Raw genomic sequence first — 115,343 nt, forward strand, 5'->3', positions numbered from 1 at the left:
CTTGCGCGCCATGATCACCTCCACTCAATTTCGCTTGATCATAGAGCAACACAATTCCATGTAAAGTTATTTTTGGGACGGAACACTAGGTGCCGACGGTACCGCCGACCACAGTCAGCAGGGCGACGGCAAGCAGAAAACTCTTCATGATGCGTTTCATGGCTTCTCCCCGGGGCAGCAGGCATACTCACCCGAAGTCTAGTTCGCCTATTGAACAGGTCAAATACGGAGGCATGGTCAGTCGAGCCAGCGCTTATCTGATGGCTTCCCGGACATGTGATGTGATCCTCGATTTTCGGAGCGCCTAGCCGCTCATCAGCCACCCAAAAATTCTCAAACAAAACAGGCGCTTAGGCGCCTGTTTTGTTTTGCGGGGGACAACTCGGGGACAATAACGTCGTTTTGAGCCTTGCCATCTCCAGAGCGTTCTGCTCACCATCCACCCATTTCGCATACGTCGTCAGATAAATCTCGATGCTGTGCCTGAGTTGTTTCAGAATCGGCGTCCAGAAGCTGCGGCGGAATGCCCGCTCATCCTCCCGGCGCTTGTCGTACCTGGGATCGTCGAAGACTGCTGCGCCGGCAATTCCCGTGAACGCACGCTGCCGCCTCAATGCACTTAGTGCGCGGCTGTTCAATTGGGCCGTGCGCGCGACTGCCGTCTGAGTGCGATTCTTGTGCTCGCCACGCACGAGCACCTCCGCATCGAGGGTTGTCCTGCTCGGCAGATCTACGTTCAGCCACTGCAGGCCGAAGATCTCCGAAGTCCGTAGCCCGGTTACTTGGCCGGAAGAACCGGACGAGGGCGCGATCGCAAGCAGGTTGAGGCCGATCGCGAGAATCAGAACAGCGCCCCCAAGAGAGCGACGTGGCATGAAGCCTCTGCTTCGGCGCTCGTCCATCAGACGACGATTCACCGCGCCGCGCCATCAGCCGCACGGCGGAGCGCCCGGAGTGTTGCTACGAGCCGCGCTCGACGCTAGGGGTTAGTCCTTTTTGTAGACGTGTTTGGTCTTGCTGATCCCGCGCGGGATCACCGACCGGATCATTCCCCGCACCGCTGCGTCGGCCTGTAAAACAGCATTTCGAATCGGCTCGTCCGGGCGACCGCGAAACGATGTTGGATGGAAGTACTCATCCTTGCCGATCGGCTTCTGGGAGAAGTAATAGTTCGAGACACAGCAGCGATTTTCGCTGCTCACGTTTTTCGAAACGGAGTGCCACGAATGCTGATTGGTTGCCATCACAACCAAACGGTTGAAGCTGCTGACAACCGTTTGGGGGCGTGACTTGGGACCCGACGGCCATAGCTCAAGATTGCCGCCGTTTTCCAGCTTCCAGTCCGGCGAAACGTAATACAGGAGATTGAGGACGCGATAGCGCTGCCGATCTTTGTCGTGCGAGTTATCAAGGTGTGGATTAAGGAAGTGCCCCTGACCCATAACCGAGATGCCACCGGCATAGAGATGCTCGTCCGGTTCAAGCGATGTAACACCAGTAATTTCCGCAATCACTTCGACGATTTCGGGCTGCTGGAATGCAAAGGTTATCTCTTCGAGAATGGGATTGTGCTCATTCATCTGCGAAGACACGTACTTGAGTTCTCGAATGCTCTTGCGAAGCATCAATGATGATGATTCCGGAAAAGCGTCGCGGATTTTATTAGCAACTTCGGCAGGAAGTAGGTCGTCGATATAAAAGTGATTCGCGGGGGACGTTGATTCCCATTGCTTTCGAAGCGCGAATAGGCGGTTTCGCAGTCTTGCTGCCAACAGAGCGGAAATTTCTCTTCTGTCCATTTGGATTATTTCCTCGCGAATGGTTTGAACTGAGGATAACACACCCCTCATGCGATTCTTGGCGCCCGGTCTCGGGTATCGCTTCGATCTGCTTAATTACGGCCGCACCTGCGGCCGCTTTCTTGTGTCGCGCGCGCAGCTCGTATTCACAGCCGATGGAGTTGACCCTGCAATTCCGGGCGCGCTCTACGTGAATGACTGCGTCCGGATTCAACTCCTAGGGCGTGTTCACACTATTGGTTTGAGGTTATGCTTCGGAGATGGAAATCTCCGAAGCCCAATTCAAACAGATCGAACATTGCCTGCCGCGCCAACGAGGCAATGTGAGTCTGTCGAACCTGCAAGTGCTCAATGCGATCCTTTACGTAGCCGAACAAGGCTGCAAGTGGCGCGGTTTGCCTTCGCGCTTCGGCCGTTGGCACACGATCTACACGCGCATGAACCGCTGGTCCCGCAGCGGTGTGCTGGACCGGGTGTTCACGGAGTTGCAGCGCGCGCAGATTATCCGCGTCCGGATCGAAGCGGTATCGCTGGATAGCACAATCGTCAAAGTTCATCCTGATGGGACCGGCGCATTAAAAAAAACGGACCACAAGCCATCGGAAAATCTCGCGGAGGATGGACAACCAAGATTCATATGGTTGCCGCGGATGCTCGAACAGCCATAACGTTTGCTCTGTCGCCCGGCCAAGCTGGCGATGCTCCGCAAGGGCGCGCACTTCTCGAAAGTCTGGGGCCGCCGAACCGGCCGCTGTACCTCCTGATGGACAAAGCATACGAGGGCAACGAAACTCGGCAACTCGCGCTCGACCTTGGCTTCATTCCCGTCGTGCCGCCGTTGCGTACACGTGTTGAGCCTTGGGAGTACGACCGCGAAATGTACAAGCGTCGCAACGAAGTCGAACGACTGTTCCGCCGCTTGAAAGGCTTTCGACGCATCTTCTCGCGCTTTGACAAGCTCGATGTGATGTTCATTGCCTTTATCAACTTCGCCTTGATCATTGAAGGCTTGCGATAGTGTGAACACGCCCTAGGCGGGCTTGATTACTGCGCTCGCTCACTTGGAACCGGGCTTGGGTCAGGGCGGATTGCTGCCACCATCCTGCGGATAACCACGGCAGCCGCACGGCTCGGCATGAGCCGACGGGGCAAAGAGAACCGCATAGATGCCGACGGTACCGTCGGCCAGGGGCGCGCTGTACGCACCCGCAATCACGAGCCCGCTTAGAACGAAAAATAAGTCGACGGCCAGATAGCCGTTCCGGGTTATGTCGAGCCCCGGCAGGCATGAAATGCATGTGGTAGAAGGCAACGAACAGGGCTGCCGCACCGCGCAGCCCGTCGAGCCCGGCTATTGGCCTTTTCATCCGGCGACCCACGGTGATGATTGGCGTTTCCCCGCAATTGACCGAGTTATATTGGAAAGGCTCCCATAGGGAAAGCCACTACGTGTCAGCTCGAACGCTCGTTTCGTGAGTTCCGCAGCGCGTTGATTCGATAACGGGTTTGATCCGATCAAGGCAACGATCGTCCAGCCATCACGACCGAACGTCACACATCGCCAATCCGAACACCGACATCACTCGCCCGACTTCCCCCAAGACTCCGGATCGAATCCCTGCTGATCATCCGGAGGAGGAAGGTCAAGAACGAGTTTGACGGCGCTCGTGTTGGTCTTGAGCGAAAACACCCGGCCGATGACGAGAAACGTCTGTTGCAAATTCTCGAGTTCGACGAAGTCGCCCGGTTGCGGGAGATGTGCACCCTGGTCGTACGAAAAGCTGGTGCTGGTTTGATCGCCGACCGCGTGCGCGGCCAGTTCGGTGAATTCGATCGTGATGTGCGTGGTCATGCGAAACCTGCCGTGTATGGGGGTGAAGTGGTCAGAGGCTTCAATTCTCGCATAGCGGCGCTTAGCCTCTTGGAGTATCGGCAGGATGAACGTCATGACGCGCCGCAGCCGCATCTCTCCGCGGGTTGTTGACGTCCCCGTGACTCGGACGCCACGGGGACCTTTTTCGCTCTGCGACCGCAACCAGCCAGGATTCCCGGCCATGCGAACTGTGATGCTTCGACGCAAGCGAAAATGTGTGTCCGGCTGCAATCCCCGGACCAGTAAACTTCGAGGCGTCCGACCTTACCCAAATGCTTCAAGACCCTCGGTCGGGCACCGTGTCTCTCAACGGTTTTTCACATCCCCACGGTTTCAAGGCCCGTGGGGATTTTTTTCGCGCGAATGCGAAGCTGGGCGGTTCTCCGGCAGCCGCTTCGCTCACGTGCCCTCGACCAGCACTGCGCGATAGCGCCCACCCTTGAAGCGATGCTGGACGACCGCCTGGTATTCGGGGCTGTCATACCATGCGCGCGCTGCCGCCTTCGACGGAAACTCGACGATCACGACGCCTTCCGGGCCTTCGCCCTCGAGCGTCTCCTGATCGCCGTACGCTGCGAGCACCTTCAACGGATGGCCGGCGAGCGTCGCGCCGACCTTGCTCTGGTAGATGTCGAGTTCCTGCTGATCCTGCGTACTTTCAAGGGTGAAGACGATATAGGTCGCCAAGATTACACTCCTCATGCGGTTCGGAAACGACCCGACGACCGCGGGGCCATCGGGCTGCCTGATGCTGCGCGACTCGCGACGCGATCGCGGCATCGATCGTACACCGCAGCCGCAGTTGCCGCTTGCACCCGGCACGACCCGTCCTTATTGCGACAGATAGCGCACCTTCCGCTGCCACTTCCCGTTGACCAGACGCTCGTCGGTGATCGCCATCCTGCCGTCGCCGCGCGCTCCATCCTCGATATGCCGTTCCACCGCGATCGGCAGATTCCGCTCGACGCGATAGACGGTCGTTTCGTGATAGCAGCATCCGCTCTTGCCGAGCGTTCGGAGTCGCTTGTTCCTGGTGTCGACGTCGAAGAAACCGAGCGAGGACCGTGTCAGCTCACTCATCGCGTCATTGAGGATGAACTTGCCGCTGTTCGGATCGAACACGTAGACGTCGTAACTCGGCCCGCCATAGCTGCCCTCGTTGCCGGTCTGGACGCCGAAATCGTCGTGACCGTCGAAGTTGAAGTCGCCGACATTGACAACACCCTGATAGTCGTAAAGCCGGGCGGAATTGGCGAGCGGCTTGCCGGATGCCATCAGCGTCGCGAAGATCATCGGCATGTCGAGCGTCTGCAGCGGCTTTGCCGCGCCTTTCCGGTAGACGGTTATTTGTCCGGGCGCATTGCAGGTCTCGCTGTCCTTGCCCTTCGGGGTCGGGCAATCGGCGTACATCCGCACATTGAAGTCGAACTGCGTGGAGACATCGTCGAGCCGGAATCGGCTGCCGCCCCCGTTTTTCACGGCGTCGGGGAAGTCCGGCAAGTCCTGCAGTTCGTCGATCCGCCGTCGATACGCGTCTTTCAGTGCGCGCACGTCGACGCGCGCGTTGGTCGGCTGCAGCGATTTTAGCCATGCGCGCTGCGTCGTGCGCACGCCGTTTCGCGTTTCGCCTTCGGTCAGGCCGAGCGCAACGCGATAAGTATCGTCGAGCCGTTCGTCGAGCCGGGACAATTCCGCGTCGCCGCAGATGGCGCGCTCGACGTCGGTGCGCGCCGCGCGGCAATCGAAACTGGCCGCGACGGCGTGGGCGGGCAGCCATGACAAGGCGGCGACGCACAGCAAAGCGGCGAGGCGTCCGGATCGGAGCAGGGGAATCGAAATCATGTCGGTCGTCATTTTGTCGGTTGCGGTGACGCGTCAGGCCGTGTGACCCCGTCCGTCTCTCTCCGGACGCAGCGAGACGATGAAGCATGCGCTTCGCGCGCGCTCGACGCCAGCCGGAAATATAGCGCCGGCCGGGCCGGCGCGGGCAGGCGAAACCGTCGGCAGATCGCGGCGCCACTGCGCCGAAAAAAATTTCAGCCCGTCTGTCGATTTCGCGCTTGCTCGCCCGTCGTATGGTCGCAGGCGTGCGCATCGCGCGCCGCGTTCCGTTTTCCGATCCGACAACCGACTCAAGGAGCCCGCTCATGTCCACGTCCGTCAAACCGATCCCGGAAGGGATGCGCACGCTTACGCCGCACCTGATCTGCGCCGGCGCCGCCGATGCGATCGAGTTCTACCGGCAGGCGTTCAACGCGGTCGAGCGGGTGCGCCTGCCTGCCCCGAACGGCAAGCTGATGCACGCCTGCCTGACCATCGGCGATTCGTCGCTGATGCTCGTCGACGAAATGCCCGAGCACGGCGCGCTCGGACCGAAGGCATTGAAAGGAACGGCCGTCTGCCTGCATCTGTTCGTGCCGGACGTCGACGCGGCGATCGCGCAGGCCGTCGCGGCCGGCGCGAAGCTCACGATGCCGGCGGCCGACATGTTCTGGGGCGATCGCTATGGCCAGGTCGAGGATCCGTTCGGGCATCGCTGGTCGCTCGCAACGCATCAGCGCGACCTGACGCCGGAGCAGATCCGCGACGCAATGGCCAGCGCGCCAGGCTGCGGAGGCTGAGCGGTTCCGGGCAGCCGGGCATGCATGGGTCGGGCGAGAAGGGCGAAGCCAAGCCGGTTGGTCAACTGCGCGAGATCGTCGATGGCTGCGAGATGCAACGCGGCGATCTCGCGCGGTCATGCGGGCGAGGTCTTCGAGCAACGACAGCTCGTCGTGGTCGAGCGAGGATGGTTGCGTGCACGATTCGTGCGCCGTCCGTCACGCGCGAGCAGCGCGTGCGATGTCGCGCGCGTGTGCGTCGCAGTCCGCCTAAAGTCGTTCGTTGCGATGCCGTAAATAAAGCGAAGCTATTGTTCAAGACAACGCAACATGGTCCGTCTCCTGTACGCCGGGTATCTCGCTTTTGCGCTCTACATCATCTATCCGATGGTCCAGAACTACCTCGCGGCAGACGAGGCGTGCCTTCGCGGCGCATCGTCGATGAGCGTCGCCGCCGCGGTCACGCCTCCGGCCAGCGACGCGCACGCGCGCAAGCGCAACTGCGCGCTGGAAGCGCGGATCAACGTCGTTGCCGGGCGGTCAGGCGAGATCCATTGACCAGCGCATCGGCGCAGCGAATCGTTGGCCGTTCGGCAGAGTTGAGCAACGTTCGCCGGTCGCCGATCATCGATCCATGTCGTGCGCGGCGGCGCCCGTGAGGGCGCGCGTTACGCGTCGGCGCCGTCAGTATGCGGAGCGATACGGCGTGGCCTGGTCGAAGCGGCTTTGCCAGTGCGTGAGATAGCGCGACGCCAGCTGCGGGTTGTTCCACACGACGATGACGTTCTCGGAGTTGCGCGCCGCCGCCGACGCGCTGTAGTTGAACGATCCGGTCTCGACGTGTTCGGCGTCGATCACGAGGTACTTGTCGTGATGGATCGCATACACGTCGATCGTGCGCGTCGGAATGCCCGCGTTGACGAGCAGGTTCAGCGCCTGCTTGCTGCTTTTCGCACGATTGCCCTTGTCGTCGACGACGACCGCCACGTTGACGCCGCGCCGCTTCGCGGCGAGCAGTGCGCGCGTGACGGCGGGCGACGTGAACGAGTAGGCCGCGACACGGATCGAGCTGCGTGCGGCGCCGATTGCCTTCAGCACGAGCGCTTCGGCGCCTGCGTCGGGCGAGAACGCCGACTCGACGACCTGGGTGGCCGGCGCCTCGTGCGTCGGGGCCGGCAACAGGCGCGACACGAAATCGATCGCCTGCTGCAGCAGCGACTCGGTCTGCGTCTTTCCGAATGCCGCGTACGGCGTGACGAGCAAGGAAGAGGCAACGCAGACAGCGGCAAGGCGATTTCGCGACAACATCGTGGACAACGCAGGATTTTGAGACAAAGGGCCGTGAGTGTAACGCAGACGCGCGGTCGCGGCCATGTCTGTGTCCGTGCGGATTGCGTACGATCGCCGCAAGCAGGGGCGTGCCGGCGTGTGCGAGTGCGGCGCGCCAGTGCGCGCGCGAGTCAGCGTGACCGGCTTGCGCCGAAGCAGGCCGGCGCGACGCGTGCCGTTGCAACCGTGCGCGCGGCGGCAGCCGATTGCGTCCGCGCAAGCGGTGCGCGACGCACGGGTTTGCAGCCGCCGTCGCGGGGAATCATTCGCCGGACGCTTCCGTTTCGGGTGACGGCGCCACCCAGCCGGGGCCGGCCTCGGGCTGCACGTCGCGCGGGTCGAGCGGTTCGCCGCAGGCCGAGCACACCGCAACCGCATGCATCAGATGACCGCAGGTGCGGTGGCGCAGTTGCAGCGGCGGCCCGTTGCCGTCGTCCTTCCAGCGGTCGCCCCAGGCCATCAGCGCGAGCAGCGCCGGGTACAGGTCGCGGCCTTTCTCGGTCAGCCGGTATTCGAAGCGCGGCGGACGCTCCTGGTACGCGCGCTTGACGAGCACGCCGTCTTCGACGAGGCGCGCGAGACGCTCGGCGAGCACGTGGCGGGTCAGTCCGAGCTGGGCCTGGAACGCATCGAAGCGGCGGCAGCCGAGGAAAGCGTTGCGCAGGATCAGCATGGTCCAGCGGTCGCCGAGCACGGCGAGCGTGCGGGCGACCGAACAGTTCAGCGTGCCGATGTCATCCCATTTCATCGTCGAGTCTCGTCAGTCGGTTCAGCGTATTGGCGGGTTCGATTATAGAACTGACCCTCGGAAGGATCGGGCGGTACCAGCGTTGACAGCAGGGTTCTCGCCATGAATAATCAGTTCTAATTTGGAACTTACTGGCGCGGCGACGCGCTTTCAGTCAGGAGACGAACCGATGAATCCGCTTTCGATGTCCGGTATCGCGCTGTTGCGTGCCGCCGCGGTGGGCGATGTGCCGCTCGCGTCGATTTCCGAGACCATGCCGATGCGGCCCCTCGAGGTCGAACTCGGCTACGTGAAGTTTTCGGCGCGCGCGGACGGCCGGCACCTGAACCCGCTCGGCGGCGTGCACGGCGGCTTCGCGGCGACGGTGCTCGATTCGGTCACCGGCTGCGCGGTGCATTCGATGCTCGACGCAGGTGTCGGCTACGGAACCGTCGACCTGCATGTGAAGATGCTGCGGCCGGTGCCGCGCGACGTCGAACTGATCGCGGAAGGGCGTGTGATTCATCTGTCGCGCTCGCTCGGCGTTGCCGAAGGCACGCTGAAGACGCCGGACGACAAGATCGTCGCGCACGCGTCGGCGACCTGCTTCATTCAGCGGCCGCAGTGACGCCGGAGCCGACGCGGCAGCCGTAACCGAAACCTGCCGCCGCAGGCCGGATGTAGGCCGCCGCGCGGCCCTTCTGAAGCGAACTTTTCAATGTGATAGCGTTCCTGCTTTCCACCGACGCGACAGGAACAGCATGGAATACCGCACACTTGGCGATTCGGGCATCGAAGTCAGCCTGATCGGTCTCGGCACGATGACGTGGGGCGAGCAGAACACGGAGCGCGACGCGCACGCGCAGCTCGACTACGCGATTGCGCAGGGCGTCACGCTGATCGACGCCGCGGAAATGTATCCGGTGCCGCCGAAACCCGAAACGCAGGGGCGCACCGAGCAGTACATCGGCACGTGGCTCGCGCAGCATCGCGCGCTGCGCGACAGGCTCGTGCTCGCGACGAAGATCGCCGGCCCGGCGCGGCAGCCGCACAATCCGCGTCATATCCGCGGCGAGGGCAACCAGTTCGACCGCAAGAACCTGACCGAGGCGCTCGACGGCAGTCTCAAGCGCCTGCAGACGGATTACGTCGATCTCTACCAGCTCCACTGGCCGGACCGCAGCACGACGACGTTCGGCCGTCCCGCGTATCCGTGGATCGACGACGCGTATACGGTGCCGATCGAGGAGACGCTCGCGGTGCTCGCGGATTTCGTGAAGGCGGGCAAGGTGCGCGCGATCGGCGTGTCGAACGAGACGCCGTGGGGCGTCGCGCAATTCCTGCGCGCGGCCGAGAAGCTCGGGCTGCCGCGCATCGCCAGCATCCAGAACCCGTACAGCCTGCTGAACCGGACCTTCGAGAACGGGCTGTCGGAATTCACGCATCGCGAAGGCGTCGGCCTGCTCGCGTATTCGCCGCTCGCGTTCGGCTGGCTGTCCGGCAAATACGAGAACGGCGCGCGTCCGGCCGGCGCGCGCATCACGCTGTTCGAGCGCTTCCAGCGCTATAGCAAGCCGCAGGCGGTCGAGGCGACGTCGCGCTATGTCGCGCTCGCGAAGCGGCACGGCTTGTCGCCGGCGCAGTTCGCGCTCGCGTTCGTCAACAGCCGGCCGTTCCTGACCAGCAACCTCATCGGCGCGACGTCGCTCGAGCAGTTGAAGGAGAACATCGCCAGCGTCGACGTCAGGCTGTCCGACGAGATGCTCGCCGAGATCGACGCGCTGCACGAACGGCAGCCGAACCCCGCGCCGTAAACGACGGACGGCCCGCGCGGCGTGCGTCGCCGCGGCGGGCCGCGCGTCCGTGCAGGGTGTGCAGCGCGTGCCGGTCAGCGCATCCGCAGGCGCGTGCGCGCGACGAACAGCGCCGCGAGGCTCAGCAAAGCGCAACCCATCAGGTAGAGCGCCGGCGACAGGCGGTTGCCGGTCGTGCTGATGAGCCACGTGATCACGAACGGCGCGAAGCCGCCGAACAGCGTGACGCCCGTGTTGTAGCTGACCGCGAGGCCGGTCGCGCGCGTCTGCGCCGGGAACAGCTCCGCCATCAGCGCGGGCAGCGCGCCGCAGTACATCGCCTTCAGCAAGCCGATCCAGATCAGCGCGGCGAGGATCGTCGAGAACGACGCGTGACGCGTGAGCCACGCGAACGTCGGCCAGACCGTGACGAGCATCAGCAGCGCCGCGGCCGTCATCACGCGGATTCGCCCGACGCGATCGGACCAGTGGCCGACGAGCGGCGTGAAGAGCGTGAGGATGAAGCCGGTGGCGAGCGTCGCCGCGAAGCCGGTCGACGCGGGCAGGCCGAGCTGCTTGATCGCGTAGGTCGGCATGTACAGCACCATGTAGTTCACCGCGGTCGAGATCACGAGCACGCCGATCGCGAGCAGGACGCGCGTCTTCTGGCCGGCGAACAGCTCGCGCACGGGCGCCTCCGAGCGGGCCTGCGCCCGGAACTCGACGCCTTCGTCGACGTAGCGGCGGATGTACAGCCCGACCGGCCCGATCGCGAGCCCGAACAGGAACGGCACGCGCCAGCCCCAGGTCTCGAGCTGCGCGGGCGTCAGCGTGCCCGTCAGCAGCGCGCCGAAACCCGACGCGAGCAGCGTCGCGAGCCCCTGGCTCGCGAACTGCCAGCTCGACATGAAGCCGCGCCGCTGCGGCGCGTGCTCGACGAGGAACGCGGTCGAGCTCGCGAATTCGCCGCCCGCGGAGAAGCCCTGCATCAGCCTCGACAGCATGATCCCGAGCGGTGCGAGAAGGCCGATCGATGCGTAGGTCGGCATCGTCGCGATCAGCAGCGTGCCGCCCATCATCATCCCGATCGACAGCAGCAGCGACGCCTTGCGCCCGGCGCGGTCCGCGTACGCGCCGAGTACGAGGCCGCCGATCGGCCGGATCAGGTACGACAGCCCGAAGGTGCCGAGCGTGAGCAGCAGCGAGGTCGCCTCACTCGTCGCGGGGAAGAACAGCTTCGCGATCGTCACCGCGAAGAAGCCGTAGACGATCAGGTCGAACCATTCGAGTGCATTGCCGATCGACGCCGCGAGGATGAGGCGACGCATTTTCGCGGCGCCGGGATGAACGGCTTCCGGCGTGGTGAGGGTGGTGGTGTTCATCGTGTCAGCGTGTCCGTTGAAGGTGGGAACGACAGGCGATGCGTGAAGGTTTCGCCGCGGCGGCGCGTCAAGCGCCGGCGCAGGCGGTGTCGGGCGCCTTGCGGCGCACGGGCGGGGCGGCGTCGCCTAGATCCCAGAACAGCCCGGCCATCATCTGGAGTCCTTCGCGCACGACGCTGCCCAGCAGGTGCTCGTCAGGCGCATGCTGCGCGCACGCCGGATACGAGTGCGGCACCCACAGCGTCGGCAAGCCGAGCGTGTCGGCAAACACTTCGTTCGGCAGCGTGCCGCCGAGGTTCGGCAGGATCGCCGGCTTCTTGCCGGTCGTGCGCGCGAGCGACGCGACCGCCCAGCGCACCCACGGATCGTCGGGCGGCAGCCGCGTCGCGGGCGCGCCGCGCTCGACGTCGATCCCGACGTCGGCGAAGCCGTGCGCGTCGAGGTGCGCGCGCAGGTGGGCGTGCAGCGCTTGCCAGTCGGTGCCGACGACGAAGCGCAGCTGGCAGTGCGCATACGCGGCGGGCGGGATCGCGTTGACCGGATGCTCGGGGTTGCCGGCCTTGAACGCGAGGATTTCGAGCGTATTCCAGCCGTATACGCGCTCGGCGGGGCTGAGGCCCGGTTCGCCCCAGTTGGCGTCGAGCGCCGGATCGCCGGAGTCGCCGCCGACGGCGAGATCGGCGAGCGCGTCGCGCACCGTGGCGGGGATCGGCGGCGGGCGCAGGCCGTCGACGCGGATCGCGCCGCGCGCGTCGACGAGGCTCGCGAGCGCATGCGCGAGCACGATCGCCGGATTGCGCAGCAGCCCGCCCCAGTTGCCCGAATGATGGGCGCCGTCGCGCGCACGCAGGCTCAGCTTGAAGTTGACCGCACCGCGCGAGCCGAGAAATACCGTCGGCCGCTCGGCGGCGATGCGCGGCCCGTCGGATGCGATCAGCACGTCGGCCGCAAGCGTGTCGCGTTCGCGGCGGCACAGCGCGTCGAGGCCGGGCGAGCCGGTTTCCTCGCCCATCTCGATCAGCAGCCTGGCGTTGAAGCCGAGCCGGCCGCCGCGCGCGGCCAGCACGCTCGCGAGCGCGGCGAGGTTGATCGAATGCTGGCCCTTGTTGTCGGCGCTGCCGCGGCCGTACCAGCGGTCGCCGTCGACGGTCAGCGCCCACGGCGACAGCGGCGCGCGCCATTGCGCGTCGTAGCCGCGCACGACGTCGCCGTGGCCGTAGATCAGCACGGTCGGCAGCGCGTCGTCCTCGTGTCGCGACGCGAGCAGGAACGGCCCGCCGCCGTCGACGGGATTGTCGGCGATGCGGGTGGCGAAGCCGAGGCGCCGGGCCTCGGGCGCGATCTCGTCGGTCAGGTACGCGCGCAGCGCGGCGGCGGAGCTGCTTTCCTGGCTTTCGGTGCGCAGCCCGATGCGGCGGCTCAGGGTGGCGAAGAACGCGCCGGATTCGAACTGGTTCAGCGCGTGCTGGATGGCGGCGGTACGGCTCAAGGCGGGTCTCCTCTGATCCGATGCGAAGCGGTCGGGCGGCGGGGCGCACGTACCGGCGACCCGAAGTGCGATCGATTCTAGGAAGCCGTTTTTTTTGTCACAATCATCGAATTTCGAACCTTTCTTTGCCGAAAAGGCAAGGCAGAACGGCCAGCGACGGCCCAGGGCCTGTTCCCGCTAATAACGGGCTTGCGCCGGCCGCCAGAAGGGCCGAGCGCGAGGAATGGGACGAAGCGAATACCGGGCGTATTCGCAAGGAGCATGACGCGGCGATCGGCCCTTCTGGCGGCCAGCCCCACAAATGAATTTTTTTAATCACGGGAACGTGCCTTGCCGGCCGTATTGCGGCGTCGGGCGTCGCTTGTTTGGCTCGGCCAAACGGCGCTCCTTCCTCCTTGCACTCCGACCGGCAAGGCACGTTCGCAAGCCCGTTATTAGCGGGAACAGGCCCTGGGGGGACCGAACGATGGCGGCATTCCTGCATGGCCTCGCGCTGCGGTATTTCGTCGAAGTGGCGCGCACCGGCTCGCTCAGCGACGCGGCCGCGCGGCTGCACGTCGCCGTATCTGCGGTCAGCCGGCAGATCGCGAAGCTCGAGGGCGAGCTGGGCGCGCCGCTGTTCGAGCGCCGTCCGCGCGGGATGGCGCTGTCGGAGGCGGGGGAGCGGCTCCTGAGCTTCGCGCAGCGCAGCCTGCTCGAGGCGGAACACGTGATGAAGGAGATCGGCGGCCTCGACGCGCTGCACGGCAGCCTGCTGAAGATTGCGTGCACGGAAGGCTTCGCGATCGATTTCCTGCCGGGCGTGCTGGCGAGCTTCAAGGCGCGTCACCCGGGCGTCGACTTCTCGCTGTGGGTCGTGTCGCCGGCCGATGCGACACGGCGCGTGCGCGACGGCGATGCGGATCTCGCGCTGACCTTCAGCCTCGCGCCGGAGAAGGGTGTACGCGTCGAGCACACCGAACGGGCGCCGATCTACGCACTGGTGCGGCGCGACCATCCGCTCGCGGCGCGCGAAGCGGTGTCGCTTGCCGACGTCGCGCGCCATCCGCACGTGCTGCCCGAGGCGGGTACCACCGTGCGCCAGTTGATCGACATCGCATGCGCGCTCGACGGGCTGCTGCTCGAACCCGAGCTGACGAGCAACAACACCGCGGTGATGTACCGCTACGCGCAGCATACGGGCGCGGTGATGTTCGCCGGCCTGCTGTCGGTGCGCGACCGCTGCGAGGCGGACGGCTTCGTCGTCGTGCCGCTGACGGATCCTCAACTGGGCGAGCGGAGCATCCAGATCCAGACGATGGCGGGGCGCGACCTGCCGGCGTCGGTGCGCGCGTTTCGCGATCATCTGGTCGACGCGATCACGGCGACGCGAGCCGCGCCATCCCCCGCGCGACGCCCGCGAGGCCGCCGCGTGAGATAATCGCCCGATCCACCCATCCGCACCGCCGCGGCCCGCCACGCCGGGCCGGGTCGCTTGACGCCAAATTGAAGAACCTGATTGTCACCCTCGATCGCGCCGGCGAGTTCGACGAGATCATCGACGTGCGCACGCCGCTCGAGTTTGCCGAGGACCACATCCCCGGCGCGCTCAACGCGCCCGTGCTCAGCAACGAAGAGCGCGTGCTCGTCGGCACGATGTACCGCCAGGTGTCGCCGTACGAGGCGACGCGCGTCGGCGCGGCGATGGTCGCGCGCAACATCGCACGCCATCTCGACACGACCTTCGCCGACCGGCCGCGCAACTGGCGCCCGCTGATCTACTGCTGGCGCGGCGGCAAGCGCTCGGGGTCGATGACCGCCTGGTTCAACCTGATCGGCTGGCAGGCGCGCCAGCTCGACGGCGGCTACAAGACGTACCGCCGCTCGGTGTGCGCGACGCTCGACACGCTGCCGACCCGGTTCCGCTACATCGCGCTCGTCGGCCACACCGGCTGCGGCAAGACGCGCCTGCTGCAGGCGCTGCGCGACGTGGGCGCGCAGACCCTCGACCTCGAGGCGCTCGCGTGCCATCGCGGCTCGCTGCTCGGCGCGCTGCCGGGGGTGCCGCAGCCGTCGCAGAAGGCGTTCGACTCGCGGCTCGTCGGGGCGCTGGAGCGCTTCGATCCGCACTGGCCGGTGTTCGTCGAATCGGAAAGCCGCAAGATCGGGCACGTGCAACTGCCGCTCGCGCTGCTGCAGGCGTTTCACGCGGGGCCGTGGGTGCAGGTCGACGCGGCGCGCGACGAGCGCATCGCATTCCTGCTCGACGATTACGCCCACCTGTTCGACGAGCCGGACGCGTTCAAGGCGCAGCTCCGGCGGCTGATCGGCCTGCACAGCCGCGACGACGTCGACCGCTGGGGCAGGCTGATCGACGCGCAGGCGCGCGCCGAACTGTTTGGCGAACTGATCGACCGGCATTACGATCCGGCCTATGCGCGGACCTTCCGCGAGCATTTCGGCAAGCCGAGCCGCGCGCTGGCATTCCATTTCCGGCCGAACGCGGCCAATGCGGGCGAACAGGCGAACGCGCTGCTCGCGCAACTCGCCCAGGCCGGGCTGCCGGCGACAGCCGCCGGCGCGGCTTCCGGCGCGGCTTCCACAACATAACTTCAGACCAGAACATGACAACCACACGCACTCAACCGAATCCGGCGCTCGGCTGGATGACCTTCCTGCTGATCGCGGTCGCGGGCCTGTTCTACGTGAAATGGTTTCCGTACTACAACAAGGCGTTCCTGGCCGCCGAGCATCATTCGATCGGCCAGTCGATCCTGATGGGGGCGGCGTCGGCGCCGCCCGAGCCGTCGCTGAAGGCCGCGCTCGACTACGCGTGGGCATACGGCAAGGCGATCTGGCAGGCGATGGTGCTCGGCCTGCTGCTCGGCTCGGCGGTGCAGGCGCTGCTGCCCGCGCACTGGGTCGCGCGCGTGCTCGGCAGGACGGGTTTCGGCAGCGTCGCCGCGGGCGGCCTGCTGTCGCTGCCGGGCATGATGTGCACCTGCTGCGCGGCGCCCGTCGTCGCGGGCCTGCGCGAGCGGCATGCGTCGCCGGGCGGCGCGGTGGCGTTCTGGCTCGGCAATACCGTGCTGAACCCGGCCGCGCTGGTGTTCATGGGCTTCGTGCTCGGCTGGCACTGGAGCGCGCTGCGGCTCGTGCTCGGCATCGCGATGGTGTTCGGGATCGGCTATCTGCTGAACCGGATCGCGCGCCCGGAGGACCGCAGCATCGACGACACGCGGCTCGCCGCGCTGGTGGCCGAGCAGGCCGCGGCCGGCAACGCGTTCGCGCGCTGGATGAAAATCCTCGCGCGGATGACCGTGCGGCTCGTGCCCGAATACCTGGTGCTCGTGCTGCTGCTCGGCGCGGCGCGTGCATGGCTGTTCCCGCATATCGGCCCGGACATCGGCAACCATGTCGGCTGGATCGTCGCGTTCGCGGTCGCGGGCACGCTGTTCGTGATTCCGACGGCGGGCGAGGTGCCGATCATCCAGGCGATGCTGTCGCTCGGCATGGGCGTCGGCCCGGCCGCCGCGCTGCTGATGACGCTGCCGCCGATCAGCGTGCCGTCGCTCGCGATGCTCGCGCGCTCGTTCCGGCCGGCCACGCTCGCGCTCGTCACGGCGCTCGTCGTCGCGTTCGGCATCGCGAGCGGGCTGCTCGCGATCGCGCTGGGGTTCTGACGGCGCGCCACGCGGGCAGCGCGTGATCGCACGCATTGCGCACCGCGGGCCGCGCGGGGTCGAAGACGTCCGGTGGCCCTGGCGGTGCGAAGGCGTCGTTCGGGGGCGCGCGCCGGTCCGCATAATCATCCTATTCATCCGGCACCGCCGCTTCGCGCGGGCGGCGCCATTCACAAGAAGCAATCAGGAACTCGCATGACCCAACCCAAGATTCATCCTCGACTCGAAAAGGCGCTGACGCGCGGCGATCTCGCGATTCGCCAGGCCAATTCGGCGCGCGCGACCGCCGTGCTGTCCGCGCTCGGCGCGATGATCGTCGAGGCATCCGCCACGATCGGCGTCGAGGCCAGCGTCGACATTCCGCAGGGCGAGCGCATTTACGATCCGATGAACGGCCTGTGGCCGCAGAAGATGCTCGTGTCGTTCGATGGCCCCGTCGAGGACGCGGAGCCGGAAGAGCTGCGCTCGGTCTATCTGCTGGCCGACGATCCGGGCACGCAGTTCCGGGTCGAATGGCATCGCGCGGACGGCAAGCTCGGCCGTCACGAGGGCGGCCCGCTCGCGACCGTCGCGTTCCTGACCGACGTCGAGATTCCGTGGAGCGACGAAGACGAGTGACGTCGGTCGCCGTCGCGCGCGACGCGGCGCGCAAGCGCGATTGCTGCGGGGCGGTCGCACCCCGTGCGTGCGCGATGTCGCGCGTTCAGCGCATCATCCGGCGCCGGAACAGCCGCGCGGACAGCAGGAAGCTGCCGATCGCATAGGCGGCCAGCACCGCGACGTGCAGGCCGACGTGCGACGCGGGCCGGCCGAGCATCGCGGGCCGGATCAGTTCGACCGCGTGCGCGAGCGGCAGCGCATGCGCCGCGTGCTGTGCGATCTCCGGCAATTGCGTGAGCGGGAAGAACACGCCGGACAGCAGCAGCATCGGCGTCAGCACGAGCGTCTGATAAAACATGAAGAAATCGTATGACGGCGCGAGCGCGGTGACGACCATCGCGGCACTTGCGAACGCGAGGCCGGCGAGCGCGATCACCGGCAGTGCGACGAGCATCGACGGAAAGCTCGCATAGCCGAGCAGGCCCGCGACGATCATGATCGCGGAACCCGACAGCATCGCCTTGCTGGCCGCCCAGACGATCTCGCCGAGCACGATGTCGCCGAGCACGAGCGGCGTGTGCATGATCGCTTCCCAGGTGCGCTGCACGTGCATCCGCGAGAAGCCCGAATACATCGACTCGAAGCTCGCGGACATCATCACGCTCGATCCGACCGTGCCCGCCGCGAGGAACGCGATGTACGACACGCCGTCGACGCGGCCGACCATCAGCCCCAGCCCGAATCCGAGCCCGAACAGGTAGATCATCGGATCCGCCAGATTGCCGATCATCGAAGCCATCGCGAGCTTGCGCCACACGAGATAGTTGCGGCGCCACACGGCGGCCCAGTTGGTCGCGTTCGCGGGCATCGCGATCGCAAAGCGCGATTCGCGCGGCGGCGCGGGCGTGGCGGAGGCGGAATAGTTGCGTACTTCCATGAGCGCTCAGTCCTGCATCTCGCGGCCGGTCAGCCGCAGGAACACGTCTTCCAGATTGGCGGGGCGATGCAGATAGCGCAATCCGGCGCGGCCCTTGAGCCGCGCATTGAGCGGATCGGGGTCGCTCACGTAGCAGAACAGCGTCTCGCCGCTGATCTCGGTGCGTTCCGCGAAGGCCGCCAGCTCGTCGCGCAGCGCGGCCGGATCGGCGCCGTAGATCTCGATCACGTCGCAGCCGATTTCCGATTCGATCAGCGCATGCGGCGCGCCTTCGGCGATCTTGCGGCCTTCCTCGATCACGCACAGGCGGTCGCACAGGCGCTCGGCTTCTTCCATGAAATGCGTGGTGATCAGGATCGTCTTGCCGTGCGCGAGCAGCGAGCGCAGCCGCTCCCACATCAGGTGCCGCGCCTGCGGGTCGAGGCCGGTCGTCGGCTCGTCGAGCACCAGCACGTCGGGGTCGTTGACGAGCGCACGCGCGAGCGTCAACCGCCGCTTCATGCCGCCCGACAGCTCGCTGACCTTCGCGTCCGCCTTGTTCTCGAGTTTCGCGAATGCGAGCAGCGACGGCACCAGCGCGCGGGCGTCGTGCGCCGATACGCCGAAATAGCGGCTGAACACCAGCAAATTCTCGCGAACCGTGAAATCCGGGTCGAGATTGTCGAATTGCGGAACGACGCCGACCCGCTGGCGCGCCCGGCGCGCGCGCGCCGGAACCGGTTCGCCGCACAGCGAGATCGCACCGGCGTCCGGATACGTGACGCCGAGCAGCATTTTCAGCGTCGTGGTCTTGCCGGCGCCGTTCGGCCCGAGCAGGCCGTAGCATTCGCCGGCATGGACGCGAAAGGACAGGCCGTTGACGACGAGCTTGTCGCCATAGCGTTTTTCGACGTTCTGGAAATCGATCGGTGCGACGGACATGGGCAATGTTGTCGTTGGATGCAGCGTGGCGGACATGTCCGGCGACCGTGCGCGCCGAAGCCGGGGCGCGAACCGATGCGCCGGTCGATGGTCACGCCGGCATGACGGGAATGCGCAATGCGGCGCGCAATCCGCGCGTGACGCGAACGGGCGGCACGATCGGGCCATTCTAGTGCATTGCCTGCACGCCTTCAGGGCGTGCGCGCACGGCGCGGTGCCGACGCTTGCCGATCATGCACCGCATCATCGCGGATCGGCTCGACGGGGCGAATCAGCGTTTTCCATCCCTTGCGTCCCGAATTGCGGCGCACCATGATGAATGCGTAGGGTTCGTTGTCTCGAATGGGAGGGCTCATGGCTAGCTACAACAAGATTCTGCTGTGTTATGACGGCACGCTCGAGGGACGCAAGGCATTGCGTTGCGGTGCCAATCTCGCGCTGGACCTGAAGGCCGAGACGCACCTGCTGTCCGTCGTCGACATGCGTTCGAGCATTGCGCAAAGCGCCGGATTGTTGACCGATGTCGCGTGCGGCCGCTTCGAGGAAACGGCGCGCGAAATCCTGCAGGAAGGCGTGGACTGGCTGCGCGAACGCGGATTGCAGGCGGAAGGGCATTTCGCGTTCGGCTACCCGATCGACGAGATCGCCAACCTCGCCGCGGAATTGAAGGCGGACCTGATCGTGGTCGGGCACCGCTGCCGCAGCGGGTTGTCGAGATGGTGGATGGGCTCGGGCAATACGCAACTGCTCGATCGCGTGAACTGCAGCATCCTGGTTGCGTGCTCGTCTGCCGAAGAGCAGAAGGCCGAAATCGCGCGAGAACGCGACGCGGCTGCGACCACCGCCAGATGACTGCCTGACTGTCTTGTCGTCCGACCGGCGCCGCGTTGTGCGGTGCGCCGGTCGTCCGCCGGCCGCGCGCGGCGCCGGCCCGCTGCCGGTTCAGCCGTGCAGGTCGATCGCGGACAGCTTCCACGAAAACAGCCCGACGCGGTGGAGAATCGCCGCGTAGCGCGTCCCATCCGCGTTGCGCTGGTACGTCACGACGAATTCGTCGATGTTCCGGTAACCGGCGCTCGTTTGCTGCTGCCTCGGCGCGCCGGCCTGCTGCGAAGTGGCTGATGCCGGTGCAGCAGGTGCAGCCGGTGCGGCCGGCGCGCTGCCGGCGGCCGTGTTCGGCCCATTCGTCGGCGCGGCGCTGCCGGCCGAATCGGCCGGCGGCTGTGCCGGCCACTCGGGCGGCCGCTCGCCCGGATTGCCCTGCGGCGGCAATCCGCTCATCAGCGCCGCGACGCCTTCCGGGGTCGCGTAGGCGTCAACCAGCGGCCCGATCAACGCTGAACCGATCAACGCGCCGATCACGGCGAACGGATTGTTCTGCCGTTTGGCGTCGATCCGGCGCATCAACTCGTCGGTGACCTGCTGCTTCAGGCTGATGCGCAGCGACGGGAAATCCACATACTCGCTGACCGCCTGCGCATCGCGCGCATCGATCGCCGACTTCAGGCGGCCGAGCGCGACGTACGGCGATGCATACGCGTAGCCGATCGCCGCGATGACGACGGCGGCCAGCACGACGATCAACAAGGGTTTGAGCCGCCTGGGGCGGCCCGGTGCGTGACTCACGATGCCTCCGGTGCGGGAATGTTCCGCAATCAGAGACTGACTTGCGCGATCGAACGTTCCTCGGCGATGCAGCGATCGATCATCCGGCATACCGCGTCGATCGTCCCGACCATGATCAGGCGCGACGAACCATGATAGACGCGCACCGGCGCGCGGCGCGCCGGTTCCGCGTGATTCAGGCCGGCGTTCAGCGATACCCGCGCGAATGCGGGCAGCGCCGACGGCAGCAACGACGCTTGCCGTTCGGCTGCTTCTTCTTGACCGGTGGGCGCCGCGGCAGTCAGCGGCGCGCACGGCGTGCGGCCGCGCAGGTGACGCAGGCGACCGAATTGGCGGAAAGGCAGCAGGCGGGCAAGGCGTTCCATGGTGTTCTCCTGAGCGAGACGGATTGTCAGAATTCGCCCGAGCGAATCAGCCCGACGGCGATGCCTTCCAGCGCGAATTCCGCGCTGCCGGCCTTGACGAAGATGTTTTCGTAATCAGGGTTCTCCGCGATCAGCTCGAGGCCGCCGGGCCGGCGCTTCAGGCGCTTGACGGTGACGTCGTCGCCCAGACGCGCGACGATGATCTGGCCGTCCTTCGCTTCCGTGCGCTTCTGCACGGCGAGCAGGTCGCCGTCGAGGATGCCGGCGTCGCGCATCGACAGGCCGCGAACCTTCAGCAGGTAATCCGGCTTGCTGGAGAACAGCGCGGGATCGCACGCGAAATGCTGCGAGATGTGCTCCTGCGCGAGGATCGGGCTACCTGCCGCGACCCGGCCGACGAGCGGCAGCGACAGCTGCATCAGGGCCGCGTGCGGCAGCGTGAACTGGTGCGGCGCGTCGTCGCCGCCGAGCAGGCGGATGCCGCGCGACGCGCCGGCCGCCAGCTCGATCACGCCCTTGCGTGCCAGCGCGCGCAGGTGCTCCTCGGCCGCATTCGGCGAGCTGAAGCCCAGTTCGGCCGCGATCTCGGCGCGGGTGGGCGGGAAGCCGGAGCGCTCGATCGCGCGGCGGATCAAGTCGAACACTTGCTGCTGGCGTGCGGTGAGTTTGGTCATGGCTCAACTGTATGGATAGACAGTGAGCTGTATTTTTATACAGTACTCCGGGAATTTCAAGTGTTACCTGAGGTTCGTCGCGATCGCGTCGATTCCGGCGCGATCCGGCGACGTCCGGACGCCGGTTCCTCCGCTGCAACCGTCGATGCCGTCTGCTTTAGCACTTTTCAATATTAAAAAATGAGGAACGATTATTTTTAATCATGTAACCCGTTCGTTAGACTGGCTCGCATCTCGCAATACCGACAACATGACCGACAACACGGGAGTAGCACCGATGGTGAAGCGCAATACGGGACTGGCGAGCGGGGCGCGCCGCTTGATCGCAACCTTCGCGCTGGGCGCGGCCGCGGCGCTGGGCGTCGTCGCGCAGGCGCACGCAGACGCGACTTTCCTGAACGTGTCGTACGACCCGACGCGCGAGCTGTATCAGGACTTCAACCAGGCGTTCGGCAAGGAATGGAAGGCGAAGACGGGCGAGACCGTCAACTTCAAGCAGTCGCACGGCGGCTCGGGCGCGCAGGCGCGCTCGGTGCTCGACGGGCTGCAGGCGGACGTCGTGACGCTCGCGCTCGCGTACGACATCGACGCGCTCGCGAACAAGGGGCTCGTCAGCAAGGACTGGCAGAAGCGCCTGCCCGACAACGCGTCGCCGTACACGTCGACGATCGTGTTCCTGGTGCGCAAGGGCAATCCGAAGGGCATCAAGGATTGGGACGACCTGACGAAGCCGGGCGTGTCGATCGTCACGCCGAACCCGAAGACCTCGGGCGGCGCGCGCTGGAACTATCTCGCCGCGTGGGCGTACGCGGTGCACAAGCCGGGCGGCAACGAGCAGGCCGCGAAGGACTTCGTCACGAAGCTCTACAAGAACGCGGGCGTGCTCGACTCGGGCGCGCGAGGCGCGACGACGAGCTTCGTGCAGCGCGGCATCGGCGACGTGCTGATCGCATGGGAGAACGAGGCGTTCCTGTCGATCAAGGAATTCGGCGCCGACAAGTTCGAGATCGTCGTGCCGTCGGTGAGCATCCTGGCCGAGCCGCCGGTCGCGATCGTCGACAAGGTGGTCGACAAGAAGGGCTCGCGCAAGCTCGCCGAAGCGTACCTGAACTACCTGTACAGCCCGCAGGGCCAGGAGATCGCGGCGCGCAACTACTACCGGCCGCGCTCGAAGAACGTGCCGGCGGAGCTGACGAAGCAGTTCCCGAAGCTGAAGCTGTACACGGTCGACGACACGTTCGGCGGCTGGACGAATGCGCAGAAGACGCATTTCGCCGACGGCGGCGTGTTCGATTCGATCTACAAGCCGCAGTGACGACATAACGACAGCGGCGCGCGACAGCAGCGCGCCGCACCCCCGGCGCTCGCGCCGGACCCATGTGATTCGACCCAGCAAGAGCATCCGATGACGACGTACACCTTTCGCAAGCCGAGCGCTCTGCCCGGTTTCGGCGTGACGCTCGGCATCACGGTGGCCTATTTGAGCCTCGTGGTGCTGATTCCGCTTGCCGCCACGTTCCTGAAGACCGCGACGCTCTCGTGGGACCAGTTCATCGCGGCCGTCGCGTCGCCGCGCGTGCTCGCGTCGTACCGGCTGACGTTCTCGGCGGCGCTGGGCGGCGCGCTGATCAATGCGGTGTTCGGCTTCCTCGTCGCGTGGGTGCTGGTGCGCTACACGTTCCCGTTCAAGCGCGTCGTCGACGCGATCGTCGACCTGCCGTTCGCGCTGCCGACGTCGGTCGCCGGCATTTCGCTCGCCGCCGTCTACGCGGCCAACGGCTGGGTCGGCCAGTATCTCGCGCCGTTCGGCATCAAGATCGCGTTCACGCCGCTCGGCGTGCTGGTCGCGCTGACCTTCATCGGGCTGCCGTTCGTCGTGCGCACCGTGCAGCCGGTGCTGGAGGATTTCGAGCGCGAGCAGGAGGAGGCCGCCGCGTGCCTCGGCGCGTCGCGCTGGCTGACGTTCCGCCGCGTCGTGCTGCCGGCCGTGCTGCCGGCGCTCCTGACCGGTTTCGCGCTCGCGTTCGCGCGCGCGCTCGGCGAATACGGCTCGGTGATCTTCATCGCCGGCAACGTGCCGATGAAGTCCGAGATCACGTCGCTCCTGATCATCACGAAGCTCGAGCAGTACGACTACGCGGGCGCGACCGCGCTCGCGGTCGTGATGCTCGTCGTGTCGTTCATGATGCTGCTGCTGATCAACACGCTGCAGTGGTATCTGCAGCGCCGCACGAGCCGCGCCGCATCGTCCGGCCGCGCCGCGAGCGCGCCCGCGGCCGCCGCCACCGCCGCCGCAGGAGGCCAACGATGAGCCAGGAAGCCACCGCCGTGCTGAAGGCCCCGTCCACCGCCGCGCAGGCGCGCGCCGCGAAGCGGCTCGACCCGGTCAGCGAGCCGCGCGCCGTGCGCTGGCTGCTCACCGGCATCGCGCTCGCGTTCCTCGCGTTCTTCCTCGTCGTGCCGCTCGCGGCCGTGTTCTTCGAGGCGCTGAGAAAGGGCGTCGGCTTCTACCTCGAGTCGCTCGCCGATCCGGACGCGTGGTCGGCGATCAAGCTGACGCTGACCGTCGCGGCGATCGCCGTGCCGCTCAACCTCGTATTCGGCGTGTGCGCGTCGTGGGCGATCGCGAAGTTCGAATTCCGCGGCAAGGCGCTGCTGACGACGCTGATCGACCTGCCGTTCTCGGTGTCGCCGGTGATCTCGGGCCTCATCTACGTGCTGCTGTTCGGCGCGCAGGGCTGGCTCGGGCCGTGGCTGCAGGCGCACGACGTGCAGATCATCTTCGCGGTGCCCGGCATCGTGCTCGCGACGATCTTCGTCACGTTCCCGTTCGTCGCGCGCGAGCTGATCCCGCTGATGCAGGCGCAGGGCAGCGACGAGGAGGAGGCCGCGCGTGTGCTCGGCGCGTCGGGCTGGCAGATCTTCCGCCGCGTGACGCTGCCGAACGTGAAGTGGGGCCTGCTGTACGGCGTGATCCTGTGCAACGCGCGCGCGATGGGCGAGTTCGGCGCGGTGTCGGTCGTGTCGGGCCACATCCGCGGCGTGACCGACACGATGCCGCTGCACGTCGAGATTCTGTACAACGAGTACAACTTCGCGGCCGCGTTCGCGGTGGCATCGGTGCTCGCGCTGCTCGCGCTCGTCACGCTCGCGCTGAAGCTGCTCGCGGAGCGCCATCTCGCGGCCGATCTGGCCGGCGCGCGCGATGCGGTTCCCGCGCATGCCGGCCCCGCCGTCACTTCGTCGAATTCGTAAAGAGGCAACCAGAATGGGCATCACCGTCAGTCATCTGCACAAGCGCTTCGGCGATTTTACGGCGCTCGACAACGTCTCGCTCGACTTTCCGGCGGGCGAGCTCGTCGCGCTGCTCGGGCCGTCGGGCTGCGGCAAGACCACGCTGCTGCGCGTGATCGCGGGCCTCGAGCACGCGGACGCGGGGCAGGTCGTGCTGCAGGGCCAGGACGTCGCGTCGGTCGGCGCGCGCGAGCGCCAGGTCGGCTTCGTGTTCCAGCACTACGCGCTGTTTCGCCACATGACCGTGTTCGAGAACGTCGCGTTCGGGCTGCGCGTGAAGCCGCGCCGCGAGCGGCCGTCGGAGGCCGTGATCCGCGACAAGGTGCACGAGCTGCTGAAGCTCGTGCAGCTCGACTGGCTCGCGCAGCGCTATCCGTCGGAGCTGTCGGGCGGCCAGCGGCAGCGCATCGCGCTCGCCCGCGCGCTCGCGGTCGAGCCGAAGGTGCTGCTGCTCGACGAGCCGTTCGGCGCGCTCGACGCGAAAGTGCGCAAGGAGCTGCGCGGCTGGCTGCGCCGCCTGCACGACGACCTGCACATCTCGACTATCTTCGTCACGCACGACCAGGAGGAGGCGCTGGAAGTCGCGGATCGCATCGTCGTGCTGAACCACGGCCGCGTCGAGCAGGTCGGCAGCCCGCAGGACGTCTACGATCATCCGCAGAGCGCCTTCGTCTACGAATTCCTCGGCGCGGCGAACCGGCTGCCCGGCACGGTCGCCGATCGCGGCTTCGTCGCCGAGGGCGCGGCCGCGCCGATCGCGGTCGACGCCGATTTCGCCGGGCCGGCGCATGCGTACGTGCGCCCGCACGACCTGCAGCTGCGGCCGGCCGGAGACGGGCAGCACCACGGCATCGCGGTGGACGTGCGCCGCGTCGTGCCGCTCGGCGGCTCGGTGCGCGTCGAGCTGGAGGCGCGCGCGGGCGGCGCGCTCGAGGCGGAACTCGATCGCGACGCGTGGCAGGCGCTCGCGCTGCAAGTGGGCGACGGCGCGACGGCCGTGCCGCGCGCGGTGCGCGTGTTTCCGGCGCGCTGACGCGCGCGTGCAGGGCAGGGGCGGCAACTGTTTCGATTTCGATTCAACGACTAAAGAAAAGACAGCCTAAGAGGCATACCCATGAACTTTCAGCAATTGCGTTTCGTGCGCGAGGCCGTGCGCCAGAACATGAACCTGACCGAAGTCGCGAACGTGCTGTACACGTCGCAGTCGGGCGTATCGAAGCAGATCAAGGATCTCGAGGACGAGCTGGGCGTCGACATCTTCATCCGGCGCGGCAAGCGGCTGACCGGGCTCACCGAGCCCGGCAAGGCGGTGCACCAGCTGATCGAGCGGATGCTGCTCGACGCGGAGAACCTGCGCCGCGTCGCGCGCCAGTTCGCCGACCAGGACAGCGGCCACCTGGTGGTCGCGACCACCCACACGCAGGCGCGCTACGCACTGCCGAAGGTGGTTCGGCAGTTCACCGAAGTGTTTCCGAAGGTGCATCTCGCGCTGCGCCAGGGCAGCCCGCAGCAGATCGCGCAGATGATCCTGAACGGCGAGGCCGATCTCGGCATCTCGACCGAGGCGCTCGACCGCTATCCGGACATCGTCACGTTCCCGTGCTATTCGTGGCATCACACGGTAGTCGTGCCGAAGGGCCATCCGCTCGTCGGCCGCGAGAACCTGTCGCTCGACGACGTCGCCGAGTATCCGATCATCACCTACGACCAGGACTTCACCGGCCGCTCGCATATCGACCAGGCGTTCGCGCAGGCGGGCGCGGTGCCCGACGTCGTGCTGACCGCGATCGACGCGGACGTGATCAAGACCTACGTCGAGCTGGGGATGGGCATCGGCATCGTCGCGGCGATGGCGTTCGACCCGCAGCGCGACACGGGGCTCGTCGCGCTCGACACGCAGCACCTGTTCGAGGCGAGCACGACGCGGGTCGGCCTGCGCAAGGGTGCGTTCCTGCGCGCCTATGCATACCGGCTGATCGAGATGTTCGCGCCGCATCTGAGCGAGGCCGAGATCGCCGGGCAACTGCGCGAAGCGGTCTGACGCGCCGCTTCCGGGACGCCCGCGAGGCGTCCCGTTCCATCGCCGCCGCGATCGCACGCGCAATCGCACGCAATCGGACGTTCATGCGCCGGCGGCCGGCGCGCTCCGAATAAACCCTTAAATATTGATCAGACGGGTTGCGCGCGGACAAGAAACGGTCCAGCATACCTCTCACTCCGCCGGCAGCCTGCCGGCGGTTGCGCGTGAACGCATCGCCCGCGCTCCGGCAGTCGGCCCTCTGCCTCGCACCCATTCCGTGGTACCGACAGCTTCGATGGCCATTGCCCGGCTAGTGCGCCGCAAACGTTTGCTCGCATTAAAACAACAGATGCCCCGCGGGGCCTATCGCCAGGAGATGTGTATGAATGTCCGCTTTCGCCGTCGCTTCCTGACCGCCGCCGTTGCCGCGGTCGCGCTCGCCGCCGCGCCGTTCGTCCATGCGGAGACGGCCGGCAAGCCGAAAGTCGCGCTCGTGATGAAGTCGCTCGCCAACGAGTTCTTCCTGACGATGGAAAACGGCGCAAAGGAATACCAGAAGCACAACGCGGCCCAGTTCGATCTCGTCACCAACGGCATCAAGGATGAAACCGACACCGCGAGCCAGATCCGCATCGTCGAGCAGATGATCGTGTCGAAGGTCGACGCGATCGTGCTCGCGCCGGCCGATTCGAAAGCGCTGGTGCCGGTCGTGAAGAAGGCGGTCGACGCCGGCATCGTCGTCGTCAACATCGACAACCGGCTCGACCCGGACGTGCTGAAGGCCAAGCGCCTGAACGTGCCGTTCGTCGGCCCCGACAACCGCAAGGGCGCGCTCAAGGTCGGCGACCTGCTCGCGAAGAAGCTGAAGGCGGGCGACCAGGTCGGGATCGTCGAGGGCGTGTCGACGACGACCAACGCGCAGCAGCGCACGGCCGGCTTCCAGGACGCGATGAAGGCGGGCGGGATGAAGGTCGTGTCGGTGCAGTCGGGCGAATGGGAGATCGACAAGGGCAACGCGGTCGCATCCGCGATGCTCAACGAGTATCCGAACCTGAAAGCGCTGCTGTGCGGCAACGACAACATGGCGATCGGCGCGGTGTCGGCCGTGCGCGCGGCCGGCAAGCAGGGCAAGGTCTACGTGGTCGGCTACGACAACATCAACGCGATCAAGCCGATGCTGAAGGACGGCCGCGTGCTCGCGACCGCCGACCAGTATGCGGCGAAGCAGGCGGTGTTCGGCATCGACACGGCGCTCAAGGCGATCGCCGAGCATCGCAAGCAGGCCGACATGTCCGGCGTGGTCGAGACCCCGGTGGATCTCGTGACGAAGTGACGCCGCCCGGATCACGGCCGCCGCCCTCAAGAATCCGGGGCGACGGCCGTTATCCGGTGTGAGCGCGATCACGGCCACTGCGTGCCACTTGTGAGCGTCAATCCCGCGCGCCGTCCGCTGCGCGCGGCCGCAACCAGGATCGCGATGGAATCGACCTTCCAACCCTCCCGTTCTGCCATCCCCGTGCTGGCCGTCTCCGGCATCGGCAAGACCTATGCCGAGCCGGTGCTCGCGGACGTCTCGCTGACGCTCGCGTCCGGCGAGGCGCTGGCGCTCACGGGCGAGAACGGCGCCGGCAAGAGCACGCTGTCGAAGATCATCGGCGGGCTCGTCGCGCCGACGGCCGGCACGCTGCAGCTCGACGCTCGCGCGTATGCGCCCGCGAGTCGCAAGGACGCCGAAGCACTCGGCGTGCGGATGGTGATGCAGGAGCTGAACCTGCTGCCGACGCTGTCGGTCGCCGAAAACCTGTTCCTGAACCGGCTGCCGCGCCGCTTCGGCATCATCGACCGCCGGCGCCTGCGCGACGACGCGCGCGCCGCGATGGCGCAGGTCGGGCTCGACGACGTCGATCCGGACACGCCCGTCGGTGCGCTCGGCATCGGCCACCAGCAGATGGTCGAGATCGCGCGCAACCTGATCGGCGACTGCCGCGTGCTGATCCTCGACGAGCCGACCGCGATGCTGACCGCGCGCGAGGTCGAGCTGCTGTTCGAGCAGATCGACCGGCTCAAGGCGCGCGGCGTCGCGATCGTCTACATCTCGCACAGGCTCGAGGAGCTCGCACGGGTTGCCGAGCGGGTCGCGGTGCTGCGCGACGGACGGCTCGTGCATCACGGCGACATGGCCGCGACGACGACCGAGCGCCTCGTCACGCTGATGGTCGGGCGCGAGGTCGGCGAGCACATCGATTTCGGCGCACGCAGCTTCGGCGCGCCGCGGCTCGTCGTGTCGGGCATGACGCGCATGCCGGCCGTGCAGGACGTGTCGCTCGAAGTGCGCGCGGGCGAGATCTTCGGCATCTCGGGGCTGATCGGCGCGGGGCGCACGGAGCTGCTGCGGCTGATCTACGGCGCCGACACGCCGGACTCGGGCATGATCGCTGTCGGCCAGCCGCCCAAGCCGGCCGAAATCCGTTCGCCGGTCGACGCGGTGCGGCACGGCATCGCGCTGATCACCGAGGACCGCAAGGGCGAGGGCCTGCTGCTGTCGCAATCGGTCACGGCGAACGTGTCGCTCGGCCAGCTCGACCGGCTCGCGCGCGCGGGCGTCGTCGACGCGACGCGCGAGACGGCGCTCGCCGAGCGCCAGATCGACGCGCTGCGCATCCGCACGCACGGCGCGTCGCAGCCGGTCGGCGAACTGTCGGGCGGCAACCAGCAGAAGGTCGTGATCGGCCGCTGGCTCGCGCGCGACATGGGCGTGCTGCTGTTCGACGAGCCGACGCGCGGCATCGACGTCGGCGCCAAATTCGAGATCTACACGCTGATGGGCGCGCTCGCGCGGGAAGGGCGCGCGCTCGTCGTCGTGTCGAGCGACCTGCGCGAGCTGATGCTCATCTGCGACCGGATCGGCGTGATGTCGGCCGGCCGCATGACCGCCGTGTTCGAGCGCGGCAACTGGACCCAGGATGCGCTGCTGGCCGCGGCGTTCGCCGGCTTCGGCCGCGACGAGGCCGCGCGCCATCCGGCAGCCGGAGCGGCGCAGGACGCCGCGTCCGGCGCTTCGACGACAGGACCTTCGCAATGACCCAGCCCCCCGTTACCCCGACCGACGCCAACCCGCCGCAGCCCGTCACGGAGCGCCGCGCGCGCACGCTGTCCGGCACGCGGCTCGGCATCTCGAACTACCTCGGGCTCGCCGGCGCGCTCGCCGCGATGATCGCGTTGTTCTCGGCGCTGAGCTCGCATTTCCTGACCTACGACACGTTCAGCACGATCGCGAACCAGATACCCGATCTCGTCGTGATGTCGGTCGGCATGACCTTCGTGCTGATCATTGCCGGGATCGACCTGTCGGTCGGCTCGGTGCTCGCGCTCGCCGCGTCGGTGGTCAGCGTCGCCGCGCTCAAGTGGCAGTGGGGGCCGCTGCCCGCCGCGCTGATCGGCATCGCGGCCGCGACCGCGACGGGCGCGCTGACGGGCGCGGTCACGGTCGGCTGGCGGATTCCGTCGTTCATCGTGTCGCTCGGCGTGCTCGAGGCCGCGCGCGGGCTCGCGTACCAGCTGACGAATTCGCGCACCGCCTACATCGGCGACGCGTTCGACTTCCTGTCGAACCCGCTCGCGCTCGGCATTTCGCCGGCGTTCCTGATTGCGGTCGCGGTGATGATCGTCGCGCAGTTCGTGCTGACGCGCACCGTGTTCGGCCGCTATCTCGTCGGCATCGGCACGAACGAGGAGGCGGTCCGGCTTGCCGGGGTAAACCCTCGGCCGTATAAAATCCTCGTATTCGCGCTGATGGGCGCGCTTGCCGGGCTCGCGTCGCTGTTCCAGATCTCGCGGCTCGAAGCGGCGGATCCGAACGCGGGCAGCGGGCTCGAGCTGCAGGTGATCGCGGCCGTCGTGATCGGCGGCACGAGCCTGATGGGCGGGCGCGGCTCGGTGATCAGCACGTTCTTCGGCGTATTGATCATCTCCGTGCTGGCCGCCGGGCTCGCGCAGATCGGCGCGAACGAGCCGACGAAGCGGATCATCACCGGGGCGGTGATCGTGGTGGCTGTCGTGCTCGACACTTACCGCAGCCGGCGCGCGCGCGCCCGGTAGGAACCGCGCACGGCAAGAACAACAGAGAACGGACCAGAGAGAAACGGGAAATGGCGACGATCAAGGATGTAGCGGCCATGGCGGGCGTATCGTTTACGACCGTGTCGCACGTGGTGAACAATTCGCGGCCGGTGTCCGCGGACGTGCGCGCGAAAGTCGAAGGGGCGATCCGCGAGCTGAATTACGTGCCGTCGGCGGTCGCGCGCTCGCTGAAGGCGCGCGCGACGGCGACCATCGGGCTCGTCGTGCCGAACAGCACGAATCCGTATTTTGCCGAGCTCGCGCGCGGCATCGAGGACCAGTGCGCCGCCAATGGCTACTGCGTGTTCTTCTGCAACTCGGACGACGATCCGGTCAAGCAGCGCAACTACCTGCGCGTGCTGCAGGAAAAGCGCATCGACGGGCTGATCGTCGCATCGGCCGGCGAGGACACGGTGCTCGCGCAGACGCTCGCCGACGCGCATGCGCCGCTCGTGGTCGTCGACCGCAACATCGAGGGGCTTGCCGCCGATCTCGTGCAGATCGACCACGAACGCGGCGCGTATCTGGCGACCCGCCACCTGCTGGAGCTGGGGCACGCGAAGATCGGCTGCATCACCGGTCCGACGGACACGGCCGTCAGCGCGATGCGCGTGCACGGCTTCATCCGCGCGATGGCCGAGCGCAGCATCGACATCGTGCCGGGCGCGATCGCGGAAAGCGACTTCTCGTGCCTCGGCGGCTACCACGCGGCGTCGCGGCTGTTCGAATCGGTGCGGCCGAGCGCGATCTTCGCGGGCAACGACCTGATGGGCGTCGGCGCGCTGCGCGCGGCGGCCGAGCGCGGGCTGCGCGTGCCGGCCGACTGCTCGATCATCGGCTTCGACGACATCGAATTCTCCCGCTACACGTATCCGGCCTTGTCGACGGTCGGCCAGTCGGTGCGCGCGCTCGGCGAAATGGCCGCGCAAACGCTGATCGAGCGGATCGGCGGCGGGGCGAGCGCCGCGCCGAGCCGGCGGCGCGTCGTGTCGCCGCGCCTCGTGCTGCGCGAATCGACCGCCATCTACCGCGAACCGGCGCAGGCCGGCAACCGCGCATGACGGCGCGCGTCACATCCGGCGCGCCGCAAGCAGGGCGCGTGACGGTCATCGGCAGCCTCAACATGGACCTCGTCGTGCGCGCGCCGCGGCTGCCGCTGCCCGGCGAAACGCTCGCCGGCCACGCGTTCGCGCAGGCCGCGGGCGGCAAGGGCGGCAACCAGGCGGTCGCTGCAGCGCGGCTCGGCGCGCAGGTCGCGATGATCGGCTGCGTGGGCGCGGATGCGCACGGCGCAGCGCTGCGCGCCGGTCTCGAAGCCGAGGGGATCGACTGCACGGGGCTCGCGACGAGCACGACGGCGTCGACCGGGGTCGCGCTGATCGTCGTCGACGACGCGAGCCAGAACGCGATCGTGATCGTCGCCGGCGGCAACGGCGAGGTGACGCCGGACACGATTGCACACCATAGCGCAGCAATCGCCGCGGCCGACGTGCTGATCTGCCAGCTCGAGACGCCGGTGGACGCGGTCTTCGCGGCGCTGTCCGCCGGGCGCAGGCTCGGCCGGACGGTCGTGCTCAACCCGGCGCCCGCGATCGCGCCGCTGCCGGCCGGCTGGCTGCCGCTCGTCGATTACCTGATTCCGAACGAGGTCGAGGCGGCCGCGCTGACGGGCCTGCCGATCCGCGACCCGGCCGACGCCGAAGCCGCCGCGCGCGTGCTGCAGGCGGGCGGCGCGCGCAACGTGCTGGTCACGCTCGGCGCGCGCGGCGTGCTGGCGCTGACGGCCGACGGCGTGGCGCGCCACTACCCGGCATCCGCGGTGCAGGCGGTCGACACGACCGCCGCCGGCGACACCTTCATCGGCGGCTTCGCCGCGCGGCTCGCGGCCGGCGCGGACGTCGACGCCGCGATCCGCTTCGCGCAACGCGCGGCGGCAATCTCCGTGACGCGCGCAGGCGCGCAGCCGTCGATCCCGACGCTGGCCGAACTTACCGATTGACCGCTCGGCCCCGATGATTTCGGGCCGTTTTCGTGTAATTGTTGCCTGATTCGAAATTGACTGACGAATTGTTGGGAAAATTTCAGTAAATACCATCAAGTCGTGCGAATTGTTGTCGTAATTGCATCGAGGGAAGTCCATGCTTCCGGGCGATGGGCGTGACCCGTCAACGACGACGCAAGACAGGAAAAATGATGGTGTTCAAAGACCTGACGATCCGCGCGCGCATCGGCTTCACGATCGCGTTTCTGGCCGGGCTGCTGTGCCTGATCGGTGTGCTGGGGTTGTTCGGCATGGCGCGCGCGAACGACTCGAACCACGAGATCTTCACGAACCAGATGCCGAGCGCGGTCAACTTGGGGCTCGCCGAGATGTACGCCGCGCGCGAACGCCTTGCGCTCGATCGCGCCGCGCTGCTGGCCGGTACGCCGGAAGCGGCGGCGGCGGTCGAACGCAGCCGCGCGATGCGCGCGCAGTCCGATGCGTGGTGGCAGAAATACCTCGCGCTGCCGCGCGACAGCGAAGAGGACAAGCTCGCGCAGGACGTCGCCGCGAAGCGCCAGGCATTGCAGCGCGAGTGCGACGGCTTCGCGGGCGTCGTGGCGGCGAACGAGCATGACCGGATCGCCGACGGCGCGAAGCAGCTTCAGGTGCGCTACAACGATCTCACGGTATCGGGCGAGGCGCTGCGCAATTTCCAGTTCACTGCCGGGCAGGCCGCGTTCGAGCGGGCCGAGTCGACCTACACGACGCTGCGGATCGTGTCGATCGTCGCGCTCGTGGCCGGGCTCGTCGCCGCGCTGGTGTCGTACCTGACGCTGAGCCGCGCGATCGGCCGCCCGCTCGCCGACGCGCTCGCGCACTTCGACGCGATCGCCGCGGGCGATCTGCGGCGCCGCGTCGTCGTGACGCGCCGCGATGAAATGGGCCAGTTGCTGGAGGGCCTCGGCAAGATGCAGGTGGGGCTCGTCGAAACCGTCAGCACGGTGCGGGGCGGCAGCGAATCGATCGCGACGGCGGCCAAGCAGATCGCGGCCGGCAACATCGACCTGTCGTCGCGCACCGAGGAACAGGCGTCGGCGCTGCAGGAAACCGCGTCGAGCATGGAGCAGCTGACCGGCACCGTGAAACAGAACGCGGACAATGCGCGCCAGGCGAGCGCACTGGCCGCGAATGCGTCGGAAATCGCGAACAAGGGCAACGTCGTCGTCGGGCAGGTGGTCGGCACGATGGGCGAGATCAACCAGAGTTCTGCAAAGATCGCGGACATCATCGCGATCATCGAAGGGATCGCGTTCCAGACCAACATTCTTGCGCTGAATGCCGCCGTCGAGGCCGCGCGGGCCGGCGAGGAAGGCCGCGGCTTCGCAGTGGTCGCGGGCGAGGTGCGCAGCCTCGCGCAGCGCTCGTCGGGGGCCGCCAAGGAGATCAAGACGCTGATCGACGCGTCGGTCGAGCGCATCCGTTCCGGCTCGGCGCTCGTCGACGAAGCCGGGCGCACGATGACGGAAGTGATCGGCGCGGTGCAGCGCGTGACCGACATCATGGGCGAGATCGCAGCCGCGTCGGAGGAGCAGAGCGGCGGCATCGACCAGGTCGCGCGCGCGGTCACGCAGATGGACGAGGTGACGCAGCAGAACGCGGCGCTCGTTGAGGAAGCGGCCGCCGCCGCGCAATCGCTCGACGAGCAGGCCGCGCGGCTGCGCGAGACGGTCGCGGTGTTCCAGCTCAACGACGGCGCCGCACAGCGGCGCGCAGCCGAGCCGGCCGCCGCGCGTCGCGTGACGCCGGCGCCTGCGCCGGCAGTGCGCGACAGCCACGACGCACCCGCGCCGCGCGCGACCGTCGCGCCGCCGGCTCGCCGTGCGGCTCCCGCGCCGTCGCCTGCCGCACCGGCGCCTGCGCCGGTCGCTGCCGGCAACGACGACTGGGAGACCTTCTGATTCCAGGGAATGCTGCATGCGTCGCGCATCTATCCCCATTTGCGTGATTCCGAACGCCCGCCTCGCGCGGGCGTTTTTGCATCCGCGGCCGGCGCGGCTTGCTCGTGCGCAACCGTCATACGGGTATCTCCGTAAGGGTCGTGCGAAAAAATAATTTGTAACCGCGCGTTGAGCGTGTCGTCCGGAACGCGTGCTCGAACGTATAGGGATGAAGAGGAGGCGGTGTGGACTTCGCGACGCCCGGCACGTCCAACGCACAAGACGTTCCGGTGCTCGACGAGACGCGGCGGATGCTGTTTCGGCAGCTCGGGAGATCGATTGTAGAGCGACGAAATGCGTTGTCCAAGTCATGTGTCGTCGATGACGAAAGTTCACACAACGAGTTCGTGAAAAAAAATAAGAAAGGGTTTAGGATGAATTCGAACGCGCTTGCTTCTGCGCAGTCACATGAAGAAGGCAGGCACGTCTTCAGACATAGGCGAGGGAGGTAGCATGGATATTTACAGCAGCTTCGCGAACCGCTTCGAAAAAACGCGAGAGGAAGAGTTCTCGCTGGAGGAGTATCTCGCGCTCTGCAAAAACGATCCATCCGCGTATGCCACGGCCGGCGAACGCATGCTGGCTGCGATCGGGGAACCAGAACACATCGATACCCGCAACGAACCGCGCCTGTCGCGGATCTTTGCGAACAAGGTCATCAAGGTCTATCCCGCGTTCCGCGAGTTCTACGGAATGGAGGAAGTGATCGAGCAGGTGGTCGCGTATTTCCGCCACGCTGCGCAAGGGCTCGAAGAGAAGAAGCAGATCCTCTATCTGCTCGGTCCGGTGGGCGGCGGCAAGTCGTCGATCGCCGAGCGTCTCAAGCAGCTGATGGAGCGCGTGCCGTTCTATTCGCTGAAGGGCTCGCCCGTCAACGAATCGCCGCTCGGGCTGTTCGACTACGACGAGGACGGGCCGATTCTCGAGGAACAGTACGGCATTCCACGGCGCTATCTGAAGAGCATCCTGAGCCCGTGGGCAGTCAAGCGCCTGCACGAATACAACGGCGACATTCGCCAGTTCCGCGTCGTGCGCCGCTATCCGTCGATCCTGCGGCAGATCGCGATCTCGAAGACCGAGCCGGGCGACGAGAACAATCAGGACATCTCGTCGCTCGTCGGCAAGGTCGACATCCGCAAGCTCGAGCAGTACGCGCAGGACGACGCCGATGCGTACAGCTACTCCGGCGGCCTGTGCCTCGCGAACCAGGGCCTGCTCGAATTCGTCGAAATGTTCAAGGCGCCGATCAAGGTGCTGCACCCGCTGCTGACCGCGACGCAGGAAGGCAACTTCAAGGGCACCGAGGGCTTCGGCGCGATCCCGTTCGACGGGATCATCCTCGCGCACTCGAACGAGTCGGAGTGGAAGGCGTTCAAGAACAACCGCAACAACGAGGCGCTGCTCGACCGGATCTTCGTCGTGAAGGTGCCGTACTGCCTGCGCGTGTCGGAAGAGATCAAGATCTACGAGAAGCTGATCCGCAACTCGTCGCTCGCCGAGGCCGTATGCGCGCCCGGCACGCTGAAGATGATGTCGCAGTTCTCGGTGCTGTCGCGCCTGCACGAGCCGGAAAACTCAAGCTTGTTCTCGAAGATGCAGGTGTATGACGGCGAGAACCTGAAGGACACCGACCCGAAGGCGAAGTCGTACCAGGAGTATCGCGACTACGCGGGCGTCGACGAAGGCATGACCGGCGTGTCGACGCGCTTCGCGTTCAAGATCCTGTCGCGCGTGTTCAACTTCGATTCGAGCGAAGTGGCGGCGAACCCGGTGCACCTGATGTACGTGCTCGAGCAGCAGATCGAGCGCGAGCAATTCCCGCCGGAAACCGAGCAGAAGTACCTGTCGTTCGTGAAGGACGTGCTCGCGTCGCGCTACGCGGAATTCATCGGCAAGGAGATCCAGACGGCCTACCTCGAATCGTATTCGGAGTATGGGCAGAACATCTTCGATCGCTACGTCACGTATGCGGACTTCTGGATCCAGGATCAGGAATTCCGCGATCACGACACCGGCGAGAGCTTCGACCGCGCCGCGCTGAACGCGGAGCTGGAGAAGATCGAGAAGCCGGCGGGCATCAGCAATCCGAAGGATTTCCGCAACGAGATCGTGAACTTCGTGTTGCGCGCGCGGGCCGCGAACGCCGGCAAGAACCCGGTGTGGACGAGCTACGAGAAGTTGCGCGTCGTGATCGAGAAGAAGATGTTCTCGAACACGGAAGAGCTGCTGCCGGTCATTTCGTTCAACGCGAAGGGGTCGGCGGAAGAACAGCGCAAGCACGAGGACTTTGTGAACCGGATGGTCGCGAAGGGCTATACGCCGAAGCAGGTGCGGCTGCTTTGCGACTGGTACCTGCGGGTGCGCAAGTCGTCATGACCTGCATCGCGCAGCGCCCGTGCGGCCTGGCCGCACGGGCAACTTCAGAGACGCCGCCCGCATGACGGGACACGGCATGCGGCGAGCGTCCCGGCATATCGATATTCGAGCGGGAGACCGGGCGTGCTTCATCAAATCATCGACCGCAGGCTAGCCGGCAAGAACAAGAGCATTGCCAACCGCGAACGCTTTCTGCGTCGCGTCAAGAACTACATTCGTCGTGCCGTGTCGGACGCGGTGCGCGATCGTAGCATCAAGGACATCCAGAGCACGCAGAGCATCACGATTCCGCGCAAGGACATCGCGGAACCGACGTTCCGCCACGGTCCGGGCGGGCGCCGCGAGTACGTGCATCCGGGCAACGAGGACTACGTGCGCGGCGACAAGATTCCGCGTCCGCAAGGCGGCGCGGGCGGCGGCGGCAGCCAGGCCAGCAACGAGGGCGAGGGGCAGGACGACTTCGTGTTCGAGCTGTCGCGCGACGAGTTCATGCAGTACTTCTTCGACGATCTCGAACTGCCGCGCCTCGTGAAGACGCACCTGCTGACGGTGCCGAGCTGGAAGAACGTGCGCGCGGGCTGGGCGGCGGAAGGCACGCCGAACAACATCGACATCGTGCGTTCGCTCAGAAGCGCGCTCGGCCGCCGCATCGCGCTCGGCTCGCCGCTCGTCAACGAGCTGCACGAGCTCGAGGCGCAGCTCGAAGCGCTGAAGAGCGATTCCGAGGATCGCCGCGCGGAGATCGCGACGCTGGAGGACCAGATCCACCATCTGAAGGGCCGCATCTGGCGCATCCCGTTCATCGATCCGTTCGACCTGCGCTACATCAATCGCGTGAAGCAGCCGCAGCCGTCGAGCCAGGCCGTGATGTTCTGCCTGATGGACGTGTCGGGCTCGATGGACGAGCAGCGCAAGGATCTCGCGAAGCGTTTCTTCATCCTGCTGTACCTGTTCCTCAAGCGCAACTACGAGCGCATCGAGGTGGTGTTCATCCGCCACCACACGCGCGCGGAGGAAGTCGACGAGGATACGTTCTTCCATTCGACCGAAAGCGGCGGCACGGTCGTGTCGAGCGCGCTCGAGCTGATGCGCAAGGTGATGAACGAACGCTACTCGCCGACCGAATGGAACATCTACGGCGCGCAGGCGTCCGACGGCGACAACTGGACCGACGATTCGCCGAAGTGTCGCAAAATCCTGGAAGAGGATATCCTCACGAAGACGCGTTACTTCGCGTACATCCAGGTCGCGCCCGAAGAGCAGAATCTGTGGCTGGAGTATGCGCAGCTGATGCAGTCGCAACCGCATCTCGCGATGAAAAAAGTGGAATCGGCTGCCGATATCTACCCGGTGTTTCGCGAATTGTTCGAAAAGCAGGTGGAAATGTCATGACGAGCCGCCACCTGCACAGCGAATCGCGCGGCTACCAGCCGCGCCGATCCGGCGACGACACCGCAGGCCATGCCGCAACGCAGCAACGCGGCCGCGCCGAACCGTCGACGCCGCCCGCCGACATGCCCGGTGCCGGGCAGAAGGAAGCGCGTATGAACGTTGCCGAACGCAAGCCGCTGCCGTGCCCGTCCGACTGGACCTTCGAACTGCTCGAGGAATACGACACGCACATCGCGCAGGTTGCCGAGCAGTATGAGCTCGACATCTACCCGATCCAGCTCGAGCTGATCAGCGCCGAGCAGATGATGGACGCGTACGCGTCGGTCGGGATGCCGGTCAACTACCGGCACTGGTCGTTCGGCAAGCACTTCCTGTCGACCGAAAAGAGCTATCGCCGCGGCCAGATGGGCCTCGCGTACGAGATCGTCATCAACTCGAATCCGTGCATCGCGTACCTGATGGAAGAGAACACGATGACGATGCAGGCGCTCGTCATCGCGCACGCGGCGTACGGTCACAACTCGTTCTTCAAGGGCAACTACCTGTTCCGGTTGTGGACCGATGCGCACGCGATCATCGACTACCTCGTCTACGCGAAGAACTACGTCGCGGAATGCGAGGAGCGCTACGGCCTCGACCGCGTCGAGGAGCTGCTCGACTCGTGCCACGCGCTGATGAACTACGGCGTCGACCGCTACAAGCGGCCGCAGAAGCCGTCGCTGTCGAAAGAGGCCGCGCTGCGCCGCGAGCGCGAGGCGTACCTGCAGTCGCAGATCAACGAACTGTGGCGCACGCTGCCGCACAAGAAGCCCGAGCTGGCCGAGGAGCAGGAAGAGCGCTATCCGCCGGAGCCGCAGGAGAACCTGCTGTATTTCGCGGAGAAGAACGCGCCGCTGCTCGAGCCGTGGGAGCGGGAAGTGATCCGCATCGTGCGCAAGATCGGCCAGTACTTCTATCCGCAGCGGCAGACGCAGGTGATGAACGAAGGCTGGGCGTGCTTCTGGCATTACACGCTGCTCAACACGCTGTACAACCAGGGCAAGCTCGCCGACGGCTTCATGATGGAGTTCCTGCATTCGCACAGCAACGTGATCTACCAGCCGCCCGTCACGAAGCCGTACTACAGCGGGATCAACCCGTATGCGCTCGGCTTCTCGATGATGAGCGACATCCGGCGGATCTGCGAAGCGCCGACGGACGAGGACTACAAGTGGTTCCCCGAGCTCGCGGGCAGTCCGTGGCTGCCGGCCATGCACTACGCGATGCGCAACTTCAAGGACGAGAGCTTCATCGCGCAGTACCTGTCGCCGCACCTGATCCGCGAGATGCGCCTGTTCTCGGTGCTCGACGACGACATGCGCGACGCGCTCGAGGTGTCGGCGATCCATGACGACTCCGGCTACCAGTACGTGCGGCAGTCGCTGTCGCGGCAATATGACATCCACCATCGCGAGCCGAACATCCAGGTGTGGTCGGTCAACACGCGCGGCGACCGCAGCCTCACGCTGCGCCACTTCATGACCGACAACCGGCACCTGTCGAACGACAGCGACGAGGTGCTCAAGCACATGGCGCGGCTGTGGCAGTTCGACGTGTACCTGGAAAGCGTCGACGAAGCGGGCACCGTGCGCAAGCGCTACGAGTGCCGCTACACGCCGCCCGAAGTGCGCCTCTGAGCCCGTACGCGCAATCCGTTTCCTTGCATCCGACGCCAGCCTGCGGGCTGGCGTTTTCATTGGATGACCGGAAAACGGGAGAAAAATTTTCTACATCCGGACGAACCCGGACAGTCCCTATCTTTACAATTCGCTAAAATTCGGTTGCGCATTGCGCCGGAACCGGTGCCATGCGTGTCCGCTCGCGGCGGTCCTGCGGCCGCCACGCCCAAAAGCACTAAAAAGGAACAGACCAACCCATGGACGTCCAGACCGACCAAGCCGTGCCGTCCGCGCACGATACCCGGCGGCGCGTGTTCGCCATCGTCGGCGCCTCGTCGGGCAACCTCGTCGAGTGGTTCGACTTCTACATCTACTCGTTCTGCGCGCTGTACTTCGCGCCGGCGTTCTTCCCGAGCGGCAACACGACGACGCAGCTGCTGAACACCGCGGGCGTGTTCGCGGCCGGCTTCCTGATGCGCCCGATCGGCGGCTGGCTGTTCGGCCGCATCGCCGACCGTCACGGCCGCCGTGCCGCGATGATGATCTCGGTGCTGATGATGTGCGGCGGCTCCCTCGTGATCGCGGTGCTGCCGACCTATGCGCAGATCGGCGCATTCGCGCCGCTGCTGCTGCTGGTCGCGCGGCTGTTCCAGGGGCTGTCGGTGGGCGGCGAGTACGGCACGAGCGCGACCTACATGAGCGAAGTCGCGCTGAAGGGCCGGCGCGGCTTCTTCGCGTCGTTCCAGTACGTGACGCTGATCGGCGGCCAGCTGTGCGCGCTGCTCGTGCTCGTGATCCTGCAGCAGACGCTGTCGGCCGGCGAGCTGAAGGCGTGGGGCTGGCGCATCCCGTTCGTGGTCGGCGCGGCCGCCGCGCTGATCTCGCTGTACCTGCGCAAGTCGCTCGACGAGACGTCGACGAGCGAGTCGCGCGACAAGAAGGACGCCGGCACGATCCGCGGCGTGTGGCAGCACAAGGGCGCGTTCCTGACGGTGGTCGGCTTCACCGCGGGCGGCTCGCTGATCTTCTATACGTTCACGACGTACATGCAGAAGTACCTCGTGAACACCGCCGGCATGCACGCGAAGACCGCCAGCAACGTGATGACGGTCGCGCTGCTCGTCTACATGCTGCTGCAGCCGGTGTTCGGCGCGCTGTCCGACCGGATCGGCCGCCGCATGTCGATGATCCTGTTCGGCGCGTGCTCGGTGATCGGCACGGTGCCGCTGATGCACGCGCTGAAGGACGTGCAGAGCCCCGTCGCGGCGTTCGTGCTGATTACGGTCGCGCTCGCGATCGTCAGCTTCTACACGTCGATCAGCGGCCTCATCAAGGCCGAGATGTTCCCGCCGGAAGTGCGCGCGATGGGCGTCGGCCTGTCGTACGCGGTCGCGAACGCGCTGTTCGGCGGCACGGCCGAGTACGTCGCGCTGTGGTTCAAGTCGATCGGCAGCGAGGAGACGTTCTACTGGTACGTGACCGTGCTGTGCGCGGTCTCGCTGATCGTGTCGTACCGGATGCGCGATCCGAGCAAGGAAGGGTACCTGCGTCACGAGCCGTGATCGCGCGGCGCGCGATAAGGATATCGGAATCGCTTCGTTGCCGACGACGGGCGATCCGCTTAATCTGAACCCGTAGTTCGTGTGACACCTCCTTGACTGGGATTCACGCCCGCTGCTTGCAGCGGGCGTTTTTTTGCGTGCCGCGAGGCACCGGCAACGGCGCGAGCTTGAACAGATGCGCGTCCATGGGCTCGGAAGATACAATCGGCACCGCCTGTCCGAGGCGCGATAGCCGATTCCTGAGATCCCATGAAAGAACAACATCCGTCCATTCCGAGTACCTTGCCGCGGCTGACGATCCTGCTCGCCGTCGTCAACGCCGTCATATTCCTGCTGATGTGGCGGCAGGCATCGTTCGACAGCCTGTCGAACAGCCTGCTGCTCGACTGGGGCGCCAATTTCGCGCCATACACACTGACGGGCCAGCCGTGGCGGCTGCTGACCAGTGCGTTCCTGCACGGCGGCTGGCTGCATCTGCTGCTGAACCTCTACATGCTGGTGGTGCTCGGCACCGTGCTGGAGCGCGTGGGCGGATCGACGCGGTTCGGCGTCACGTATCTGCTGTCCGCGCTCGGCGGCTCGCTGGCGAGTGCGCTGTGGTACGGGTATCACGAAGTCGGCGGCATGCATGTCGCGTTCGGCGTCGCGCTGCCGACGAGCGCGATACAGCCGGTCGTCAGCGTTGGCGCGTCGGGTGCGCTGATGGGGCTCGCGGGCGCGGCGGGTGCGTTCGCGCTGCGCATGGACCTGGATCGTGGCCGCGCCGCGCCGACGATCATCAACCTGAAGGCGGTGGCCCAGGTGATCGTGATCAACCTTGCGTCGGGCTTCTTCATTTCCGGCATCGACCAGGCCGCGCATGTCGGCGGCGTGGTGACGGGCTTCGTCGTCGGCTGGGTGCTGTACCGATCGCACGCGAGCGGCCGCGCGCCTGCCGGCGTCGTCCTGCCGCTCGCGCTCGCGGTGTTCGGCAGTGCCGGGATGCTGGTCGCGGCGCATCACGCGTCCAGCGCCGAACTGCGGGAAATGCGTGTCGACGTCGACCGCGAGCGCTTGCGGGACCGCGCGCAGCAGGATGCGAAGCTGGAGGCCGAGTCGCTCGCCGCGCAGATTCGCGACGACGAGCAGCATCGGCCCGCGCCCGTGTCGCCGGAGCAGGCCGCGGGCACCGTCATCCCGGTGGGCAAGGCGCCGTACGCGATGGTGATGGGGCCGTCCGGCAAGCGCCTGTATGTGACCGACAACGACGCGAACACGCTCGTCGTCGTCGATGTCGATACGCGCAAGGTCGTCCGCACGATTGCCGGTGAGCCGTTCAAGACGGGGCTGGGCGGTTGTCAGGACAACATGTGCCGTGGGCGTGGCGCAAGCGGCGTCGTCATCAGCCCGGACGAACGCTATGCGTACGTCGCGTCGATGCGCGAGGACGGTCTCGTGCGCATCGACCTGACGAGCGGCGCCATCGTCGACGGCGTGACGCTCGGCCGGTTTCCGCGGGCAATGGTCGCGTCTGCGTCGCACGACCGGCTGTTCGTGCTGAACAGCGTCGACGACACGATCTCGGTCGTCAGCCTCACGCAATGGCCGCAGGTCCTCGCGACGCTGAAACTGGGCGACGGCGACACGTCGGGCGTCGGTTTCGGCCGGCAACTGTCGATGTGGCTGTCGCCCGACGGGCGGCGGCTGTTCGCCAACGCGACGCAGCGCGGCACGATCGTCGCATTCGATGCGTCGACGAACCAGCCGGTCGGCTCGCATCCCGTCGATCAGGATTTCGTGCAGGCCGTACCGGCCGCGTCGGGTGACGGAACGTGGTTCTACGACACGTCGTCGGTCAAATGGGTGGACGCCGCGAACCTGACGACGCTGAAGACCTATCCGGTCTGCCGGACTTCCGCGTACAGATTCGATGGCAGCGGCGACGGCAGGCTGATTGCCGTCAATGCGTACGGCGACACGTCGCTGCGGGTGATCAAGATGGCAACCCGCCGGACGGTCGGCGAATTCCCGGTCGCGGGCGGGGCGTCGCAGGTGATCTTCTCGCACGACAACCGGACCCTGTTCGCGCTGGGCGCCGCGGGCACGCTGTCGTTCCTGAGCATGGACCGGTCGCTCGACTATCTGCAGGGCACGGGCGACGGCGAGTTCCTGTGCGCGGCGAGCGCCGACGGCGAAGCGGGCGGCGACGGCACGTAATCGCTCATCACGAAACCCGCAGAGCAAAGCAGCATTTCTTGGTTCGGATCCGCACGGCCCGCTGATACGTTAGCGGCTTCACGGCACCACCCGCCGTGGATTTCCTCGAACCGGGCCGTCGCGCGATCCGCGGCGGCCTTCATAACAAATTGGGTCGTGCTCATGAAAATCCACACACTCGCTACGTGGCTCGTCGGGGTTGCGCTCGTGACGGCGGGCAGCGCCGCGCACGCGGACCGCCTCGACGACATCAAGAAGGCCGGCGTGCTGCGCGTCGCGACGTTCGACAGCAACCCGCCGTTCGGCTTCGTCGACGGGAAGACCAACCACATCGTCGGCCTCGACGTCGACTACGCGAAAGCGCTCGCCGACAAGCTCGGCGTGAAGCTGCAACTGCAGCCGACGAACCCGGCGAACCGCATTCCGTTCCTGACGTCCGGCAAGGTCGACCTCGTGCTCGCGAACTTCACGATCACCGACGAGCGCGCGAAGCAGGTCGATTTCAGCATTCCGTATTTCTCGTCGGGCCAGCAGTTCCTCGCGAAGAAGGGCGTGCTGAAGTCGGCCGAGCAACTGAACGGGCTGCGGGTCGGCGCGGACAAGGGCACGACCAACGAGATCACGCTGCGCGAGAAATATCCGAAGGCGACGATCGTCGCGTACGACGACACGCCGTTCGCGTTCGCCGCGCTGCGCGCCGGCAACGTGCAGGCGATCACGCAGGACGGGCCGAAGCTGATCGGCCTGCTCGCGAACGTGCCGGACAAGCAGAACTACGAGATCCCGGCGTTCGCGATCTCGAACGACTACATGGGCGTCGGCGTGCCGAAGGGCGAGACGCGCCTGCTCGGCTTCGTCAACGACACGCTGAAGGGGCTCGAGACGAGCGGCCGCGCGCCGCAGATCTACGACGCGTGGTTCGGGCCGGCGACGAAGACGCCGCTCACGCGCATCTTCCGCATCGGCGACAAGACCTGAGCACGCGATACGACACGTGACACGCGCGCCGCGATGCACTCGCTGGGCCAACCGGCGAGTGCATCGCGGCGCATTTCATCGACTTCCGATCGCGGGCGCTACGCGTTCGCGCCACACGCATGCTCGGGTTGGCTCCCAAATACCTGTCCTGGCTCTGCCAGGGCTTCCTGCTGACGCTCGGCCTGTCGGCCGCGTCGGCCGTTGCCGCGGTCGTCGGCGGTCTTGCGCTGTCGATCCTGCGCCATACGCGCCATCGGGTGCTGCGCGCCGCGGTGGCGGCCTATGTCGTCACGTTCCGCAACACGCCGCTGCTCGTGCAATTGCTGTTCTGGTACTTCGGCGTCGCGTCGCTGCTGCCCGACACCTGGGTCGCGTGGCTGAACGCGGGCCATGCATGGCATGCGGGCCCGTTCACGCTCGCGTGGCCGTCGTTCGAGTTCGTCGCCGGCTGGGTCGGGCTGAGCGCGTATACGGCCGCGTTCGTCGCAGAGGAATGCGAAGCAGGCCTGCGCGGCGTGCCGCTCGCGCAGCGCGACGCGGCCGCGGCGCTCGGCCTCACACCGTTGCAGGCGCTGCGCTATGTGATCCTGCCGCAGGCGGTGCGCATCGCGTTGCCGCCGCTGTTCGGGCAGGCCATGAATCTCGTGAAGAACTCGTCGCTGGCGATGGCGATCGGCGTCGCCGAGCTGTCGTATGCGTCGCGGCAGGTCGAGACCGAGACCTTCAAGACCTTCGCCGCGTTCGGCGTCGCGACCGTGCTGTACGTGGCCGCGGCGGCCGCGATCGAAGCGGTCGCGTACGCGTCTGCGCAATGGCGCGACCGGCTAGGCGCGGGGCATTGACGATGGAATTCTCGCTGTTCGCCGACAATCTTCCGTACCTGCTCGTCGGCGCGTTCCCGGACGGGCCGCTCGGCGGCGCCGCGCTGTCGCTGGTGCTAGCGATCGCGGCCGCGTGCGCGTCGGCGGTGCTGGGCATCGCGCTCGGCGTCGCGATGGCGCTCGCGCGCGGCTGGGCGCGCGTGCTGCTGCTCACGTTCATCGGCTTTTTCCGCGCGATTCCGGTGCTGATGCTGATCTTCTGGACGTATTTCCTGATGCCGATGCTGCTGCACACCGACGTGCCGGGGCTCGCGACGGTCGTGTGCGCGCTCGCGCTGATCGGCGGCGCGTATCTCGCGCACGCGGTGCATGCGGGGATCGTCGCGGCCGGCGCGGGGCAGTGGCAGGCAGGGCTGTCGCTCGGCCTCACGCGCTGGCAGACGGTGCGCTACGTGCTGCTGCCGCAGGCGATCCGGATCATGACGCCGTCGTTCGTGAACCAGTGGGTGTCGCTGGTGAAGGACACGTCGCTCGCGTACATCGTCGGCGTGCCTGAGCTGTCGTTCGTCGCGACGCAGGTGAACAACCGGCTGATGGTGTATCCGGCGCCGATCTTCCTGTTCGTCGCGGCGATCTACCTCGTGCTGTGCACGTCGCTCGATGGCGCGGCGCGCTGGCTGCTGTCGCGTCGTCCGCGTGCGGAACGCAACGCGCGCACGACGGCCGGGCGTGCGCGGCCGGCGCGTTGACGCCGGCGGGCGCCGTGCGCGTCAGGATGCGGTGTAGTGCGTGTTGAAGACCGCGCGCAGCGTCGATTTGTCGCTGGCGAAGTCGGCCCACAGCGGGCCGTCGGTCTGCGCGAACGCGAACGGCGCGGTGTTGATCGACGCGAGGCGGAAGCGCCATTCCGCGGCTTCCTGGCGGAACGCGGTGCGCTGCATGTCGGACAGGCCCGTTTGCGCTTGCGCAAGCGTGACGAGCGGATCGACCGGCTGGTCGGCGACCCGCACCTCGAAGTGCAGGTGCGGGCCCGTTGCCGCGCCGGTCATGCCGACCGACCCGATGCGCTCGCCCTGCCTGACATGTTCGCCGACCTTCAGCCCGTGCGCGAACGCGGACAGGTGCGCGTAGTAGGTCGAATAACCGTCGGCGTGATCGACGATCACATAGCGGCCGTAGCCGCCCGGATCGGTGCCGACGAACGACACGGTGCCGTCGGCCGCCGCGTCGACGCGCGTGCCGGACGGCGCGGCGAGATCGACGCCGGTGTGGAACGCCATCGCCTGCGACAGCGGATGGACGCGCTCGCCGAAGAACGAGCTGATGCGGGTCCACTTGACGGGCATCGTGAACGCGGCGGCTTCGAGCGGCGTGCCGTCGAGCGTGTAGTACGCACCCTTGTCGGCGCCCGGCGGCTTGAACCAGAGCGCGCCGAACGTGCGGCCCGCGACGCGCAGCTCGAGCGCGGTGAGGCGGGGCGCGCCCTGGGTCGCGTCGAACGCGAGGCGGTAGTAGTCGCCGCGATGCGCGCTTTCACGCATCGGCACCTTGCCGCTGACGATGTCGCCGAGCTGGATCCGCACTTCCGGCGGCAGGTCGAGACGGTTCAGCGTATCGGACAGCGTCAGCTCGATGTCGCCGGCACGCAGCCCGTGCTCGGGCTCGGGCGGCGCGAGCGTGAACAGGTTCGCATAGCCGAGCATGTCGTTGCGGTGCGCGCTGAGCGGCGCGAACAGGCCCGGCTGCGCATTGCGCTCGCCGATCGTCTGGACGAGCTCGTTCGTAATGAAACGCTGCGCGGTGGGGAACGGGGTGTCCGACAGCACGCGCTGCGGCATCGCGGCCGCGTCGGTGTCGACGGCGCCGGGCAGTTGCGAGACGGCCGGCAGCGTGACGGCGAGGCCGAGCGTGGCGAGGGCGCCGAGCACGGCGGCCGGCAGCATCGCGCGCACGAGCTGCCACGCGCGCGCGGGACGCGGCGCGGAAGAATCAGGAATTGCGGCAGATTTGACCAAGGGTGTCCACATCCAGGAAAACGGTTCGAGGAAAGGGTGTGGGCTGGGGCCGCCGAAAGGAGGGGTGGCGGGCGTGCAACAAAACAGGCCCCGTCAGGGGCCCGTGTCGTTTCCGTCCGACCCAACAGCGCGGGAGGCAACCCGCTTCGAACGGCGGCGTGATTGCCGGGTCAGGACCCGGTTATCACGAAGACGCTAAATAAAGATGACAGCGTCAGTCTACCGATGTTCCGCAAAATGCAGAAAATTTTAAACAGGGTCGGAAATCTTGTTTCGCAGAGCGGAAAATCGCGATGAATCCGGTGTTTTTTGCGTATCCGGACCTCATTCCGGCAATTTTTGCGCGCAGCGCCGGAGCGCGGCGGACGTGCGCACCGCGTCGAAGCCGGCATCGAGGATCGCCTCGGCGTCGTTCCACAGATTGCCGCGCAGGCGGTTGGTCCAGATCATCGACGCGAACACGCCTTCGAGCAGCGACACGAGATAGACGGCCGCGAGATGCACGTCGAGCTCGGCCGCGACTTCGCCGCCCGCGGCCGCGCGTCGCAGCAGCGCCTTCGTGATCCGCAGCATCTGCAGCTCGAGCAGCAGGCGGCGGCGCAGCAGCGCGCCGTTCTCGTCGCACTGTTCGCACTTCGTATACAGGATCACGAGCACGCGCTGCATCGAGCCAGGCTCGCCGCATTGCGCCAGATAGTGCGACGCGGCGCGCCGCAGCGTGTCGAGCGCGGGTTGCCCGTCGCCGGCCTCGAAGCCCTCGGACGTGCGCGCGAACGCGCGGTCGCACATCGCCAGGCATACCTCCATCTTGTTCTTGTAGTGCCCGTAGACGGCGCCCCGGGACATGCCGGCGGCCTCCGCGAGGTCCGCCATCGCGGTTTGGGCAACGCCTTTCTCGAGCAGCACGAGCTCGGCGGCATCGAGGATCCGGTGCTTGATGGCAAGAGATTCTTCCCGGGTCTTGCGGGCCATGTTGCGAGATTCCTTACGTTTTGCTGTCGCTTTATTGAGACAATGTGGCGGTAAATTTAAATCCGTGTGTATTTAATCAGACATGACTGATTATAATCGGTCACCCTGAGCCGCCGCATTTTACTGGCGGCGCACGATCCGAGGTCCATATGAAGAAGAACAACAATCGCTCCCTGACGCGCCGCCGGCGGCTGGCGCCGTTCGCGCTGGCGGCCGCGCTGGCCGTCGCCGGATGCGGAAAGGGCGAGCGCGACGCCGCGCCGGAGACCGCGCAGCGCGCGACGGTGGTGACCGTGCGGCCGACCGCGGTGCCGCTCTCCGTCGAGCTGCCGGGCCGGCTCGAAGCCTACCGGCAGGCGGAAGTGCGCGCGCGGGTCGCGGGCATCGTCACCGCGCGCACCTACGAGGAAGGGCAGGAGGTGAAGCAGGGCGCGGTGCTGTTCCGCATCGATCCCGCGCCGCTGAAGGCCGCGCGCGACGCGGCGCAGGGCACGCTGGCGAAGGCGCAGGCCGCGTCGCTCGCGGCGACCGACAAGCGCCGCCGCTACGACGATCTGGTGCGCGACCGCGCGGTCAGCGAGCGCGACCACACCGAGGCGGTTGCCGCCGACGCGCAGGCGAAGGCCGAGGTCGCGTCGGCGAAGGCCGAGCTCGCGCGCGCGCAGCTCCAGCTCGACTATGCGACCGTCACCGCGCCGATCGCGGGCCGCGCGCGGCGTGCGCTCGTCACCGAGGGCGCGCTGGTCGGCCAGAACGAGGCGACGCCGCTCACGACCGTCGAGCAGCTCGATCCGATCTACGTGAACTTCTCGCAGCCGGCCGCGGACGTCGACGCGCTGCGCCGCGCGGTGACGAGCGGCCGCGCGACCGGGATCGCGCAGCAGGACATCGCCGTGACGCTGCTGCGCCCGGACGGCACCGCGTATCCGCTGAAGGGCAAGCTGCTGTTCCGCGATCTCGCGGTCGATCCGACCACCGACACCGTCGCGATGCGCGCGCTGTTCCCGAATCCGGACCGCGAGCTGCTGCCCGGCGCCTACGTGAAGATCGCGCTCGACAACGCGGTCGACCGCCAGGCGATCCTCGTGCCGCGCGACGCGCTGCTGCGCACGGCCGACCGCGCATCGGTGCGGGTGGTCGGCGCCGACGGCAAGGTCAAGGACGTCGAGGTCGCGGCCGACCAGATGAGCGGCCGCGACTGGCGCATCACGCGCGGCCTGAAGGGCGGCGAGCGCGTGATCGTCGACAACGCCGCGCAATTCTCGCCCGATACCGCGGTGCAGCCCGTCGAGCGGGCAGGGCCGGCCAAGGCGGGGCAACCCGCGGCCGCCTCCGCTCCCGGCGCCACCGCCCGCCAAACCTGACCGGTTCGAATCAACATGGCACGTTTCTTCATCGATCGCCCCGTGTTCGCGTGGGTGATCGCAATCTTCATCATGCTGGGCGGCGTGTTCGCGATCCGCGCGCTGCCCGTCGCGCAGTATCCGGACATCGCGCCGCCCGTCGTCAGCATCTACGCGACCTATCCGGGCGCGTCCGCGCAGGTCGTCGAGGAATCCGTCACCGCGCTGATCGAGCGCGAGATGAACGGCGCGCCCGGGCTGTTGTATACGTCCGCGACGAGCAGCGTCGGCATGGCGTCGCTGTACCTGACGTTCAAGCAGGGCGTGAATGCCGATCTCGCCGCGGTCGAGGTGCAGAACCGCCTGAAGACGGTCGAGGCGCGGCTGCCCGAGCCCGTGCGGCGCGACGGCATCCAGGTCGAGAAGGCTGCCGACAACATCCAGCTCGTCGTGTCGCTGACGTCCGAGGACGGCCGGATGAACGCGGTGCAGCTCGGCGAATACGCGTCGGCGAACGTCGTGCAGGCGCTGCGGCGCGTCGAGGGCGTCGGCAGGGTGCAGTTCTGGGGCTCGGAATACGCGATGCGGATCTGGCCGGACCCGGTCAAGATGGCCGGCGACGGGCTCACCGCGTCGGACATCGCGGCGGCCGTGCGCGCGCACAACGCGCGCGTGACGGTGGGCGACATCGGCCGCGGCGCGGTGCCGGACAGCGCGCCGATTGCGGCGACCGTGTTCGCCGACGCGCCGCTGAAGACGCCCGCGGATTTCGGCGCGATCGCGCTGCGCGCGCGGCCGGACGGCTCGGCGCTGTTCCTGCGCGACGTCGCGCGCATCGAGTTCGGCGGCAACGACTACAACTACCCGTCCTACGTGAACGGCAAGGTCGCGACCGGCATGGGCATCAAGCTCGCGCCGGGCTCGAACGCGGTTGCCACCGAGCAGCGCGTGCGCGCGACGATGAACGAGCTGTCGAAGTTCTTCCCGCCGGGCGTCAAGTACCAGATTCCGTACGAGACGTCGTCGTTCGTGCGCGTGTCGATGAACAAGGTCGTCACGACGCTGATCGAGGCGGGCGTGCTGGTGTTCCTCGTGATGTTCCTGTTCATGCAGAACCTGCGCGCGACGCTGATCCCGACGCTCGTCGTGCCGGTCGCGCTCGCGGGCACGTTCGGCGTGATGTTCGCGGCGGGCTTCTCGATCAACGTGCTGACGATGTTCGGGATGGTGCTCGCGATCGGCATCCTCGTCGACGACGCGATCGTCGTCGTCGAGAACGTCGAGCGGCTGATGGTCGAGGAAGGGCTCGCGCCGTACGAGGCGACCGTCAAGGCGATGACGCAGATCAGCGGCGCGATCATCGGCATCACCGTGGTGCTGACGTCGGTGTTCGTGCCGATGGCGTTCTTCGGCGGCGCGGTCGGCAACATCTACCGGCAGTTCGCGCTGTCGCTCGCGGTGTCGATCGGCTTCTCGGCGTTCCTCGCGCTGTCGCTGACGCCCGCGCTGTGCGCGACGCTGCTCAAGCCGGTCGCCGACGGCCATCACGAGAAGGGCGGCTTCTTCGGCTGGTTCAACCGCTTCGTCGCGCGGGCGACGCAGCGCTATGCGCTGCGCGTCGGCGGCATGCTGAAGAAGCCGGTGCGCTGGCTCGTCGTGTACGGCGCGCTGACCGCGGTCGCCGCGCTGATGCTGACGCGCCTGCCGACCGCGTTCCTGCCGGACGAGGACCAGGGCAACTTCATGGTGATGGTGATCCGGCCGCAGGGCACGCCGCTCGCGGAAACGATGCAGAGCGTGCGCGAGGTCGAGACCTACGTGCGCACGCAGGAGCCGGCCGCGTACACGTTCGCGCTCGGCGGCTTCAACCTGTACGGCGAAGGGCCGAACGGCGGGATGATCTTCGTGACGCTGAAGAACTGGAAGGACCGCAAGCGCGCGCACGACCAGGTGCAGGCGATCGTCGCGCGCATCAACGAGCGCTTCGCGGCGACGCCGAACACGACGGTGTTCGCGATGAACGCGCCGGCGCTGCCGGATCTCGGCTCGTCGAGCGGCTTCGACTTCCGGCTGCAGAACCGCGGCGGGCTCGACTACGCGGGGTTCTCCGCCGCGCGCGCGCGGCTGCTCGCCGAAGGCGGCAAGCAGCCGGCGCTCACCGACCTGATGTTCGCGGGCACGCAGGACGCGCCGCAACTGAAGCTCGACATCGATCGCGCGAAGGCGTCCGCGCTCGGCGTGTCGATGGAAGAGATCAACACGACGCTCGCGGTGATGTTCGGCTCCGACTACGTCGGCGACTTCATGCACGGCACGCAGGTGCGGCGCGTGATCGTGCAGGCGGACGGCCGGCACCGGCTCGATCCGGACGACGTGAAGAAGCTGCGCGTGCGCAATGCGCGCGGCGAGATGGTGCCGCTCGCCGCGTTCGCGACGCTGCACTGGACGCTCGGCCCGCCGCAGCTCACGCGCTACAACGGCTTCCCGTCGTTCACGATCAACGGCTCGGCCGCGCACGGCCACAGCAGCGGCGAGGCGATGGCGGCGATCGAGCGGATCGCGGGCGAGCTGCCGGCCGGCATCGGCTACGCGTGGTCGGGGCAGTCGTTCGAGGAGCGGCTGTCGGGCGCGCAGGCGCCGATGCTGTTCGCGCTGTCGGTGCTCGTCGTGTTCCTCGCGCTCGCGGCGCTGTACGAGAGCTGGTCGATTCCGTTCGCGGTGATGCTGGTCGTGCCGCTCGGCGTGATCGGCGCGGTGCTCGGCGTGACGCTGCGGATGATGCCGAACGACATCTATTTCAAGGTGGGGCTGATCGCGACGATCGGGCTGTCCGCGAAGAACGCGATCCTGATCGTCGAGGTCGCGAAGGATCTCGTCGCGCAGGGAATGTCGCTCGTCGACGCGGCGCTCGAGGCCGCACGGCTGCGGCTGCGGCCGATCGTGATGACGTCGCTCGCGTTCGGCGTCGGCGTGCTGCCGCTCGCGTTCGCGTCGGGCGCGGCGTCCGGCGCGCAGATGGCGATCGGCACCGGCGTGCTCGGCGGCGTGATCTCGGCGACCGTGCTCGCGGTGTTCCTCGTCCCGCTGTTTTTCGTGATCGTCGGCCGGCTGTTCAACGTCGGCGCGCGCCGCCGCGGCGGTTCGCAACCGGTGACGATGGAGGGTACGTCCTGATGTTTCGCATGACTACACGCTCGGGGCTGCGCGCACCGGTTGCATTCGCCGCCGCGCTGGCGCTCGCGGGCTGCTCGCTCGCGCCGCGCTACGAGCGCCCGGCGGCGCCGGTGCCGGCGAGCTATGCGCCGGTGGACGGCGCGCCGTCGGCCGCGCAGCCGTCCAATCCCGCGCTGCTCGACGACTGGCGCGCGTATTTCACCGATCCGGCGCTGCAGGCGTGGATCGATGCGGCGCTCGCGAACAACCGCGACCTGCGGGTCGCGGCGGGCCGCGTCGAGGAAGCGCGCGCGCTGTACGGCGTGCAGCGCGCGGACCGGCTGCCGTCGCTCGACGCGAACCTCGGCTACGAGCGCACGCGCGTGTACGACCCGGTCGTGCGCCAGAGCGCGGTGAGCGGGCTGTATCGCGCGGGCGTCGGCGTCAGTGCCTACGAGCTCGACCTGTTCGGCCGCGTGAAGAGCCTGTCGGACGCGGCGCTCGCCGAGTACTTCGCGACCGCCGAAGCGCAGCGCACGGTGCGGATCGGCGTGATTGCCGAAGTCGCGAACGCGTATGTGGCGGAGCGCTCGCTGCACGAGCAGCTCGCGCTGGCGCAGCGCACGCTCGACGCGCGCGAGCGGATCGCATCGCTGACCCAGCGCCGCTATGCGGCGGGCACGAGCGACGCGATCGAACTGCGCTCCGCCGAGATGCTGGTGGCGGCCGCGCGCGCGTCGCAGGCCGCGCTGCAGCGCGAGCATGCGCAGGCGGTGCGCGCGCTGCAGCTGCTCGCGGGCGATTTCGCGCGCGCGGCGCCCGGCGACGGGCTGACGCTCGACACGCTCGCGATCGCGCCCGTCGCGCCGGGCGCGCCGAGCGCGCTGCTCGAACGGCGGCCGGACATCCGGCAGGCCGAGGCGCGCCTGAAGGCCGCGAACGCGCAGATCGGCGCGGCGCGCGCGGCGTTCTTCCCGCGCATCACGCTGACGACCGACATCGGCTCGGTCAGCGACGCGTTCTCGGGCCTGTTCGCGGCCGGCACCGGCGTGTGGACGTTCGCGCCGCGCATGACGCTGCCGATCTTCGCGGGCGGGCGCAATCGCGCGAACCTCGACGTCGCGACGGCGCGCAAGCACATCGCGGTCGCCGAATACGAGAAGAGCGTGCAGGTCGCGTTCCGCGAAGTGGCGGATGCGTTCGCCGCGCGCGACTGGATCGACGCGCAGCTCGCCGCGCAGCAGGCGGTCTACGAAGCGGACGGCGCGCGGCTGAAGCTCGCCGAGCGCCGCTACGGCAGCGGCGTCGCGACCTATCTCGAACTGCTCGACGCGCAGCGCAGCACGTTCGAATCCGGGCAGGAGCTGATCCGGCTGAAGCAGCTCAGGCTCGGCAACGCGATCACGCTGTATCGCGCGCTCGGCGGCGGCTGGTCGCCGGCCGAAGCCGACGCGTGACGGCGTCGCGTCGCGTGCGTCATATCCGGTAATGTGACCGCTGTCGTCGCGCGGCCGCGGCCGCGCGTTGGATACGCTTGTCGGCACGACGGAGCGGGGCACGCATGATGATCGATCCAGCACGGCCGGGAGTGGCGTTCGCCGCCGGGATGGTGCTCGTGGCGGCGCAAGCGGCGCACGCGCAGGCGGCTGACGGCGCGGCAATGGCGGCACCGGCCAAGGAAGCGAGCGTCGCGGCAAGCCAGCCTGCGCACGCGCTAGCTGACGCGGCGACGATTCCCCCCGGCGCGGCGGCCGCGACGGCGAACGTCGCGGGCGTCGCATTGCCGGTCTTCACCTATCGCCCCGCGCATTGCACGCCCGCGACGCTGCTCGTCGTGTTCCACGGCGTGCAGCGCGACGGCGCCGCTTATCGCGACCACGCGACGCCGCTCGCCGAGCGCATTTGCGCGATCGTCGTCGCGCCGCAGTTCGACGCGGCGCGCTTTCCACGCAACGTTTATCAATATGGCGGCGCGAGCGCCGCGCACGGATTGTCGCGCGACCCGCGCCAGCCGCGTGCGCTGGTCGCGCCGCTCATCGACTGGGCGCGGCGCGCGTCGGGGATCGCCGCACCCCGCGTCGTGCTGCTCGGCCATTCGGCGGGCGCGCAGTTCCTCGATCGCGTAGCCGCGTACGGCGGCGTGCCCGGCGTCGCACGCATCGTGATCGCGAATCCGTCGACCTGGGTGATGCCGAGCGTGACCGACGCCGCGCCGTTCGGCTTCGGCGGCCTCGGCCCGGCGCATGCCGGGGACGATGCGCTGCGCGCGTATCTCGCGCAACCGGTGACCGTGCTGCTCGGCACGGACGACACCGGCGGCAGGCACCTCGTCCACGGCAGCGAAGCGGACGGGCAGGGGGCCAACCGCTACGCGCGCGGCCTCGATGCCTTTCGCGCCGCCCGGACCGTGGCCGGGCAACGCGGCTGGACGTTCAACTGGCGCCTCGTCGAGGCGCCCGGCATCGGCCACGATGCCGCCCGCCTGTTCGCATCGCCGGCCGCGCGCCGCGCGGTGCAGGACGACCGCTGATTCCTCTCCTTCTTCCCGCTTTTCAGGCTGCGCGCGCGACGGTACGACGCCGTCGCGCGTGCATCGGCTTCGTTATTCAATTGTTAAATCCGATTTTCAATTTGATTACGTGATTTTGATTATTCGGTGGCAAAGTGACGTATGTAAAACGTTAAACTCGATCGCGCAAACGATTGCGCGAAATTCGGGTTGCGGGCGAGACGGAAGTTAATTTCTTGTGAATTGAAAATGGCGTCGTGCTGCCGTTGTGAGTCGGCAACGAATGGCGGATTGGTACAGGATTATGGCCTTGTGGTGACGGATCGCCTGAAGCCAGTGCCAGCGCGCATCCGGCGGGTTTTTCGAGGGTGCGCCGGGAAATGTTCTTTATCTTCAGACGTTTTTAGAATGTCAATCAGGATTGCAGATAAAAATAAAAAGATTGTGAACTGACGGGAAATAATCATAAGAATGATGGTAAATCGGACATTGTCAGATCGCATTTAACAATGATTTACAAAAAACTTTCGGATTTATCTCAATAATGCCGCCTCGTGACGGACGGGGCGAGCCAAGCGCTACCGGTTGTGTCCGCCACGTCGTCCCATTCTTTTGCCATTCATACGGAATCGATCATGAAGAAAACCCTCCTGTCCGCCGTCGCCTTCGCAGCACTGTCCTCGTCGGCCTTCGCTGCCGGCACCGGCACGATCAACTTCACGGGCGAGATCGTCGCGGGCGCATGCGGCATCGATTCGGGCTCGGTCGACCAGACCGTGCGTCTCGGCTTCGTGCCGACGAACGTGTTCAAGCAGGCCGGCGACAAGTCCACGCCGACCAACTTCGACATCAAGCTGACCGACTGCGACACCAGCATCGCGAAGAACGCGTTCTTCACGTTCACGGGCTCGTCGAACGCGACGCAGCCGAAGCTGATCGCGACCGTCGGCTCGGCGACCAACGTCGGCATCCGCCTGCAAGCCTCGTCGGGCGAATACCTCGACAACGGCGCCGAGCAGAAGGCGCCGGTCGTGCTGCAGAACGGCACGAACGTCGCGCGCTTCGCGGCGATGTACGAAGCGACGGCAGCCGGCGTGACGCCGGGCACCGCCGACGGCGTCGCGAACTTCACGGTCCGCTACCAGTAAGCATCCGCGTCGCGGGGAAGGGTGCGCGCACCCTTCCTCGAACCTTCTTTTCGCTTCTCGCCCCGTTCAGGAACCCCGGTAATCCCTCGTGCGAATCAGACATTCCATCCTTTGCGTCTCCGTGCTGGCCGTCGGCAGCCAGAGCCATGCGACGGAATTCAATTCGTCGTTCCTGAGCATCGACGGCGCGAGCAACGTCGACCTGTCGCAGTTCTCGCAGGCCGATTTCACGCTGCCGGGCGAGTACCTGCTCGAAGTGCAGGTCAACGACGTGTTCTTCGGGCTGCAGACGATCGAGTTCGTCGCCGGTGACGCGTCGGGCGCGGGGCGGCCCTGCCTGCCGCCGGAGCTCGTCGCGCAGTTCGGCCTGAAGCCGTCGCTCGCGAAGGACCTGCCGCGCTTCCAGGGCGGCCGCTGCGTCGATCTCGCCGCGATCGAAGGCGTGACCGTGCGCTACCTGAAGGGCGACGGACGCCTCAAGATCTCGATTCCGCAGGCGGCGCTCGAATACACCGACGCGTACTACCTGCCGCCGGAGCGCTGGACCGAGGGCATTCCGGGCGCGCTGCTCGACTACCGCGTGATCGCGAACACCAACCGCAACTTCGGCTCGGCGGGCAGCCAGACGAATTCGGTGCAGGCGTACGGGACGGTCGGCGCGAACTGGGGCGCGTGGCGCTTTCGCGGCGACTACCAGGCGCAATCGAACGCGGGCAACACGGTCTATGCGGACCGCACGTTCCGCTTCAGCCGGCTCTATGCGTTTCGCGCGCTGCCGTCGATCGAATCGACGGTGTCGTTCGGCGACGACTACCTGACCTCGGACATCTTCGACACGTTCGCGCTGACGGGCGCGACGATCCGCAGCGACGACCGCATGCTGCCGCCGTCGATGCGCGGCTATGCGCCGCTGATCGCGGGCGTCGCGCGCACCAACGCGACCGTGACGGTGTCGCAGCAGGGCCGCGTGCTGTACGTGACGCGCGTGTCGCCGGGCGCGTTCGCGTTGCAGAACATCAACACGAGCGTGCAGGGCACGCTCGACGTCGCGGTCGAGGAAGAGGACGGCTCGGTGCAGCGCTTCCAGGTGACGACCGCGTCGGTGCCGTTCCTCGCGCGCCAGGGGCAGCTGCGCTACAAGGCCGCGGTCGGCAAGCCGCGCCTGTTCGGCGGCGCCGGCATCACGCCGTTCTTCGGCTTTGCCGAGGCGGCATACGGCCTGCCGTTCGACGTGACCGTGTACGGCGGCTTCATCGCCGCGTCCGGCTATACGTCGGTCGCGTTCGGCGTCGGCCGCGACCTCGGCAGGTTCGGCGCGGTGTCCGCCGACGTCACGCATGCGAGCGCGCGGCTGTGGTGGAACGGCACGACGCGCAACGGCAACTCGTACCGCTTCAACTATTCGAAGCACTTCGATTCGCTCGACGCGGACGTGCGCTTCTTCGGCTACCGCTTCTCCGAGCGCGACTACACGAACTTCTCGCAGTTCTCGGGCGACCCGACCGCGTACGGCCTCGCGAACAGCAAGCAGCGCTATTCGGCGACGCTGTCGAAGCGCTTCGGCGAAACCTCGACCTATTTCTCGTACGACCAGACGACCTACTGGGCGCGGTCGTCCGACCAGCGCGTCGGCCTCACGCTGACGCGCGCGTTCTCGCTCGGCGCGCTGCGCCGCGTGAACGTCAGCCTGTCCGCGTTCCGCACGCTCGGCGCGGGCGGCAGCGGCAACCAGTTCTCGGTGACGGCGACGCTGCCGATCGGCGACCGCCAGACCGTCACGTCGAGCGTGACGACGGGCGGCGGCAGCACGAGCGCGAGCGCCGGCTACATCTACGACGATCCGGCCGGACGCACCTACCAGGTTTCCGGCGGCTCGACCGGGGGCCGCGCGTCGGCGAACGCGAGCTTCCGCCAGCGCACGTCGTCGTACCAGCTCACCGCGCAGGCGTCGACGGTCGCGAATTCGTACGCGGCCGCGTCGCTCGAAGTCGACGGCTCGCTGGTCGCGACGCAATACGGCGTCGCCGCGCACGCGAACGGCAACGCGGGCGACGCGCGCCTGCTGGTGTCGACCGACGGCGTGCCGGACGTGCCGCTGTCGGGCTCGCTGTCGCGCACCAATGCGCGCGGCTACGCGGTGCTCGACAGCATCTCGCCGTACAACGTGTTCGACGCGACGGTCAACGTCGAGAAGCTGCCGCTCGAAACGCAGGTGTCGAACCCGATCCAGCGGCTGGTGCTGACCGACGGCGCGATCGGCTTCGTCAAGTTCGCCGCCGCGCACGGCCGCAATCTGTTCTTGACGATGTCGGACACGGGCGGCAAGGCGCTGCCGTTCGGCGCGTCGGTGCAGGATGCGGCGAACGGCAAGGAGCTCGGCATCGTCGGCGAGGACGGCGCCGCGTACCTGACCCAGGTCCAGCCGAAATCGTCGCTGGTGGTGCGCGCGGGCGAACGCACGCTGTGCACGCTCGACGTGCTGCCGGACCAGCTCCAACTCGAAGGCACGCCGATTCCGGTGACGTGCCAGCCGCCCGGCGCGCCGCATGCGGCGACCGGCCGGACCGAACGATGACTCAACGGATTTCCGCGATGAAACCTCATTCCTTTCTTTCCCTGCGGCGCGCGACCTGCGCGCTCGCGGCCTTCGGCACGCTGCTGGCGGGCGCCGCGCACGCGTCGATCGTGCCGGACCGCACGCGCGTGATCTTCAACGAGGGCGAGCAGGCGGCGATCGTGACGATCACGAACAAGAGCGCGACCTATCCGTACCTCGTGCAGTCGTGGATCGAGGACGCGAAGGGCAACCGCATCACGTCGCCGCTGATGGTCGTGCCGCCGTTGCAACGCGTCGAGGCGAACGAGCGCAACGTGCTGCGGATCGCGAAGCTGCCGGGCACCGCGCTGCCGGCCGATCGCGAGACGGTGTTCTACCTGAACATCCGCGAGGTGCCGCCGAAGACGGACACGCCGAACGCGCTGCAGATCGCGCTGCACACGCAGATGAAGCTGTTTTACCGTCCGAAGGGCGTGCAGCCGTCGCGTGACGAGGACCCGACGCTGCCGATGACGCTGCGCGTCGACGCCGCCGCGCACAGGCTCGTGTTCGACAACCCGACGCCGTTCCATGTGACGGTGGTCGACGTGGCGGCGGGCGCGCAGAAGACGCCGGTGCTGCCCGACCCGGTGATGGTGAGTCCGATGAGCACGGCGGACGTGCCGTTCAAGGGCGCGGCGGGCGCGACGCTGTTCGTCACACATATCGACGACTACGGCGGCCAGGTCGCGGTGGAGTATGCGTGCGAGGCGGGTGTTTGCAAGAGCGTCAAGAAATGACGGGGGCTGGACGACAACGTGTGTCGCCGGCGGCGGCGTGGCTGAGGTGGGTCGTGCTCGCGATGCTGGTCGTGGCGGTGCAGCCGGCGTGGGCGCTGCGTTGCCTGACCAACGGTGGGGCCACGTCATTGACCGAGCCGATCGGCGGTGTTGCGTCGTATCCGACCGATGCGCCGGACGGGTACGTGATCTGGATATCGCCGCCGCGGACAACGACCGGGTATTGCTACAAGGACCTTGGCGACGACAAGAGCCTGAGCGTCGTCGACAACATTTATTTCTATGCCAATCCGACTCGTACGGACCCGGCTGCGTGGGGGCTCCAGATCGGCATCCGTTACAAGGGCGTCGATTATTTCGACAGGACCAGCAACCCCGGCGGCGGCGTGCCGACCGGGTTGGCCGTGGAGCCCTGCAAGAGATCGGACTTCCTCGGCGGACGTTGCAAGCGGACGCAGATCAGCCTCGACTATCAGGTCGTGGTACGCAAGAAGGGCAAATGGGTGCAGCCGCCGAACGACGTCTATACGGTGTTTCAGTTCGACGGCGAGGGTGGCCTGAATGCGTACAACACGAGCTTCCAGTACCGTCTGAGCGGTCTGCAGAACCTGAAGCCGACGCCGTGCCTCGTCGACGTGCTGGTCACGCCCGAGCCGGGCATCGTCAATTTCGGGCAGGTTCAGACCTCGGGCAGAGGGTTCCAGCCGGCCGTGCCGCGCAAGCGGTTTTCGCTGTCGCTGACCAAGAAATGCAGCATCCCGGTGCGGGTCGACGGCTACTTCGAAGTGACGAAGGGCAGCGTGCAGAACGGCTTGCTGGTGCCGGCGGCCGACAGCAACTTCGGCATCGGCATCGAAGACAGCCAGGGCAAGGCGATCGAGTTCAACAAGCAATTCACGCTCACGCAGTTTCCGGCCAACGTTGCCAACCAGAGCGTGATGCTCGACGCGGTGCTGAAGTCGTTCGGACCGCCGAAGATCGGGCCGTTCAACGCGTCGGCGACGATCCGGATTTTCCTTTACTGAGTTCGAGACGGTGCGAGCGGCGTGCGTTGCGGCGCAAGCCGCTCGCACCGAATTTCATTGACGGTGTTTCGGGGGAGACAAGATGCAGTTGAGAAGCAGTGTGGTTGCGGCAGTGCTGGCCGCTTCGACAATGAGCGCGGTTCACGCGCAGACGGCATCGGCGGGTGGATATTCGCTGACCGTGTTCGGCGATCTGGGCGGGCCGCGCCAGGGCCGGAACTATGGTTATGCCGTTAGCGCGGACGGCAAGACGATCGTCGGCGCCAACTCGAACGACGCGCAGCCGGGTCGAAGCACCGCCTTCTCATGGTCGGCCGCGACGGGCTGGCAGCGGCTGGCCGCGCCGGCGAATGCCTACGACTCTTTCGCACAGACGGTGTCGGCCGACGGCCGGATCATCGGCGGTTCGATCAGCGCGCTCCAGGCGGACGGCAACCTCGATCGATGGGCGGTGCGCTGGCCCGGCGACGGTCGCGCGCAGGAAATCGTTCCGCGTTCGGCGGGCTGGGGGAGTACGGTCGAAGTCGCGAATGGCGACGGCTCCAGGATGACCGGCAGCTTCGTCACGACCGACGGCCGGAACGCGCGGTTCTTCCGGGACCAGCGCACCGGCTTCCGCGAGTTGCCGCCGGGAGGCAATTATGCCGTTCAACTGTTCGCGATGAACCAGGCCGGCAACGCGGCCGTGGGATACGCCGGCAATGTCGACGGCGTATATGGCTCGCGTGCATTCCTCTGGACGGAGAAATCCGGCGATCGTCTGTTGCCGACGAGCAGCGCGGGCGAGCCGAGGATGGACATGGCCTGGGGCGTGACCGAAGACGGGCAGACGATCGTCGGCAGTATCGGCACCTTGCTGTCCACGCAGGACGGGCAGCGGGTCGATTCGGAAGCCGTGCGATGGACGAACGGCGGCAGCAGCATCGAGCGGCTCGGGTTTCTCGAAGGCGACGACACCAGCAGCGCATCGTCGATCAGCGCCGACGGACGCGTCGTGACCGGCGAGTCGAGCAATAGCCGAAGTGGTGAGTCGCGCGTCTACGTCTGGACCCGGCAAAGCGGCATGCGCAGTCTCGCCGCACTGCTCGAAGCCGCCGGCATTTCGGTCGGCACGCTCGACCTGATGCGCGTGATCGGCGTCAGCCCCGACGGACAGACCATCACCGGGCAGGGCTATCGCGTAGACGACCCCAACGGAACGCCACAGTTCTGGCAAGTGCACATCGATGCAGCGACGCTGCGGTCGCTGCCGCCGGCGAGCCCGGGTTCCGACACATTGCGCGTGCGGACGTCCCAGTCGAAGCTTGCGTCGCTCAAGTTGTCGTCGAAACAACGCGCGCCGCTGCGCCGCAACGCGTGCGGTACGGGCGCCGGCCGTGCGTGGCTCGTGCAATGCCGGATGCCGATGCAAGCAACGCATTGACCGATACACGCGCCGGGCGACACTGTCGGTTGCCCGGCGCCTCGTCGCCTTCATCGCACCGGTGATGGGGGCGATCGAAGCGACGTTCGCGACGCGGCTTCGCTTCACCGATCCATCTCCCCCAAAAGCCGGAAACGACTCATCGGCCCAGGCCCGCAAGCCATCCGCCCATCGGACGCCTCCGCGCACCCCCACGCAACTCCGCCTTTATTCATACAAATCCGACCAATCCGAAGGGGTATTTAAGAATCGTATTGAGAATGATTTGCGTTTGCGTTAGATTTTGCTATCTCGAAATTGGACGGAGCGAATCGATGGCAATGGCGGAAGTGCTCGAACGACCGGTCACGGCGGCGGCGAACCCGTTCCGCGGCAGTCCATCCGATCGGCCGTCCAGGCCCGCGCCGCAGGCGCGCCGCGCGGCCAGGCCGAGCGCGCAGGGCGCATTGCTCGACGTGCTGATCGCCCACCGCGCGATGCTCGTCAACGTCGCGCGCAGCTTCGTCGGCTGCGCGAGCCGAGCCGAGGACGTCGTGCACGACGTGTTCGTGAAGCTCGTCGATTTCCCGAACCAGGACGCGGTACGCCAGCCGGTCGCGTACGTGACGCGGATGGTGCGCAACGCGTCGATCGACGCGTGCCGCCGCCAGAACCTCGAGAGCTTCTACCACGCGGACGAGGACGACGGCTTCGACGTGCCGTCGCCGGAGCCGACGCCCGAAGCGGCGCTGATGACGCGCGACACGCTGCGGCGCGTGTCGGCCGCGCTCGACGACCTGCCGGCGCGCAGCCGCGCGGCGTTCGAGATGGTGCGGCTGCGCGACGAGACGCTGCAGAGCGCGGCGCGCGCGCTGAACGTGTCGCAGACGCTCGTGCATTTCATGATCCGCGACGCCGAGCGCCACTGCGCCGAATGCCTCGATGCATGCCATCGCGGCGTCGCGTGCCCCGTGTTCTGCGGCGGCCGCGCGCGGCGCCGGTAAAAAAACGCGCGGCCCGCTCGTCTATTCGACAGGGGCGGCCGAACCGCTCCGCTTCCTTCAACCGCCTCCGGCGATTTCCGACCGAGTTTCGACCATGACGCAAGCCACGACGCCTTCCGCCGACACCGACGACCTCGTCTACACGGTCGTCATCAACGACGAAGAACAGTATTCGATCTGGCCGACGTTCCGCGCCGTGCCGGCCGGCTGGCGCGAAGCGGGCGTGCGCGGCCCGAAGGCCGACTGTCTCGCGCACATCGAGACCGTCTGGACCGACATGCGGCCCGCGAGCCTGCGCCGCGCGATGGACGGCGAAACCGCGCAGCGCGCGTCGTGAGCGGCGCCGAGGGCCCACCTGAAGAGGACCTTGCATGACCCTGCTTTCATTGCCGACGCTCGACGACCTGCGGATCGAGCCGGGGCTGCCCACCGTCGTGTCGCCGAAGGGCGGGGACGGGATGTCGATCGACACGCTCGCGCCGCTCGCGCGCGCGATCGCGGCCGACACGCTCGAGCGCGCGGGCGGCGTGCTGTTCACCGGTTTCCACGTGCCGTCGATCGACGCGTTCCAGCAGTTCGCGGCCGCGTTCGGCGATCCGCTGATCGGCTATGAATATGCGTCGACGCCGCGCAGCCAGGTCGAAGGCGCGGTGTATACGTCGACCGAATACCCGCCGCACCGCGCGATCCCGCTGCACAACGAGCAGTCGTACACGCGCGAATGGCCGATGCGGATCTGGTTCCACTGCGCGCTCGCGGCGCCGAAGGGCGGCGCGACGCCGATCGCCGACAGCCGCGCGGTGTATCGCGCGCTCGACCCGGCGCTCGTCGCGCGTTTCGCGCAGCGCGAGCTGCTGTACGTGCGCAATTTCGGGCAGGGGCTCGACCTGCCGTGGCAACAGGCGTTCGGCACCGACGATCCGCGCGAGGTCGAGCGGATGTGCGCGGCGCGCGGCATCGACTGCGCGTGGCGCACCGACGACGACGGCGAGCCGCTCCTGCGCACCCGCGAGCGCTGCCAGGCGGTCGCGCGGCATCCGCGCACGGGCGAGCCGGTCTGGTTCAACCAGGCGAACCTGTTCCATCTGTCCGCGCTCGACGAGGAGATGCAGGACGCGCTCGTCGACGCGGTCGGGGTCGACAACGTGCCGCGCAACGTCTACTACGGCGACGGCGCGCCGCTCGAAGCCGACGCGCTCGCCGAGATTCGCGCGGTGCTCGACCGGCAGCGGATCGTGTTCCCGTGGCAGACCGGCGACGTGCTGATGCTCGACAACATGCTGACCGCGCACGCACGCGACCCGTTCGAAGGGCCGCGCAAGGTCGTCGTCGCGATGGCGCAGAGCTATACGGTCCCGCGCGACCGAACGGAGGATCGATGACGCGTAGTACCGCCGCGCTTGCCGCGCGGGGGCTGACGGTGGGTTATCGCGACCATGTCGTGATCGACGGGCTGGACCTGTCGATCACGGCCGGTCGCGTGACCGCGCTGTGCGGCCCGAACGGCTGCGGAAAAAGCACGCTGCTGCGCACGCTCGCGGGCCTGCAGCCGGCGCTGGCGGGCCACGTCGAAGTCAACGGCACGCCGCTCGCGTCGTTCAAGCGCCGTGCGCTTGCGCGCGAACTGACGATGCTCGCGCAGTTCAACCAGATTCCGTCCGGCCTGAGCGTGCGCGAACTCGTCGCGTACGGGCGCTATGCATACGGCGGCTTCCTGCGCGGCCTGTCGCGCGCCGACCACGCCGCGATCGACGAAGCGCTCGAGACCAGCGGGCTCGCCGGCGACGCGGGCCGCGACGTCGGCGCGCTGTCCGGCGGCGAGCGGCAGCGCGCGTGGATCGCGATGGCGCTCGCGCAGCAGGCGCCGATCGTGCTGCTCGACGAGCCGACCACCTATCTCGACATCCATCACCAGCTCGACATCCTCGACGCGCTGCGCGCGCTGAACCGCGCGCGCGGGCTGACGATCGTGTGGGTGCTGCACGACCTGAACCAGGCTGCCGCGTACAGCGACGAGATCGTGCTGATGCGCGCGGGCCGCGTCGTCGCGCACGGCGACCCCGACGCGATGCTCGACCCGGCGCGCCTGCGCGCGGCGTTCGGCGTCGAGATGCTGAAGCTCGCGCATCCGCAGACGGGCGCGCCGATGTGCGTGCCGGCGTACGGGCCGTCCGTCGCCGCTGCGGCGCAGTCGGCCGAGGACTTCGACCGGAAGCTCGCCGTATGACGACGTTCGCGATGCGCAAGCGCCAGGCGGCTTCCGTCGACGGCAGGGTCACGCAGCCGAACCGCGCCGGCGCGCTGGCGATCGGCATGCTGCTGCTGATCGCGTGCGTCGCCGCGCTGCGCGCCGCACCCGACCTGCGCGCGTGGTGGGACGCCGCGCCCGGCAGCGACGCCGACGCGCTCGCGCGCGTGTTCCTGTTCGACCTGAACCTGCCGCGCGTCGCGGCCGCGCTCGTCGCGGGCGGCTGCCTCGGCATCGCCGGCGCGCTGTTCCAGTCGGCGACGCGCAATCCGCTCGCGTCGCCCGACCTGCTCGGCGTGACGGGCGGCGCGCAGCTCGGCCTGCTCGCGGCGATGCTCGTGCCGGCGCTCGCGGGCGTCGCGTCGGTGCCGCTGCTGTTCGTCTGCGGGCTGGCCGCCGCCGCGTGCGCGATGCTCGCGGCGGGCGGCTGGCGCGCGACGCCGCTGCGGCTCGTGCTCGCGGGCAGCGTCTGCATGCTGCTGTTCGCCGCGCTGTCGACGCTGCTGCTCGCGTTCTTCGAGCAGAACATCGCGGGCGCCGCGCTGTGGGCGAACGGCAGCCTCTATCAACCGGGCGCAACCGGCCTGAAGCTCGCGGCGAGCTGGCTCGTGCTGCCGCTCGTCGCGCTGCCGTTCGTGATCCGGCCGCTCGATCCGCTCGCGCTCGGCGACGACGCGGCGGCCGCGGCCGGCGTGCGCGTCGATGCAGCGCGGCTCGCCGCGACGGTCGTCGCGGTCGCGTTCACGAGCGTCGCGGTCAGCATCGCGGGGCCGCTGTCGTACGTCGGCCTCGTCGCGCCGAACCTGCTGCGCCAGATCCGCGGCGCGCGCGCCGCGCGGCTCGCCGCGCTGGTGCCGCTGTCCGCGCTGGCGGGCGGCGCGCTCGTGCTCGTGACCGACAGCGCGGTGCTCGTGTCGGGCCTCGACACGACGCTGTCGACCGGCGTCGCGATCGCGCTCGTCGGCACGCCGCTGATGCTCGCGCTGATCCGCCGCGGCGCGGCGTGGTCCGGCGTGCTGCATGCGGGCCCCGAGCGCGCGGCGTCCGGGCGCGCGACGCGCCTGGTCGGCTGGCTCGACGGGCTGCGCTGGCCGCGGCGCACCGCGCTGTTCGCGCTGGCGGGCGCGCTCGTGCTGGTCGCGGGCACGTCGGCCGGCCCCGAATGGCTGACGCCCGCGCGCTGGCAGGCGGCGCTGGCGGGCGCCGACCCGGTTGCGCGGATGCTGATCGACCTGCGCCTGCCGCGGCTCCTGTGCGCGATGCTGGCCGGCGCGCTGCTCGCCGCGAGCGGCGTCGCGATGCAGAGCGTCGTGCGCAATCCGCTGGCGGGCCCGGAAGTGCTCGGCGTCACGCAGGGCGCGGCGCTCGTCACGCTGTTCGCGCTCACGCGCTGGCCGCTCGCGGGCGGCGGCATGCTCGCCGGCGCGGCGCTGGCGGGCGGCGGGATCTCGCTGGCGATCACGCTGGCCCTCAATCACCGTCATCGCTACGCGCCGCTTGCGGTCGCGCTCACCGGGATCGTGATCGGCACGTTGTGGACGACGCTCGCGCAATGGCTGATCACGCAGGAAAGCGTGCAGCCCGCGCGCTTCGTCGTGTGGCTCGTCGGCGGCACCTACGGACGCAGCTGGCGCGAGGTCGCGATGCTGCTGCCGTGGTGCGTGCTCGCAGTGCCGGTGTTCGCGTGGCTCGCGCAGCCGCTCGACATGCTCGCGCTCGGCGACGACCAGGCGGCCGCGCTCGGCCTGCCGATCGCCGCGCTGCGGCCGCTCGCGCTCGTGATCGCGACGCTCGCCGCGTGCGCGGCCGTCGCGGCGGTCGGGCCGGTCGGCTTCATCGGGCTGATGGCGCCGCACGTCGCGACGATGCTCGGCGCGCGGCGGCATCGCACGCGCCTGTGGCTCGCGGCCGCGTGCGGCGCGCTGATCCTCGGGCTCGCGGACGTCGCGGCCCGCACGGCCGTCGCGCCGCGCGAAGTGCCGGCCGGCGTGCTGACCGCGCTGATCGGCGCGCCGTACCTGCTCGGCCTGCTGATCGTCGAGGCGCGCCGCGCGCGGCGCGTGGGGCGATGACGCCACCGGCTATCGACGACATGCGCGCGACGTGCTTCGCGTCGTTCGCGCCGGCCGCATTTGCGCCGTATCTCGACGCGGTGTGGCTCGGCATGCCCGAAGACGCGTGTGCATCCGGCGCGTGCATCGTGCCGCTGACCGCGCTGCCCGATCACCGCGACGCGCTGCTCGACGCGATGGTCCGCCACTACGGCGGCGATCCGGCCGTGCATGCGCGCGCGCTGCTGTCGCAATGGAGCAAGTACTACTTCGGCCGCGCGGCGCCCGCGGGCGTCGTCGCCGCGCTGCTGCTCGGCCGGCCGCTCGACATGGCGCCCGAACGCACGTTCGTCGTGCTCGACGACGGGATGCCCGCGGGGCTGGTCTTCGCGCACGACGCGCTCGGCGAGCCCTGCGACGATCCGGCGCCGCGCTACGCGGGGCTCGTCGCGCATCTCGGCGCGGTGATCGACCTGCTGGCCGAGATGGGCCGCGTCACGCCGCGCGTGCTGTGGAGCAACGCGGGCAATCTGCTCGACTACCTGCTCGACGTCTGCGGCGCGCAGCCGTGCGCGGCCGACCCCGTGCGCGACGCCGTGTGGCTGTTCCGGTCGGCGTGCGCCGACGGCGAATCGAATCCGCTGCGCATGCCGGTGCGCGACGCCGTGCCGCGCTCGCCGCTGCTGCCGACGCCGTTCCGCGCGCGCCGCGTGTGCTGCCTGCGCTACGAAATCCCTGGAGAAACGCAACTGTGTGGAAGCTGCCCCTTGCTACTGACGATGGACGACGCGGCGCTGGCCGGGCAGGACGCGATTCGCTGACGGCATCTGGCCGGCGGCGGGCGCTTGCGCAGCTCGCCGCGCTCGGCGCCGCGTGCGGCTTGTCGCCGACCGCGCGGGCCGCCGCCGGCGATGCTGCGCGCGGGCAGGGCGGCGGCATGCCGGCCGGCATGCCGCTGGCCGGCAATCCGGTCGTCTCGCAGGCCAGCGCGACGATGCCGGTGCGGCCGCAGCGCGTCGTCGCGCTCGAATTCATGTTTGCGGAAACGCTCGCGGCGCTCGACATCACGCCGGCCGGGATGGTCGATACCGCGTTCTACCCGGGCTGGCTCGGCTACGACAATGCGCGCTTCGCGCACGTGACGGACGTCGGTTCGCGGCAGGAGCCGGGGCTCGAGGCGATCGCGGCGGTCAAGCCCGACCTGATCATCGGCGTCGGCTTCCGGCATGCGCCGATTTTCGCGGCGCTCGACCGGATCGCGCCGACGATCCTGTTCCAGTTCAGCCCGAACGTGAACGAAGGCGGCGTGCCCGTGACCCAGCTCGACTGGACCCGGCAGATCTTCCGCACGATCGGCGCGGTGACGGGGCGCAGCGCGCGTGCGCAAGCGGTCGAAGCGCAGCTCGACGCCGGCCTCGCGCGCAACGCGAAACGGCTCGCGGCGGCGGGAAGGCAGCACGAACGCGTCGCGCTGCTGCAGGATCTCGGGCTGCCCGACCGCTACTGGGCATATACGGGCAACAGCACGGCGGCCGGGCTCGCGCGCGCGCTCGGCGTCGATCTGTGGCCGAAGAAGCCGACCCGCGAGGGCACGCTCTACGTGACCTCCGCGGACCTGCTCGCGCAGCGCGACCTGGCGGTGCTGTTCGTGACCGCGACCGGGATGGACGTGCCGCTCGACGCGAAACTCGATTCGCCGGTCTGGCAATACGTGCCTGCGCGCAAGGCAAAACGGATCGCGCTGATCGAGCGCAACATCTGGGGCTTCGGCGGCCCGATGTCGGCGCTGAAACTGGCCGACGTGATGACCGATACGCTGCTGGCGTTGCCGCCGGTGCGCTGATGTGAGGCAGCGCGTCAGCGCGACGCATTCGTACCTCGCACTGTCGCCGCGCGTGCGGACGCCCGGGAGACCGACCGCCGGTTACGCCCGATACGGCCGCTCGGCCAGGATTTCCACCAGACGCAGAAGATAACCGTCGGGGTCCTGCACCAGCATCTCGATCTGGCCGTGCTCCAGATCGTCCTGGCGATACCAGGATGTCCGCGGCTCGGCGAACAGCGCGATGCCTGCGTCGCGCAAGCGGTGGTGAATGGGTTCGATCGAGTCGACCTCGATCTGCAGATTGATGCCTTGCCCACGCGGAAAATGCATCGGGCCGGTCGACCAGCTCTCCGGATTCTGCTGTTCGAGCATCAGCTGGGCGTGCCCGAGGTCGAGATAGGCAAAGCGATCCTCGGGACGCTCGAAGCGAACCCGGAAGCCAAGCAGGTCACGATAGAACGTCATGCTTCGGACGAGGTCCGTGCAGATCAATTCCGGAACGAGAGCGGCCCATTCCATTGCGGGTCTCCTTGATTGATGCAGCGATTCGCGTCGTGCGCAGTGGAAGCGAAAGATTCAGCGCAGGCCGTCGCGGCCTCGACGAAGGGTCGCCAATCATACCCGGCCATGTCCCGGCCTTCGCATGCGTGCTGCGCGTCGCGCTGGCCCGTGGACCCGGTCGCGTCGAGCCGGGCTTGCCGGTGCAGCGGCAAGCCGCCGCGCCGGCGTCCGCCCGTCACGCATTCACCGCATCGACCCGCTGCCGCGCCGGCGTCGTATCGCTGACGATCCGCCCGTTGTCGAGCTTCAGCACGCGGTCGGCCAGATCGAAGTAGCGGTCGTCGTGCGTGATCACGACCACCGCCTTGCCGCGCGCGCGCAGCTCGGGCAGCAGCTGTTCGTAGAACACCGCCTTGAACGTCGGGTCCTGGTCGGCGGCCCATTCGTCGAACAGGTAGAACGGCCGGTCCTCCAGATACGCGACGACGAGCGCGAGCCGCTTGCGCTGCCCGGTGGACAGCGCGCGGGTCGAGAACGCGCCGTCGACGACCTTCACCTTGTGGTCGAGCGCGAGCTTGGCGACCAGCGCGTTCGCGCGCGCGTCGGCCTGCGCGCGGGCCGGATCGTCCGGGTCGACGATGCCGAGCAGCGCATCGAACAGGTGGAAATCGTTGAACACCGCGCTGAAACGCTGCCGGTACGCGGCGCGCTCGCGCCAGCCGACCGGCCGGCCGTCGACCTCGATCGCGCCTTCCTCGGGCTCGTAGAGGCCGGTGAGCACCTTCGCGAGCGTGGTCTTGCCGCTGCCGTTGCCGCCGACGATGAACACGAGCTCGCCGGGCTTCAGCGTCAGGTCGATCGGGCCGATGCTGAACATGCGCTCGTCGCGCTCGTGGAAATACGAATGCGTGACGCCGCGCAGCGTGACCGCGCCGGCGGGCGCGACGGCGGACCCTGCTGCGGACACCTCGCTCGCGGCAGGCGCGGTGCGCAGCGCGCCGAATTCGGCCATCACGTCCTCGATGCGCGCGAGCGACACGCGCGCCGCGTTGACGGTCGGCAGGTTGTTCAGCAGGCCGTCGAGCGGCACCAGCATGAACAGGAACACGACGACGTAGCCGGCCGTCGCGCCCGGGTCCGCGTGCACGCCGAGCTGCGGCCAGAACGCGGCCGCGCCGAGGAACGCATAGAACAGGAAGATGATCCAGCCGACGCCGACCGCATACGCGCTGAACGCGCGGCGGCGGTGGTCGCGCACTTCGCCGATCGCAGCGCCCAGCTGGCCGTCGACGAACTGGCGCGCGCGCGCATCGTGCAGCTTCAATTCCTTCGCGCCGGAGAACAGCGCGCCGAGATAGCCGAACAGCTTGTCCTGCGCGCGGCCGGCCGCTTCGAGCGACGCGATCGCGCGGCGGTCGCCGGTGTGATAGCCGAGCGAGCCCGCGACGATCGCCGCGAGTGCCAGCAGGCACACGGGCCACGACAGCCACGCGAGATAGCCGAGGCAGCCGAACACGATCGAGCCGTGCATCACCAGATTCGGCAGCGCGAAGAACAGCATCGACACGTTGGTCGCGTCGTCGGTCAGCACCGACTGCACGGGCGCCGCGCCGATGCGCTCGACGTCGCGCAGCTCGGCCGCGCCGACGCGGCGCGCGAGATGCGCGCGCAGCCGCGCCATCGTGTCCTGTGACAGCCGCGCGAACAGCACGCCCGACACGATCCGCGTGACGAGCGCGATCACCGCGCACAGCGCGAAGCGCCACGCGAGCGCGGCGTCGGCGGCGACCGGCTGCGCGAGCGCGCGGTTCAGCGTCGCGACGAGCAGCACGCTCGCGATGCCGTTCAGCACGCAGGCGACGAGCGCGAGCGCGAGCGCGGCGCGGCTTTCGCGCAGCAGCGCGAGGATCAGGCGCGCCGCCGGGCGCGCGGGCGGCGCGGCGTCGGCGGCAGGCGGGGAGGAGGGCGGCGGAGAGGGCTCGTGGGCGGCGGTCATCGGCAACGTCAATAAAGTGAGAACGAACAGCGGAGAACGAACAACGGGAACGAACGGCGCGCGGTGCGCCTCCTGCCGAATAGACGAACGAGCCGCCGAAATATTTAGTCATCGGCGGATCGAGCGCAAAACGGTAAAAAACCGGCCGCGCCGTTCGTCACACCAGTGAAGCCGCCCAGCGCGGCGCCGTGAGTTGGCCGTAGCGGCCGGACCTGAAGGACTTCACGCCCATGACGAGTTTCCCGACTGCGTTGCATCACCGAATCCGCGAGCTGGCGCGCCGCGCGCCCGACGCGCCCGCGCTCGCCGTCTCCTTTCCGACTGAAATCCGCCTGACGCGCGGCGCGCTCGATGCGCGCGCGTCGCGGCTCGCGCGGCGGCTGCGCGCGGCGGGCGTCGGCGCCGAGGTGCGGGTCGGCGTGTGCGTCGAGCGCTCGTGCGAGCTGTTCGTCGCGCTGCTGGCCGTGCTGAAGGCGGGCGGCGTGTTCGTGCCGCTCGATCCGCGCCATCCGGCCGCACGCCTCGACTGGATCGTGCGCGACGCGAACCTGCGCCACGGCATCGTCGACGCCGCGGGGCGCGCGGCGCTCGGCGCGCCGTTCGCGCATGCGTTCGACGTCGCGGACGTCGATGCCGAAACAGCGGACCCAGCGCACGCATATGCCGCTGAAGACGACGCACCGGTCCATCCGCGCGCGGCCGCCTACATGATCTACACGTCGGGCTCGACCGGCAAGCCGAAGGCGGTCGTCGTCGAGCACGGGCCGCTCGCTGCGCATTGCGATGCGCTCGCGGCCGCGCTGCCGATCGAGGCCGGCGACCGGCTGCTGCATTTCGCGTCGGTCAATTTCGACGCCGCGCACGAATGCTGGCTCGCGCCGCTCGCGGTCGGCGCGAGCATCGCGGTCGCGCCGCCGCAGCCGTTCGCGCCGGACGCCGCGCATGCGCTGATGGTGCGCGAGCAGGTCAGCGTCGCCGCGTTTCCGCCTGCCTACCTGCGCGAGTTCGCGGCGCTCGCCGCGCGCGACGGCGTGCCGCCCGCGCTGCGCGTGCTCGCGTTCGGCGGCGAGGCGCTGCCGCAGCAGGCGTTCGAGTTCGTGCGCGACACCTTTCCGGCGGTGCGGCTCGTCAACGGCTACGGGCCGACCGAAGCGGTGATCTCGCCGATGCTGTGGCCGGTCGAGCCGGGCGAGACGCCCGCGCTCGCCGCGGACGACGCGTTCGCGGCGCTGCCGATCGGCCGGCCGATCGGTCCGCGGGTTGCCCGCGTCGACGGTGGCGACTGTGGCGATGATGGCGCGGCGGGCGAGCTGCTGCTCGGCGGCGTCTGTCTCGCGCGCGGCTATCACGGCCGCCCGGCGCTGACCGCCGAGCGCTTCGTGCCCGATCCGGACGGCGCGCCCGGCGCGCGCGTCTATCGCACCGGCGACCTCGCGCGGGTGCGCGACGACGGCGCATTCGATTACCTCGGCCGCCTCGACGATCAGGTGCAGGTGCGCGGCGTGCGCGTCGAGCCGGCGGAAATCGCCGCATGCCTGCGCGCGCATCCGGCCGTCGCCGATGCGGCGGTGGTCGCGGAAACCGACGGCGGCCCGACGCGGCTCGTCGCGTGCGTCGCGCTGCGCACGGAGGCCGACGACGCGGCGCTGAAGGCGCACGTCGCCGCGCAGCTGCCGGCTGCCTGGCAGCCGCACCGGTACGTGCGCTGCGACGCGCTGCCGTACACGCTGAACGGCAAGCTCGACCGCGCGGCGCTGCGCGAGCGGATCGCCGCGGACCGTGCGGACAGCGCGGGCCGCGCAGCCGGCGACGCGCCGCGCACGGACACCGAGCGGCGCACCGCTGAAATCTGGCAGACGCTGCTCGGCCTCGACGCGCCGCCGTCGCGCGACGACCGGTTCCTCGCGCTGGGCGGCGATTCGCTCGCGGCGATGCAGCTGCAGGCTGCAATTCGTGCCGAATGGCGCGTCAACCTGCGGCTCGACATGCTGTTCGCGGACCCGGCGCTCGCCGCATTGGCCGACGCGATCGACCGCGCGGAGCGCGAAACCGGCGCACCGCTCGTCGCGATCGCGGCGCGCGCCGGCGCGCCGGCCGGCGCACCGTATGCGGAGCGCGCGGCGTCGCTGGCGCAGCAGCGCTTCTGGGTGCTCGCGCAGACGCGCGACGCGAGTTCGGCCTATCACATCGCCGCGCACTGGACGATCGACGGCGCGCTCGACCGCGCCGCGCTGCAGCGCGCGCTCGATCACGTGATCGGCCGGCACGACGCGTGGCGCACGACGCTCGTCGAAAACGACGACGGCGTCGTGATGCAGCGGATCCACGCGCGCCTGCCGGTGGCGATCGCCGAAGTCGACCTGCGCGGCCTGCCGCCGGCCGGCCGCGACGCGCAGGCGGCGATCCTCGCCGAGCGCGACGCCGGCGCGCCGTTCGACCTCGCCGAAGGCCCGCTCGTGCGCGCGACGCTCATCGCGCTCGCCGACAGCCGCCACCGGCTGCTGCTGACCGCCCATCACGCGATCACCGACGGCTGGAGCTCGCGCTGCGCGTTCGACGAGCTGACGGCGGCCTATTGCGCGTATGCGAACGGCGTCGCGCCGGCGCTGCCCGCGCTGCCGATCCAGTACGCGGACTATGCGGACTGGCAGCGCGACATGCTCGCAGGCGGCGAGGGCGAGCGGCAATTGAACTACTGGCGCGCCGCGCTGCAGGACGCGCCGGGCCCGCTCGCGCTGCCGGTCGACCGGCAGCCGGGCGCGACGCGCACGCTGCACGGCGCGCGCACGTCGCTGCGCCTGCCCGATGCGGTCGCGGCCGACGTGCGCCGGCTCGCGCGCGATGCGCACGCGACGGTCTTCACGGTGCTGATGGCCGCGCTCGACGCGTGGCTGTCGCGCCTGACCGGCGCGACCGACGTGGTGGTCGCGGTGCCGGTCGCGCACCGGCAGCGCCCGGAAACGCGCGCGCTGCTCGGGCTGTTCCTGAACACCGTCGCGCTGCGCGTGCGCGTCGCGCCGGCACAGCCGTTCGCCGCGCTGGTCGACGCGGTGCGCGCGGCGGCGCTCGATGCGTATGCGCACCAGGACGTGCCGTTCGAGCGCGTCGTCGACGCGGTGAAGCCGCCGGTGCGGCGCGGCGACGAATGGCTGCGCGTCAAGTTCGCGCAGCAGTTCGATGCGCGGCTCGACAGCGCGCTGCCGGGCGCGACCGCGGTCGCGACGCCGGGGCCGGACCTCGCCGCGCGCTTCGATTTCGCGCTCGATTTCACCGACGATGCGAGCGGCATCGAACTGGTCGCCGCGTATGCGACCGACTGCCTCGACGCCGACACCGCGCGCGCGTGGCTCGCCAGCTACGCGGCGCTCGTCGCGGCCGCCGCGCGCGATCCGCAGCGCGCGGTCACGGCGCTGCCGTGCGACGGCGCGCATGGCACACATGAAGCGCGGCAGCCGCGCGACGGCCGCGTGTTCACACCCGAACACGCGGATATCGTCGCGGCGTTCGCACGACAGGCCGCTGCCTATCCGCATCGCGTCGCGCTGGCCGATGCGGCGGCGTCGCTGACGTTCGCCGAACTCGACGATGCATCCAATCGCGTCGCTTGCGCGCTGCAACTGCGCGGCACGGCGGCCGAGGAACCGGTCGTCGTCTGCATCGAGCGCTCGGCGCGCTTCGTCGTCGGCCTGCTCGGCGCGCTGAAGGCAGGCGCGCTGGCCGTGCTGCTCGATCCGGCGCAGCCGGCCGAGCGGCTCGCGGCGGCCGCCGCCGATTGCCGCGCGCGCTCGGCGCTCGTCGCCGGCGACGCCGCGTGGCCGGCCGGCACGCTCACGCAGGCGCTCGACGTCGACGCGCTCGCGGCCGACGCGACGCTCGCCCAGGCGGGCGCCGCGCGCATCGCGCCGCACCCGGACCAGGGCGCGTACCTGATCTATACGTCCGGCTCGACCGGCACGCCGAAGGGCGTCGTCGTATCGCACCGCGCGCTCGCCGACTACGTGCAGGGCATGCTCGACGAGCTCGCGTTCGCGCCGGACGCATCGTTCGCGATGGTGTCGACGGTCGCGGCCGATCTCGGCCATACGACGCTGTTCGGCGCGCTGAGCGCGGGCCGCACGCTGCATCTGCTGCCGGCGTCGTGCGCGTTCGATCCGGACGCGTTCGCCGACGAGATGCGCCGCCGCGACGTCGGCGTGCTGAAGATCGTGCCGAGCCATCTGCAGGCGCTGCTCGAAGCCCGCGCGCCGGCCGACGTGCTGCCGAGCCATGCGCTCGTGACGGGCGGCGAAACGCTCACGTGGGGGCTGGTCGCGCGCATCGCCGCGCTCAAGCCCGCGTGCCGGGTGATCAATCACTACGGCCCGACCGAGGCGACCGTCGGCGCGCTCGCGTGCGACACGGCGTCGATGGCCGCCGATGTGCACGACGGGGCGCGCGGCGTGCCGCTTGGCGGGCCGCTGCCGAACGCGCGCGCGATCGTGCTCGATGCGTTCGGCGCGTGCGTGCCGGCGGGCGCGACCGGCGAGCTGTACCTCGGCGGGCCGGGCGTCGCGCGCGGCTACTGGGGCCGGCCGGCGGCGACCGCCGAGCGCTTCCTGCCCGATCCGTTCACGCCGGGCGCGCGCGTGTACCGCACCGGCGACCGCGTGCGGCTGCGCACGGACGGCCGCATCGATTTCCTCGGGCGGATCGACGACCAGGTCAAGATCCGCGGCTATCGCGTCGAGCCGGGCGAGGTGAGCGCGGCCGTGCGCGCGGCCGACGGCATCGCGCAGGCGGAAACGCTGGCGGTCGAGCACGACGGCCGCCTGCGGCTCGCCGCGTTCGTCGTCGCGCGCGACGGCGCGGCGTTCGACGAGGCCGCGCTGCGTGCGCGGCTCGCGGCGGCGCTGCCGGACTACATGGTGCCGGCGCAGATCGTCGCGCTGCCGCGTCTGCCGGTGACGGCGAACGGCAAGGTCGATCGCGCGGCGCTGCGCGTGCTGGCCGCCGTGCCTGCCGCGAGCGTGCAGGGCGATGCGCCGCAAGGCGCGGTCGAGACGACGCTCGCGGAAATCTGGCAGGCGGTGCTGAAAGCGCCGCGCGTCGGCCGCGACGACAACTTCTTCGAACTCGGCGGCGACTCGATCCTCGTGCTGCAGGTGATCGCCCGCGCGCGCAAGCGCGGCGTGCGCTTCACGCCGAAGCAGCTGTTCGACGGCCCGACGCTCGCCGAGCTGGCGCGCGTCGCGAAGACGGAAGACGTGGCGCAACCCACGCCGGTCGCGCAGGCTGCGACGACGGCGGCCGCCGCGCGCGTGCTGACGCCCGCGCAGCAGCGCTTCTTCGCGCTCGACGTGCCGCATCCGGGCCACTGGAACCAGGCGGTCGCGTTCGACGTGCGCGGGTCGTTCGACCCCGCCGCGTTCGCGCGCGCGTTCGACGCGCTGCTCACGCATCACGAAGCGTTCCGCCGGCGCTTCACGCGCGGCGCGCATGGCGCGTGGCAGGCCGACGACGTGCAGCGCCCGTACGACGCGCTGCCGTTCGTCGAAGTCGCCGCGCGCGACGACGCCGACGCGCTCGCGCGCTTCGATGCGCTGCAGCGCCGGCTCGATCTCGGCCGCGGGCCGCTCGCCTGCGCGTGCGCGGCGCGGCTGCCGGACGGCGCGACGCGGCTGTTCGTCGCGATCCACCACGCGATCGTCGACGGCGTGTCGTGGCGAATCCTGCTCGACGATCTCGACACCGCGTACCGCGCCGCCTGCGAGCAACGGCCGATCCGGCTCGCGCTGCAGGGCCTGTGCGCCGACGCGTGGGCCGCGCGGCTCGCGCGCGCGGCGACCGATCCGGGCTCGCCGTTCGCGAACGAGACCGCGTACTGGACCGGGATGGCGCACGGCGACGACGTCGCGCCCGACCATCCGGACGCGCCGGCGACCAACGCGGACGCGGCCGTCGTCGTGCAGACGATCGACGCCGCGCTGACCCGCGCGGCGCTCGCCGACGCGCACGCCGCGTACCGCACGCAGACGATCGAGCTGCTCGCCGCCGCGCTTGCCATGGCGCTGACCGACGGGCGCGACGCGGCGTCGTGCCGCGTCGAACTGGAAGGGCACGGCCGCGAGGCGCTGTTCGACGATGCGGATGCGAGCCGCACGATCGGCTGGCTGACGAGCCATTACCCGGTTTCGCTGCCGGTCGCGGCGAGCCCGCGCGACACGCTGTGCGCGGTCAAGGATGCGCTGCGCGCGGTGCCGCACAAGGGGCTCGGCTTCGGCGTGCTCGCGCACTACGGCGATGCGGCGACGCGCGCGGCGCTGGCCGCGGTGCCGCGTCCGCGCGTGACCTTCAACTATCTCGGCCAGTTCGACGCGCCGCGCGACGCGACGCTCGTGCCGCGCTTCGGCGGCGCCGGCGTCGAGCGCGATCCGCAGGGGCCGCTCGGCAACGCGCTCGCGATCCACGCGTATCTCGACGAGGACCGCGATGGCGTGCGCACGCTGAAGCTGCACTGGGTGTACGGCGCGCCGCAGTTCGAGCGCGCGACGATCGACGCGTTCGCCGCGCGGTTCGCGGCGGCGCTGCGTGCGCTCGTCGATGCGTGCGCGATGCGCATCGCCCAGCGCGGCGGCGGCGCGACGCCGGGCGACTTCCCGCTTGCGCGGGGCGCGGGCCTCACGCAGGCGGCGATCGAGCGCGCGCCGCTCGACTGGCGCACGATCGATGACGTGTATCCGTTGTCGCCGATGCAGCAGGGCATCCTGTTCCACGCGCTGTTCGCGCCGGGCCATGCGAGCTACGTGAACCAGCTCGTCGCGACCGCGACGGCGCTCGACGCCGACCGGCTCGCGGCCGCGTTCGACGCCTCGATCGCGCGGCACGACATCCTGCGCACCAGCATCATGCCGGACGAAGCGGCGCCGCTGCAGCGCGTGCACCGGCAGGCGGCGCTGCCGGTCGAGCAGCTCGACTGGCGCACGCGCGGCGCGACGCTCGACGCCGACTTCGACGCGTGGCTCGCGGCCGACCGCGCGCGCGGCTTCGACTGGAACCAGCCGCCGCTGATGCGGCTCACGCTGATCTGCGTGACGGACGACGCGTGGCGCATCGTATGGACCCGCCATCACGTGCTGCTCGACGGCTGGAGCACCGCGCGGCTGCTCGCCGACGTGCTGCGCGACTACCGCGACCCGGACGCCGTGTCGCCGTTCGCGAGCCGCCCGGCGCTGCGCTACCGCGACTTCATCGCGTGGCTCGGCGCGCGCGACCGCGACGCGGACGAACGCTTCTGGACCGGACGCCTCGCGCGGCTCGACGCGCCGACGCTGATCGCCGAGCGCACCGCCGACCGTGCGGACGCGGCGATGCGCACGTGGCGCGCGCGCATCGATGCGGATGCATTCGCACACGTCATGCAAACGGCGCGCGCGCTGAAGCTGACCGTCAACACGCTGGTGCAGGGCGCGTGGGCGCTCGCGCTGCAGCGGATGACGCACCAGCCGGCGGTCGCGTTCGGCGCGACCGTCGCGGGCCGTCCGGACGCGCTGTCGGACGTCGACGCGGTGCTCGGCCTGTTCATCAACACGGTGCCGGTGATCACCGCGCCCGCGCCGCAGCAGCGCGCGGCCGACTGGCTGCAGGCGCTGCAGCGCGACAACGCGGCAGCGGCCGAGCACGCGCATGCGCCGCTCGCCGACATCCAGCGCTGGGCGCGCGGCGCCGGCGGCGCGCTGTTCGACACGCTGGTCGTGTTCGAGAACTATCCGGTCGACGACACCGCGCACGACGCGGACCCGCGCGCGCTCGCGCTGCGCGACGTGCGCAGCATCGAGGCGACCGATTTCGCGCTGACGCTGGTGATCGAGAGCGGCGCGGAACTGACGATCGACTACGGCTACGACACCGCACGCATCGACGCGCTGCAGGTCGAGACCTGGCATCGCGCGTTCGCGTGCGCGCTCGACGCGCTGGCGAGCATGCCCGATGCGCTGCTCGGCGCGCTGTCGATCGGCGACGACGCGGCGCGCGACGCGCTCGCCCGGCGCGACGCGACCGCCCGCGCGTGGTCGGCGCATCAGCAACTGCCGCTGCACGCGCAATTCGAAGCGGCGGCCCGCGCGACGCCCGGCGCAGTCGCGCTCGAATACGCGGACGCGCACGGCAGCCTGCACCGGATGACCTACGCCGAGCTCGACGCGTGCACGTCGCGGGTCGCCGCCGCGTTGCGCCGGCAGGGCGTGCGGCCCGACACGCCGGTCGCGTTGTGCGTCGAGCGCTCGTTCGACATGGTGAGCGCGCTCGTCGGCGTGCTGAAGGCCGGCGCGGCGTATCTGCCGGTCGATCCCGACTATCCGGCCGAGCGCATCGCGTACCTGCTGCGCGATGCGCGGCCCGCGGTCGTGCTGACGCAGCCGCACCTGCGCGCGCAGGTCGAAGCCGCGCTCGGCGACACCGCCGGCACGCAGTTGCTGACGGTGGCGGACCTGCTCGCGCAGGACCTCGCACCGGACCCGGCCGGGCCGGTCGCGGTCGCCGATGCGCAGCTCGCGTACCTGATCTACACGTCCGGCTCGACCGGCAAGCCGAAGGGCGCGGGCAACACGCACGGCGCGCTCGCGAACCGGATCGCGTGGATGCAGCACGCATACCGGCTCACGCGCGACGACGTCGTGCTGCACAAGACGCCGTTCGGCTTCGACGTGTCGGTGTGGGAGTTCGTCTGGCCGCTGTCGCAGGGCGCGAAGCTCGCGATCGCCGCGCCCGGCGACCATCGCGACCCGGCGCGCCTTGCCGCCGCGATCCACGCGCACCGCGTGACGGTGCTGCATTTCGTGCCGTCGATGCTGGCCGCGTTCGCCGCGCATCTCGACGATTTCGGCGCGGCCGCGCAATGCGGCAGCGTGCGGCTGATCGTCGCGAGCGGCGAGGCGCTTGCGCCCGAACTGGTCGCGAAGGTCGCGCGCCTGTTGCCGCGCGCGACGCTCGTCAACCTGTACGGGCCGACCGAGGCGGCGATCGACGTGTCGCACTGGACCTGCGGCCCGGCCGATGCGCACGCGCACGCGGTGCCGATCGGCCAGCCGATCGCGAACCTGCAGCTGCACGTGCTCGACGCCGCATGGCAGCCGGTGCCGGCCGGCGCGACCGGCGAGCTGTACCTGGCCGGCGCGGGCCTCGCGCGCGGCTATCTCGGCCGGCCGGGGCTGACGGCCGAGCGCTTCGTGCCCGATCCGTTCGTGGCGGGCGCGCGCATGTACCGCACCGGCGATCTGGCGCGGCGCCGCGACGACGGGGCGCTCGACTATCTCGGCCGCATCGACGCGCAGGTGAAGCTGCGCGGCCAGCGGATCGAGCCGGGCGAGATCGAGGCGCTGCTGCGCGCGGCGCCGGGCGTGCACGACGCGGTCGTGGTGGTGCGCGACGAGCAGCTGATCGGCTACGTCGCGCGCGGCGATGCAGGCGCGCTCGACCCGGCCGCGCTCGTCGACGCGCTGCGCGCGCAGTTGCCGGCCTACATGGTGCCGTCGCAGCTGATCGCGCTCGACGCGCTGCCCGTCACGCCGAACGGCAAGTGCGACCGCCATGCGCTGCCGGCGCCGGTGCGCGACGCGGCGGCCACGGCCGAGCTCGCGACCGATACGGAGCGCGCGCTCGCGGCGATCTGGCAGCGCGTGCTGCGCGTCGACGCGATCGGCCGCGACGACGACTTCTTCCTGCTCGGCGGCCATTCGCTGCTCGCGACGCAGGCCCATGCGCAGGCGAACCTGCACTGGGGCCTGGCACTGCCGCTGCGCATGCTGTTCGACACCCGCACGCTCGCGCGCTGCGCACAGGCGCTCGACGCGGCCTGCGCGGCGAGCGGCGCGACCGACGCGGCGAGCGCGATCGACGCCTTGCTCGGCGAACTGGAAATTCAATAAGGACGACGGATGACGACGGCTCAACCCGACTGGCTGGCGCTCGCGACGCGTTTCGCGCAACTGCCCGACGCGCAGCGCGCGGTCTTCATCGACAAGCTCGGCGCGGCCGGCATCGATTTCCGCGTGCTGCCGATTCCGCCGCGCACGCCGCGCGGCGAGCGCGTGCCGGCGTCGTTCGCGCAGACGCGGCTGTGGCTCCATCAGCGGCTGATCGACGCGAGCGACGCGTACCACATCACCGAGCGGCTCGCGCTGACGGGCCCGCTCGACGCGCATGCGCTGCGGCTCGCGTGCGACGCGCTGATCGCGCGCCACGAGGCGCTGCGCACGACCTTCGACGAAGCCGCCGACGGCGTCATGCAGACGATCCATCCGCCGCTGCGCTGCCCGTGGCGCGAAACGGACCTGTCGTCGCTCGCCGAGCCGCAGCGCGGCGCGCGCGCCGACGAAGTCGCGGCGGCGGACGAGGCGCAAGCATTCGACCTCGGCGTCGCGCCGCTGGTGCGCGCGCATCTGATCCGGCTCGACGCGACCCATCACCGGCTCGCGCTGACCGTGCATCACATCGTGTCGGACGGCTGGTCGTCGGGCGTGATGCTCGACGAGCTCGCGGCGTTCTATCGCGCGTACGCGACCGACACGCCGGTGCCGCTCGCGCCGCTGCCGATCCAGTACGCGGACTACGCGCTGTGGCAGCGCCGCTGGCTCGACGCCGGCGAGCGCGACCGGCAGCTCGCGTTCTGGCGCGAACGGCTCGACCCGCAGCGCGGCGTGCCGGCGCTGCCCGGCGCCGCCGCGCGGCCGGCCCGCCGCAGCGCGCGCGGCGCGCGCCACGTGTTCTCGCTCGACGCGCCGCTCGCCGCACGGCTGCGCGCGTTCGCCGCGGCCTCGGGCGCCACGCCGTTCGCGGTGCTGCTCGCCGCGCTCGACGCGCTGCTCGCGCGCGCGAGCGGCGACGCGCGAATCTGCGTCGGCGTGCCGGCCGCGAACCGCGAGCGCGCGGAAACGGCCGGGCTGATCGGGTTCTTCGTCAACACGCTCGCGATCGACGTCGACGTGACGCCGGGCGACGGCTTCGCGGCGCTCGTCGCGCGCACGCAGCGCGCGCTCGTCGACGCGCAGATGCACCAGGACGTGCCGTTCGAGCAGGTGGTCGACGCGCTCGGCGTGCCGCGCAGCGCGAGCCACCATCCGCTGTTCCAGGTGATGGCCGCCTACGGCGAGCGCCGCGCGCTGCCGCCGCTCGGCGCGCCCGGCAACGCGGTGGAAGTGGCCGTGCTGCCGTCCGGCACGCCGTCCGCGAAATTCGACCTGACGCTCGGCGTCGAGGCGACGCCGTCCGGCACGTTCGACGCCGCGTTCGTCTATGCGCTGGACCTGTTCGACGCCGATGCGATCGCGCGGCTGGCGCAGCGCTTCGTCACGCTGCTGACCGATGCGCTGGCGCGGCCCGACGTACCCGTCGGCGATCTCGACTGGCTGCCGGAAGCGGAGCGCGCGCAGCTGTTCGCGTGGAATGCGTCGCCGGCTGCCGGCGACGACGAACCGTTCATTCCCGTGCATGCACGGATCGCCGCGCATGCACAGGCGCGGCCCGATGCGCGCGGCGTGGCCGACATCGATCGCGCACTGACGCGCGGCGAGGTCGATGCGCGCGCGGCGCGGCTCGCACGCCAGCTGGTCGCGGCCGGCGTGCGCCCGGAAATGCGCGTCGGCGTCGCGCTGCAGCGCTCGGTCGACCTGCTCGTCGCGCTGATCGCGGTGCTGAAGTCCGGCGCGGCATTCGTGCCGCTCGATCCCGCGCATCCGCGCGAGCGGCTTGCGCAGATCGTCGGCGATGCGCGCATCGAACACGTGCTGACCGATGCGCACAGCGCAGCCGCGCTTCCCGACTTGCCGTCGCTGCGCGTGTGGCGCGCGGATGCGCTCGACATGCTCGATGATCTGGCGCACGTCGCGCTGCCGGACGTGCTGCCGGGCCATGCGGCGTATGCGATCTACACGTCGGGCTCGACCGGCGCGCCGAAGGGCGTGATCGTCGACCACGCGTCGTTCGCGCGGCACTGCGCGGCGATCGCGGAACGCTACGGCGCGGGCGAGGACGACGTGTTCCTGCTGTTCCAGTCGGTCAACTTCGACGGCGCGCACGAAGGCTGGTTTTCGCAATACATGTCGGGCGCGGCCGTGTCGGTGACGGCCGACGTGCTGTGGCCGCCCGCGCAGACCTGCGCGATGATGGTTCGCGACGGCGTGACGATGACCTACGTGCCGCCCGGCTGCGCCGCGCAGCTCGCCGAATGGGCGCTCGCGCACGGCGCGCCGCCGACGCTGCGCTCGCTGACGGTGGGCGGCGAGGCGACGTCGCGCGAGGCGTTCGCGATGCTGCGCCGCGCGCTGCCGAACGTGCGCGTGGTCAACGGCTATGGCCCGACCGAGACGGTCATCACGCCGACGCTGTGGATGTTCCGCCCGGGCGACGACCTCGCGAAGCTCGGCGACGCCGCGTATCTGCCGATCGGCACGCTGGTCGGCGCGCGCACCGCGCACGTGCTCGACGCGCGCCTGCATCCGCTGCCGGTCGGCGTGATCGGCGAGCTGTATCTCGGCGGCGAGGGGATCGGCGTCGCGCGCGGCTATCTCGACCGGCCGGCGCTGACCGCCGAGCGCTTCGTGCCCGATCCGTACGGCGCGCCCGGCGCGCGCCTGTACCGGACCGGCGACCTCGTGCGGCGCCGCGCGGACGGCGTGTTCGACTTCATCGGCCGCGTCGATCACCAGGTGAAGCTGCGCGGGCTGCGGATCGAGCTCGGCGAGATCGAGGCGCAGCTCGCCGCGCACGACGCGGTGCGCGAAGCCTGCGCGGTCGTGCACGGGCAGCGCGGCGACGCGCAACTGGTCGCCTATGTCGAGCTGACCGACGACGCGCGCGCAGCCGCGCAGCCGGTCGATGCGGCGACGCTCGACGCGCATCTGCGCCGCACGCTGCCGGACTACATGGTGCCCGCGCAGATCATCGTGCTCGACGCGCTGCCGCGCAACGCGAACAGCAAGGTCGACCGTGCGCGGCTGCCCGCGCCGGTTCGCGTCGAGCGCACGTACGAAGCGCCGCGCGACGGCGACGAAGCCGCGCTCGCGGCGATCTGGCAGGACGTGCTGAACGTCGCGCGGGTCGGCCGCGGCGACCACTTCTTCGAGCTCGGCGGCCATTCGCTCGCCGCGGTGCGGGTCGCGACGCGCGTCGCCGAGCGGCTCGGCCGCGACGTGCCGGTGCGCGCGCTGTTCGAGGCGCCGGTGCTCGCGCAGTATGCGCGGCAGGTCGCAGATGCGCCGCGCGCGGCGCACGACGGCGCGCGCGCGCCCGGCGCGGCGGCGCTGCGGCCCGACGCGCACGGCGTGTGGCCGCTGTCGCCGGCGCAGCTCGGCCTGTGGTTCCTGTGGCGCGCGCAGCCGGACAGCGCCGCCTACGTCATTCCGGTCGCGCTGCGCATGCGCGGCCCGCTCGACGCCGATGCGCTGCGCGCCGCGATCGCGGACGCGGCGGCGGCCCATCCGGCGCTGCGCACGCGGCTCGTCGCGCGCGACGGCGCGCTGCCCGGACAGCGGATCGATGCGCCGGCGCCGGTCGCGCTGCCGGTCGTCGATCTGTCCGCTTCGCCCGACGCGCTTGCGCGCGCGGCAGCGCTGACCGACGACGATGCGCTGACGCCGTTCGACCTCGGCGCTGCCATGCCGCTGTGGCGTGCGCGTGTGCTGAGGCTCGGCGCCGACGATCATGTGCTGTCGATCGCGATCCATCACATCGTGTCGGATGGCGAATCGATCGAGCTGTGGCTCGATGCGATCCGGCAGCGCTATGTCGCACGCGTGCGAGGCGGCGACGTCACAGCGCCGGCCGACGCGCCGTTCGTGCTGCCGGCGCCCGGCGCGCCCGCGCGGGTCGCATACTGGCGCGACGCGCTGTCAAACCTGCCGCGGCGCGTGCTGCCCGAGCGCGCCGACGCACCTGCCGTTCCGCAATGGAGTGCGACGCGCACCGCGTTCGAATTCGATGCGACGCTGATCCGCGCCGCGCGCGACGCCGCGTCCGCCGCGCATGCGACGCTGCCGATGCTGCTGCACGCGGCGCTCAACGCCGCGCTGTTCCGCGCGACGGGCGCGGCCGACCAGCCGGTCGGCGTGCTCGCGTCAACGCGCGAGCTGACCGGCGACGCCGCGCGCGACGCGCTCGGCCTGTTCATCAACGCGGTGGTCGTGCGCACGCGCCTCGACGCGGCCGACCGCCGCGCGGACGTGCTGGCCCGCGTGCGCGACGCGGCGCTGGCCGCCTATGCGCATGCGGACGTGCCGTTCGCGGACGTCGTCGCCGCGCTCGGCGCGCCGCGCGCGGCGGCCGCGAATCCGCTGTTCCAGGTGATGTTCAACTACCTGCGCCCGACCGGCGCGGCCGCGCGCGACTGGGCGGGCCTGTCGCTCGCCGGATTCGACGACGTGCGGCATCGCGTGGTGTTCACGCTCGAGCTCGACGTCGTCGAGCATCCGGACGGCCGCGTGAGCGCGGCGTTCTCGTATGCGAACGAGCTGCTCGACGGTCGTTTCGTCGACGCGCTCGTCGATACGTACCGCGACGAGGTCGAGCGCTTCGCCGTGGCGGGCGGAATGGTGCTCGGCGGCCCTGACGTGCTGTCCGCCACCGAAGCGGCGCGTGCCGGGGCCCGCGCGCCGACGCCGGTTTCCGCCTCTCGGACTGCCGCCGCGCTCGCGGCACTGTGGTCCGACACGTTCGCTTCGGCCGCACCTGCGGCGGACGCGGATCTGTTCGAAGCCGGCGCGACGTCGTTCGACGTGGTGCGCTTCGTCGACGCCGCGTGCCGCGCCGGTCACGCGCTGACGGTGGCAGACGTGTTCGCTGCGCCGACGCTCGCCGCGCTCGGCGCGCGACTCGATGCACCGGCGAATGAGGGCACGGAGGTGCGCCATGCCGGCTGAAGTGCGTCCGGACGGGCTGACCCCGATCGACACGTTCCGTCTCGCGTTGGCGAACAATCTGCACGCCGTGTGCGACGACGAATCGCTCGCGTACTTCGACGCGTTCTGGCTGAAGGAAAACGCGCCGGCGCCGCACGTCGCGCCGCGCGACCACGACCCCGACCGCGGGCTGCGGATACCGGTCGGCGCGCCGCGCTGGCGCGGCCCGCACCGCGTCGCCGGCCGGCTGCCGTCGGTCGTCCATGACCTGTTTCTCGACGATCCGCGCACCGAGGCGGTCGGCTGTGCCGTGCCGGCCGGCCAGGCGCGCGTCGTCGACCACCTCGCGCGCCACGGTTTCGCGCGGCAGCGCCGGCTGACGCAGGCCGCCGCGCAGCCGCTGCGGATGCGCACGCCGCGCGAGGCGTTCTTTGCCGGCCGTCACGTCTGACGCGCCGGTTTCACCGACAAGGGAGCTGAGACATGCAGAGAGAAACCGTATTCGACCTGATCGGCGTCGGCTTCGGGCCGTCGAACCTGGCGCTTGCCGTGCGGCTCGCGGAGCGCAGCGGCACGCGCGCGCTCGCGCATTGCTTCGTCGAGCGGCAGCCGGCGTTCGGCTGGCATCGCGGCATGCTGCTCGACGACTGCCGGATGCAGATCTCGTTTCTGAAGGATCTGGTCACGATGCGCGACCCGACGAGCCGCTACACGTTCATCAACTACCTGTTCCAGCGCGGCCGGCTGAACGAGTTCATCAACCTGAAGAACTTCTATCCGACCCGCGTCGAGTTTCACGACTACCTGAGCTGGGTGGCCGACGCGTTCGACGAGCACGTGCATTACGGCGAGACCGTGACCGGCATCGAGCCGGTGCGGGGCAGCGGCGCGCGCGTCGACGCGCTGCGCGTGCTGTCGCGCGACGCCGCCGGACACGAGCGCCAGCGCGTCACGCGCGCGCTGTCGGTCGGCGTCGGCGGCGCGCCGGCGATCCCCGACGCGTTCGCCGCGCTCGGCCAGGACCGCGTGATCCATTCGTCGACGTACCTGAGCGACATCGGCCGGCTCGCGGGCGCGGCGGACGGCGAGCGCCGCCGCATCGCGGTGATCGGCGCGGGCCAGAGCGCGGCCGAGGTGTTCATCGACCTCGCGCGGCGCTTCCCGCACGTCGACGCGAGCCTCGTGATGCGCGCAGGCGCGCTGAAGCCGGCCGACGACAGCCCGTTCGTCAACGAGATCTTCAGCCCGGCGTTCACCGACGTCGTCTACGCGCAGCCGCAGGACGCGCGCCGCGCGCTGCTCGAACGCTACCGCGACACGAACTACGCGGTGGTCGACCGGCCGCTGATCGAGCAGATCTACGAAATGCTGTACCTGCAGCGCGTCGACGGCGCGCCGCGCCACGCGCTGCTCGCGAACCGCGCGATCGAGGCCGCCACGCGCACCGCGACGGGCCAGATCGAGCTGACGCTGCGCGACCGCCTGAGCGGCGACACGCACACCGAGCGCTTCGACGGCCTCGTGCTCGCGACCGGCTATCGGCGCGACACGCATTCGGCGCTGCTCGACGGGCTCGCGCCGCATCTGGGCGACGCGCTCGCGCGCGGCGACGTGACGCGCGACTACCGGCTCGACACGCCGGAGCACTTCGCGCCGCGCATCTATCTGCAGGGCTATTGCGAAGGCAGCCACGGCTTGTCCGACACGCTGCTGTCGGTGCTCGCGCGCCGCGCGGACGAAATCTGCGCGTCGCTCGAAAGCGGGAGCGCGCAGCCGGACGACGACGTCCGGCCGCCACAGACACGACATGAAATCGGGGTGAGCGCCGGCCGGCTGGCCGAAGCGCTTTGACAAAAAGGCGGCCGGGAGGCCGCCAAACAAGTGGAGCAACGAAAGATGGAGTGGGTAACAGGCACACGGCGAGGCACACGCCGAGACACACGTCGAGGCACGCGCCGGCGTGCGATCGCAGCCGCGGCAGGCGTAGCGTTTTATGCGGCGGCAGGCCAGGCGATGGCCCAGGCGGCGCCGAACCCTGCGGCGAAGGCGGACCCCGCCGCGCAGGCGAACGGCGCGGCGCCGGGCACGCTGCCGGCGATCAGCGTCAACGCGGCGTCGGAGGGCAACGGCACGGTCGGGTTCGTCGCGCGGCGCAGCCGGACCGGCACGAAGACCGACACGCCGATCAGCGAAATCCCGCAGACGATCAACGTCGTCACCGCGCAGCAGATCGAGATGACGGGCGCGACCGACGTGAACCAGGCGCTGCGCTACATCCCGGGTTTCTCGTCGTACGGCTCGGACAACCGCTCCGACTGGTACGCGGCGCTGCGCGGCTTCACGCCGACCGCCTACGTGAACGGGCTGCAGGTGCCCAATACGATCAACCTCGCGAGCTGGCGCGTCGATCCGTACATGATCGACAGCATCACCGTGCTGCGCGGGCCGACGTCGGTGCTGTACGGCGCGGGCGACCCGGGCGCGATCGTCGACGTGCAGACCAAGCTCGCCGACGGCGAGCGCGTGCGTGAAGCCGGCGTCGAGGTCGGCAACTATGCGCGCAAGCAGTTCATGTTCGACGTCGGCGACAAGCTCGACGCGGACGGCAAGTATGCGTACCGCTTCGTCGGCGTCGCGCGCGACGGCAATGCGCTGACCGGCCCGAACAACGACCAGCGCGTCGCGCTCGCGCCGTCGTTCCGCTGGCGGCCGAACGCGGACACGTCGCTGACGGTCTCCGCGACCTATCTGCAGGACTGGGGTGACATCTCGTCGAACTTCCTGCCCGCGCAGGGCACGGTGCTGGGGAATCCGAACGGGCAACTGTCGAAGGACGTGTACCTGGGCGACCCCGGCTTCAACCATTACCGCAAGAAGCAGTGGTCGCTCGGCTACCAGTTCGAGCACAACCTGAACTCGATCTGGACGGTGCGCCAGAACGTGCGCTGGATGCACCTGTCGCTCGACAACGGCTCGGTGTGGGGCGCGGGCTTCGTCGACGGCAGCACGACCGACGTATCGCGCTGGGCGGGCCTGTTCCAGATGAACTACAGCCGCTTCGACATCGACAACAACGCGCAGGCGCGCTTCGCCACGGGGCCGCTCGAGCACACGCTGCTGCTCGGCTTCCAGTACAACCGTCAGACCTCGACCGACAGCGAATGGATCGCGGCGGCGCCGCCCGTGAATCTCTACAACACCGTGTCGCCGCCGGTGACGACCGCGGTGTTCGCGGATCCGAGCACCACGGGGCGCACCGACACGTACACGACGATGAACACGTTCGGCGTGTACGCGCAGGACCAGGTCAAGTGGAACCGCTGGGTGCTGACGCTCGGCGGCCGCGAGGACTGGGTGAACATGCGGCAGGACGACCGCGCGGGCGGCACGCAGTCGAAGGCGGACGTCACCGCGTTCAGCGGGCGCGTCGGCCTCGCGTTCCAGGGCGACTACGGGCTGTCGCCGTACGTCAGCTACGCGACCTCGTTCAACCCGCTGATCGGCGTGAACCTGTTCGGCGGCGGGCTGGCCAAGCCGACGCGCGGCAAGCAGATCGAGCTGGGCCTGCGCTGGCAGCCGCCCGGCAAGAACCTGATGCTGAACGCGGCGATCTACCAGATCAACCAGACCAACGTGATCACGCCGACGCCGAGGAATCTCGATCAGGCCGGCACGACGTCGGTGCAGACGGGCGAGGTGCGTTCGCGCGGCATCGAGCTGAGCGCGACCGGCAAGGTGAGCCCGAACCTGTCGATCATCGCGTCGTACGTGTACCAGGACGTGAAGAACATCAAGGCGAACGACGCGTCGCTGAACAACTGGCCGGTCGACATTCCGCGGCCGCGCCAGATGGCGTCGCTGTGGGCCGACTGGACGTGGCACACGGGGCCGCTCGCCGGCTTCGGGCTCGGCGGCGGCGTGCGCTACCAGAGCGCGTCGGCCGGCGAGGCCGACAACTCGCTGTCGGTCGCGAGCTACACGGTCTACGACGCGGCGATCCACTACGACGTGCGCAACTGGCGTTTCGCGGTGAACGCGACGAACCTGTTCAACCGCCACTACATCAGCGGCTGCCAGTCGACGTCCGTCTGCATGTTCGGCAACGAGCGCACCGTGGTCGCCACCGCGAAATACAACTGGTGACGGCGCGCGCCGCGGCGTGCGGGCCGGCCTTCTGGGGCCGGCGCCTGCGCGCCGCGGCGGCGTCGTCCTTCACTCATCACGACCCATGCCGAAGAAGAATCTCGTCTACATCCAGTCGCTGCGCAACGGCGCGGCCGATCGCGCCGGACAGCCGGTCGCTTACAAGGGCGGCACGCGCTACATGAAGGCGCCGCTCGAATTCCTCGTCGAGCGGCTCAACGGCTCGGCGCTCGGCGAGCGCTACACGCTCGCGGGCGTGATCGTCGACGACGACGACGGCTCGAGCGCCGACCGCGCGAAGCTCGCCGACTACGGCTTCGCGCGCACGCCCGGGCGGCCGTGGCTGCTGCCGGACGGCCTCACGGTGCAGGGCCGGCCGGTCGACGAACTGTTCTGCGCGATTCCGTCGGCGTACCGTCGGCTGCCGCGCGATGTGCACAACGGGCGCGAGCGCGCGGCGGGCAAGGCGGCGTTCGAGCGCCGGCTGCTCGAGCGCCTGCTCGAACTGAACGCCGACGTCGTCGTGCTCGACGGGCTGCTCGTGATCCTCGACGAGCTGGTGCGGCCCGGCGCGCGCTTTCACCGGCGCATCGCGAACATCCACCCGGGCATCACCGAGGACGGCTCGCCGTTCCAGCGGCGCGGCGCTTACGCGACGCTCGATGCGCTGCACGGCGCGCGCGGCGAGCGGGTCGACTGGGCGAGCGGCGCGACGTCGGCGATCGAGCCGGTGACGATGACGGGCGCGTCGTTCCATTACGTCGACAACGGCATCGATTCCGGCGAAGTGATCTGCGACGTGCTCGACACGCCGATCGCGCCGGACGACACGATTCTCGAACTGCGCTGGAACAACTTCCAGCGCAGCCTGTTTCCGGCGCTCGAGCGAGGGCTTGGCATCCTCGCGGACCGCCACGACGCGGGGGCCTTGTGATGACCGACACGCTGACGAACCCGGCCGATCCGGCGGATGCCGTCGATTTCGCCGCGCCCGCGCGTGAGGCGGCATCCGCATCCGCGGCGCACGACGCCGATCGCGTCCTCGACGCATGGCGGCCCGACGATCCGCCCGCCGCGCTGCTGGCCGAATTCGCCGCGCTGTTCAACACGGAGACGCCGCGCGCGTCGGCGACGCTCACCGTGCCGCTCGCGGGCGCCGATCCCGCGGCGGTCGCTGCGTATGTCGGGCGCGCGGTGCGCGAGGGCGTGATCGACGACGCGCGGCCCGTGAACGGCCGGCTGCACCTGGGCGCGTCGCGCGCGACGTTCTGGCAGCATCCGCAGCCGTGGCTGAAGGCGCCGGGCTCGGGCGGCATGCCGCTGCGCTACGCGGTGACGAACGAGCGACGTCATCCGGTGCGTGCGCCGACCGTGCCCGGCGAGATCTACGCGCGCTACATGCCGCAGGTCGGCATGACCTTCAGCCTGCGCACGGTCGACGTCGACGCGCACGCGGACCTGTTCAGCGGCTGGATGAACCTCGATCGCGTCGCGCATTTCTGGGACCAGCGCGGCACGCGCGACGAGCACGCCGCGTATCTCGCGGAGCGGCTCGCCGATCCGCACATGCACCCGATGATCGGCTACTTCGACGACACGCCGTTCGGCTATTTCGAGTTCTACTGGGCGAAGGAGGACCGCCTTGCGCCGTTCTATGACGCGCACGACTACGATCGCGGGCTGCATCTGCTGATCGGCGATTCGCGCTTCCAGAGCGCGGGCAAGCTGCACGCGTGGTGGAGCGGGGTGCTGCATTACATGTTCGTCGACGAGCCGCGCACGCAGCGGCTCGTCGGCGAGCCGCGCGTCGATCACGTGCGGCATATCGCGTACATGCACCGGCTCGGCTTCCATACGCTGAAGGAGTTCGATTTCCCGCACAAGCGCGCGGCGCTGGTGATGATCGACCGGGATACGTTCTTCGAGACGTTCCGGTTGCCGTGACGGGGCGGGGGGGCACGCTGGCCGTTCGGCGTATGGACCGCGCGCGAGCAGGCGTGAAAAATGGGGGCTATCACATGACGAGGACGGCAGGCTCATGGACAAGGCACTCATTGCGACAAGCTGGCGCACGGCGCCCCGCACGCGGGCACCGATATTGACATATGCAAGCATATGTCTAAAATGGTCGCATCATTCACTTCCGGAGTGGATCATGCGCACCGTTTCCATTTTCAAGAATGCCAGCAATCAGGCGATCCGCATCCCGAAGGACATGGAGTTCGAAGGGGTGACGGAACTCGAGATCCGCCGCGAGGGCGACACCCTGCTGCTCCGCCCGGTGCGTCCCACGTGGACGTCGCTCGCGCACGAGCCGCTTGCGGATGCCGATTTCCTCGTCGAGCGCCCGGCCGTCGTCGAATCCGGCCGTTTCGACCTGTCCGGCCGCGACGATGCGCAACCGGAGTCCGGCCGGTGACGAAGCTCTACATGCTCGATACGAACATCTGTTCGTACATCATGCGGGAGCGCCCGCCGGTCGTGCTGTCGCGGCTGCAGTCGTGCGTCGGCGCGCAGCACCGGATCGTCGTATCGGCCGTCACCTATGCGGAGATGCGCTTCGGCGCGATCGGCAAGAAGGCGTCGCCGAAGCATGCCGACCTCGTGACCGCATTCGTCTCGCGGCTGGACGGCGTGCTGCCGTGGGATGCGGCGGCCGTCGACGCGACGACTGCCGTGCGCGCCGAGCTCGCGGCGCGCGGCACGCCGATCGGCGCGAACGATGCGTCGATCGCGGGGCACGCGATCGCGGCCGGCGCGGTGCTGGTGACCCACAACACGCGCGAATTCGGCCGCGTCGACGGGCTGTCGTTCGAGGACTGGGCGGATTGAGCAGTACGCCGCGCCCGTCCGTTCGAGCGGCGGCGCCTGCGGAGCATGCGTGCATCGTCACGGCCGGCAACCGTCGGTTGCCGGGCTGACGACATTTCGTCTATCCGGTTGACGTTCGGCGGACTATCCTTGCTGCACATTCGACACCGGAGACGAACCGTGACGCACAGCGTGATTCCCGCAGGCCTCGCCGACGAAATGACCGCCATCCGGCACCGTATCCACGCCCATCCCGAGCTGGGTTTCGAGGAATTCGCGACGAGCGACCTCGTCGCCGAACGGCTGCAGGCGTGGGGCTACGCCGTGCATCGCGGGCTCGGCGGCACGGGCGTCGTCGCGCAACTGAAGGTCGGCGACGGCGCGAAGCGTCTCGGCCTGCGCGCGGACATGGACGCGCTGCCGATCCACGAGGCGACCGGCCTGCCATACCAGAGCACGATTCCCGGCAAGATGCACGCGTGCGGCCACGACGGCCACACCGCGATGCTGCTCGCGGCGGCGAAGCACCTCGCGCGCGAGCGGTGCTTCTCGGGCACGCTGAACCTGATTTTCCAGCCGGCCGAGGAAGGGCTCGGCGGCGCGAAGAAGATACTCGACGACGGCCTGTTCGAGCAATTCCCGTGCGATGCGATCTTCGCGATGCACAACATGCCCGGCTTTCCGACGGGCAAGTTCGGCTTCCTGCCGGGGCCGTTCATGGCGTCGTCGGATACCGTGATCGTCGACGTGCAGGGGCGGGGCGGCCACGGCGCGGTGCCGCACAAGGCGATCGATCCGGTCGTCGTGTGCGCGCAGATCGTCGTCGCGCTGCAGACGATCGTGTCGCGCAACGTGTCGCCGCTCGACATGGCGATCGTCACGGTCGGCGCGATCCACGCGGGCGACGCGCCGAACGTGATTCCCGAGCACGCGCAGATGCGCCTGTCGGTGCGCGCGCTGAAGCCGGACGTGCGCGACCTGCTGCAGACGCGCATCACCGAACTGATCCACGCGCAGGCCGCGGTGTTCGGTGCGAGCGCGACGATCGACTACCGGCGCCGCTACCCGGTGCTCGTCAACGATGCGCAGATGACCGCGTTCGCGCAGCAGGTCGCGCGCGAGTGGGTCGGCGACGCGAACTTGATCGACGACATGGTGCCGCTGACCGGCAGCGAGGATTTCGCGTTCCTGCTCGAGCAGCGTCCGGGCTGCTACCTGATCATCGGCAACGGCGACGGGGAGGGCGGCTGCATGGTGCACAACCCGGGCTATGACTTCAACGACGCGGTGCTGCCGACGGGAGCGTCGTACTGGGTGAAGCTGACCGAGGCGTTTCTGGTCTGACGGGACGGCGCGACGCTGGGTGTACCAAATTTTGGTATATGATCCGCGTATTGAAGAGGAGGTGACTCATGTCGCGCAATACGTCCGTTTCACTTGGCGACCACTTTGCCGAATTCGTCGACGCGCAGGTGCGATCGGGACGGTATGGCTCGGCGAGCGATGTCGTGCGGGCCGGTCTGAGATTGCTTGAATCGCATGAAACGCAGGTTCGTGCATTGCAAGAGGCGTTAAAAGCCGGCGAAATGTCAGGAGCACCCGCGCCGTTCGATAGCGACGCTTTCCTGGCGCGGATGCGGGCGAAACATGGCGGTTAAAGGGCGGCAACTCCGGCTTACGCCGCTGGCAGAATCCGATCTCGAGGACATCTGGCGTTACACCTTCGAACAGTGGTCGTTCGAGCAGGCCAATCGATATCATCGCGATCTGGCTGCAACGATGGAAGCTCTCGCGCGTGGTGACAAGATCGGCCGCATTTGCACTGTGCGAGACGGGTATTACCGATACGCCGTCGGCTCGCATGTGGTGTTTTATCGTGAAACGGAGTACGCGCTCGATGTGATTCGCATCCTGCACCAGCGGATGGACGTCGAGCGCCATTTGTAGTCGCGGAGTCTGACGGCAAAAATGCCGGAGCATCGTCGCAGCGAGCATGGTGTGACGCGCAGCCGACAACGTTGTCGCTGTCACCGCTCGATCGTGACGCCGAAATCAGCGCTCAACTCAAAGTTTCGCCGCTGAACAGCGCCGCCGCCGCGGTCGGATTCGACGGCCAGTACATGTGCATGTACGTCGCGACGATCGAGCCGGCCCGATACACGGCCTCGCCGCTGCCCGCGCCGCCATTCGGCCGGACCGCGGCCGCGACCGGCTCGAGCGGCGTGTCGAGCCGCGAATAGTGGAACGTATGCCCGCGCATCGGCCCGGTGCGCGTATCGAGCTGCTGCATGCCCAGCGCGGCGAAGCGCCGCTGCATCGTCGCGCGGCCCGGCAGCAGGCCGAGCATCGGCGTCGTCGCGCCGTCGACGTCCGTCAGCGCATCGCACAGATACACCATCCCCCCGCATTCGGCGACGATCGGCTTGCCGGCCGCCGCATGCGCGCGGATCGCACCCGCGCTCGTCGCGTTTGCCGCGAGCGCCGCCGCATGCAGCTCCGGATAGCCGCCCGGCAGGAACAGCGCGTCGCAATCGCCGGGCACCGGCTCGTCGGCGAGCGGCGAGAAGAACCGCAGCTGCGCGCCGAGCGCGTCGAGCAGCGCGAGATTCGCCGGATAGATGAACGAGAACGCCGCATCGCGCGCAATCGCGATCCGCTTGCCGGCGAGCGCGCGCGGCAGCGGCTCGGCGGCGTCCGGCGCCGCGAACGCGACGGCAGGCGGCAATTCCGCAAGCGCCGTATTCGCGAGCACGTCGGCCGCGCGATCGAGCCGCGCGTCGAGGTCGTCGATGTCGTTCGGCTGATGCAGGCCGAGATGCCGTTCCGGCAGCGCGATGCCGGCATCGGCCGGCACGTGCCCGAGCCAGCGCAGGTCGTCGGGCAGCGCCTGTTGCAGCAATTCCGCGTGACGCGCGGAGCCGACCCGGTTCGCGAGCACGCCGTGAAACGGCAGGTCCGCGCGAAACCGCGCCAGGCCGAACGCGATCGCGGCGAAGGTCTGCGCCATCGATTTCGCGGAGATCACCGCGACGACCGGCACGCCGAACGCGACGGCCAGATCCGCGCTGCTCGGCGTGCCGTCGAACAGCCCCATCACGCCTTCGATCAGGATCAGGTCGGCGTCGCGCGCGGCATCGGCGAGCAGCGCGCGGCAGCCGGCTTTACCGACCATGCCGAGGTCGAGCGCGTGCACGGGTGCGCCGCTCGCGCGTTCGAGCAGCATCGGATCGAGAAAATCCGGGCCGGTCTTGAACACGCGCACGCGGCGGCCGAGCCGGCGGTGCAGCCGCGCGAGGCCGGCCGTCACCGAGGTCTTGCCCTGGCCGGACGCGGGCGCGCTGACGAACAGCGCGGGGCAGGCGGGCATCGTTCAGTACTCCACGCCGCGCTGCGCCTTCACGCCTTGCTCCTTGTACGGATGCTTGACGAGCCGCATCTCGGTGACGAGGTCGGCCGCGTCGATCAGCGCGTCGGGCGCGTGGCGGCCCGTCACCACGACGTGCAGCGACGCGGGGCGTGCGGCCAGCGTCGCGAGCACTTCGTCGAGCGGCAGGTATTCGTACTTGAGCACGGTGTTCAGCTCGTCGAGGATCACCATCTGGTAATCGCCGCTCTCGATCATCCGGCGCGCCTCGTCCCAGCCCTTGCGGGCGGTCGCGATGTCGGCGTCGCGGTTCTGCGTGTTCCACGTATAGCCGTCGCCCATCGTCACGAAATCGCAGTGCGCGACCGCGCCGAGGAAATCGCGCTCGGACGTGTGCAGCGCGCCCTTGATGAACTGCACGACGCCGAGCCGCATCCCGTGGCCGAGCACGCGCACGGCCATGCCGAATGCGGCGGTGCTCTTGCCCTTGCCGTTGCCGGTGTGGACCATCAGCAGGCCCTTTTCGTTGACGGCGGCGGCCTGCTTCTTCTCGTGGCCGGCGCGGCGGCGCTCGGTCATCCGCTGGTGCGCTTCGGGATCGGTTTTCATCGGGAGTCGTCCTGTCGAAAGAATGGGTTCAAAGCGGGCCGGCGAGCGCGACCGTCACGCCGTCCCGCGCGAGCTTCGGGCCGAGCAGCCGGCCGCGCGGCGCGGCGAGCCGCGCGCACGGCTCGGCGACGCCGGCCACGCCGAAGCGGGCGAGCGCGGCGGGTGACGGCGCGCTCGCCGCCAGTTCGGGGTGGGCGGCGAGCTGCGCCGCGTCGAACGCGACGAGCGGCCAGCCGCGCCGCGCGCAGAGCGTGCGCAGCGCGCGTGCGCGCGATTTGCCGGCGAGCGTCGCGACCACGGCCGGCTGCGCGTGCGGGTGCCGCGCGAGCGCCGCGCGGACCGCGGCGTCGAGCTGTGCGGCGGTGACGCCCGCGCGAAAGCCGAGACCGAGCGCGACCCGCATCATGCGGGCTCCGGCGGCGCAGGTTCGGCCGGTGCGGCCAGTGCAGCCTGCACCGCGGGATCGGCGGCCAGCGCCGCGACGCGGCCGACCACAACGATCGCGGGCGAGCCGATGCCGGCCGCGCCGACGCGCTCGACGAGGGTCGCCAGCGTCGCCAGCACGTGCCGCTGCCCGGGCCGCGTCGCCGATTCGATCGCCGCGCACGGCGTGTCGTCCGGCAGGCCGCCCGCGCGCAGCGCGGCGGCGATCGCGGCGAGGCGGCGGATGCCCATGTAGATCACGAGCGTCATGCGGGTCGCGGCGAGCGCGCGCCAGTCCGGCTCGCCGTCGCCCGCGCCGTGCCCGGTGACGAAGGTCACGCCCTGCGCGTCGCCGCGATGCGTGACCGGGATGCCGAGGGCGGCCGGCGCGGCGATGCCGGCCGTGATGCCGTGGACGACCTCGACCGGAAAGCCCGCCGCGCCGAGCGCGATCAGCTCTTCGCCGCCGCGGCCGAACACGAACGGATCGCCGCCTTTCAGGCGCGCGACGCTGCGGCCCGCGCGCAGATGCGCGAGCATCGCGGCGACGATCGCGTCCTGCGGCGTCGACGCGTGGCCGCCGCGCTTGCCGACGTGCTCGATGCGCGCATCGGCGCGCGCATGCAGCAGCACCTCGGGATTCACGAGATCGTCGACGAGCAGCACGTCGGCCGCGCCGATCGCGCGCACGGCCTTGAGCGTCAGCAGGTCGGCGTCGCCGGGGCCCGCGCCGATCAGCCAGGCGCGGCTCATCGCGGGCGGCACGGCGCGAACCGTGGCGAAGACGGGAAAAGCGGCGAACGGGTGGCGCGAAGCCGGCCTGCGGAATGGCGATGCATAGCGGAATGAAAGCAGCCCGCGCGAAGCGGGCATGAGCGCACGATAAGCACACAAAACGCGCACGCAGTCCGTCCCCCGCGGACCGGGCGTTCGGCGAGCGTATCGCTCGCCCCTTGCGTCGGCCGGTATCCGGGCTGGCCGCTTGCCAGGCCGCGGCCTTCCCACCCGAAGCAGGCGGGCAGTGGCATCGTGGGCGGCATGGGCGCGCGCGCTGAAAGCGCGTCGCGCGGGCGGCGTACCGTTGCGGGGACAGCACAGGCCGGGCGGATGACCGCCTCCTGTTTCCCGTTTAACTGCGCCTGCGGGAAGTCAGGCGCGAGCACCGAACGCGGCGCATACGATAGCACAGCGCGCCGGCGCAAACGCATGCGGGCCGGCCCTGGCCAGCCGGCAAGCTTTACGCCGCCGCATCCGTCGGCATCGGGATCGCGGTCGTGATTGACGCGGTCGGCCGCTTCGACGAAGCAGGGCGCGATCGACAGGACCGGGCAACGGGAAAATGGCGGCCGCATCCGGCCCCGCCGTTCACCTTGACGCTCCCGCCCGCGCCGCCTACACTCGCACGCGTTTCGGTGCTCGCGCGTGCCCGCCGGCGCGCGCAGTTAAACGGGAAACAGGGAGCCTGCCTGCACCGCAGTCGCGCCAACCTGTGCTGCCCCCGCAACGGTAAGCGAACGCATTGCGCCCGCCGCGATGCAGCGCCGCTTCGCCGCATGCCTCTCGCGCATGCGGACGACCGCCACTGGACGCGTGATGCGTCCGGGAAGGCGAAGCGGCGTGTTCGTCAGCCCGGATACCGGCCGAGACGAGGGGTTCAGCGCCGCGGGGATGCGGCGCATCGTCCACGGCCGCAGCCACATTGCGTCCGGCGCCCGAGCGTCTTCCGTGTTCCGATCCGCCGCGCGATTCGCGCGGGCCGGTCCGGCATCCGGCGGCGCGCGCGGGCCCGCGCATCCGGCGCCGGCCGTGTTGGCATTCACCATGTCGACCGTTCGCCAGGGAGCACCATGCTCGACTCGCTTTTCCGCCTGTTCAACGACAGCCCGTCCGGGCTGCGCGGCAAGATCATCGCCATCTATTCATTGCTGGTCGCCTTCAACGTCGGCGCGTGGATCTGGGCCTTCATCGCGTTCCACGGCCAGCCGGTGCTGCTCGGCACCGCGCTGCTCGCATACGTGTTCGGCCTGCGCCACGCGGTCGACGCCGACCACATCGCGGCCATCGACAACGTCACGCGCAAGCTGATGCAGGAAGGCCGCAGCCCGCTCGGCGCCGGCCTGTTCTTCTCGCTCGGCCATTCGACGGTCGTGATCGTGATGTCCGTCGTGGTCGCGCTGACGGCGGCGTCGCTCGCGCGCTTCGAGAGCATGAAGGCGTGGGGCGGCGTCGTCAGCACCTGCGTGTCGGCCTTCTTCCTGCTGCTGCTCGCGACCGCGAACCTGCTGATCCTGATCTCCGTGTACCGCACCTTCCGCGCGGCGCGCCGCGGCGAAGCGATCGTCGACGCGGATCTCGACATGCTGCTGAACCAGCGCGGCGTGCTCGCGCGCCTGTTCCGGCCGCTGTTCCGCCTCGTGTCGCGCAGCTGGCACCTGTATCCTGTCGGCTTTCTGTTCGGCTTCGGCTTCGACACCGCGACCGAGATCGCGCTGTTCGGCATCTCCGCGACGCAGGTGCAGGGCGGCCTGTCGTTCTGGTCGGTGATGGCGCTGCCGGCGCTGTTCACCGCGGGCATGACGCTCGTCGACACGACCGACGGCATCCTGATGATGGGTGCGTACCGCTGGGCGTACGTGCGGCCGATCCGCAAGATCTACTACAACATGACGATCACGTTCGTGTCGGTGCTGGTCGCCGCGCTGATCGGCGGCATCGAGGTGCTCGCGCTGCTCGCCGACAAGCTGTCGCTGCAGGGCCCGGTATGGGACTTCGCGTCGATGGTGGCGTCGCACTTCGGCATGCTCGGCTACTTCGTGATCGGCCTGTTCATCGCGTGCTGGGTCGTGTCGGCCGCGATCTACCGCCTGAAGCGCTACGACGAGATCGACGTGACGATCTCCGCCTGACTCCCTTTTTCGATACAGGATTTTTCATGACCATGCGCAAGCTGCCCGTCACCATCGTCACGGGCTTTCTCGGCAGCGGCAAGACCACGCTGATGCGCCACATGCTGCAACACGCACAAGGCCGCCGCATCGCGGTGATCGTCAACGAATTCGGCGAGCTCGGCATCGACGGCGAAATCCTCAAGGGCTGCGGCGTCGGCTGCGACGACGCGCAGGGCGAGGCGTCCGGCCAGCTCTACGAGCTCGCGAACGGCTGCCTCTGCTGCACCGTGCAGGAGGAGTTCTATCCGGTGATGGAGGCGCTCGTCGAACGCCGCGCCGACATCGATCACGTGCTGATCGAGACGTCCGGCCTCGCGCTGCCGAAGCCGCTCGTGCAGGCGTTCAACTGGCCGACGATCCGCAACAGCTTCACGGTCGACGCGGTCGTGACCGTCGTCGACGGCCCGGCCACCGCGAGCGGCCAGTTCGCGGAGAACCCGCAGGCGGTCGACGCGCAGCGCCGCGCCGATCCGAACCTCGACCACGAATCGCCGCTGCACGAGCTGTTCGCCGACCAGCTGTCGGCCGCGGATCTCGTGATCGTCAACAAGGCCGATCTCGTCGACGACATGCAGCTCGTACAGGTCGAGGCGGCGATCCGCGAGGAAATCCCGCCGCAGGTGAAGATCGTGCGCGCGACGCGCGGCGAGCTCGATCTGGCGATGCTGCTCGGGCTCGAATCGGCGTCCGAGGAAACCATTCACCTGCGCCACGACCATCACGGCTCGGCCGACGACGAGGATCACGATCACCATCACGACGATTTCGACTCGGTCGTCGTCAGCGGCGACGCCGGCTCGCGGGACGCGACGATCGCGGCGCTCAAGCGCGTCGTCGAGACGCACACGATCTATCGCGCGAAGGGCTTCGCCGCGCTGCCGGACGCGCCGATGCGGCTCGTGATCCAGGGCGTCGGCCGCCGCTTCGACAGCTATTTCGACCGCCGCTGGCAGGACGGCGAAGCGCGCGCGAGCCGCTTCGTGCTGATCGGCGAGGATCTCGACGCGGCCGCGCTGCAGCGCGCGTTCGACGCGGCGCTCGCGGCCGAGCTGCAACAGGCGTAACCGGCGATGCATCTGCTGCGCACCACGCCGGGCGGCTTCGTCGACGATACGCAGGGCGTCGTCCGGATCGACCAGCAGCCCGCCGAGATCGTGATCCTGAGCTCGGCGGACACGACGCTGTCGCTGCTCGCGAGCGTCGTGCCGCGTCTGCCGGCGGGCTTCCCGAGCGTGCGGCTCGCGAACGTGACGTTCCTGCGCCAGCCGGCGTCGGTCGATTTCTACGTCGACGACGTGCTGCAGCATGCGAAGACGGTCGTGATCGACCATCTCGGCGGCGAGGCGTACTGGCCGTACGGGATCGAACAGGCGATGTCGCTCGCGTCGCGCCGCGGGCAGCGGCTCGCGATGTTCTCGGGCGACCTGCAGGAAGATCCGAACCTGATCGCGAAGAGCACGGTCGCGCCCGGGTTGTGCCGCCTGTGGTGGCGCTACCTACGCGAGGGCGGCGCGCACAACGCCGAGGCGCTGTTGCGCAGCATCGCGTTTCACACGCTCGGCTTCGGCGACGAACCGGAGCCGCCGCGCCCGCTGCCGGCCGCCGCGCTGTATCACCCGGCGCGCGACCCGGCGAGCATCGACGACTGGCTGCCGCGCTGGACCCCCGGCGCGAGCGTCGTCGCGATCCTGTTCTACAAGGCGCACTGGCAGGCCGCGAACACCGCGGTGTTCGACGCGCTCGCCGACGCGCTGATCCGCGAAGGGCTGAATCCGCTGCCGATCGCGGTGACGTCGCTGAAGGACGCGGTGAGCCGCGAGGTGATCGCGCGGCTTTGCGACGCGCACGGCGTCGCGCTGGTGCTGAACACGACCGCGTTCGCGGCCGGCGCGATCGACAGCCCGGAGCCCGACATCCTCGCGGGCGATGCGCCGGTGCTGCAGGTAATTCTGTCCGGCGGCAATCGCGACGCGTGGGTCGCGGACAACCAGGGCCTGCATGCGCGCGACATCGCGATGCACGTCGCGCTGCCCGAGGTCGACGGGCGCATCGTCACGCGCGCGGTGAGCTTCAAGGGGCTCGCGTACCGCTGCGCGCATACCGAGGTCGACGTGGTGCGCTACCAGCCCGACGCGGAGCGCATCGGCTTCGTCGCGGCGCTCGCGCGCGGCTGGTGCCGGCTGCGCACGCTCGACAATGCGGACAAGCGCGTCGCGCTGATCCTCGCGAACTATCCGCAAAGCGAAGGCCGGATCGGCAACGGCGTCGGGCTCGACACGCCCGCGTCGGCGCTCGGCGTGCTCGCGATGCTGCGCGACGCAGGCTACCGGGTCGCGGACCTGCCGGCCGACGGCGACGCGCTGATCGCGCGGCTCACCGAAGGCGTGACCAACGACCCGGCGATGCACGCGCTGCGGCCCGCGTTCCAGAGCTACGCGCTCGCCGATTACCGCACGCGTTTCGCGCAACTGCCGGCGGCCGTGCGCGATGCGATGAACGAACGCTGGGGGCCGCCCGAAGCGGACCCGACGCTGCGCCAGGGGCGCTTCACGATCGCGGGCTGGCGCGCGGGCAACGTGTTCGTCGGCATCCAGCCGTCGCGCTCGCGCGGCGAGAACGACTACGCGAGCTATCACGACGCGGACCTCGTGCCGCCGCATGCGTATCTCGCGTTCTACTTCTGGCTGCGTCACGCGTTCCGCGTCGACGCGGTGATTCACCTCGGCAAGCACGGCAACCTCGAATGGCTGCCGGGCAAGAGCGTCGCGCTCTCCGATGCATGCTGGCCGGATCTCACGCTCGGGCCGCTGCCGCACCTGTATCCGTTCATCGTCAACGATCCGGGCGAGGGCAGCCAGGCGAAACGGCGCGCGCAGGCGGTGATCGTCGATCACCTGATGCCGCCGCTCACGCGTGCCGAGAACTACGGCCCGCTGCAGGACCTCGAGCGCCAGGTCGACGAATACTACGAAGCGCTGATGGTCGATGCGCGGCGCGCGAAGCTGCTGCGCAAGACCATCCTCGCGACGATCGCCGAGCACCGGCTGCACGACGAGCTGAGCGTCGCGCCGCCGCGCGACGCGAGCGACGAGGACGAACTGCTGACGCGCGTCGACGCGTGGCTGTGCGAGCTGAAGGAAGCGCAGATCCGCGACGGGCTGCACGTGTTCGGCCTGTCGCCGGTCGAGCGCCAGCGGCGCGACACGCTGCTCGCGCTCGCGCGCTTTCCGGTCGGCGACGGCCAGCAGGCGCGCGCCGGGCTGATCGGCGCGCTCGCGCGCGATCTCGCGCTCGGCGACGATTTCGATCCGCTCGCCGCCGACTGGGCCGCGCCGTGGCAGGGGCCGCGCCCGGCGCTGCTGCAGGCGGTCGATGAATCGGCGTGGCGTCACGCGGGCGATACGCGCGAACGGCTCGAACGGTTCGCGCAGGCATGGCTCGATCGCTTGTGCGCGACGGCGCACGGCGACGCATGCGCGCCGCCGCCCGGCGTCTGGACGCACACGCTGCCGGTGATCGAGCGCATTCGTGCGACGCTGATGCCCGCGCTCGACGCGTGCGGCGGCGAGGAGCTGCGCCAGCTGCTGCGCGGGCTCGACGGCCGCTTCGTGCCGCCGGGGCCGAGCGGCTCGCCGTCGCGCGGCCGCCCCGACGTGCTGCCGACCGGCCGCAATTTCTACTCGGTCGACACGCGCGCGGTGCCGACGCAGGCCGCGTGGTCGCTCGGCCTGAAATCCGCGCAGCAGCTGATCGAACGGCATCTGCAGGATCACGGCGACTATCCGCGTGCGATCGGCCTGTCGGTGTGGGGCACCGCGACGATGCGCACCGGCGGCGACGACATCGCGCAGGCGTTCGCGCTGATCGGCGTGCGGCCGAAATGGGCGCACGGCAGCCACCGCGTGACCGACTTCGAGATTTTGCCGATCGAGATCTTCGACCGGCCGCGCATCGACGTGACGCTGCGCGTGTCGGGCTTCTTCCGCGACGCGTTCCCGAACCTGATGCACCTGTTCGACGCGGCCGTGCAGGCGGTCGCGGCGCTCGACGAGCCCGAGCATCTGAACCCGATCCGTGCGCGCATCGAGCGCGAGCGCGCGAAGTGGATCGCGCAAGGCGTGCCGCCCGACGACGCGCGGCGCCGCGCGGGCTGGCGCGTGTTCGGCGCGCGGCCCGGCAGCTACGGCGCGGGCCTGCAGGATCTGATCGACCAGCGGCGCTGGCAGACCGACGCGGATCTGGCCGACGCCTATCGGCAATGGGGCGGCTACGCGTATGCGCAGAACAGCGCGGGCGACGCCGCGCCCGACGTGTTCGGCGAGCGGCTCGCGGCGATCGACGTCGTCGTGCAGAACCAGGACAGCCGCGAGCACGACATCCTCGATTCGAACGACTACTACCAGTTCCAGGGCGGCATGACCGCGGCGGTGCGGCATTTGTCGGGCCGACAGCCGAGCCTGTATCACGGCGACCATGCGAACCCGGCCGCGCCGAAGATGCGCACGCTGCGCGAGGAGATCGCGCGGGTGATCCGCTCGCGCGTCGTGAACCCGAAGTGGCTCGACGGCGTGAAGCGCCACGGCTACAAGGGCGCGGCGGAAATGGCCGCGACGGTCGACTACCTGTACGGCTACGACGCGACCGCGCGCGTGCTCGCCGATCACCAATATGCGCTCGTCGCCGACGCGTACCTGTTCGACGACGCCACGCGCGCGTTCCTCGAACGGCACAACCCGCGTGCGCTGCAGGGCATCTGCGAGCGCTTCGTCGAGGCGATGCAGCGCGGCCTGTGGCAGCAGCCGGGCGACTATCGCGAGCGGATCGAGGCGCTCTGGCTCGCAAGCGAACATCATCTGGAAGGAGGTCGGCGATGACCGATCCGACGCACCGCCTGCGCGCGGCGCTTCCCGCGGTATTCCCGTTTACCGCGCTGGTCGGGCAGGCGGCGCTGCAACAGGCACTGCTGCTCGCGGCGATCGACCCGTCGCTCGGCGGCGTGCTCGTCAGCGGCCCGCGCGGCACCGCGAAATCCACCGCCGCGCGTGCGCTCGCGGCGCTGCTGCCGGAAGGGCAGTTCGTGACGCTGCCGCTGTCGGCGAGCGACGAGCAGGTGACCGGCTCGCTCGACCTCGCGCATGCGCTCGCGGAGAACGGCGTGCGCTTTCGGCCGGGGCTGCTCGCGCGCGCGCATCGCGGCGTGCTGTACGTCGACGAAGTGAACCTGCTGGCCGACGGGCTCGTCGATACGTTGCTCGACGTCGCCGCGAGCGGCGTGAACATCGTCGAGCGCGATGGCGTGTCGCACGCGCACGACGCGCGCTTCGTGCTGGTCGGCACGATGAATCCGGAGGAAGGCGAGCTGCGGCCGCAACTGCTCGATCGCTTCGGGCTGATGGTCGAACTCGAGAATTGCTTCGACGCCGCGCAGCGCGAGCAGATCGTGAAGGCGCGGCTCGCGTTCGATCTCGATCCCGATGCGTTCCGCGCGCGTCACGACGACGCGCAGCGCGCGCTGGCCGGGCGGATACGCGCGGCGCGCGAGCGCGTGGCCGCGCTGACGTTCGGCGACGCGGTGCATGCGCGGGTCAGCGCGCTGTGCATCGACGCGGCCGTCGACGGCTTGCGCGCCGATCTCGTGATGCTGCGCGCGGCGCGCGCGCTTGCAGCGCTCGAAGGCGCGGACGCGGTGACGGTCGAGCATGTCGAGCGCGTCGCGGAAGCGGTGCTGCGGCATCGCCGTTCGCCGCATGCGACGCCGCCTGCGGCGTCGGGGCCGCGCGACGCGGAGCATGCGCCGTCGCAATCGAATGCGGACGGCGCGCGTGACACCTCACCCGATGCGGCGCCGCGTGACGCGGATGAGCAGAGCGACTGGGGCTATCTGCCGCCCGAACCCGCCGGCTTGCAGGCGGTGAAGGGCGTGGTGCCGCTGCCGCTAAAAAAACGCTGAGCCATCGGGCAGGCGCCGCCGCGAGTTCGCTTCGCGGTCCCCGATGGCAGCAGGGCGAAACCGGGCATACGCCGGGCGTGACACGCGCCGGCGTGGCGGTCGCGTGGCCGGCGACGTTTGCGGCCAAGCGCGCCGGACGATTGCAGGCCGAGCATCTGCGGTTCCGCAAGCAGGCGGGCGCGCCGCGCGCGCTGCATTGCTTCGTGCTCGACTGCTCGGCGTCGATGCTGTCGTTCGAGCGGCTCGCGATGGCGAAGGGGCTGATCGTCGCGTACTTCGATGAAGCGGCGCGCGCGCGGGCGGAGACGGCGCTGATCTGTTTCGGCGGGGCCGGCGCGGAGCGCCGGTTCGGGCCGGCGGTGCCGAGGTGGTGGAATGCGCGCTGGGTGGAGCCGGTGGGCGGCGGCGGCGGTACGCCGTTCGTGGACGGAATCGATGCCGCCGCGCGGCTGCTCGCGCGGGAGGCCCGCCGCGAGCCGGATCAGCAGCGGTGGCTGTGGGTGCTGTCGGACGGGCGCACGCGCGAGATGCCGGCACGGCCGAAGGCGGCGGATCATGTCGTGTTCGTCGACTTTGACGATGCCGCCGTGAGGGTCGGGCGCGGGGCAAGGATCGCGGCCGAGTGGGGGGCGGAGTGGGTGGTGGCGGAGGGGTTGTTGCGGGCTTGATGGACAGTTACCGCGGCATCATTGGGGTGACGGTTGCAGGTGCTGCTGCGGGTTGCGTGCTCATTTGACCGGGAAAAGTTGCTTTGGCAGCCCGAGTTTATCAGCGGCCCGAACGGGACTGCTCGAAGCTCGCCATCTGGCCAGTTGTTTGCATGGTGAGCGACAGCTGCCGCCCAGTTTCTTCCGATCATGACAACTATTCCGTAGACAGCTTTCCAAAGTATTTCAGACGGTCAGAGGCCATTTCGATCCTCTCCTCGGTATCAATGGCGGCAGAGGCCACGCGACGGATCATCGTTCAGCGCGCGGATGCGATAATCGTCAGCCTTACCCGTATGGCTACTGGAGCAAAAATGAGCGACAACTTCGACGATTTCATTCGGAAGCAGGTCCGATCTTCGGCTGACGAGGGAAAGCCACTTGACCTTACAAAGGAAAAGCAGACCTGGCTAACGAAGCTTGACGAGTTGTATGAATTGGTGCGTGTGAGTCTGCGCGAATATATTGACGACGGTAGCATCAATATGGAAGTGACGGACTTTCTCTTGCACGAACAGCTACTCGGCAGCTACACGGCGAAGGCCGCCCGGATTATGGTTGGACGACAGGTCGTCACTCTCAAGCCAGTCGGTACGTTTCTTATCGGTGCGCGAGGCCGCGTTGACATGACCGGGCCGCGCGGCATCACAAAATTCGTGATCGTTCCGCCGAACGCTGAACGGGTGCGGGTGACGATTACCGAAGTCAAGCCCGGTGATCAGCCCAAGCCAGCAGAGCCATCTGCACCTCCCGAAACGTGGGTCTGGAAGATTTCAACGCCACCGCCGCGGATCACCTACACGGAGCTGAATGCTGAGTCATTTCGCACCGCACTTATGGGCGTGATGGGAGACGTGAATGGTTGACAAGGTCAGCTTTTCCGAACAGGAGCTGAGCTTGGAGGCAATAGCCTTTCACCACGAGAACGTACAGGCGGCACTGTTCGAATTCTTTTCCGGAAGTTCCGTGTCGCTGCTCTCTCGCTTTTCGCTTGAGAGCGTAGAAAAGGCACGCGACGGCAGCCTTGATGAGCTGGACTTTTCGAGTTCGATGTCGGTCATGGCAGCGCTTGAGGCCGCTATTCGCGTGGACTATCTGTCTCGGGTCTACGAGCGCCGCAAAGACGCATTGTCGAGGTCCATGAGAGACCTTTACAACGAGAAAGCCAATAAGGCAAAACTCGACCGCGACATCCTTCAGCGATGGGCAGATGAAACCCCCGTTTCTGCGAGCTTGGTCCAGCGGGTCGCTTCTGCGTTCAGATATCGACATTGGCTCGCCCACGGTCGCTACTGGACGCCCAAGTTCGGCAGGGAATACGACTACGACACGTTGTATGCCATCGCCGATGAATTCATCGAGGCGATGGATCTATATGCTGCAAGTACCTGACGACCTGACTCATCGAAGTGGTGGGTGACGAAGGCGGCGGAACGCACAGTGCGAACGTCCGGAGCTTCCACGGTTTTCGGACGTTCACGGTACCGATGCCGACGGTGGGCTTTGGGTCGACTCCGGCCGACCCTGGAAAGAATCGAGCGTAGATCTTGGCGTGGCTTTCTGGCCGAGACCTTGTCATATAAGGTGCAGAGACCTATGCATCATCGGTGTGTGATTGCAAAAGCGGCTTCCATAAGCTACTGCCTCGAATCCGTAATTTCCTGCACGTTCTTGTCCATCTGAGCGTTATGGCAAAGGGCGCGTTATTTCCCGCAGAGCGGGGCGGTCATATGGAGCAGAAGGTGTTCGGCCAGGCGGTCCATTTCCATATGCCCTACAGTGAGACGCGGCTGGAACATGTTCGGCCGCGCCTTCCCGTCACGCATTGGGCTTCACACGATCTGCGGTGGACGGCCCGCACGATGTTGGCGAGTCGTTTGTCGGGCATATGTTGCCGGGCGTCGTCGATTTTAAAACCGGCACAATTGCGATAAAGAGCGGCGATATTGGCTGGCGAAGTTGGATTGCCCGACTCAATTCGTGTTTCCTCTCTCCAAGCAAGCCCATCGAAACGCGGGAGAGGGCGCTATCGCGCTCCTTCTCAGCGGAGGCCGTTGCCGCGAGGTAATGGCAGTGCGAGCTGTGCACGTGGCCGAGTCGCTTCTGTTGCTCGTAAGGTGAGGCCGCGCGTTACATGATCGACTCGTATTCGACGTGGCGAGGTGTTTCCGATTTTCTGTATGGTGGCACCATTTTTATGAACGCCACTTTGGCGATCTAAATTAAGGCTGAATCTATTCATAATGATCTGCGAGATTTTGAATAATCTTGCCGGTTGCTGACTTGGATGGGCTGACATAAATGACAGTCTTGAAAGGCGCGGTTTTTGACCTATTTTTAATGTACGTCGCTGCGATGCTTTCTAAATTGATGCAATGCAGAATGGAGGATTTGAATTATTTGACTGTTTGGATAATAAAGTGTCGGCGCGCGACATGGAAATGGCTTGTGGAATAATTCGCGACACTCGTTGCGTTTGGGTGAGAGTTTGATTTATCTGTGGTGTGGCGGATGAGTTGAGTGCCATCTGGAGCGTTGGGTGCGGCCTGCGTTTTTCATCTCTCTATTGCTGAGTGAGTTGCCGAGCGTGCATGAGACCCACAAAGGAAGAAGCGAAAATCCAGGTGGTACGCTCCAGAGTTGGCGATCCGGTCATGCCGATCGTTGCGCGTAATCGTAATTTTTCACGCAGCAAGTGGATTTACGCAACAACACCGCGTCAATGCAAAAAATGAGGAGGTGCTCGCAAAAAAATAAATGAATGACACGATTGCTGCGGCAATGTTGAAAGTTGCGGTGATTTGACGGGTGTGCTCGCTAAACCCAGTGCATTTAACCCATGTTTTAAATAAAATCAAGGTGAATGTTATGGCAAATCCGAAAGACTTCGTCGATCTTCAAGCCGGCTTCTACAACGCTCTCGCCCAGGGCCTGGGATATTCCAACCAAGATCCGTTTCAAGTCGTTCAACCGTCGCCTCCGATTGTGGGCGGCGAAGACGCCGATGACCTGCTCTGGGCCTATCTCAACAATATTCCCATCGCGTCTCTGACGGGGAACACGCAGTTCTCGAGCGGTAATCAATTTCTTACCAATTACCAGGCAGTCATGTCTGCATTGCAGGCAGCGCCGAACAACTTCCAATCCACGATCGGGCCGGCATGCTGGGATCGGTATCAACGTGCGCTGAGGGACGGGGACGTTAAACCGGGTCCTGTGCAGTTTCGCAATTGGGCACTGTATAGCGAACCGTGTTCGGCCGTCGCAGTGTCGGGTGCGTCTGCCCTGGCGGCCGCGATGCTTGATCCGATTTTCGCCGCGCAGATGAACGTCCTGCCCTACAAGCCTGCCGGTTCCGAGCCGGTCACCTTCGTTCCCGGCTACTCGAAGATGCTCACCTTGCTCAAGAAGGCACCGAGCCGATCCTTCAGTGTCGCGACGAACAGCTGGCAAACCGATGTGTCTCACACGTGGACCAAAGGTGGGAACAGCGGTTTCTTCGGGCTATGGGGCGGCAGCAGCTATACGTCCACGCTGAGCCAGAAATTTGCATCCAGCGGCGTGTCCTTGGACGCAACGTTCCAAAACGTGCTGCCGTTCAACGCGACACCGGGCGACTGGTACAGCTCGGCTGCGCTCGGCCTCGCATTCAACAGCCCAGGCAGTGCGCCGTGGAACCCTGGCAGCCCAATCAACTGGGAAAAGACGTTCGGATCGTCGGGCAACATGCAACGGTTCGCATCGAGCCTCCTGATCGCCAACAAGATGGATATCACGGTCAAGTCAGACGCGACCTATAGCGAGAGTGAGCAGGCGGAGATCAGAAACAACAAGCACTCGGGTTTGTGGCCGTTCTATAGCTCCAGTAGCTCCAGCGGGTCTAGCACGAGTGCGTCGTTCGATGCCTCGGGAAAAATGGTCGTCAGGATCACCTCCGAGGTGAACGTGCCAGTCGTCATCGGCTGTATCGTTCTTTCCGCAGCCCAGTATCTCGGCCATGAAGCGCAGGCGTCGAAGATGCTTGCCGACAGGTTCTACGGCTGACGTAAGGCATCTCTACCTTGGCCGGTATGACCTTCGCAGAAGGAAGCTGCCGCGCTGTGCTCATTTCGGGCGGGATCCTTTGGATCCCGCGTCTTTCTCCATCGAAGAAAGGTCAAACTCATGACTTCGTTCGTCGAGCTGCAAGGTCGCTTCGTCACCGCGGAATTCGCTGCGCTTGGGTTTGCCGAGTCGGGCGGGCAAGTGCTGCAGCCAGCCTCATTGCCCTGGCCGGGGGATAACGAGTCGCTGTGGTCCTACTTCAATACAATTCCGGCTGACTTATCGATCTATGCACCAAGCGGTGGCGACACATTTTTTGCAGCGTATTCCGCGTTGATCCACTCATTGGAAGCCGGACCCAATCCGCTCGATCCGATCGCGGTCGCCAAGCGTCGCCTCGACGAATGGGGAGACCGGCCGCCCACCTGGAACGTCGACTACACGGGCTTCATGAGGCAGCTTGCGAATGCTCCCGGTGTCAAGTTTCCGTTCAGTAGCGAGGCCGAGCCCAATGCGGGATTCTGGGGCATTTGGGGTGGTAGCGAACCAATTTCGGGACCTAGTGCGCAATTCGCTGCTGGCAACGTATCCGGCCGGTTCGAATTCAAACACGTGCTGCGGTTCTCGCCAACACCTTCCAGCTGGTACGTTTCTTCAGCGCTATCACTTGCGCATGCTACGACGAGCGGCCCCCCCTGGAAACCGGGTTCAGCGATCAATTGGCAATCCACGTTTGGCCCTCAAGGCAACATGCAGCGCTTCGTGGCGAGCTTGCTCGCCGTTTCGGATATGGACGTCGAATACTCATCAAGCGCGGCGCTAAGCAAGGTCGACCAGCAATTGATCCAGGCCAATCAAGCGGAAGGCATGTGGCCGTACTATCTGAACGGCGCGGCGACTTCCACATACATTCGTTTCAATGACGCGGGTCAGATGACGGTGGGGATCACCAGCCAGCAGCAAACGCCGATCATCCTCGCCGCGTCCGTGCTAACCGCGGCGCAATTCCTCGGAGGCTAAGGGTAGCGCGGTGCAATGCTCGGTCGTCGACGGCGCCTGCAATCGGCTCAAATTCGGTATGGAGCGCCGTCGATGGCAGTGGCTTATAAGTAAATTGACGATCTGAAGGGGCTGGCCAGGCTCCATTGGCGCTTGCCTTGCGACGGCCTGTCCCGCAGTTTGCGGGGGGCAAGAACTCCGACACTGTTCTCGCTTCCGCCCATGCCGACCTCGTCGGCCATTACGGAAATGCGGAATCCAGCAATGCACGGCTCGAAGCGATCCGACGCTTGTCCTCGACGGTCGCCAATACGTCCGTCAGGTCAGGGCGCTGCCCTTTGGCCGCCGTCGCTGTTGCAAACTCGGGCTGCCGCAAAAACCTGGCGCGATGATGTGCGGCCATGTGCGCCGTGAGCCTCGGGCTTGCGCCCGATCGTCCAGCGCGGGTATCGTTACGCGGCCTGATTTCATCGGAGGAATGCATGTCGCTAACTCACCTTCTCGTACCAACCTTCTCCCAGTTTCTGCGCGGCCTGTCGTCGTGGCTCGACAAGGCCGCCGCCCATCGGCAGGCGATAGACGCCGAGCCGGATGCGCTGTTGTCGGAGCGGCTTGCCGCCGACATGTATCCGCTCGCGGCGCAGATCCGCTTCGCCTGCTTTCAAGCGCTTGAGCCCGTCTGCCGGCTGCGCGGCGAACCGCTTCCGGACGCGCTGCTGGCGGTGCGGCAGGAAGGATGGAATGCCAACGCGCAGCCGGGCACGTGGTCCGATGCGAAGGCGCACATCGCCGACGCACTTGCGTTGCTCGACGATCTGTCGCCGACCGCGCTCGACCAAGGCAGCACGCTGCCGATTGCGCTCGAACTGCCCAACGGCGTCGTCTTCGACATGACGGGCGAGCAGTACGCGCGCGACTGGGCGCTGCCGCAGTTCTACTTTCACGTGATCACCGCGTACGCGATCCTGCGCAACCAGGGCGTCGAACTCGGCAAGGCGGACTACGTGTCGTACATGCTCGCGTATCTGCGGCCCGGCACGATGCCGCAAGGCTGATCGCATCCGGCATGACGCGGGCACTGTTCATCTGCAGCCGGAACCGGCTGCGAAGCCCGACGGCGGAAGAATGGTTCGCCGGCTGGCCGGGCATCGAAACGGATTCGGCCGGCGTCGCGCCCGATGCGGAGTCGGTCGTGTCGCGCGAGCAGATCGCGTGGGCCGACGTCATCTTCGTGATGGAGCGCGCGCACAAGGCGAAGCTGTCGAAGCAGTTCGGCGCGGACTTGCGCAACAAGAAAATCATCTGCCTCGACATTCCCGACAAGTACGCGTTCATGCAGCCGGAACTGATCGCGCTGCTCGAGCGCAGGGCCGGGAAATTCCTGCGATCGTGAGCGGCGGGGCTCAGCGATCGCCGTCTTGCCACGTATGAACCTGCTTGCCGTCCTTCCGGAGCAGCGCCGACCTCAGCAAGCCGAATCCTTTCAGCCGGAAGAACAGCGCGAAGTAGGCCTGCTCCAGCGCTTCCCAGGTGTCGTAGGATTCCGCGCCGCCCTCCGCGCCGTCGCAATAGAGGTCGCCGTTGGGCTGACCCGCGAACGGTTTCGATGTCCACGCGCCGATCAACGGCGCCTTCCAGAGCTCGCCCTTGATCGACCTGAGCACGGGTTGCGTTCCGGTCGCCTCCGGGGCGAACGCAATCAGCCGGCGCTCGTTGTCGTCGACGTGCAGCCTGCCGCATGACGGGCATTGATAGCAGGCGCGCGCATACGAATGA

90 protein-coding genes, 1 pseudogene and 2 riboswitches (1 of these 93 running past the window's edge) are annotated in these 115,343 nt (G+C 68.5%); of the genes and pseudogenes, 68 read left to right on the forward strand and 23 right to left on the reverse strand.

The annotated features are described in order from the left end of the window. Positions 1-350 precede the first annotated feature (350 nt). Entirely contained in the window at positions 351-917 is a 567-nt protein-coding gene (locus tag HWX31_RS14480) for a site-specific integrase (RefSeq protein WP_244143748.1), read from the reverse strand. Between the two features lie 69 nt (positions 918-986). Then, a complete protein-coding gene (locus tag HWX31_RS14485; protein WP_174965661.1) occupies positions 987-1,799 on the reverse strand; it encodes a 2OG-Fe(II) oxygenase in 813 nt (270 codons plus the stop codon). A 260-nt stretch (positions 1,800-2,059) separates the two neighbouring features. Here HWX31_RS14485 and HWX31_RS14490 point away from each other — a divergent pair. Next, a protein-coding gene (locus HWX31_RS14490; protein ID WP_088505890.1) for an IS5 family transposase occupies positions 2,060-2,817 on the forward strand; the annotation gives its coding sequence in 2 pieces (ribosomal slippage) (positions 2,060-2,375 and positions 2,375-2,817; 759 coding nt in all). A 561-nt stretch (positions 2,818-3,378) separates the two neighbouring features. Here HWX31_RS14490 and HWX31_RS14495 read toward each other — a convergent pair. The 3 genes from HWX31_RS14495 to HWX31_RS14505 all read right to left on the reverse strand — a co-directional run bounded on the left by HWX31_RS14495 (position 3,379) and on the right by HWX31_RS14505 (position 5,514). After that, the gene (locus tag HWX31_RS14495) at positions 3,379-3,651 is read right to left on the reverse strand and encodes a hypothetical protein (RefSeq protein WP_059654203.1); all 273 of its coding nucleotides are present in this window, start codon (positions 3,649-3,651) and stop codon (positions 3,379-3,381) included. Positions 3,652-4,071: 420 nt separating this feature from the next. Further along, positions 4,072-4,359 carry a DUF1330 domain-containing protein gene (locus tag HWX31_RS14500; protein ID WP_059617309.1) on the reverse strand — a complete coding sequence of 96 codons (288 nt, stop codon included), beginning with the start codon at positions 4,357-4,359 and terminating at the stop codon, positions 4,072-4,074. Between the two features lie 144 nt (positions 4,360-4,503). Continuing rightward, positions 4,504-5,514 (reverse strand): lysozyme inhibitor LprI family protein, encoded by a 1,011-nt coding sequence (locus HWX31_RS14505; RefSeq protein ID WP_174965662.1) that lies wholly within the window; start codon positions 5,512-5,514, stop codon positions 4,504-4,506. A gap of 305 nt (positions 5,515-5,819) precedes the next feature. Here HWX31_RS14505 and HWX31_RS14510 point away from each other — a divergent pair, with 305 nt between their 5' ends. Next, positions 5,820-6,293, forward strand: coding sequence for a VOC family protein (locus HWX31_RS14510; protein WP_174965663.1), 474 nt, complete (start codon positions 5,820-5,822; stop codon positions 6,291-6,293). 309 nt (positions 6,294-6,602) lie between these two features. After that, complete coding sequence (locus HWX31_RS14515) at positions 6,603-6,830, forward strand: hypothetical protein (RefSeq protein ID WP_059758248.1); 228 nt, start codon at positions 6,603-6,605, stop codon at positions 6,828-6,830. 126 nt (positions 6,831-6,956) lie between these two features. Here HWX31_RS14515 and HWX31_RS14520 read toward each other — a convergent pair whose 3' ends face one another. Both HWX31_RS14520 and HWX31_RS14525 read right to left on the reverse strand, forming a co-directional pair. Then, positions 6,957-7,580 (reverse strand): phospholipase D family nuclease, encoded by a 624-nt coding sequence (locus tag HWX31_RS14520; protein WP_042583954.1) that lies wholly within the window; start codon positions 7,578-7,580, stop codon positions 6,957-6,959. Positions 7,581-7,863: 283 nt separating this feature from the next. Further along, positions 7,864-8,349: a winged helix-turn-helix transcriptional regulator gene (locus tag HWX31_RS14525; protein WP_174965664.1), complete on the reverse strand. Its 486-nt coding sequence runs from the start codon at positions 8,347-8,349 to the stop codon at positions 7,864-7,866. Positions 8,350-8,518: 169 nt separating this feature from the next. Between HWX31_RS14525 and HWX31_RS14530 the strand changes: the two genes are divergently transcribed. Beyond that, positions 8,519-8,956, forward strand: a complete 438-nt coding sequence (locus HWX31_RS14530; RefSeq protein ID WP_174965665.1) for a PaaI family thioesterase — start codon at positions 8,519-8,521, stop codon at positions 8,954-8,956. Between the two features lie 133 nt (positions 8,957-9,089). After that, complete coding sequence (locus tag HWX31_RS14535) at positions 9,090-10,142, forward strand: NADP(H)-dependent aldo-keto reductase (protein WP_174965666.1); 1,053 nt, start codon at positions 9,090-9,092, stop codon at positions 10,140-10,142. Between the two features lie 74 nt (positions 10,143-10,216). Here the strand turns inward: HWX31_RS14535 and HWX31_RS14540 are convergent, their stop codons facing one another. Together HWX31_RS14540 and HWX31_RS14545 are read right to left on the reverse strand one after the other, a co-directional pair. Next, entirely contained in the window at positions 10,217-11,503 is a 1,287-nt protein-coding gene (locus HWX31_RS14540; RefSeq protein ID WP_174965667.1) for an MFS transporter, read from the reverse strand. Between the two features lie 67 nt (positions 11,504-11,570). Beyond that, a complete protein-coding gene (locus HWX31_RS14545; RefSeq protein WP_174965668.1) occupies positions 11,571-12,992 on the reverse strand; it encodes a M20 family metallopeptidase in 1,422 nt (473 codons plus the stop codon). A gap of 466 nt (positions 12,993-13,458) precedes the next feature. Between HWX31_RS14545 and HWX31_RS14550 the strand changes: the two genes are divergently transcribed. The 4 genes from HWX31_RS14550 (at position 13,459) to HWX31_RS14565 (ending at position 17,272) form a co-directional block, all read left to right on the forward strand. Further along, the gene (locus tag HWX31_RS14550; protein WP_174965669.1) at positions 13,459-14,412 is read left to right on the forward strand and encodes a LysR family transcriptional regulator; all 954 of its coding nucleotides are present in this window, start codon (positions 13,459-13,461) and stop codon (positions 14,410-14,412) included. A 65-nt stretch (positions 14,413-14,477) separates the two neighbouring features. Next, entirely contained in the window at positions 14,478-15,581 is a 1,104-nt protein-coding gene (gene mnmH, locus HWX31_RS14555; protein WP_174965670.1) for a tRNA 2-selenouridine(34) synthase MnmH, read from the forward strand. A gap of 14 nt (positions 15,582-15,595) precedes the next feature. Further along, positions 15,596-16,654, forward strand: a complete 1,059-nt coding sequence (locus HWX31_RS14560; RefSeq protein ID WP_059654183.1) for a permease — start codon at positions 15,596-15,598, stop codon at positions 16,652-16,654. Between the two features lie 195 nt (positions 16,655-16,849). Beyond that, on the forward strand, positions 16,850-17,272 hold the full coding sequence (locus HWX31_RS14565; protein WP_059617330.1) for a hypothetical protein: 423 nt from the start codon (positions 16,850-16,852) through the stop codon (positions 17,270-17,272). An 85-nt stretch (positions 17,273-17,357) separates the two neighbouring features. On the opposite strand, the gene HWX31_RS14570 is transcribed toward HWX31_RS14565, so the two are convergent. Continuing rightward, positions 17,358-18,191 (reverse strand): ABC transporter permease, encoded by an 834-nt coding sequence (locus HWX31_RS14570; RefSeq protein WP_174965671.1) that lies wholly within the window; start codon positions 18,189-18,191, stop codon positions 17,358-17,360. Between the two features lie 6 nt (positions 18,192-18,197). Continuing rightward, positions 18,198-19,112, reverse strand: a complete 915-nt coding sequence (gene nodI, locus HWX31_RS14575; RefSeq protein WP_059531210.1) for a nodulation factor ABC transporter ATP-binding protein NodI — start codon at positions 19,110-19,112, stop codon at positions 18,198-18,200. Between the two features lie 354 nt (positions 19,113-19,466). Here nodI and HWX31_RS14580 point away from each other — a divergent pair, with 354 nt between their 5' ends. Next, positions 19,467-19,964, forward strand: a complete 498-nt coding sequence (locus HWX31_RS14580; RefSeq protein ID WP_059617334.1) for a universal stress protein — start codon at positions 19,467-19,469, stop codon at positions 19,962-19,964. A 90-nt stretch (positions 19,965-20,054) separates the two neighbouring features. Here HWX31_RS14580 and HWX31_RS14585 read toward each other — a convergent pair whose 3' ends face one another. Genes HWX31_RS14585 through lexA form a run of 3 tightly spaced genes read right to left on the reverse strand, consistent with a single transcriptional unit; the run spans position 20,055 to position 21,777 of the window. Beyond that, positions 20,055-20,738 (reverse strand): DUF2939 domain-containing protein, encoded by a 684-nt coding sequence (locus HWX31_RS14585; protein ID WP_174965672.1) that lies wholly within the window; start codon positions 20,736-20,738, stop codon positions 20,055-20,057. 29 nt (positions 20,739-20,767) lie between these two features. Next, a complete protein-coding gene (locus HWX31_RS14590; protein ID WP_059658073.1) occupies positions 20,768-21,103 on the reverse strand; it encodes a hypothetical protein in 336 nt (111 codons plus the stop codon). 26 nt (positions 21,104-21,129) lie between these two features. Beyond that, the gene (lexA, locus tag HWX31_RS14595) at positions 21,130-21,777 is read right to left on the reverse strand and encodes a transcriptional repressor LexA (protein WP_010092466.1); all 648 of its coding nucleotides are present in this window, start codon (positions 21,775-21,777) and stop codon (positions 21,130-21,132) included. 277 nt (positions 21,778-22,054) lie between these two features. On the opposite strand from lexA, the gene HWX31_RS14600 reads away from it, so the two are divergent. From HWX31_RS14600 to HWX31_RS14690, 19 genes are all read left to right on the forward strand, one after another. Next, entirely contained in the window at positions 22,055-23,092 is a 1,038-nt protein-coding gene (locus HWX31_RS14600) for a sulfate ABC transporter substrate-binding protein (protein WP_174965673.1), read from the forward strand. 90 nt (positions 23,093-23,182) lie between these two features. Further along, positions 23,183-24,088, forward strand: a complete 906-nt coding sequence (gene cysT / locus HWX31_RS14605) for a sulfate ABC transporter permease subunit CysT (RefSeq protein ID WP_174965674.1) — start codon at positions 23,183-23,185, stop codon at positions 24,086-24,088. After that, the gene (gene cysW / locus HWX31_RS14610; protein WP_174965675.1) at positions 24,085-25,032 is read left to right on the forward strand and encodes a sulfate ABC transporter permease subunit CysW; all 948 of its coding nucleotides are present in this window, start codon (positions 24,085-24,087) and stop codon (positions 25,030-25,032) included. Before cysT ends, cysW begins: the two co-directional genes overlap by 4 nt. 13 nt (positions 25,033-25,045) lie before the next feature. After that, positions 25,046-26,104: a sulfate/molybdate ABC transporter ATP-binding protein gene (locus HWX31_RS14615; RefSeq protein WP_174965676.1), complete on the forward strand. Its 1,059-nt coding sequence runs from the start codon at positions 25,046-25,048 to the stop codon at positions 26,102-26,104. A gap of 81 nt (positions 26,105-26,185) precedes the next feature. Next, positions 26,186-27,112, forward strand: coding sequence for a CysB family HTH-type transcriptional regulator (locus tag HWX31_RS14620; protein WP_076481127.1), 927 nt, complete (start codon positions 26,186-26,188; stop codon positions 27,110-27,112). Positions 27,113-27,473: 361 nt separating this feature from the next. After that, positions 27,474-28,424: a sugar ABC transporter substrate-binding protein gene (locus HWX31_RS14625; protein WP_174965677.1), complete on the forward strand. Its 951-nt coding sequence runs from the start codon at positions 27,474-27,476 to the stop codon at positions 28,422-28,424. Between the two features lie 144 nt (positions 28,425-28,568). Further along, complete coding sequence (locus tag HWX31_RS14630) at positions 28,569-30,173, forward strand: sugar ABC transporter ATP-binding protein (protein WP_174965678.1); 1,605 nt, start codon at positions 28,569-28,571, stop codon at positions 30,171-30,173. Then, positions 30,170-31,189, forward strand: coding sequence for an ABC transporter permease (locus HWX31_RS14635; RefSeq protein ID WP_059635505.1), 1,020 nt, complete (start codon positions 30,170-30,172; stop codon positions 31,187-31,189). The genes HWX31_RS14630 and HWX31_RS14635 overlap by 4 nt, the downstream gene beginning before the upstream one ends. Before the next feature lie 50 nt (positions 31,190-31,239). Continuing rightward, complete coding sequence (locus HWX31_RS14640) at positions 31,240-32,271, forward strand: LacI family DNA-binding transcriptional regulator (protein WP_174965679.1); 1,032 nt, start codon at positions 31,240-31,242, stop codon at positions 32,269-32,271. Continuing rightward, on the forward strand, positions 32,268-33,209 hold the full coding sequence (gene rbsK / locus HWX31_RS14645) for a ribokinase (RefSeq protein WP_174965680.1): 942 nt from the start codon (positions 32,268-32,270) through the stop codon (positions 33,207-33,209). The genes HWX31_RS14640 and rbsK overlap by 4 nt, the downstream gene beginning before the upstream one ends. 194 nt (positions 33,210-33,403) lie before the next feature. Then, positions 33,404-35,152 carry a methyl-accepting chemotaxis protein gene (locus tag HWX31_RS14650; protein WP_175933934.1) on the forward strand — a complete coding sequence of 583 codons (1,749 nt, stop codon included), beginning with the start codon at positions 33,404-33,406 and terminating at the stop codon, positions 35,150-35,152. A gap of 492 nt (positions 35,153-35,644) precedes the next feature. Next, complete coding sequence (locus HWX31_RS14655) at positions 35,645-37,567, forward strand: PrkA family serine protein kinase (protein ID WP_010092452.1); 1,923 nt, start codon at positions 35,645-35,647, stop codon at positions 37,565-37,567. A 123-nt stretch (positions 37,568-37,690) separates the two neighbouring features. After that, complete coding sequence (locus tag HWX31_RS14660) at positions 37,691-38,959, forward strand: YeaH/YhbH family protein (RefSeq protein ID WP_042583978.1); 1,269 nt, start codon at positions 37,691-37,693, stop codon at positions 38,957-38,959. After that, a complete protein-coding gene (locus HWX31_RS14665) occupies positions 38,956-40,635 on the forward strand; it encodes a SpoVR family protein (RefSeq protein ID WP_174965542.1) in 1,680 nt (559 codons plus the stop codon). Before HWX31_RS14660 ends, HWX31_RS14665 begins: the two co-directional genes overlap by 4 nt. A 239-nt stretch (positions 40,636-40,874) precedes the next feature. Then, a complete protein-coding gene (locus HWX31_RS14670) occupies positions 40,875-42,179 on the forward strand; it encodes an MFS family transporter (RefSeq protein WP_174965541.1) in 1,305 nt (434 codons plus the stop codon). A gap of 249 nt (positions 42,180-42,428) precedes the next feature. Next, positions 42,429-44,375, forward strand: coding sequence for a rhomboid family intramembrane serine protease (locus tag HWX31_RS14675; protein WP_174965540.1), 1,947 nt, complete (start codon positions 42,429-42,431; stop codon positions 44,373-44,375). Between the two features lie 162 nt (positions 44,376-44,537). Then, positions 44,538-45,353, forward strand: coding sequence for an ABC transporter substrate-binding protein (locus tag HWX31_RS14680; RefSeq protein ID WP_174965539.1), 816 nt, complete (start codon positions 44,538-44,540; stop codon positions 45,351-45,353). A 119-nt stretch (positions 45,354-45,472) separates the two neighbouring features. Further along, positions 45,473-46,195 (forward strand): amino acid ABC transporter permease, encoded by a 723-nt coding sequence (locus HWX31_RS14685; protein WP_174965538.1) that lies wholly within the window; start codon positions 45,473-45,475, stop codon positions 46,193-46,195. Positions 46,196-46,197: 2 nt separating this feature from the next. Then, complete coding sequence (locus HWX31_RS14690) at positions 46,198-46,923, forward strand: amino acid ABC transporter permease (protein WP_174965545.1); 726 nt, start codon at positions 46,198-46,200, stop codon at positions 46,921-46,923. A gap of 21 nt (positions 46,924-46,944) precedes the next feature. Here HWX31_RS14690 and HWX31_RS14695 read toward each other — a convergent pair whose 3' ends face one another. Then, a complete protein-coding gene (locus tag HWX31_RS14695) occupies positions 46,945-48,189 on the reverse strand; it encodes a M23 family metallopeptidase (RefSeq protein ID WP_174965537.1) in 1,245 nt (414 codons plus the stop codon). A gap of 324 nt (positions 48,190-48,513) precedes the next feature. After that, entirely contained in the window at positions 48,514-49,161 is a 648-nt protein-coding gene (locus tag HWX31_RS14700; RefSeq protein ID WP_174965536.1) for a TetR family transcriptional regulator, read from the reverse strand. A 149-nt stretch (positions 49,162-49,310) separates the two neighbouring features. Here HWX31_RS14700 and HWX31_RS14705 point away from each other — a divergent pair, with 149 nt between their 5' ends. From HWX31_RS14705 to HWX31_RS14780, 16 genes are all read left to right on the forward strand, one after another. Then, positions 49,311-50,525: a MexX/AxyX family multidrug efflux RND transporter periplasmic adaptor subunit gene (locus tag HWX31_RS14705; protein WP_174965535.1), complete on the forward strand. Its 1,215-nt coding sequence runs from the start codon at positions 49,311-49,313 to the stop codon at positions 50,523-50,525. 15 nt (positions 50,526-50,540) lie between these two features. Next, positions 50,541-53,678 (forward strand): multidrug efflux RND transporter permease subunit, encoded by a 3,138-nt coding sequence (locus HWX31_RS14710; RefSeq protein WP_174965534.1) that lies wholly within the window; start codon positions 50,541-50,543, stop codon positions 53,676-53,678. An 8-nt stretch (positions 53,679-53,686) separates the two neighbouring features. Beyond that, positions 53,687-55,114 (forward strand): efflux transporter outer membrane subunit, encoded by a 1,428-nt coding sequence (locus HWX31_RS14715; RefSeq protein ID WP_415493123.1) that lies wholly within the window; start codon positions 53,687-53,689, stop codon positions 55,112-55,114. Positions 55,115-55,218: 104 nt separating this feature from the next. Continuing rightward, on the forward strand, positions 55,219-56,187 hold the full coding sequence (locus tag HWX31_RS14720) for an alpha/beta hydrolase family protein (RefSeq protein WP_174965532.1): 969 nt from the start codon (positions 55,219-55,221) through the stop codon (positions 56,185-56,187). Between the two features lie 614 nt (positions 56,188-56,801). Then, a complete protein-coding gene (locus HWX31_RS14725; RefSeq protein ID WP_059807127.1) occupies positions 56,802-57,314 on the forward strand; it encodes a fimbrial protein in 513 nt (170 codons plus the stop codon). Positions 57,315-57,402: 88 nt separating this feature from the next. Beyond that, the gene (locus HWX31_RS14730) at positions 57,403-59,889 is read left to right on the forward strand and encodes a fimbria/pilus outer membrane usher protein (RefSeq protein WP_481971380.1); all 2,487 of its coding nucleotides are present in this window, start codon (positions 57,403-57,405) and stop codon (positions 59,887-59,889) included. A gap of 17 nt (positions 59,890-59,906) precedes the next feature. After that, positions 59,907-60,650 (forward strand): fimbrial biogenesis chaperone, encoded by a 744-nt coding sequence (locus HWX31_RS14735; protein ID WP_174965531.1) that lies wholly within the window; start codon positions 59,907-59,909, stop codon positions 60,648-60,650. Then, the gene (locus tag HWX31_RS14740) at positions 60,647-61,675 is read left to right on the forward strand and encodes a fimbrial protein (protein ID WP_174965530.1); all 1,029 of its coding nucleotides are present in this window, start codon (positions 60,647-60,649) and stop codon (positions 61,673-61,675) included. The genes HWX31_RS14735 and HWX31_RS14740 overlap by 4 nt, the downstream gene beginning before the upstream one ends. Before the next feature lie 130 nt (positions 61,676-61,805). After that, the gene (locus HWX31_RS14745; RefSeq protein WP_244143749.1) at positions 61,806-63,098 is read left to right on the forward strand and encodes a calcium-binding protein; all 1,293 of its coding nucleotides are present in this window, start codon (positions 61,806-61,808) and stop codon (positions 63,096-63,098) included. Between the two features lie 314 nt (positions 63,099-63,412). Continuing rightward, positions 63,413-64,081: an RNA polymerase factor sigma-70 gene (locus tag HWX31_RS14750; RefSeq protein WP_174965529.1), complete on the forward strand. Its 669-nt coding sequence runs from the start codon at positions 63,413-63,415 to the stop codon at positions 64,079-64,081. A gap of 94 nt (positions 64,082-64,175) precedes the next feature. Beyond that, positions 64,176-64,418 carry an MbtH family protein gene (locus tag HWX31_RS14755; RefSeq protein WP_174965528.1) on the forward strand — a complete coding sequence of 81 codons (243 nt, stop codon included), beginning with the start codon at positions 64,176-64,178 and terminating at the stop codon, positions 64,416-64,418. Between the two features lie 34 nt (positions 64,419-64,452). Continuing rightward, a complete protein-coding gene (locus HWX31_RS14760) occupies positions 64,453-65,463 on the forward strand; it encodes a TauD/TfdA family dioxygenase (RefSeq protein WP_174965527.1) in 1,011 nt (336 codons plus the stop codon). Continuing rightward, positions 65,460-66,308, forward strand: coding sequence for an ABC transporter ATP-binding protein (locus HWX31_RS14765; RefSeq protein ID WP_174965526.1), 849 nt, complete (start codon positions 65,460-65,462; stop codon positions 66,306-66,308). Before HWX31_RS14760 ends, HWX31_RS14765 begins: the two co-directional genes overlap by 4 nt. After that, positions 66,305-68,401: a Fe(3+)-hydroxamate ABC transporter permease FhuB gene (gene fhuB, locus HWX31_RS14770; protein WP_174965525.1), complete on the forward strand. Its 2,097-nt coding sequence runs from the start codon at positions 66,305-66,307 to the stop codon at positions 68,399-68,401. Before HWX31_RS14765 ends, fhuB begins: the two co-directional genes overlap by 4 nt. After that, a complete protein-coding gene (gene fhuF / locus HWX31_RS14775; RefSeq protein WP_174965524.1) occupies positions 68,398-69,201 on the forward strand; it encodes a siderophore-iron reductase FhuF in 804 nt (267 codons plus the stop codon). Before fhuB ends, fhuF begins: the two co-directional genes overlap by 4 nt. After that, positions 69,198-70,223: an ABC transporter substrate-binding protein gene (locus tag HWX31_RS14780; RefSeq protein WP_174965543.1), complete on the forward strand. Its 1,026-nt coding sequence runs from the start codon at positions 69,198-69,200 to the stop codon at positions 70,221-70,223. Before fhuF ends, HWX31_RS14780 begins: the two co-directional genes overlap by 4 nt. Before the next feature lie 81 nt (positions 70,224-70,304). Here the strand turns inward: HWX31_RS14780 and HWX31_RS14785 are convergent, their stop codons facing one another. After that, positions 70,305-70,724, reverse strand: a complete 420-nt coding sequence (locus HWX31_RS14785) for a bleomycin resistance protein (RefSeq protein WP_174965523.1) — start codon at positions 70,722-70,724, stop codon at positions 70,305-70,307. 217 nt (positions 70,725-70,941) lie between these two features. After that, positions 70,942-72,702 carry a cyclic peptide export ABC transporter gene (locus HWX31_RS14790; protein WP_174965522.1) on the reverse strand — a complete coding sequence of 587 codons (1,761 nt, stop codon included), beginning with the start codon at positions 72,700-72,702 and terminating at the stop codon, positions 70,942-70,944. Between the two features lie 230 nt (positions 72,703-72,932). On the opposite strand from HWX31_RS14790, the gene HWX31_RS14795 reads away from it, so the two are divergent. The 12 genes and pseudogenes from HWX31_RS14795 (at position 72,933) to HWX31_RS14850 (ending at position 96,470) form a co-directional block, all read left to right on the forward strand. After that, positions 72,933-82,604, forward strand: coding sequence for a non-ribosomal peptide synthetase (locus HWX31_RS14795; RefSeq protein WP_175933935.1), 9,672 nt, complete (start codon positions 72,933-72,935; stop codon positions 82,602-82,604). Between the two features lie 9 nt (positions 82,605-82,613). Further along, positions 82,614-87,590, forward strand: coding sequence for a non-ribosomal peptide synthetase (locus tag HWX31_RS14800; protein WP_175933936.1), 4,977 nt, complete (start codon positions 82,614-82,616; stop codon positions 87,588-87,590). Between the two features lie 73 nt (positions 87,591-87,663). Continuing rightward, positions 87,664-88,020, forward strand: a pseudogene (locus HWX31_RS14805) (GNAT family N-acetyltransferase); the annotation flags it as partial. Between the two features lie 32 nt (positions 88,021-88,052). Then, entirely contained in the window at positions 88,053-89,420 is a 1,368-nt protein-coding gene (locus HWX31_RS14810) for a lysine N(6)-hydroxylase/L-ornithine N(5)-oxygenase family protein (RefSeq protein ID WP_174966057.1), read from the forward strand. A gap of 45 nt (positions 89,421-89,465) precedes the next feature. After that, on the forward strand, positions 89,466-91,712 hold the full coding sequence (locus HWX31_RS14815; protein WP_174966058.1) for a TonB-dependent siderophore receptor: 2,247 nt from the start codon (positions 89,466-89,468) through the stop codon (positions 91,710-91,712). 85 nt (positions 91,713-91,797) lie between these two features. After that, positions 91,798-92,646 carry a formyltransferase family protein gene (locus HWX31_RS14820; protein WP_174966059.1) on the forward strand — a complete coding sequence of 283 codons (849 nt, stop codon included), beginning with the start codon at positions 91,798-91,800 and terminating at the stop codon, positions 92,644-92,646. Beyond that, on the forward strand, positions 92,646-93,656 hold the full coding sequence (locus HWX31_RS14825; RefSeq protein WP_174966060.1) for a GNAT family N-acetyltransferase: 1,011 nt from the start codon (positions 92,646-92,648) through the stop codon (positions 93,654-93,656). Before HWX31_RS14820 ends, HWX31_RS14825 begins: the two co-directional genes overlap by 1 nt. A gap of 211 nt (positions 93,657-93,867) precedes the next feature. Further along, on the forward strand, positions 93,868-94,131 hold the full coding sequence (gene vapB / locus HWX31_RS14830) for a type II toxin-antitoxin system VapB family antitoxin (RefSeq protein ID WP_174966064.1): 264 nt from the start codon (positions 93,868-93,870) through the stop codon (positions 94,129-94,131). Then, a complete protein-coding gene (locus HWX31_RS14835) occupies positions 94,128-94,544 on the forward strand; it encodes a PIN domain-containing protein (RefSeq protein WP_059726920.1) in 417 nt (138 codons plus the stop codon). The genes vapB and HWX31_RS14835 overlap by 4 nt, the downstream gene beginning before the upstream one ends. A 159-nt stretch (positions 94,545-94,703) precedes the next feature. Further along, positions 94,704-95,867 (forward strand): M20 aminoacylase family protein, encoded by a 1,164-nt coding sequence (locus HWX31_RS14840; protein ID WP_174966061.1) that lies wholly within the window; start codon positions 94,704-94,706, stop codon positions 95,865-95,867. A gap of 68 nt (positions 95,868-95,935) precedes the next feature. Continuing rightward, positions 95,936-96,181, forward strand: a complete 246-nt coding sequence (locus tag HWX31_RS14845) for a type II toxin-antitoxin system ParD family antitoxin (protein ID WP_080401979.1) — start codon at positions 95,936-95,938, stop codon at positions 96,179-96,181. Next, positions 96,171-96,470 (forward strand): type II toxin-antitoxin system RelE/ParE family toxin, encoded by a 300-nt coding sequence (locus HWX31_RS14850; protein ID WP_059619629.1) that lies wholly within the window; start codon positions 96,171-96,173, stop codon positions 96,468-96,470. Before HWX31_RS14845 ends, HWX31_RS14850 begins: the two co-directional genes overlap by 11 nt. 112 nt (positions 96,471-96,582) lie before the next feature. Here the strand turns inward: HWX31_RS14850 and HWX31_RS14855 are convergent, their stop codons facing one another. Genes HWX31_RS14855 through cobA form a run of 4 tightly spaced genes read right to left on the reverse strand, consistent with a single transcriptional unit; the run spans position 96,583 to position 99,672 of the window. Next, entirely contained in the window at positions 96,583-97,890 is a 1,308-nt protein-coding gene (locus HWX31_RS14855; protein ID WP_174966062.1) for a cobyrinic acid a,c-diamide synthase CobB, read from the reverse strand. Between the two features lie 3 nt (positions 97,891-97,893). Beyond that, a complete protein-coding gene (cobO, locus tag HWX31_RS14860; protein WP_174966063.1) occupies positions 97,894-98,496 on the reverse strand; it encodes a cob(I)yrinic acid a,c-diamide adenosyltransferase in 603 nt (200 codons plus the stop codon). Positions 98,497-98,524: 28 nt separating this feature from the next. After that, complete coding sequence (locus tag HWX31_RS14865; protein ID WP_059481718.1) at positions 98,525-98,902, reverse strand: cobalamin biosynthesis protein; 378 nt, start codon at positions 98,900-98,902, stop codon at positions 98,525-98,527. Next, a complete protein-coding gene (gene cobA / locus HWX31_RS14870) occupies positions 98,899-99,672 on the reverse strand; it encodes a uroporphyrinogen-III C-methyltransferase (protein WP_174965793.1) in 774 nt (257 codons plus the stop codon). Before cobA ends, HWX31_RS14865 begins: the two co-directional genes overlap by 4 nt. A gap of 190 nt (positions 99,673-99,862) precedes the next feature. Beyond that, positions 99,863-100,102: riboswitch (cobalamin riboswitch) on the reverse strand. 210 nt (positions 100,103-100,312) lie between these two features. After that, a riboswitch (cobalamin riboswitch) is annotated at positions 100,313-100,578 on the forward strand. Between the two features lie 188 nt (positions 100,579-100,766). On the opposite strand from cobA, the gene HWX31_RS14875 reads away from it, so the two are divergent. The 11 genes from HWX31_RS14875 to HWX31_RS14925 all read left to right on the forward strand — a co-directional run bounded on the left by HWX31_RS14875 (position 100,767) and on the right by HWX31_RS14925 (position 114,960). Then, on the forward strand, positions 100,767-101,825 hold the full coding sequence (locus HWX31_RS14875) for a HoxN/HupN/NixA family nickel/cobalt transporter (protein WP_059726929.1): 1,059 nt from the start codon (positions 100,767-100,769) through the stop codon (positions 101,823-101,825). 26 nt (positions 101,826-101,851) lie between these two features. Then, positions 101,852-102,931 carry a cobalamin biosynthesis protein CobW gene (gene cobW, locus HWX31_RS14880; RefSeq protein ID WP_174965794.1) on the forward strand — a complete coding sequence of 360 codons (1,080 nt, stop codon included), beginning with the start codon at positions 101,852-101,854 and terminating at the stop codon, positions 102,929-102,931. Between the two features lie 6 nt (positions 102,932-102,937). Next, on the forward strand, positions 102,938-106,741 hold the full coding sequence (gene cobN / locus HWX31_RS14885; protein WP_174965795.1) for a cobaltochelatase subunit CobN: 3,804 nt from the start codon (positions 102,938-102,940) through the stop codon (positions 106,739-106,741). Further along, positions 106,738-107,817 carry a magnesium chelatase ATPase subunit I gene (locus tag HWX31_RS14890; protein WP_174965796.1) on the forward strand — a complete coding sequence of 360 codons (1,080 nt, stop codon included), beginning with the start codon at positions 106,738-106,740 and terminating at the stop codon, positions 107,815-107,817. The genes cobN and HWX31_RS14890 overlap by 4 nt, the downstream gene beginning before the upstream one ends. A 92-nt stretch (positions 107,818-107,909) precedes the next feature. Next, entirely contained in the window at positions 107,910-108,485 is a 576-nt protein-coding gene (locus tag HWX31_RS14895) for a vWA domain-containing protein (protein WP_244143751.1), read from the forward strand. A 152-nt stretch (positions 108,486-108,637) separates the two neighbouring features. After that, entirely contained in the window at positions 108,638-109,390 is a 753-nt protein-coding gene (locus tag HWX31_RS14900; RefSeq protein WP_174965798.1) for a hypothetical protein, read from the forward strand. After that, entirely contained in the window at positions 109,383-109,916 is a 534-nt protein-coding gene (locus tag HWX31_RS14905) for a hypothetical protein (RefSeq protein WP_174965799.1), read from the forward strand. The genes HWX31_RS14900 and HWX31_RS14905 overlap by 8 nt, the downstream gene beginning before the upstream one ends. Positions 109,917-111,392: 1,476 nt before the next feature. Further along, the gene (locus tag HWX31_RS14910; RefSeq protein ID WP_174965800.1) at positions 111,393-112,568 is read left to right on the forward strand and encodes a hypothetical protein; all 1,176 of its coding nucleotides are present in this window, start codon (positions 111,393-111,395) and stop codon (positions 112,566-112,568) included. 120 nt (positions 112,569-112,688) lie between these two features. After that, positions 112,689-113,588, forward strand: coding sequence for a hypothetical protein (locus HWX31_RS14915; RefSeq protein WP_174965801.1), 900 nt, complete (start codon positions 112,689-112,691; stop codon positions 113,586-113,588). A gap of 461 nt (positions 113,589-114,049) precedes the next feature. Beyond that, a complete protein-coding gene (locus HWX31_RS14920; RefSeq protein WP_174965802.1) occupies positions 114,050-114,622 on the forward strand; it encodes a DUF1993 domain-containing protein in 573 nt (190 codons plus the stop codon). A gap of 11 nt (positions 114,623-114,633) precedes the next feature. Then, positions 114,634-114,960 carry a low molecular weight protein tyrosine phosphatase family protein gene (locus HWX31_RS14925; protein ID WP_174965803.1) on the forward strand — a complete coding sequence of 109 codons (327 nt, stop codon included), beginning with the start codon at positions 114,634-114,636 and terminating at the stop codon, positions 114,958-114,960. Positions 114,961-114,970: 10 nt separating this feature from the next. Here HWX31_RS14925 and HWX31_RS14930 read toward each other — a convergent pair whose 3' ends face one another. Further along, on the reverse strand, positions 114,971-115,343 hold the 3' portion of the coding sequence (locus HWX31_RS14930; RefSeq protein ID WP_244143752.1) for a hypothetical protein. It continues 245 nt past the right edge of the window; 373 of the gene's 618 nt are visible here — the last part of the coding sequence; its start codon lies off the right edge, out of view; it ends in the stop codon at positions 114,971-114,973.

Source organism: Burkholderia ubonensis (assembly GCF_902833085.1).
Taxonomy (GTDB): domain Bacteria; phylum Pseudomonadota; class Gammaproteobacteria; order Burkholderiales; family Burkholderiaceae; genus Burkholderia; species Burkholderia ubonensis.

Coding starts and splice junctions, on each gene's coding strand:
- HWX31_RS14740 (WP_174965530.1), top strand. CDS start 60,647: ATGACGGGGGCTGGACGACAACGTGTGTCGCCGGCGGCGGCGTGGCTG.
- cobO (WP_174966063.1), bottom strand. CDS start 98,496: ATGAAAACCGATCCCGAAGCGCACCAGCGGATGACCGAGCGCCGCCGC.
- HWX31_RS14920 (WP_174965802.1), top strand. CDS start 114,050: ATGTCGCTAACTCACCTTCTCGTACCAACCTTCTCCCAGTTTCTGCGC.
- HWX31_RS14615 (WP_174965676.1), top strand. CDS start 25,046: ATGGGCATCACCGTCAGTCATCTGCACAAGCGCTTCGGCGATTTTACG.
- HWX31_RS14655 (WP_010092452.1), top strand. CDS start 35,645: ATGGATATTTACAGCAGCTTCGCGAACCGCTTCGAAAAAACGCGAGAG.
- HWX31_RS14765 (WP_174965526.1), top strand. CDS start 65,460: ATGACGCGTAGTACCGCCGCGCTTGCCGCGCGGGGGCTGACGGTGGGT.
- HWX31_RS14550 (WP_174965669.1), top strand. CDS start 13,459: ATGGCGGCATTCCTGCATGGCCTCGCGCTGCGGTATTTCGTCGAAGTG.
- HWX31_RS14505 (WP_174965662.1), bottom strand. CDS start 5,514: ATGATTTCGATTCCCCTGCTCCGATCCGGACGCCTCGCCGCTTTGCTG.
- cobN (WP_174965795.1), top strand. CDS start 102,938: ATGCATCTGCTGCGCACCACGCCGGGCGGCTTCGTCGACGATACGCAG.
- HWX31_RS14705 (WP_174965535.1), top strand. CDS start 49,311: ATGAAGAAGAACAACAATCGCTCCCTGACGCGCCGCCGGCGGCTGGCG.
- HWX31_RS14915 (WP_174965801.1), top strand. CDS start 112,689: ATGACTTCGTTCGTCGAGCTGCAAGGTCGCTTCGTCACCGCGGAATTC.
- HWX31_RS14845 (WP_080401979.1), top strand. CDS start 95,936: ATGTCGCGCAATACGTCCGTTTCACTTGGCGACCACTTTGCCGAATTC.
- cysT (WP_174965674.1), top strand. CDS start 23,183: ATGACGACGTACACCTTTCGCAAGCCGAGCGCTCTGCCCGGTTTCGGC.
- HWX31_RS14580 (WP_059617334.1), top strand. CDS start 19,467: ATGGCTAGCTACAACAAGATTCTGCTGTGTTATGACGGCACGCTCGAG.
- HWX31_RS14625 (WP_174965677.1), top strand. CDS start 27,474: ATGAATGTCCGCTTTCGCCGTCGCTTCCTGACCGCCGCCGTTGCCGCG.
- HWX31_RS14815 (WP_174966058.1), top strand. CDS start 89,466: ATGGAGTGGGTAACAGGCACACGGCGAGGCACACGCCGAGACACACGT.
- HWX31_RS14710 (WP_174965534.1), top strand. CDS start 50,541: ATGGCACGTTTCTTCATCGATCGCCCCGTGTTCGCGTGGGTGATCGCA.
- HWX31_RS14635 (WP_059635505.1), top strand. CDS start 30,170: ATGACCCAGCCCCCCGTTACCCCGACCGACGCCAACCCGCCGCAGCCC.
- HWX31_RS14620 (WP_076481127.1), top strand. CDS start 26,186: ATGAACTTTCAGCAATTGCGTTTCGTGCGCGAGGCCGTGCGCCAGAAC.
- HWX31_RS14790 (WP_174965522.1), bottom strand. CDS start 72,702: ATGACCGCCGCCCACGAGCCCTCTCCGCCGCCCTCCTCCCCGCCTGCC.
- HWX31_RS14690 (WP_174965545.1), top strand. CDS start 46,198: ATGGAATTCTCGCTGTTCGCCGACAATCTTCCGTACCTGCTCGTCGGC.
- rbsK (WP_174965680.1), top strand. CDS start 32,268: ATGACGGCGCGCGTCACATCCGGCGCGCCGCAAGCAGGGCGCGTGACG.
- HWX31_RS14800 (WP_175933936.1), top strand. CDS start 82,614: ATGACGACGGCTCAACCCGACTGGCTGGCGCTCGCGACGCGTTTCGCG.
- HWX31_RS14715 (WP_415493123.1), top strand. CDS start 53,687: ATGACTACACGCTCGGGGCTGCGCGCACCGGTTGCATTCGCCGCCGCG.
- HWX31_RS14520 (WP_042583954.1), bottom strand. CDS start 7,580: ATGTTGTCGCGAAATCGCCTTGCCGCTGTCTGCGTTGCCTCTTCCTTG.
- fhuB (WP_174965525.1), top strand. CDS start 66,305: ATGACGACGTTCGCGATGCGCAAGCGCCAGGCGGCTTCCGTCGACGGC.
- HWX31_RS14525 (WP_174965664.1), bottom strand. CDS start 8,349: ATGAAATGGGATGACATCGGCACGCTGAACTGTTCGGTCGCCCGCACG.
- HWX31_RS14750 (WP_174965529.1), top strand. CDS start 63,413: ATGGCAATGGCGGAAGTGCTCGAACGACCGGTCACGGCGGCGGCGAAC.
- HWX31_RS14745 (WP_244143749.1), top strand. CDS start 61,806: ATGAGCGCGGTTCACGCGCAGACGGCATCGGCGGGTGGATATTCGCTG.
- HWX31_RS14725 (WP_059807127.1), top strand. CDS start 56,802: ATGAAGAAAACCCTCCTGTCCGCCGTCGCCTTCGCAGCACTGTCCTCG.
- HWX31_RS14910 (WP_174965800.1), top strand. CDS start 111,393: ATGGCAAATCCGAAAGACTTCGTCGATCTTCAAGCCGGCTTCTACAAC.
- HWX31_RS14755 (WP_174965528.1), top strand. CDS start 64,176: ATGACGCAAGCCACGACGCCTTCCGCCGACACCGACGACCTCGTCTAC.
- HWX31_RS14875 (WP_059726929.1), top strand. CDS start 100,767: ATGCTCGACTCGCTTTTCCGCCTGTTCAACGACAGCCCGTCCGGGCTG.
- nodI (WP_059531210.1), bottom strand. CDS start 19,112: ATGTCCGTCGCACCGATCGATTTCCAGAACGTCGAAAAACGCTATGGC.
- HWX31_RS14510 (WP_174965663.1), top strand. CDS start 5,820: ATGTCCACGTCCGTCAAACCGATCCCGGAAGGGATGCGCACGCTTACG.
- HWX31_RS14630 (WP_174965678.1), top strand. CDS start 28,569: ATGGAATCGACCTTCCAACCCTCCCGTTCTGCCATCCCCGTGCTGGCC.
- HWX31_RS14485 (WP_174965661.1), bottom strand. CDS start 1,799: ATGGACAGAAGAGAAATTTCCGCTCTGTTGGCAGCAAGACTGCGAAAC.
- HWX31_RS14820 (WP_174966059.1), top strand. CDS start 91,798: ATGCCGAAGAAGAATCTCGTCTACATCCAGTCGCTGCGCAACGGCGCG.
- HWX31_RS14650 (WP_175933934.1), top strand. CDS start 33,404: ATGGTGTTCAAAGACCTGACGATCCGCGCGCGCATCGGCTTCACGATC.
- HWX31_RS14900 (WP_174965798.1), top strand. CDS start 108,638: ATGGTGAGCGACAGCTGCCGCCCAGTTTCTTCCGATCATGACAACTAT.
- HWX31_RS14855 (WP_174966062.1), bottom strand. CDS start 97,890: ATGCCCGCCTGCCCCGCGCTGTTCGTCAGCGCGCCCGCGTCCGGCCAG.
- HWX31_RS14680 (WP_174965539.1), top strand. CDS start 44,538: ATGAAAATCCACACACTCGCTACGTGGCTCGTCGGGGTTGCGCTCGTG.
- fhuF (WP_174965524.1), top strand. CDS start 68,398: ATGACGCCACCGGCTATCGACGACATGCGCGCGACGTGCTTCGCGTCG.
- HWX31_RS14905 (WP_174965799.1), top strand. CDS start 109,383: ATGGTTGACAAGGTCAGCTTTTCCGAACAGGAGCTGAGCTTGGAGGCA.
- HWX31_RS14795 (WP_175933935.1), top strand. CDS start 72,933: ATGACGAGTTTCCCGACTGCGTTGCATCACCGAATCCGCGAGCTGGCG.
- HWX31_RS14665 (WP_174965542.1), top strand. CDS start 38,956: ATGACGAGCCGCCACCTGCACAGCGAATCGCGCGGCTACCAGCCGCGC.
- HWX31_RS14760 (WP_174965527.1), top strand. CDS start 64,453: ATGACCCTGCTTTCATTGCCGACGCTCGACGACCTGCGGATCGAGCCG.
- HWX31_RS14925 (WP_174965803.1), top strand. CDS start 114,634: ATGACGCGGGCACTGTTCATCTGCAGCCGGAACCGGCTGCGAAGCCCG.
- HWX31_RS14600 (WP_174965673.1), top strand. CDS start 22,055: ATGGTGAAGCGCAATACGGGACTGGCGAGCGGGGCGCGCCGCTTGATC.
- HWX31_RS14530 (WP_174965665.1), top strand. CDS start 8,519: ATGAATCCGCTTTCGATGTCCGGTATCGCGCTGTTGCGTGCCGCCGCG.
- cobA (WP_174965793.1), bottom strand. CDS start 99,672: ATGAGCCGCGCCTGGCTGATCGGCGCGGGCCCCGGCGACGCCGACCTG.
- HWX31_RS14825 (WP_174966060.1), top strand. CDS start 92,646: ATGACCGACACGCTGACGAACCCGGCCGATCCGGCGGATGCCGTCGAT.
- HWX31_RS14640 (WP_174965679.1), top strand. CDS start 31,240: ATGGCGACGATCAAGGATGTAGCGGCCATGGCGGGCGTATCGTTTACG.
- HWX31_RS14560 (WP_059654183.1), top strand. CDS start 15,596: ATGACAACCACACGCACTCAACCGAATCCGGCGCTCGGCTGGATGACC.
- HWX31_RS14720 (WP_174965532.1), top strand. CDS start 55,219: ATGATGATCGATCCAGCACGGCCGGGAGTGGCGTTCGCCGCCGGGATG.
- HWX31_RS14810 (WP_174966057.1), top strand. CDS start 88,053: ATGCAGAGAGAAACCGTATTCGACCTGATCGGCGTCGGCTTCGGGCCG.
- HWX31_RS14515 (WP_059758248.1), top strand. CDS start 6,603: ATGGTCCGTCTCCTGTACGCCGGGTATCTCGCTTTTGCGCTCTACATC.
- HWX31_RS14565 (WP_059617330.1), top strand. CDS start 16,850: ATGACCCAACCCAAGATTCATCCTCGACTCGAAAAGGCGCTGACGCGC.
- HWX31_RS14495 (WP_059654203.1), bottom strand. CDS start 3,651: ATGACCACGCACATCACGATCGAATTCACCGAACTGGCCGCGCACGCG.
- HWX31_RS14675 (WP_174965540.1), top strand. CDS start 42,429: ATGAAAGAACAACATCCGTCCATTCCGAGTACCTTGCCGCGGCTGACG.
- cysW (WP_174965675.1), top strand. CDS start 24,085: ATGAGCCAGGAAGCCACCGCCGTGCTGAAGGCCCCGTCCACCGCCGCG.
- HWX31_RS14735 (WP_174965531.1), top strand. CDS start 59,907: ATGAAACCTCATTCCTTTCTTTCCCTGCGGCGCGCGACCTGCGCGCTC.
- HWX31_RS14540 (WP_174965667.1), bottom strand. CDS start 11,503: ATGAACACCACCACCCTCACCACGCCGGAAGCCGTTCATCCCGGCGCC.
- cobW (WP_174965794.1), top strand. CDS start 101,852: ATGACCATGCGCAAGCTGCCCGTCACCATCGTCACGGGCTTTCTCGGC.
- HWX31_RS14535 (WP_174965666.1), top strand. CDS start 9,090: ATGGAATACCGCACACTTGGCGATTCGGGCATCGAAGTCAGCCTGATC.
- HWX31_RS14890 (WP_174965796.1), top strand. CDS start 106,738: ATGACCGATCCGACGCACCGCCTGCGCGCGGCGCTTCCCGCGGTATTC.
- HWX31_RS14670 (WP_174965541.1), top strand. CDS start 40,875: ATGGACGTCCAGACCGACCAAGCCGTGCCGTCCGCGCACGATACCCGG.
- HWX31_RS14865 (WP_059481718.1), bottom strand. CDS start 98,902: ATGATGCGGGTCGCGCTCGGTCTCGGCTTTCGCGCGGGCGTCACCGCC.
- HWX31_RS14850 (WP_059619629.1), top strand. CDS start 96,171: ATGGCGGTTAAAGGGCGGCAACTCCGGCTTACGCCGCTGGCAGAATCC.
- HWX31_RS14700 (WP_174965536.1), bottom strand. CDS start 49,161: ATGGCCCGCAAGACCCGGGAAGAATCTCTTGCCATCAAGCACCGGATC.
- HWX31_RS14590 (WP_059658073.1), bottom strand. CDS start 21,103: ATGGAACGCCTTGCCCGCCTGCTGCCTTTCCGCCAATTCGGTCGCCTG.
- HWX31_RS14785 (WP_174965523.1), bottom strand. CDS start 70,724: ATGGAATGGGCCGCTCTCGTTCCGGAATTGATCTGCACGGACCTCGTC.
- lexA (WP_010092466.1), bottom strand. CDS start 21,777: ATGACCAAACTCACCGCACGCCAGCAGCAAGTGTTCGACTTGATCCGC.
- HWX31_RS14685 (WP_174965538.1), top strand. CDS start 45,473: ATGCTCGGGTTGGCTCCCAAATACCTGTCCTGGCTCTGCCAGGGCTTC.
- HWX31_RS14570 (WP_174965671.1), bottom strand. CDS start 18,191: ATGGAAGTACGCAACTATTCCGCCTCCGCCACGCCCGCGCCGCCGCGC.
- vapB (WP_174966064.1), top strand. CDS start 93,868: ATGCGCACCGTTTCCATTTTCAAGAATGCCAGCAATCAGGCGATCCGC.